The following is a 115,343-nucleotide window of genomic DNA, read 5'->3' as shown; positions in this document are numbered from 1 at the left end:
GTTTTTTTGGTAACGAGCGAAGAGATTCCAATATTGGCCACTCTGCTTAATTCAGTGGTGCCGTTTCCTAATTCTCCAATACCGTGAATGAAAATGATTAATGGATATGCTTTATCGGTTTTGGAATAAAGAACAGGGATACTGGCCCTGAAGCCCCCGATATTCGAGTTAACTGTTTCGATAATATCTACGGCTGTTGGTTTCGCGGTTTCTACCTGACTGTTAAACGGATTGGTAGGGGTAGGAGTGGGTGTAGGAGTTTTTTCCTCCTCCTGAGGTTCTTCTGGTACTACTTCTTTATTACAAGAGGCCAGACCCCATACTAATGCTGAGATTAGTAGTATTTTCAATAGGTTATTCATACATTGAACGTAAAAAGTGAACGGATTTGTGTACTGACCAAAGATGGTGCCATTAATAATACGAATCAAGCGTAGTTTTTAGTATTTTTTTCGGTCCGTATTTTCCGTAATCTTTTAATAAATGTACAAAAAAAGCTTCGGAATTTTCCGAAGCTTTTTTATAAGTGTTTTTGTTTAGTTATCTCTCAGGTTATTCAGTATTTCTTCTGGTACAGTTACCAATACTTTATCAATCCTTTGTGCATCCATGTCTAAAATTTCAAACTTAAATCCTTGCCATACAAAGGTATCGGCGGTACTCGGAATTCTTTCTAACTTATGTAAAATTAATCCCGCCAGCGTATCAAACTCCTGTTCACCTTCATTCATCCATTCTGTTTTTTCAAAATGACTCAAAAAGTCATAAAAAGGAATCTGCGCATCTACGATAAAGGTTCCGTCTTCTCTTTCAACAATTTCGTAATCCTCGATATCCTGTTGCGGCATATCACCCACAATAGCCTCAAGAATGTCATTTAAGGTGATCATTCCCTGAATACTTCCATATTCGTCTACGATAAAACAAGCATGGATTTTTGATTCTTTGAATTTTTCAAGGACCGTATAGGCTGTAATATGTTCAGGAACAAACAACGTCGGTTTCATGATCTGTTTGAAAAGAGTCAGGTCGTTGCTGACATATAAATCTTTCAAACTGATGACGCCTTTAATAGCGTCGATATTCCCATCGCAAATCGGATACACCGAATGCGGTTCTTTTAATATTTTATCACGTATAGAATGTTCATTATCATTCAGATCAAACCATTTGATATCACTTCTGTGGGTCATCAGCGAAGTGATATTACGGTCACCGAGGTGAAAGATTCTTTCGATAATTTCCTGTTCTGCTTCTTCGATGGTACCCTGTTCGGTACCTTCTGAGATAATCGCTTTAATCTCTTCTTCCGTTACCTGATTATCCTTCGCTTTAATTCCCAATATATTAATCAGGATATTGCTGGATTTTGTTAAAATCCAGATAAAAGGATAGGTAATAATACTGATCACGCGCATGGGGCCGGCGATGATCTTGGCTATTTTTTCCGGATTTGAAAGTCCGATTCTTTTGGGAACCAGCTCGCCCAGCACCAATGTAAAATAAGTAATAACGATAACGATCAGTCCGGTAGCCAGACCGTTGGCGTAAGGAGCCAGGCTAGGATAATCTTTTAGAAACTCTACCAGATTTTGTTTTACACTGTCGCCGGAAAATAAACCCGTTAAAATGCCAATTAAGGTAATACCGATTTGAACGGTTGATAAAAATTTTTCGGGGCTTTGTGCCAGACTGAGGGCTTCTTTGGCTCTTTTGTCGCCTTTATTGGCTTGTCCCTCTAACCTTGCTTTTCTAGCTGAAACCAAGGCGATTTCAGACATAGAAAATATGCCATTCAAGATAATTAATCCTAATATTATAAGTAACTCGTCCATACTTAGCGAATTGAATCAATAGATAGTTTACCACATTTACGTGTGTAGAGTTGATAGATTGTCCAACCTAAAAATGTTCCTAAAATAGCACCGCAAACTACGTCGAACGGATAGTGTACGGCCACATAAACCTGCGTAAATGCGATACTGGCTGCCCATACAAAAAAAACATAACCCCATTTTTTCATGATGGGATAAAGTGTATAAAAAAAGAAACTGGCCTGGGCAAAATGGCTGGTTGCATGCGATGAGGTAAAACTCGAGCTCATCGGACAATACCTTACGAAAAAACGTAAAAACGGTGCCACCTCGGGGTCCTGGCAGGGACGTAAACGCATCACCGTTTGTTTGATGAGCTGACTGCTGACCAAATCGGCAACTGCGGCTGTCAGGATTACACCAAAAACCCACCACCAACCTTTTTTACCAAAGTTTAAAACAGCAAAGAAAATGAGAAATAGATAAAGAGGAATCCAGGTGCGGGTTTCTCTTAAGTAAGGCAGCACAGTATCAAAAAAACTGTTGCTCCAATCTTGATTGATTTTTTGTATCAACCAGAAATCATATGGCTGAATGTAATGCCAAAGGTTTAATAAGTAAAATGTACTATAAGGATCTTCCATACCAAAAATTATAGACCATAGTTCGGCTAATGCACAAAAGTATAGCCAAAAGCTTACATTCTCTAAGATAATTAATTAAATTATAAATAATTTCATATTTAGACAAGTTTTGAATGTAAAATTTAATTTTGGTGTTTATTTGCTGTTATGAAACAAAAGAAAGTTTTCCCTCCATATTTGAAGTTCTTGGCCAGTGTTGCAGGTATTCTTTTAATCGTTCTTTCACTAGCACGGTTGGTGTTTTTTCAATTGTTTAAAGCTGAACAACTTGCTTTTACTGATGTACTCCCTGCTTTTTTGTTGGGATTAAGATTTGATATACGCCTGGTTTTAATATGTATTTTACCACTATTCCTCTTTATGAGTTTTATGCAGTCGAAATTGCATTTACCTCTTTTTAAAAAGATTATTCTGGTTTACATGTGGGTAGTGAGTGTGGTTCTGGTATTTGTATATGTTGTAGATTTCTCTCATTATGCTTATCTGAATCAACGTTTAAACGCAGGGGCGCTGAGTTTACTGGAAGATACTGCCATCGCTTTAGAAATGGTATGGCAATCTTATCCGGTTATCCGCATGTTATTGGGAATGCTGGTTTTCCTCTTTTTGCTGAATTATATTTTTAGAAAATTATATGTGTTTTTTTTGAATAAACCGATTTCTTACCGGCAGAAATGGGATCTTATTTATGCCATCAGCTGTTTCCTGCTGATGGGTGTTTCTATTTTCGGAAGAATCAATCAATATCCGCTGAGATGGAGCGATGCATTTGCTTTAGGAGATGATTTTAAAGCCAGTATAGCTTTAAATCCGTTCGAATCGTTTTTTAATACATTGAACTTCCGTCAAAAAACTTTTGATCCTGAAAAAGTCAAAACAGCCTATCCGGTAGTAGCTAAATGGTTGAATCTGGATCCGGCTACTCCTTTGAAATATTTAAGAGTTGTACCGGAAGCGAATCCTGCACCAAAAAATGTGGTGGTGATTATCATGGAGTCGTTCAGCTATTATAAAAGTTCTGTTTCTGGTAACCCTTTAAATACCACACCTTTTTTTGATAGTTTAAGTAAAGCAGGTTATTTCTTTGACCGTGCTTTCACTCCGACCATCGGTACTGCCAGAGGCGTATGGGGAACCATTACCGGTGCACCGGATGTTGAACAACAAAAAACAGCTTCCAGAAATCCATTGGCAGTAGATCAAAATACCATTATCAATGATTTTAAAGGGTATGAAAAAAAATACTTTCTGGGAGGTAGCACTTCGTGGGCTAATATTCGTGGCGTATTGAATAACAATATTGAAGGAATAAAAATTTACGAGGATACCTATTTTCAATCGCCCGTTGTGGATGTTTGGGGTATTTCAGATAAAAGCTTGTTCGAAGAATCAAACGCATTGCTAAAAACTACCAATCAACCTTTTTTTGCAGTGATACAAACCGCCGGTAATCATCGCCCGTATACGATTCCTTCTGTTGATATTCCTGACTTTCAACCGCTTACTTTACCATTAGATTCATTAAAGAAATATGGCTTTGAATCAAATGAAGAGTTTAATGCTTTTCGTTACAGCGATTATTGCCTGAAGAAATTTTTCGAACTGGCCTCTCAGCAACCTTATTTTGAAAATACGGTCTTTGCCATTGTCGGCGACCACGGCATTCCGGGAAATGCAAAAGAGTTACTACCCAACGCATTTACAGATTTAAGGTTAAATGCAATGCATGTGCCTATGTTGATTTATCAAAAAGGCATGGAACCTAAACGTTTTCATTTTCCGGCTTCACAGCTAGACCTGTTGCCTACCGTTGCTTCTTATATTGGTATTTCTTATCATAATACCACTTTTGGTAAGAACCTGCTCGATACAACATTGACACCTTTTGCCTATATTTATGATCACGATGCCAAAGCAACCGGTATAGTAACCGGCGACTATTATTTCAGAATGCGTGTGAGTATGAAAGGTTCAGGCCACGAAGAACTCGGCTCTATCATCCATAACGATCCGATTGATCAACATACTAAAGACTCAATTCTTCCCATCCTAAAGAATTACACTGAAGCATTCTATGAAACCGCTAAATATCTTTTAACAAATAATAAAAAAGCAGCTGCACAGTAATGCTTTAAAATGATTGTTATGAAATTTATTCGCCTTATTCTGATTCCGGTATTTTTTATGTATAGTTGTGGTAACGCACAGATTGAAACCATAGCTGTTAAGAATGCCGGTAATATTCAATGTGCTGAACCTAAAAAAATTGAAGAAATTTATCCTGAATGGGTGTATGACCTGTCAGGATATAAAGGAGTAAACGGTGGTGACCCATACTTTTTATTCGATGAATCAAAAGAACTGGACCCCTTAAACGGAATTAATGGTTCTCCTAACACAAACCCTCACCCGAAATCAGGCGGAATGATGTATTTCAAACCTGGAATAGGCAGCCGGATTGTAGTAGACCTCGGAACTGATTATGATATTTCGAGCGTGTTTTTATATGATAAATCCAGCTCGGGCGACAGTATCAGTATTTATTCCGGTTCTCCGTTAGAATGGACTTTACACGCTTCTTTCTTGTCTAATAAAAGCAGTTTCGGTGGCGGTTGGAAAAGATTAGACATTCAATCCAATACCCGGTTTGTAATGATCCAGTTTGCCGGTCCTGCGAATATTACCGAGATGGTATTATACGGATGCAGAACAGGGGCAGCTGCCACAGCTCCCGCGAAAAAATATGAAGGTGCCCGATTACCACAAAAGTCGTTAAAAGAGTTTTTAGGAGTGAACTGCTATCAGGGCACGCCCATGCAATATATGACACCCTTCACGTATTCAAGATTATACATGAACAATGATAAAATTGATATCGGTAAACAGGAAGATTATCCGGATAATATCAGGTACAATATTGTTCCGAACGGTTGGTGGAATAATGGAACCGGCGATTATGTATTGTATGACGACTCTGTAAAAATGGTGAAACAAAAAATATGGTATAGCTTTTTAGGAGTACCGAAATGGTTGATGGAAAGAGGTGGGCATAACCATGATTTTCCTTTAACACAACCCGGTATGCCGACGCATGATCCGAAAAGTTACGGCCGGCATGCCAATATGCTATGGAACATGGCTGCAGCTTACGGCGCTACCAAAGTAGATACCAATCTTATTCAGGCAGTTAATTCTAATCGATTCAGCGGTAGAAATACCATGACGGTATTTGAAAACGGAAATGAATCGGATGCTTATTGGGAAGGTATGCGTTACTGGACGCCATTGGAGTATTTTGCAATGAGTTCTGCTGATTACGATGGCCATGAAGGCGCACTCGGGGCCAGACATGGTATTAAAAACGCAGATCAGAAAAGTGAACTCATGATGGCCGGTCTGGTAGGAATCGACTTTAACAGAGTAAGAGTACTGGATTTTCTGAGCAGGTACGGAAGAAAAGACCAGCAGTTTTTGTGGAATGGCGGTATCCAGTTTCACTATTATTCCAATAACGGAAAAGGCGAGTTGGCCGGAGATAAGTTTTCATCTGCAAAAGCAGGCATTACGCCGGAAGAAGATTCTTTGCGTACAAAATTATCTCGTGTAAGAGAACAAACTTATCTATTACAACCGGAAGTAGAATGTATTCTCGGAGAATATGGCTTTGATAAAAATCAGCAAAGTAAAGTATCAGCGCCGATTATCGACCAGCAATCTCCCGAAGTCTCTCAAGGGGTGGTATTGCTTAGAGCGATCAATGCAATTTTCTTTTCAGGATTCGATCAGTATATTATTTACTGGATTAAAGACACGGAGCCCCTATCCACTCCTAATACATACCTTACCTCAGGTTTGTTGAAGCAGGATCCGGGTCAGGTATATTCAACTTATCCATCGTGGCATCACATCGACAGAATGGTGCAGCATTTGGGAGAATATATTCCGGAATCTGTTGTTTCAGAACAAGGGGATGTTTGGGTGTACAAATACAAACACAAATCTCAACCGCAACAAAAAGCATATTTTGTATACCAGCCTGTAAGAGATTCGAAAAAAAATATTAGTTACAATCTGAAATCATCGGCGAAAACCGGCCATCAGATTGATTTAGTGAGTGATCAGGTAAGTTCTGTAGCTGCCAGCGGCGGGCAATTTAAGCTGCCGGTGAGCGCAAATCCTACCATTTTTATGGTAGAAGAGCGGTAAGACTGAAATTACCCATAACTAGTTATACCCGAAGTAAAGGGAAAAAGCTATTTTTGTGATCCTAAAAAATGTGAGCAGTGGCACTTATAAAAAGTATTTCCGGCATCAGAGGCACAATAGGAGGAAAAGTAGCAGAAAACTTGAGTCCTGTTGATATCGTAAAATTTGCGGCAGCCTATGGTACCTGGTTGTTAGAAGAAAATAAAACCCCTAAAGTAGTAATCGGCAGAGATGGCAGAGTAAGTGGTAACATGGTTCAATCTCTCGTAGTAAATACTTTAGTAGGTTTAGGAATTGATGTAATTGATATTGGTTTGTCTACTACACCTACTGTGGAAATGGCAGTGGTTTGGGAGCAGGCGGGGGGTGGTATTATTATTACAGCCAGTCATAATCCTAAAGAATGGAATGCATTAAAATTACTGAATGATAAAGGCGAGTTCATCAGCGGTGATGACGGAAAAAAAGTATTGGAGATTGCAGCCGATGACGCTTATCAGTTTGCAAATGTTGATCACCTCGGAACCGTTAGTACCAACGATCAGTATTTTCAGAAACATATCGACTCTATTCTTGCATACCCGTTGGTAAATGTTGAAGCGATCAGAGAAAAGAATTTTAAAGTAGTGGTGGATGTGGTAAACTCTACCGGTGCTTTGGTGATTCCTCAGTTGTTAAAAGCACTGGGCGTAGAAGACGTTATTTTACTAAACGGAGAAGTTACCGGAAAATTTGCTCACAATCCTGAGCCTTTACCGGAAAACCTTACAGAATTAAGTAACGCTGTAAAGTCAAATAAAGCAGATCTGGGGATTGCTGTTGATCCGGATGTAGACAGACTTTGTTTTGTAAATGAAGACGGATCAATGTTCGGAGAAGAGTATACGCTGGTAGCGGTAGCAGATTATATACTGCAACACCGTGCCGGTAATACAGTGAGCAATATGAGCAGTACCAAAGCATTGAAAGAAATCACTATACAAAGAGGAGGGGTGTATACACCTGCCGCAGTAGGTGAAGTGAATGTTGTTAATAAAATGAAGTCTACCCAGGCGGTAATCGGTGGTGAAGGAAACGGTGGTATTATTGTTCCTGATTTCCATTACGGGAGAGATGCATTGATTGGTATCGGTTTATTTTTATCTGCACTGGCACAGCATAAAAATGGTATAAAGTCTTTTAGAAATAAATATCCCGACTACTTTATTTCGAAGAATAAGATAGAGCTGGATCCGTCTATTGATGTAAATGTAGTGTTTGAGCAGATTCAGGAAAAGTATAAACACCATCCTATGAATACCGAAGACGGATTAAAGATTGAGTTCGACGAAGACTGGGTACATTTGAGAACTTCTAATACTGAACCGATTATCAGGATTTATGCGGAAAGTAATTTTGAAACAACCGCCAATAACATAGCGTTGAAAATAATGCGGGATATTAAAGAAGCCCAATAAAAGAAAAAAGCTGCCTCAAGGCAGCTTTTTTCTTTTATACTATACCCCTGATTTTCTAAAAACCGGATAAAATAACAGGCTTCAATTGTATGTAAATCAATACGTTTGGTAAAGTCTGGAAAATTTTGTATCTTAATAGTTAGGCCCGTTGGAAGTCTAGCGAAATAATAGATTAGAAAAAGCGATAAAAAATACCTTTTTCAGTTCATTCCTTTTAAAAAAGCAGGGCATCTCTTAACGGAATCTAAATATTACAAATAACAGCATTGAAATAGAAATTATTTTAGGAAATTTGTGATCCATTGGAAACTGATTAGTAAAAACAAGACTATGAGCGTGAAGAATAGAATTTATTTCGATAATGCCGCAACTACCCCATTAGACCCTGAAGTTTTAGAAGCGATGCTTCCTTACATGAGAGAGCAGTTTGGTAATCCTTCATCCATTTATTCTTATGGCAGAGAAAGTAGATTAGGAATTGAGAACGCGCGAAAGAGCGTTGCAAAGATTCTGAATGCGCATCCTTCTGAAATATTCTTTACATCCGGCGGTACGGAGAGTTCTAACACGGCTATTACGGCGTCAGTAAGAGATTTGGGATGCAAGCATATTATTTCCTCTCCGATTGAACACCATGCTACCCTGCATACGGTAGAACATTTACACCATACCGGCGAGGCCAGGTTGAGTTATGTGAAAATTTTACCCAGCGGACATGTAGATATGGAGCACCTGGAATCTTTACTGGCAGATGCCAGCGAAAAAACTTTGGTGACCTTAATGCATGCGAACAATGAAATCGGTAATCTCTTAGATATACACGCGGTGGGTGAGCTTTGTAAAAAATACGATGCTATTTTCCATTCCGATACTGTGCAAACAGTAGGTCATTTTCCTTTTGATTTAAAAAATACACCTGTGCATTTTATTACCGGTGCCGGTCATAAATTTCACGGTCCGAAAGGAGTCGGTATATTATATATCAACCAGGATGTAAAAATCAAACCTTATATTCATGGAGGTTCGCAGGAGAGAAACATGAGAGCCGGTACTGAAAACCTTTATGGTATCATCGGTTTTGCCAAAGCACTTGAATTAGCTACAGCGCATTTCGAAAAAGATGCTCAATATATCAATGACCTTCGATTTTATATGCGTGATCAGTTAAAGGCTAACATTCCCGGTGTTAGTTTTAACGGAGATCATGAAAGGAGCTTATATACCGTATTGAGTGCTTCATTTCCCATCAATGAAAAATCTGAAATGTTGCTGTTTAACTTAGATATCAACAATATCTGTGCGTCTGGAGGAAGTGCCTGTACGAGCGGTGCTAATCAGGGGTCGCACGTCATTAAAGCACTGAATGGTGATCCGAACCGCGTAGCTGTTCGTTTTTCTTTCAGTAAAAACAATACAAAAGAAGAAATTGATCAGGTGATTAATAAATTAAAAGAACTGGTATAAAAAATGGCGGGTGTTTTACCCGCCATTTTTATTTCTTCAACTTCGGTTCTATCGCTTTTTTCCAGATATCATAACCCGCCCGGTTCATATGTAAACTATCGCTTAAAAAAATATGCGGCATAATGTCGGTATCATTGACCATCATTAAGCTGTACATATCCAGGTATTCAATTCGTTTTCCTGTTTTTTTAATAAATGCTGCAATTCGATGATTGGCTTTTTGCAGCTCCTCCATATGTGGACGTTTAAAGGGGGAAGGTTTTAATGAAATATATAAAATCGGAGTTTTGGGTAACTGTTTTCTGATTAAATAATAAAGCTCTTTAAAACGTTCGAATACAATATCTCCGTTCGTTTCTTTGTTCAAATCATTTTCTCCGCAATAAATCACTATCTGTTTAGGCTGATAAGGAAACAGAATTTCATTTGCATAGAAAATCTGGTCGGTTAATTTAGAACCTCCGAATCCACGATTGATAATGTTGAAACCGGGAAAGTCTTGTTGAACATCTTTCCAGTTGGTAAACGTAGAACTGCCTATAAAAAGAATTTGATTGGCAGCCGGAAATGACAATGAATCTGCCCGTTTAAAACGCTGTATTTCCTGGTAATAAGCTTGCCCGAAAAGGGATAACGTTGAAATACTGATAAAAAGAGTTGCTACAATTTTTTTTAAATCGATCCTCATGTGATTGCTATGGTTTGTTAAATGAAAATTCTGTTTCCCTTCCGGTGATTGGCTCTGAACTCGGCAGGAGTAATGTTTTTGAGTTGCTTGAACTTACGGTTGAAATTTGAAATATTATTAAAACCGCAATTGTAAGCAATTTCCGAAACGGTCTGGTGAGTATCAATTAATGAACGTGATGCCTTGCCGATTCTGATCTGAATCAGCGTATCAATGAAACTCATACCGGTTTTGTTTTTGAAAAAGCGGCTGAAAGAAACATCCGCCATGTTAACGAGTTTGGCACAATCGCTGAGCTGAACATTTTTGTCATAATTACTTTGCAGGTACTGCATTACTTTTTCAATTCTTCTGCTGTTGTATATAATAGCCGGACTACTCATCGAATCGTCACATAATAGCCTTGTATTTCTGGAAATCGATAAGTCGTGTAAAATGGATAATAATTCAATAACCGAGTCAAAGTTCTGTTTCGTATGCAAAGACAATAACCTTTCCTTTAAATGAAGGGCGGTGTTTCTGGAGAAGGCAATACCGTATTTAGACTTCTGTAACATCTCCCGCATGAACTTCAGTTGCCCCCTTCTTAAAAATTTGTCATCAAGAAGGTCTTTATGAAACTGTATGGTTACTTCCTGAATATCGAGGCTGTTACATTTATGTGTTTCCCATACGTGAGGGATGTTGGAGCCGACCAGTACGAGTTCAATATCGTCGATTTCTTCCTCAACACCGGCTATGATCCGTTTAGCTCCTTTGGCATTGAGGATGAAGTTGATTTCCATTTCATCGTGGTAATGATAAGGGAAATCAAAAGCAGATTTACTTCTGCTGAAGATCGTAAAGCAATCGTCGTTGGCAAGTGGGGTAATTTCTTTTAGTATACTCATATGGCTAAAAAAGTATAATAAATAAGTTAAAGATAAACTTAGAGCAAAATTTCTGAAATATTGATTTTATGCTGTCTTAAAGTAGGTTATGAACATAAATTGCTGTATTAGTATAATATAATGTTAAAATAGTATTATATAAAGGATAAATATGATGCCTATTTTTGAGCTCTAAAGCTGCTGCTATATGAATACATTTCGGAAACTCTGCTTATGGTTGCTGTGTCTCTCCCTGTCAGCAACTCTCCATGCACAAAACATTATTATCACGGGAAAAATTACAGATGAGCAAGGGCAGCCATTGGAAGGTGCTTCCGTTGGCTCTAAAGATGGTAAACACTCTGCCCTTTCTTTAAAAGATGGTAGTTTTCAACTTTCGGTTGCCAGCTCCATTAGAGAATTGGTATTTTCTTTTGTGGGGATGGAATCTCAAACCCATACCATCGGTTCTAAAAGGGTCATCAATGTTCGTTTAACTGCAAAGTCTGACCTGATGAATGAGGCGATCGTCATCGGATATGGAACGGTTAAAAAATCAGATCTTACAGGAGCTGTTCAAAGAATCAGTGCTGAAGATTTGGTGCGCGAAAATCCTATCAATATCGTGCAGGCAATGCAAGGTAAATTAGCCGGTGTGAATATTACGCAAAATGACGGCGCTCCGGGAGCCGGTTTAAGTATGCGCATCAGAGGTTCAAATTCTTTTACCGGAGGTACAGAGCCTTTGTATGTGATAGACGGTGTACCTTTTAATAATTCAAATTCAGGATCTACACCTGCTGCAATCGGCGACGATGAAAAGCAAACTTTAAACGTTTTGTCTTTTCTGAATGTCAATGATATCGAATCGATCGACGTTCTGAAAGATGCTTCTGCTACTGCCATTTATGGTGCCAGAGGTGCAAACGGAGTGGTTATTATTACTACAAAAAAAGGAAAGGCCGGTAAAGACAGAATCGATTTTAATTCTACCGTTGGAGTAGCTCAGGTATCTAAAAAAATTGATGTTCTGAATCCGTATGATTACGTTCGGTTTCAAAACCTTGCCTATGAAAATGCTAATAAATACGATGGCACAAGCTATACCTTACCCTTTCCTGACGTGGAAACTTATCGTAACCAGCACATCAACTGGCAGGATCAGGTTTTCAGAAGCGGTATAAGCCAGAACCATTCAATTGCTATCTCCGGCGGTAATGAAAACGGAACACATAATATTTCTTTCAATTATATTGACCAGGAAGGGATTATTCAAAACTCCGATTATAATAAAATAGGTTTGAATATCGGTCTGCACAGAAATATCGGTTCACGTATTAAAATAGGAACCAGTAGTACTATTTCACGCACAATTACCAACGGTGTTAAAACAGGTACCGACAAGTCGGATGCCGCCAGCGCGGGTATTATCCGCTCTTTAATGACCTATCCCACACATATGAGCTCAGTCGAGGCATTCGACGGCGAAGGAGCTGATTTTTTCATTACGAATCCTGTTATTTATACCAGAGATGTTTTAAACAGGGTTACGAATATTAATATTTTTACTTCCAATTACCTCGAAGTAAAACTCAGTAATGCACTTAAATTTCGTCAGAATGTAGGTTTTAACTATACCAGCGGTTTGAGAGATCAGTATTATCCCAGCACCGTGTACGAAGGATTCAGTATGAAAGGATGGGGAATGAAAGCAGATAATATCTGGAATAGTTTATTGTCTGAGTCTATTCTTACTTACACTGAAACTTTTGGTAAAAGTTCAATTACCGCAATGGGGGGTATGACTTACGAAAATATAAATAGTCAGTGGAAAAGAGCGGAGGCAAAAACTTTTACCAATGATTTTTTGGCTAACGAAAACCTGCAAATGGGTGAAGTGGTAATGCCGGTCATCGGTAATCGTTCAGAGGTTACCAATATTTCTTACCTGGGAAGAATCAATTATAATTATGATGACCGTTATCTGATTACTGCTTCTTTCAGAAATGACGGTTCGAGTAAATTCGGTGCGAATAATAAATTCGGATTTTTCCCTTCTGCAGGTTTTGCATGGAAAATACTGAATGAAGATTTCATGAAAAATGTAACGTATTTCTCTGACCTTAAATTAAGGCTGAGCTATGGTGTTACCGGAGGGGCAGGTATTCCCAGTTATGGCTCTTTACCAAAGTTGGTCGTGAATAATTATCCTTTCAATGGCAACCTTCAAAGTGGGTTAGGGTATGATGTTACTTCCGGTCCGCCCAATCCCGATCTCAGATGGGAAAGAACTGAAGCTTATAATCTTGGACTGGATATGGGTTTTATGAATAACCGCATCAGTGTAACTGTAGATGCTTATTCTAAAATTACCAATGATCTGCTACAGTATGTTGCCATTCCTAATTCTACCGGCTATACCAGAAAGCTGATCAATTCCGGATCTGTCAGGAACAGAGGTATTGAAGTGGTCGTGAATGCAGATATTGTTAAGAAAAAAGATTTCGAATGGACTTCCAATTTTAATATTTCCTTTAACAGAAATAAAATTCTGAGTTTGGGAAGTGATCACCTGATGCAATTTGCCGGTAATATTTCTACCAGTGATGCTCCTTTTGTGCAAATGGTGGGTCAGCCGATTGGTGCACTATGGGGTTATATCGAAGATGGTTACTACGATAATGAAGCTGAAGTTCGTCATGACCTGCAATACACCAACCAGGCCCCTGAAATTATCCGCCGTATGGTAGGTGAAATTAAATATAGAAACCTCGATGGTGATCCTTCTGCTATTACTATTGAAGATCGTACACTGATCGGAGATGTGAATCCGAATTATACTTTAGGATTAAATAACCGTTTCAGATATAAAAACTTTGACCTGAGCTTTTTTATTCATGCAGTTCAGGGAAATGATGTAATTAATATGAATACCCGATTCAATGCTAATCTGGGTGGTAATAAAAATATTACCTATGATATGTGGAATAGTGCCTGGGCTGAAGGACAAGATAACAGTCAGATTCAAAACCCAAAAATCATGCGTCAGTTCTGGAGATCTTTCCTGTTCAGCAGACGATTTGTTGAAGACGGTTCTTTTGTTCGGTTGAGGAATATTACAGTAGGATATAATGTACCTCTGAGAAATACAGAAGTTATTAAATCATTGAGGGTAGGACTAAGTATCAATAATTTGTTTACCATAACAAATTATAGCGGATATGATCCGGAAGTAAACAGTTACGGTGATAATCCGGCATTGTTCGGTGTTGACCTGGGCGGTTATCCGAATGCAAGATCCTATAACCTCAGCTTACGTTGTAATTTCTAACTATTAAAACAACTGCAATGACTTTCAAAAAATATATATACGCTGCTTTATTAGCGGGTGTTGGATTAAGTTCCTGCGAAAAAGCATTGGAAGAAAAGGCTTATTCGTTTTTATCACCTAACCAGTTCTTTAAAAACGAAGCGGATGCATTGGCTGCTATCAATGGTGTATACAGTCAATTGTTATCGTGGGATTTATTTGCACAGCCTTATTGGAATTTCGCTGTGCTCGATGATGATCATATTAGTGGGGCCGATTGGTATTTATCCTTTGTGGGCGCAGGTAACCCATTGGCTTATTGGGGCTGGGAACGTCCATGGAGTGGTTATTATATCCTGATCGACAGGGCCAATACTGTATTGGAAAATGTATCGGGTATTGAAGATATGGATACTGAAATACGCGAACGTATGCTGGGTGAAGCCTACTTTTTAAGAGGCTGGTCATATTTTATGTTGGTACAAACCTATGGCGCTGTACCCATCAGAACAGCATCTCTGGCAATTGACCCTGATGCGAATAAACCACGTGAAAGTGTCGTGAATGTGTATAATCAGGCGATTGAAGATTTTAAAAATGCTGAATCAAAGCTACTGCCACGTGCACATGCCAAGTCGGGTGGATTAGGAAGAGTACATCGTGGTGTTGCCAAAGCCTTTCTTGCAAAAACTTACCTAACCATGGCGTCAGGTTCTTTGTCTGGCGCACAAATACAGGTTAGAGGAGGTAATGATAACGCTTATTACACCCATCAGAAAAGTGTGGTGAAAGGTTTGGAAGGTGTTGACTCGAAAGAATATTTCAAACTAGCCAGAGATAAAGCGATTGAAGTGGTTACTGACAATGACTATACATTGGCTACGAACTGGACGGATCTTTGGAAAATGTCTAACAGAAATCAGGGAGAACATCTCTGGGAAATTCAGGCATTGGAAGGCACTTTTATGAATCAGATTCACAATTACTTTAATGCTACTTCCACCTTCGGAAGAGGCGCCGTTTGGATGACCAATAATCATTATCTTGATTACGAAGAAAACGACCACCGTGCATTATATGGCATTGAACATAATTTTTTGAGTAATACCGGCGGAAGATATTACTATCCGTCGTGGGAAAATACAAAATATGCAAACCTCAACGGACTGGTATGGAACAATAACGGAGGAACGGATAACCGCGCTTATACGATTAAGTATAAAGATGTTTCAAGTCCTGCTGTTTCTCAAAGCGATGCGTTCTTTCCGATGATGCGACTGGCTGAAGTAATGTTGATGATAGCCGAAGCAGATAATGAATACAATGAAGGTCCTACTACAGTTGCTTATGATTATCTCGACAGAGTAAGAAGAAGAAGTAATGCTGATTATTCACCTGAAAATATGACCAGGGAAGCGTTCAGAAGTTTTGTGATTGCCGAGCGCGCCAGAGAACTGGCACTCGAAGGCGTACGCCGTTTTGATTTGTTGCGCTGGGGAATTTACTTGCAGGTGATGAATAAAATTACCTCCGGTCAGAATAATATTTCTAAACTGCGTTTGGAAAGAAACCTGCTGATGCCGATTCCTTTAAGTGAAATCACTACCAATACGGCTATTACTGAAAACAATTATGGTTGGTAATCTTCAAAAACAATTTTATGAAATCTTCTTTTTATCATTTTTATATAGCAATCTTACTGGTAGCAGTAGTTGCCTGTGAGAAAAAAACTGACGAACCTTCCTCTTTACCGCCACATATTGAAGGCGTTACTTTTCTCAATGACCGTAACCAGTTTCAGGATTCGGTATTGTTTGGCGAGTGGATTCTGATCAAAGGAAAATATCTTTCTACGGCACATTCCGTTTCGTTTAGTGATGTGGCTATTGAAGCGAAAGATTTTTTTGCAGACGATACTTCTATCGCGGTGAAAATACCTGCTTCTCTTCCTGATCCTACTACTAATCCGATTAAAGTAATTACTTCTTTCGGGGATGTTACTTATCAGTATAAAATAGTACTGCCTCCACCCGTTATTCATTCGGTAGATAAACTGGCGGCAAATGCTGATGAATTAATCACGATTACAGGCGACTTTTTTCTGTTTCTTTCTGAAGTTAAAATCGGAAATTTTACTGCAGAAATAGTAGAATTCGACCGCTATTCTGTTAAAGTGAAGAACCCGGATACTTATGCAAGCGGTGCTATTTCGGTTACAACACCAAGAGGTACTTCTGTTTCTAACAAAATATTCGGATTTAAATATATTGTATTCGATGAAGAGGTAAATGCTGATTTTATTGCCAGCCCTTACGGACATAATAGTTACGAAGTGGCTTATACAGATGAAATAAGGAGAGGTTCTACTGCCTTTTTTATCGACTACAAAGCAGGCTCGTGGGGATCGTCAAGATTTAGCAGAACCGCTGCAGCAGGTAGTATGGATCTGACCGGTTACTCGGGCGTTAAATTCTCCTACTATTGTATGGGGCCTTCAACAAATAGCCGGTTGAGAGTCGTAATTGGTGCTTCCGGGCTGACGATTGATTGTGAAACCGGCAAGTGGGTAGATGTAGCTATTCCGTTTACATCACTGGGAAATCCCACCTCTTTAACAGCATTGGAAATTAAAGAATTCAGAGGACAAGGTGTATTGTATGTACTGGATGATATCGGATTCTATTAGTAGCACAGAAGAATGAATGGTAACTTGATTTCTAAATTCCTTCTATGTTTGAAATGTCAATGGGAAATAGGAAGAAAATGAAGGTATGAAGGTAAAGCAGCGCGAACGACAACACTTCATTCGCTTTTCAACTTCATTACCTTCGTGTTTAAATGGAGATCATCAGATAGAATAAACCAAAGCGAAGTGGTAGGGGCTTCTTAATTTNGCTTTTCAACTTCATTACCTTCGTGTTTAAATGGAGATCATCAGATAGAATAAACCAAAGCGAAGTGGTAGGGGCTTCTTAATTTCTCCTATGTTTGAAATGGTAATGGGAAATAGGAAGAGAATGAAGGTATGAAGGTAAAGCAGCGCAGAAAACAGCACTTCATTCGCTTTTCAACTTTATTACCTTCCTATTTAAATGGTGATCATAAGATAGAATAAGCCAAAGCGAAGTGGTAGGGGCTTCTAAATTCCTTAATGGTAAAAATGAACGATTAAGCAATTCAAAAATCAGGCTTTTTGCACTTAAGATAAAAATCTATTTAATTATGCTGAATAAGTATCTATAATAGCGAAAGACATTAAATATTTTTAGTAGTATGAAAAATATTGTATTACCGCTGATTTGTATAGCTTTTGCTGGCTGCAAAAATGCATCGGTAAAGCCTTTGGAAACGGACCTAATCCGTTCTCTGAGTAACCCGGCTGCTACCGCCTCTGCCCGGCAATTGTATCACAACTTACAGGTATGGCAAAAAGATTATACAATGGTAGGGCACCAGGATGATCTTGCGTATGGAGTAGAGTGGAAGTATGAATACAATCGCTCCGATATTAAAGATCTAATCGGAGATTATCCGGCTGTGTTAGGGTGGGATATAGGAGGGCTGGAATTAAACAGTGATAAAAATCTTGATCAGGTTCCGTTTGACAGTATGCGTGTATATATGCAGAGAGGCCACGAGTGGGGGAGCATTAATACCGTATCCTGGCATTTGAGAAATCCCGTTACCGGTGGTAACAGTTGGGATACTTCCCGTGCGGTTAAAAATATTTTACCGGGCGGAGATAAACATGCACTTTATATAGAATGGCTGTCGGTTGTTGCAGATTTCTTAGGTTCGGTAAAAGATGAAAAAGGAGAAATGATTCCGATTCTTTTCAGGCCGTACCATGAATTAACCGGCCATTGGTTCTGGTGGTGTAAACCGTTTGCTGATCAAAATGATTTTGTTCAGCTCTGGAAAATGACTTACGATTATCTCATAAAAGAAAGAAAATTAAACCACCTGATTTTCGTGTATAATACTGCAGAGTTTGATTCAAAAGAAGCTTTTCTGCTTTACTATCCCGGAGATGAATATGTAGATATGATCAGTTTTGATGCTTATCAGCATGGAGTTGAAAAACAAGTACAATTCTTATCTTATATGAAAGAGAAAATTTCTCTCATGAATGAAATTGGTGCAGAGAAAAATATGCCTACTGCTGTTGCTGAAACAGGTTTGGAGGCGATTCCTGATACCACCTGGTGGACCGGTACCGTTCAGGCATTTCTGAAGGATAATCCAACCTCTTATATATTGTTCTGGAGGAATCATGGCTGGAAAGAATCTTTGCAAAGTATGCATTATTACATGCCTTATAAAGGACAGGTTTCTGCGGATAACTTTGTGAAGTTTATGCAGGATGAAAAAATGTTAAGTGCTAAAGACGTAAAAAGACTGGCTAATAAAAGTAATATACCTTAAACCTATGCGACTTTCAACGATTGACTTTGTTATTATCATTGCTTATCTGGCTACTATGATTTTTGTGGGTTTCTGGATGAGGAATAAAGCGAAAAGAGATAAAAAGAGTTACCTCATGGGAGGTAAACGCCTTCCCTGGTATAAACTGGGGTTAAGTGATGCCAGTGAAATGTTTGATATCAGCGGTACGATGTGGATGGTAGCGCTTTGTTTTGTTTATGGTTTTAAAAGCATCTGGATACCCTGGTTATGGCCAGTGTTTAATCAGGTATTTATGATGATGTTTTTGTCAAAGTGGTTGCGGCGATCAAATGCTGATACCGGAGCTGCATGGTTATCTACCCGGTTTGGTACTGTAGGTAAAGGTATTGGTGGCGCACATACGATTGTTGTATTATTCGCATTAATTGGTTGTTTCGGATTTCTGGCTTATGGTTTTGTAGGATTAGGAAAATTTGTTGAAATATTTATCCCCTGGAACAATATTGAACACCTGATTCCTTTTACTGTTGCCGAAGAATACCGATCACATTTCTGGGGAGTATTATTTACGCTGGTAGCTATGTGTTATGCTGTAATGGGAGGAATGCATAGTATTGTTTTAGGTGATATTATCAAGTATGCCATCATGATCGTTGCGTGTTTTTCTATTGCCGTCATTGCAATGATTCACCTGCATACCGGCGACGGGCAGGTCATTAATGTTCCCGATACATGGTATAGTCCGTTTTTTTCGTGGACACTCGATATGAACTGGACGGGTATTATTGAAGATGCGAACAAAAAAATACAAAGTGATGGCTATGAGTTATTCACCGTATTCTTTATGATGATGTTGTTTAAAGGAATTTTTGCCAGTCTGGCCGGCCCTGCTCCGAACTACGATATGCAAAAAGTATTATCTACCAGATCTCCGAAAGAAGCCAGTAAAATGACCGGATTTGTTTCGATTATTTTATTGCCGGTTCGTTATTCAATGATTATGGGGTTAACGGTATTGGGTTTATTATACTATCATCAACTAGGTGTTGCAGATCCTGCAGGCACTGATTTCGAAAAAGTATTACCGGCAACTATCAATCAGTTTTTACCGGTAGGTATTTTAGGATTGACATTAACCGGTTTATTAGGTGCATTCATGGGAACATTTGCCGGAACTTTAAATGCGGCACAAGCATATATTACCAATGATATCTACCTGAAATTTATTAATCCGGGAGCTCCTAATAAAAGAATTATCGGAATGAATTATCTGGTCGGAATCATCGTAGTAATCATCGGCATCATATTCGGCGTATATGCCAAAGATGTGAATAGTGTTTTGCAATGGATTGTGGGCGGATTATACGGCGGTTATATCGCTGCCAACTTCTTTAAATGGTACTGGTGGAGATTTAATGCCAACGGGTTTTTCTGGGGAATGACCTGCGGTATTGTTTCTGCACTGGTATTTCTGAAAATATATGACGGATTATTCCTCTATATCTGGCCGGTGATTTTCCTGATATCTATTCTGGGATGCCTGGTGGGTACTTACACTGCTCCACCTACAGATTCTGAAACCTTAAAGCAATTTTATAAAACAGTTAAACCATGGGGCTTCTGGAAGCCTGTTCAACAATTAGTAATGCAGGAAAATCCGCAGTTTGTTCCTAATAAGAACTTTAAACTGGATATGTTCAATGTGGTATTAGGTATTATTGCACAGTTGTGCTTAACCCTGCTTCCGATGTATGTAATATTATGGATGGAACTACCATTGTTGATCACCGTTGTTATTCTGACTATTATCATTCTTATTCTTAAAAAAACATGGTGGGAAAAACTGGAAGATTAAAAACAAATAGCAAGCAATAAAAATTAAAGTATGAATCAATCTTTTCATGAAAAGTTAGAGCGGTTACAACATTCTTACGAGTCTTTTATCCGACAAAAGAATGTTGAGATGAATGAAGATCATGGAATATATTCAAGATACAAACACCCTGTGTTAACAGCTGCGCATGTTCCTTTGTCGTGGAAGTTCGACTTGAATGAAAATTCTAATCCGAACCTTTTGCAAAGAATTGGCTTTAACGCCGTATTCAATGCAGGTGCCGTCTATTTTAACGGTAAGTATGTGCTTGTGGCAAGAGTAGAGGCGGCTAACAGAAAATCTTTTTTCGCTGCCGCTGAAAGTGAAAACGGAATTGATGGATTTGAGTTTCATTCGGAACCCATTAATATACCGCTGACCGATGATCCGGATGTGAACCTGTATGATATGCGCGTAACGGCACATGAAGATGGCTATCTTTACGGTGTTTTTTGTACCGAACGTAAAGACCCTGAAGCACCGGAAGGAGATCATTCTTCTGCTATTGCACAAGCAGGAATTGTAAGAACTAAAGATTTAAAAAATTGGGAACGTTTACCAGATCTGATTACACCTTCGGCGCAGCAACGCAATGTTGTACTGCATCCTGAGTTCGTGAACAGCCAGTACATGTTTTACACCCGTCCTCAAGACGGCTTTATTAATGCCGGCAAAGGAGGGGGAATCGGTTATGGATTTTGTGATAATATTGAAAAAGCGGTTATTAAAGAAGAATTTATTCTTGATCCCCGTCAGTATCATACGGTTAGTGAGTTGAAAAACGGGTTGGGTCCCGCCCCGATCAAAACTGAAGAAGGATGGTTGCACCTGGCACATGGTGTTAGAAATACCGCTGCCGGTTTAAGATATGTATTGTACTTGTTTTTAACTTCTTTAGAAGATGTTACCAGAGTTACGCATAAACCAGGCGGATACTTTATGGCACCGGAGGGTATAGAAAGAATAGGAGATGTATCGAACGTTCTTTTTGCAAATGGTTGGATCGTAAATGGCGATGACGTTTATATCTATTATGCATCTTCCGATACCAGAATGCATGTGGCTACCAGCACGGTTGAACAATTATTAGATTACGTAAAGAATAGCCCTGCAGAAGTATATACTTCACAACAAACAGTAAAAGATATACAAACTCTAATCAGAAAAAATAATCAGCAGGTAAAGGTTTAATATTCGATTTTAAGATAAGTCAAGAAATTAAGAAATGAAATTGCTGATACATTTCTTAATTTCTCTTTTTTTTAATGGAGAATAGTGAATTGAAAGTTGAAAATATAAAGTAAAAAAAACTCGTTATCTTGAAAAAGCAGGTATTATTCAGTTCAAAAACTGCGAAGCCGTTATTAATTTTCAATTGCCTTCATTCTCTTCATATTTAATTCAAACAATATTGTATGCCTGATTTGCTGAAGACAGAATTTGAAAATGAATTAAAGAGTATTCTGAACTGGTGGAGTCAGTTTATGCCCGACAATGCTGCCGGTTTCTATGGAAAAGCAGATATCTGTAATGTTGTGGAGGAGTCTGCTGAGCGGGGATTGGTTTTGTATTCCCGGCTTTTATATACTTTCAGTAAAGCGGCTTATTACCTGAAAGAAGAAAAATATTCTTCTCTGGCTGACAAAGCTTATAATTATTTGCGCAATCATTTCTATGATCAGGAAAATCAGGGTTACTATTGGTCGGTAGATGCAGACGGAACTCCAAAAGATACCATAAAGAAAACATATGGGCAATCTTTTGTGATTTATTCGTTCTGTGCCTATTATGATCTGAATCAGCAACAAGAAGTATTAGAGCACGCCATTGATCTTTTTCATACCATTGAGTCAAAAACAAAAGATCCTCAATTCGGAGGCTATATAGAAGCTTTTGCAAAAGACTGGCAACCTGTTGACGATATTCGTTTAAGTGATAAAGATGCCAATCTTCCAAAATCAATGAATACTCATCTGCACGTGCTGGAAGCTTATACTGCGTTATATAAGTCTTCTAAAGAAACATCTGTAGGCACTGCTTTAGCAGTATTGATAAATCTTTTTATTCAGCATATTGTTTGTCACCGCAGCTATCACTTACACCTTTTCTTCACACTCAACTGGACGGTAGCTTCTTCTATCTGGTCATATGGTCACGATATAGAAGCCAGTTGGTTATTAATAAAAGCGGCGGATGCTTATGACGATGCCGGAATGCAAAAAGAAGTATACGCTGTTTCATTGAAAATTCTCGAAGCTTCTCTGGAAGGAATAGACAGTGACGGAGGTATGTTATACGAAATAGATTATTCCAACAACCATCTGAACACCGAAAAGCATTGGTGGCCACAAGCAGAGGCGATGGTAGGTTGTTTATATGGGTATCAGCAAACAGCTGATCATAAATATTACGAATTATTGAAAGGATTGTGGTCTTATATCCAACAAAATCTCATAGACCGCTCTTTGGGAGAATGGTATTGGGGGAAGGATGAAAATGGTAATATTTTACACCCTGACGAAAAAGCCGGCTTCTGGAAGTGTCCTTATCATAATAGCAGGGCCTTGATGGAGTTGATTTACAATAAATACTAACTGTTTTCGAGGTGCCGGCCAAACCTTAGAATTGTATTAAAAAGACAATCGATTCCTGTTTTTATTGTATTTTGGAGCCTTTATTTAATCTATTTAAGAATAATTATCTCCTCTATATGAAACAAAAATGGATATACGCCGGTTTGGTAGCGTCTTTAATGAGCCTGTACGGTTGTGGTCAACCGGAAGAAAGTGTAACAAATGAATCTGACACTCCCGGAAATATTTATGAGGTAAATGTACGCCAGTACACGCCTGAAGGAAGTTTTAAAGCATTTCAGCAGCATTTACCACGCCTGAAACAAATGGGAGTGGAAATGTTATGGTTTATGCCGGTTACACCAATTTCTGTAGAAGACCGTAAAGGCAGTTTAGGCAGCTACTACGCTGTGGCTGATTATAAAGGCGTCAATCCTGAGTTTGGTAATTTGAGCGACTGGAAAGCACTGGTAAAAGCGGCACAGGCGCAGGGTATGAAGGTGATCGTTGACTGGGTGGCAAACCATACAGGGGCAGATAACCATTGGCTGAAATCTCACCCTGATTTCTTCATTAAAGACAGCACCGGTAATGCCGTATATGCATTTGACTGGTCTGATACCAGAGACCTGGATTATGACAATATGGAGTTACAAGACAGTATGATTGCAGCCATGCAGTTCTGGATAGATGAAACCGGTATTGACGGTTTCCGCTGTGATGTGGCAGGTGAAGTGCCTACCGCATTCTGGCAAAAAGCAATTCCGGCCATTCGTGCAAAGTCAAAGAAAAATTTATTCTTTCTGGCAGAAGGTGAAAAACCGGAGTTAATTGAAGCCGGGTTTAATGCTTCTTACGCATGGAAACCTTTTCATGCAATGGTGTCGATCGCCAAAGGTGAAAAATCAGCATTGTTATTAGATACAGTGCTGGCGCAGCAGGTTATTGAGTTTCCTGCCGACGGAAAATTTTTATACTTTACTTCTAACCACGATGAAAATAGCTGGAATGGTTCCGATTACGAAACCTTCCCTGGTAAAAAACATGCTCCTTTTGCAGTGTTGACACAAACACTGCCAAATGGAATTCCGCTGGTGTACAGTGGTCAGGAAGAGCCAGTTCTGAGAGCGATTCCTTTCTTTGAAAAAGATACCATTCCTTTTAAAGCTTATCAACGTGCTCCGATGTATAAAAAATTACAGGAGTTGAGAAAGCAACAGAGAGCGTTGTTTGAAAAAGGCAGCTTTGATAAAATTGCTATAGGAGATGCGAATCTGGTATATGCGTTTTCAAGAAAACATGAAGGTAAGGAAGTGATTGTATTTACTAACCTTTCAGATGCAGCACAGAATATTCATCTTGAAAATGAAATTCCGCAGGCTAAATATCATGAAGTATTTACCAATGAAAAGATCGATTTTAAGGGACATTTTGATTTACATCTTGAACCGTGGTCGTATAAGATTTATGTAAAACAATAATAGGTAAAAGCGGGAGTGTGCTACGCAATGATAAGAATTGAACCATTAAGAAATTAAGATACCCCTGCCGCTTCGCTTTGGCTCATTCTATCTTATAATCACCATCATAAACATGAAGAAAATGAAGCTGAAAAGCCAATGAAGTGCTGTCTTCCGCGCTGCTTTACCTTCATACCTTCATTTTCTTCCTGTTTCCCATTAACATTTCAAACATAGGAGAAATTAAGAGAATTAAGTACTGTATTCTTATTTCCCTTAATTCCTTAATGGTAAAAAAACTACTTCACTTTCTCTTTAATCTCCTGCAATTTCAATAAGGCTTCTACCGGCGTTAAGCGGTTGATATCAATATCATTTAATGTTTTTCTGATAGACTCGAATGTTTCACTATGCGCATCGAAAATAGAGAGTTGTAATTTTTCTGTTTTTCCGATGTTTTTTACATCAATCGCGGTTTCTCCGTCAACATGTTTGGCTTCGAGTTGTTCTAAAATTTCATTTGCACGATTAATCAGGCTTGGCGGCATTCCTGCCATTTTAGCTACGTGAATACCAAAACTATGGGTACTTCCGCCGGGGGCTAATTTCCGGAGAAAAATAATCTTGTTTCCTACCTCTTTGTTAGTAACATGAAAGTTTTTAACTCTGGATAATTTATTTTCCAGTTCGTTCAGTTCGTGGTAGTGGGTTGCAAAAAGTGTTTTCGGTTGATGATTGCTGTTGTGTAGGTATTCTACTATACTCCAGGCAATGGAAATTCCGTCGTAGGTAGAAGTTCCTCTTCCAATTTCATCTAACAGAATCAAACTGTTTGATGATAAATTATTAATGATGCTGGCTGTTTCATTCATCTCTACCATGAACGTAGATTCTCCGCCGCTCAGGTTGTCGCTGGCCCCGACACGGGTGAAAATTTTGTCAGTTACAGGAACCTGTGCTGCAGAAGCAGGCACAAAGCTTCCCATATGTGCCATGATAGTGATGAGTGCCGTCTGACGTAATATAGCACTCTTACCACTCATGTTCGGACCGGTCAATATAATGATTTGCTGTGCATCAGGATCCAGCAAAATGTCATTGGCGATGTAACTTTCTCCTACCGGTAAATTTCGTTCAATTACCGGGTGTCGCGCATCTTTTACTGAAAGCTTTCTGCCTTCGTGTAACTCGGGAGCAACATAGTTGTACTGTTGTGCGATACCGGCAAAATTGGTGAGACAGTCTAATACACCGATTACGTATGCATTGGTTTGCATCGGTTGAATAAATTCCATCAACGATTGTACAAGCTGATCGTATAACTCTAATTCAATTGCCTGAATTTTATCTTCTGCACCGGTAATTTGTTCTTCATATTCCTTCAGTTCCGGTGTAATATATCTTTCTGCGTTTGCAAGGGTTTGTTTTCTGATCCATCCGGAAGGAACCTTTGACTTTTGAGAATTGGTTACCTCAAGGTAATAACCGAAAACATTATTGAAGCCAATTTTCAGGCTACTGATACCGGTGGTATCAGCCTCTTTCTGTTGCATCGTTGCCAGGTATTCTTTACCATTGGTGGCTATACCCCGCAATTTGTCTAATTCAACATGAATACCGTTTCGTATGAAGCCACCTTTGGCGGCCACTGCCGGTGGGTTTTCCATCACAGTATCTTCTATTTTTGTGGCTACTTCTTTTAATGCATTTAATTGTACTGCCAGCTTTTGAAGATAAGGTTCTTCGTGGCCGGATACAAGTTCTTTGATCTGTTGTATTTCCTTTAATCCTTTTGCAATTTGCAGAACCTCTCTGGGATTTATTTTTTTAGGAGGTATTTTACTGACGAGTCTTTCAATATCTCCACACTGCTTCATCAATGGGGATAGTTTCTCCCGCAGCTCTTGTTGCTGGTGGAAAAATTGAACCAGATGAAGTCTTTCTTCTATAGCTTCTTTTTTACATAATGGCATCAACACCCAACGTTTGAGCATCCGGGCACCCATGGGAGTAATAGTTTGATCAATTACCCTCAGTAGATGCCATGCGTTCGGATCCTGACTGATCAGTTCCAGGTTTCGGATAGTAAACCGGTCCATCCAGAGATGTTCAAACTGATCGATTCTTTGAATCTGGGTGATATGTTGCAGATTGGGGTGCTCCGTATCTTTCAGATAATGCAAAACTGCACCTGCCGCAATAGTTGCTTCGGGCATGTTTTCGATTCCGAACCCTTTCAGTGAATGGGTCTGAAAGTGTTTTAGAATACTTTCTGTAGCATAAGCTTCGTCAAAAATCCACTGATCGAGGGTGTAGGTATAAAAAGTATTTGCGTATTGATCTTTAAACTGTTTCTGAAAACTTCTCTGGAAAATTACTTCAGCAGGTTTCAATGTTTGTAAAAGCCGGTCGATATACTCTTGCTGGCCTTCAGCGAGCATGAATTCGCCGGTAGAAATATCCAGAAATGCAATACCGTATTGTTTTTCGCCGATATGAATACCTGCCAGAAAATTATTGCTGTTATGTTCCAGTAATTTATCATTGGTGGCCACGCCCGGTGTTACTAACTCAGTTACACCACGTTTTACAATGCCTTTTGCTTGTTTAGGATCTTCTAATTGATCGCACACCGCCACACGATAACCCGCCTTTACCAGTTTGTGCAGGTAGGTGTCTAAAGAATGATGCGGAAATCCGGCCAATTCAGAAGCTGAAGCTGAACCGTTATTTCTTTTGGTAAGAGTAATTCCCAACACTTTGGCGGCGATGATCGCATCTTCACCGAAAGTTTCATAAAAATCGCCTACTCTGAATAGTAAAATCGCATCCGGGTATCTCTGTTTTATCGCACTATGCTGTTGCATAAGTGGTGTTTCTGAACCTGATTTTGCCATAGAGGCAAATATAAATCGTTTGTTTGGCCGATAAAAATTATCCGGTTAAGATGTGGAGAACTCTGATAGAATCGTGAGTAATTTGAAATCCGCTCTTTATCATATCTTTGCAGCATGCGTAAACTAAGTATGGATGAACTGAATAGGAAATCAGTGGCTGATTTTAAGACCTCTGAAAAAATTCCTATCGTGGTAGTACTGGATAATATCCGCAGTATGCATAATGTGGGCAGCGTATTCAGAACGGCTGATGCTTTTTTGCTGGAGGGGATTTTTTTGTGTGGATATACGCCCAGGCCCCCGCATAGGGATATTCACAAAACTGCGCTTGGTGCTACAGAAACAGTAGAGTGGAAATATTTCGGTACAACGATGGAGGCTGTAAATGAGTTGAAAGAAAAAGGATATACTGTTGTAGCGGCAGAGCAGGTAGATACCAGCATTTCGCTCAATAGCTTTGATACTCAGGCATATGAAAAACTGGCTGTGGTATTCGGAAATGAAGTAACAGGGGTTGATGAAGAGGTGCTGGCCGCCTGTGAAGGGTCCGTAGAAATTCCGCAGGCTGGAATGAAACATTCTTTAAATATATCAGTGGCTACGGGAATTGTCCTTTGGGAACTGGTAAGAGAGCGAATTCGTAAATAATGAAACTCTTTGTATGACAACGGTAAAAAATTACTTATCACTGATCAAGTTTTCTCATACCATTTTTGCAATGCCCTTTGCAATGATCGGTTTTTTTCTGGCAGCAACGCCGCTGATCAAGTCCTTTTTCGATACAGAGCTGATTACTGTTGAGCAGTTTTCTGCCGGTGATTTGTGGGTAAAATTCGGTCTGGTTGTTCTTTGTATGGTTTTTGCCCGTAGTGCGGCAATGGCTTTCAACCGGTACCTCGATCGTAAGTTTGATGGATTAAATCCGAGAACTGCTATACGTGAAATTCCGGCAGGAATTTTAAAAGCCGACAGTGTGCTTTGGTTTACAATTATTTGTAGCATTCTGTTTATGGTTTGTGCGGGGCTGATTAACCGTTTATGCCTGTATCTGTCGCCGGTAGCATTACTGGTAGTTTTAGGGTACAGTTATACCAAACGGTTTACACCTCTTTGTCATCTGGTGTTGGGACTTGGTTTGTCTCTGGCACCGATCGGTGCTTATCTTGCGGTTACCGGCCGCTTTGACTGGTTACCTATTCTCTTTTCTATTGCCGTAATTACATGGGTGAGCGGATTTGATATCATCTATGCTTTGCAAGACGAAGAATTTGACCGGTCGCATCGGTTAAATTCTATTCCCGTATGGTTGGGTAAAGTAAAAGCCCTTCGTTTTTCTGAATTTTTGCACCTGATCAGTGCTGCCAGCGTTATCACCGCAGGTTTTATCGGTAGCTTCGGGTGGTTATACTGGGTAGGAGTAGTGATTTTTGCAGGCTGCCTGATTTACCAGCATAGTATTGTAAAACCTAATGACCTGCGAAGAGTGAACATCGCTTTTATGACTGCCAATGGAATTGCCAGCGTTGTATTTGCAGCTTTTGTAATTGCAGATTTATTTATACTAAAGTTCTGATATGGCACGAATAATGGCTATTGATTACGGTGGAAAACGAACCGGGTTGGCAGTGACCGACCCCTTTCAGATTATAGCCAATGGGCTAACGACCGTAGAAACAAAAAAACTGATGGAGTATCTGAAGAAATATTTTCAAACAGAAAACGTAGAAAAAGTAATTATCGGTGAGCCGAAAAATTGGGACGATACAGATACACATGCTACACCGTTAGTAAGACGCTTCCTTGAACAATTTAAAAAGGAATTTCCATTGATTCCCATTGAAACTGTAGACGAACGCTACACTTCTAAAATGGCTACGCGCGCAATGATCGATATGGGATTGAAGAAAAAACAACGCCAGAATAAAGCGCTGGTAGATGAAATTGCCGCAACTATTATCTTGCAGGAATATCTTGAAAGACTCTGATTCTTGCTAAAAAAGTGGCATATTTGTAATAATAATAAATTAATGTTTGTACGATGATACTTCCTGTAGTTGCTTATGGTGATCCGATTTTACGAGTAGTGTGTAAGGATATTGATAAGGATTACCCTCAAATTGATAAATTGATCGCTGATATGTGGGAAACCATGTATGCATCGAACGGAGTGGGTTTGGCCGGTCCGCAAATCAATAAAGATATTCGCATTTTTGTGGTAGATAGTGCACAGCTTTTTGAAAATGCCGATGAAGATGATGAAGTAAACGATTTTGATGATGCACCAGGTGTTAAACAAGTGTTTATTAACGCACACATAGAAAAACTGGAAGGAGAGGAATGGACTTATAATGAAGGTTGTTTAAGTATTCCTAAAATCAGAGAAGATGTAATGCGTCCTGAAAAAGTAACTTTACGTTATATGGACGAAAATTTTGTAGAACATACAAAAGTTTTCAGCGGAATTACAGCGCGTATTATTCAGCACGAATACGATCATATCGAAGGTAAACTGTTTATCGATTACATGAAACCTTTAAAACGTAAACTGCTGGCAGGAAAATTGAAAGATATTACTAAAGGAAAAGTACGTGTAGATTACCGCATGCAATTTCCTAAATAATTGATCACCCTATCTTCTATTATAATGAATTGTTACAAACATCTTAGTCCGCTCTTTTTAACAGTACTGGGATGTTTGTTTTTTTTAGGCACTTCCGCACAAAAAGATTCTACCTTTCAACTCGATAACAAATCCATTACGCTCACCCCCGCTGTTATTTACAGTAACCTGAATGTTGATGCATTTATTCAACATATTAAAAAAGATACCAGTTTTTATAAAGCATTTAAAAATTTGCGTATAGCTGAATATACATCGAGCAATTCTGTTTTCATTTTTGATAAAGGTGACGAAGTACAGGCTTCACTCAATAGTAAAACACAGCAGTTTACAAAAAACGGTTGCCGGTGGATGAAAGTACTGGAAGAAAAAACGACCGGTGATTTTTATGACCGGAAACGTGAATATAATTATTATACAGCGTCTCTTTATGCCGGACTGTTTTTTACCAAAGATACCGTGTGTGGTGAAACAAATATTATCGGAAAAGAACCTTTTAGTGTGAAGGATAAATCTGGCATTGAAAAACACAAAGAACAATTAAAATTATTGTTTTTTAATCCCGGTATGCCCATCAGTGGAATTCCTTTTATAGGAAACAAAGTTTCAATTTTTGAATCACCGATGGATGATCTTTATGATTTTATTATTGACCTCGAAACAAAAAACGGATTATTCTGCTATGTCTTTAAAATCATTCCCCGGCAGGATCTTACCCGTAGCGAAAGATCTAAACTGGTCATTGATCAGATGATTACCTGGTTTGATCCGAATGATTGGCAAATTGTAGCCCGTAATTACGATTTATCTTACAAAGCAGGTATTTATGAATTTGATGTGAAAATGGAGGCTGTACTATCTAAAATCAACGGAGTGGTTTATCCTACTATTCTGCGTTATAATGGTAACTGGAAAGTGATCGGCAAAAAGAGAGAGAATGCCAGCTTTACGGCTACTTTGTATGATTTTAAATAAATACCGGTCAATGATAACATCAACCGGTACCAATATTTTAATCATTATTAATACTCTTAAACTTTACATATTTCCGCCACTTTTCAATCACACTCGACATATCTTCAGGAATTTCACTGTTAAATTCTACTTTTTTCCCCGTGGTGGGATGTATGAAACCTAAAGTTTTTGCGTGTAGCGCGTGGCGTGGACAAAGTGCAAAACAATTTTCTACAAATTGTTTATACTTGGTAAAAACAGTACCTTTTACAATGCGGTCGCCACCGTATAATTCATCATTGAATAAAGGGTGTCCGATTGATTTCATGTGAACACGAATCTGATGCGTTCTTCCGGTTTCCAGTTCGCATTGAATCAGGGTTACATAACCGAATCTTTCCAGCACTTTATAGTGAGTGATAGCTTCTTTACCAATTTCTCCATCAGGATAGGCATCGAATATTTTTCTGAATCGTTGGTGGCGGCCCACATGTGCTTCAATAGTTCCTTCATCTTCCGCAACATCTCCCCAAACCAATGCTACATACTGACGGTGGATGCTGTGATCGAAAAATTGTTTTGCCAGACTGCTCGCAGCTTTAGGCGTTTTGGCCAGTACCATCAAACCACTGGTGTTTTTGTCAATCCGGTGTACCAAACCGAAACGGGGAAGGGTTTCAGCGGTCAGATCTTTATTTTGTTGTAATAGGTAATGTGCCACACCATTGATCAGGGTTCCGTTCGGGTTACCGCTCGCCGGATGCACTACCAGTCCTACACGTTTATGGATAATTAATATGTCATCGTCCTCAAATACAATATTCAAAGGCATTGGCTCAGGAACGATTTCTTCGCCATGCACTTCTTTATCAGAATACACAATAATTTCTTCACCCGGCTTTATTTTATGGTTTGCGCTCACTTGTTTGCCATTTACCAAAACACGGGCGTTATCAATCGCTATCTGAACTTTGTTCCGGGAGGCATTTTCAATACGGCCCACCAGCCATTTATCGATTCGCATCGGCTCCTGGCCTTTATCAACCACCCAACTCATTCGTTCGTAGAGCACTTCTGCCGAATCGTCCTGTTCAAATTCCAGGTCTTGTTCATTTAAACTCATAAATTCTTAATTCGTTCTTTCCGCAAAGGTACAATTTCATTCCGAAGCAAGATATAATGTAACTTTGCAGTATGCAAGAAAAACAAACAATTCTGTTTCAAGACCTTGGAGTGAAGGATTATCAAAGCACCTGGGATTACCAGGAAAATCTGCTGCAGGAGAATTTGTCTATAAAAGGACTTCGCCGTCAGAAAAACGATGCCGGGGAGCCTATTACCGATCTGCCTGATACTCAGCATCATCTGTTGTTTGTGGAACATCCGCATGTGTATACTTTAGGCAAAAGCGGTGAAATAGAACATGTTTTGATCAGTGAAACCGAGCGTACAAAGCGGGGAATTGAATTTTTTAAGATTAACAGGGGAGGAGATATTACTTATCACGGTCCGCAACAAATAGTGGGTTATCCGATTTTAGACCTTGAAAAATACACGACGGATATCGGAAAATACCTGCGAAATATTGAAGAAGTAATTATTAAAACAATGGCAGACTATGGCCTTGAAGGTGACCGCTCACCCGGCGAAACCGGCGTTTGGCTTGATCCGCACCGGAAAGGTTACGAAAGAAAAATTTGCGCAATAGGTATCCGTTGCAGCAGGTGGGTTACCATGCACGGATTTGCATTTAATGTAAATACAGACCTTGATTACTTTAATTTTATTGTTCCTTGCGGCATCCAGAATAAACAGGTAACCTCACTGGAAAAAGAGCTGGGAAGAAAATTAGATTATGAAGAAGTAAAGGCAAAAGTGAAATATCACTTTGAAAATATTTTTCAGGCAGACCTGGTTCCTAAAAATCTTTAGGTATAAAAAACCTGTTTTCTTCTTTTAACTTTCCATCTTCATAAAGCTCAAAGCGATACCATCCTGATTGCAGGAATATCGCTTTATCTATTTCCAGATAATTTTCCGTTACCCTGTCTAATGTAAAGAAGTGCCTTCTGTCATCGTGAAGAAAACGGACCCTGTAATTGCGCTGAGCTGCACCGGGAATATTTAATATAACATTTCCATCCCTGTCAGGATAGATATAACTTGATTTTACATAGGCAGGAGCCGTCGCAAATGGTTTGATTTGTATAGAGTCGATGCTGATATAATCTAATGTATCTTTCGTTTTATAAAGAATCGAGTCTCTGAATTTTTTAAAATCAGCGTCTTTTACCTGAAAACTTTTATTGCCTTTTACGACTACAAAAAATCTACCGTTTGGCCTTTTTTCGGTGGATTGTAATTTTTCACTCAGCTGATTTTTCTCAGTATTAGATAAAGTTTCGGTGTGAATCCGTTGATTTTGCCCTTCCTGAATACCATAATCAAGCGCTAAACCTGACTCATCTTTTACCGGCCTTTGAGAAGGGGTGATTACATATCGCCCATTATCTAAAAGGATGAACAAACGATAATAAACTTTACCTGCAGGAATTTTTTGATCGGAAATACCATTCTGTGCCACCGCCGGGTCTGGTACTGTTAAAATAGTAATGAAATTACGCAAACTGTCGTTGGAGCGCTGAATATTAATCTGGTTCACCACCGGATAATGATTGATCCAACTGAGGATAACCTTGTCATTACCTACCTGGGATACCTTAAATGAAGGCAGGGTATCTTGAGCATGTAAATGTCCAAAACCCAGAAAAAAAACCAAAAATACCAGCTTTAACTTCATATAGATTCCTCGTTTTTTAGCTTGCGAGCAAAAATAACACCTAAAAGGTAGATTGCTTGCTAAATTATTCTCAAAATATTAAGACGTTTTTCTTTAACGAAAGGTTTCCCTGTAAGCCTCCGGTATGAATAATTAATATTTTTTTAGATGTATCCAATATTGATTGATTCAATAATTGCTCTACACCATAAAATAATTTTGCTGTGTAAACATGGTCTGTGGGAACTTTAGTTCTTTCATAAAGGTCATTCATGTAAGTCCATAATACTTCATTCGATTTTCCAAATCCGCCCAGATGATAATCTCCGAAAAGTTTAAACTGCTGATTTCGGGGATTGTTGTTTTGTAGCAGCTTTGTGATGGAATTACTCTTTATATCGGGAAGTTTTAATGCGAGAATACCATTTACCTGCTGATGTGGTTGCATTTTCTGAAGAATACCAGCCATGGTGGTACCTGTTCCTACTGCTAAAAAAATCTCATCATAAGCGTTAAAAGGTATTTCTTCAGCGATTAAGGCAGCTCCCTTTACTCCCGCTTCACCTTCTCCACCGGCCTGAATAATATAATGTCCGGGAAAAATATTGTGCCAGTAGCCATTGTCGAAATGTTCAGATGGGAATAAACTACGTTTTACATAATGTAAATCTGCCCCCAGTTGTTCAAGTTGTATGAGTGTATGACCGGGCCTTAGAGGAGCTTCTCCTCTGATGACTGCTGTAAAAGGAATTTTTAATGCCTGGCAAACAGCAGCAGTAGCAATCAGGTGATTCGAAAAAGCACCACCAAACGAAACAATACCATTATAGGCCTGTTTTTTGAAGTCGAGAAGATAATAACAAAGTTTATAGAACTTATTTCCGGAGATCACAGGATGAAGCAGATCGGTACGCAATACATCTACTGTACATTGCGTTAATCCACTGCCCAACCGGATTTGCTGCAAAACCGGAGAAGCTAATTGCAAGACTAATTTTATATCACTTAGATCGTTCAAAATAAATTAATTAATTTCGTTGAAGAAATAAAAATACGATAATGAAACCAACCTTATTGATTTTAGCTGCCGGAATGGCTTCGCGCTATGGAAGTATGAAACAGATTCAAGCTTTCGGACCAAGTGGTGAAACAATCATGGACTATTCAATTTATGATGCTATCAGAGCCGGCTTTAACAAAGTGGTGTTCATTATCCGCAAGGACTTCGCGGAGGCATTTAAGGCTATAGTAGAGCCAAAATTGAAAGGGAAAATAGAAGTAGACTATGTTTATCAGGATATGACCGCCCATACAGACGGATATACTTATCCGGCTGAAAGAACAAAACCCTGGGGTACAGCTCATGCTGTGCTTTGTGCACAAGGTGTTGTAAATGAGCCTTTTGCTGTAATTAATGCAGATGACTTTTATGGTCGTGACGCATTCGTAAAAGCGTATGAATTTTTAACAAAAGAAGTAAATGCCGATACTTATTCCATTATTGGTTATGATTTGTTAAAGACTTTGTCTGACAACGGAACAGTAAACCGTGGAGTATGTGTAGGAGATAACAATAATAACCTGGTATCCATTGCTGAACGCTTAAATATCTCAATGGTAAATGGAGAAGTGGTATGCGACGATGATCAATCTCCAAAAGTATTACCGAAAGATTCGAGTGTTTCAATGAATTTCTGGTGCTTTGATACTTCTATTTTTGATTATTCAAAACAGCTGTTCACTGAGTTTTTAGCAGAGAATGGACAAGCTCTGAAAAGTGAGTTTTTTATTCCGATCGTTGCCGATAAATTTATTGGTAATCGTGAAGGAGTGATTAAAATTATTCCGACTTCTGCTCAATGGTTCGGTGTTACTTACAAAGAAGATGCGCCGGCCGTTAAAGAAAGTTTAGATCAGTTAATCCAAAGCGGAGAATATCCGGATAACTTATGGAAATAATAATTCTATCATATCATTAAGCTGTTTCCTCAGCTATCAAATCCCCGGCACTTAAGTGCGGGGATTTTTATTTCAGGTATGCAGATGGAAAACCCTAAATGTTAGTTCAGATGAATTTTGTTTAGGATCAAATCGTAATCGTTTGTTGATTAATGTCATATGTTTTTGTTGTTACTAACTATAAAAAAAGTTTGACTAAATAACACGTAAGTGGTAAGCTAAAATTCTTTTAAGATTCAGAAATCTATTTATATTTGGTGCAGCATCTTTATCGAATCCAACCTGAGCTGTAAATATTTCTTCTTAGCATTTTTTAATTGTACGATTAGTGAGTCGGATAAAGCATTTCATAAGTATTGAACTTTTATGAAGTGTTGATTTAGCAGTCCAAACAGTTATTTTTTTCGTTTGTGTATAGTTGTTTTTCTAAAGGTATTAGTATTAAGTTCTGTTTAATTGAACAAAGGGATGTATGTATGCTTTGAAGCAATCTATGTTCATGGAATTTTGTTATGAACTTGAGTGAATAATTTCCTGTATATAAAAGTCCGATGTATGCCTTCTGTTCCTCGTCATATCCTTATTAATTACGAACCAATCGTAGATTGGAATGCTTCTTTAGCAAAAGATAAGCTCATTGAGCTCTATAATGATGTGCAACACATTGTTGATTACAATATTCTTTGGTATCAAAATTCTCTTGAGAAAAAAAGCTGGTGGGCCAGGTGGTTGAGAGGTATGGCTATAGCTTTTTTTGTGCTTACAACTATTGCTCCTTACCTGGCAACTATTGATGATGAAAATATTTATATACTCTATGGCGGGTACATTTTAGCAGCAGTTGCAGCCGGCTTATTACTATTTGACAGATTCTTAGGACTGTCAAATAGTTGGATCAGGTATATGATCACTGGTATGGAATTGCAGAAAAACCGGAATGAATTCGTTAAGAAATGGCAGGTATTGTTATTTGAGAATACGCCGCTGACTAAGCGCAGATTTGCTGTTTTAATTGATGCGCTGATATTGTATCAGGGTAATTGTAATGAAATTGTACAGTCTGAAACAAAGGCATGGGGCAGGGAATATCAGGAGAGTATGAAAGAGCTGATGTCTGCACTTCAGAAACAAAGTGAACAATATAAAAATAAAATTGATGAAGCTGCTGATAAAGAGAAAGCATTTAATGTAGATCAACAGGAAGATACCTCCGATGATGAAAACATTCCGATAGAAGTGATTCAGGAAGCTATTGATCAAACATTTGAAGAGTGGGTAAAAGTTTTCGGAATGAATTCGGTAAGTGCCGGTAAAAAAGTAATTAAGGAAGAAGTTACTGATATTAACTGTCTGATTTTCGGTGTTGCAGCTAAAGAAAAAGAAGGAGATACCTATTTTGTAAAAATCCCCGACTATATTTATTTTAAATCAGTAAACGGCCTCACTTACAAGATACCTACCGATGTCAGAAACGAGGAAGGAAAAATATTTATGAACTCTGCAAAACTACATTGTGGAGATGTATTTCCAAAACAGCCTGGCTGCTCTATATCAAGACATACCGACTATAATGATTCCGGTACGATCGGGTTGAAAGTATTCAAAGGCGGCAAGTCTTACATTCTAAGTTGTTACCATGTATTATGCTCGAAAGAATTAAGTGCTGATAGAACCTTGTTTAAAATATCAGAAGCTATAACAGATCCGATTATTGTATCTCCTTCTCTCGAAGATCAGGCTAAAACAAATGCTAAAGAGGTAAGGATAGGTCGGGTTATGGAAGGATGTTTTGATCATCTTTTTGACAGTGCTATAGCACTTATTGAAGATGAAAATACAGTTTCAAATATCATTTCTGCTATAGAGAAACCTCCTGCTAAGCCATTTAGAATAACTGATGAACATGCTGCGAGGCGTTATACTATTTTGGCGGTCGGCCGAACTTCAGGCAAAGTATATGGCAGGGTGTTGGAAAGTAATGGTAGTTGTGTTGTATATGTTGAGATCAAAGGAAAACTGGAACAACGTTTTTTTAAAGGCATTATTAAAACCGACTTGAAATTAACTGGTGGTGACTCCGGAGCTGCTGTGCTGGATGAAAATAGTAACGTGATCGGAATAGTTTTTTCAACTACCGGTACAATTACCAATATTATTCCTATACAACGTATCCTTTCAAAATTTGAAATATCAATAAAAGAATAATTATGAGAAGTATTCCAATAATACTGATTTTTTTCATCCCTTTGTCACTATCTGCACAGTTGTATACTTTCGATTACAATAAGATAGCTAATTATACTGATGAAGACGGACTTTCTATTAACCTCTCGGAGGAGGGCTGGACAGCCGACGCAAAAATTATTTTTACAAATGTAAAAGCAGCAGACAAAGACAAGTTGAAAATAATGTATCAAACTGCAACGGATGCTCAATTGTTAAAAAAGGGTGTACACGATCCTCAGGATGATAAGCTTACTTTCTTTTTAGAAGAAATTATTAAAAATAATTTAAAACCTGATCAAAAGACGATCGTTTTCGATGTATATGAATCCGATCAAAAGAAATTTTCTGTGACTTTTGATTTAATGGGAAATTTAAGCAAGCAAACGGCCACTAATTCTGGTGACAGCGCCGACGATGATTCTGATGAAACAATGGAAACTTACATGAATGCCTTTGCCGGAGCAAATGTAATCGGTGATAATGGTTTTTTGTCAAACCTGACACCTGTTGTTAATCTTGGAGGTATTACTACTCTTATAGGAGAGTACCGGAACATTAAAACAGCCGAAGGAGTAGTGATTAAAAAGAAAAGTAGTTTCACCTGGGAGCTGGATATCAATCCTTATATAGGTTCGGTAATAAAAACGGCAGACTCTAACGCTTACCTGCCTGCTTTAATGTTATACGGAAGGGTCGGTATTTCTATCAATAATTATTTCACTGCAAAATTAGGTGAGCAGGTAAAAATAAGTATTATGCCTTTCGGATTTGGGTTAAAAGCAATTCCTGAATTTCAGGATTCTGTTACTACTCTTATACAGCACAATATTCGCTTCGGATTAGGATTTTCCATTTCCAATGCGCTTTTAATTACAGGACAAATCACACAGGGATGGCATAATTTTTCTTCCCGTTCGGAGCAGAACTATGAAAAAACATTCGGTAAAACTGCCACGGATATCACTTATATTACGGTTAATGGTCAGTTTGGCCTCAGAGGGAAATCTGATGAAGTAACGAATTACGTTTTTATTGAATGGCGTAATCTGATGAATAAAAACCATTATGAGGGTTTCACAAATACCAGGTTTTATACTGTCGGAATCAGAAAAACGTTCAGTTTGTCGAGTAGTAATGCGTATCTGGTCAGTTCGAAGAGCGGTGAAAAAAAAACACGTGCTAAAAAACTCAGGCCGATGTTATAAAGTCTGGTATACATATAAAACAGCCCCCAACATAGTTGGGGGCTGTTTTTATTATTCAGTCACCAGAGTAAAAAACTTAATAACTTTTTACCATGAACATATATGGTTCAAATTTTTTGATTTGCTGCACACGTTCTACCCCTTTTACCTGTGAATGCAGGTGAATTTTGATAGACTCATGTAAGCTGGTATCTTTTTTTATTTCCTGTAATGCCTGATGGATATTGCTGGCACGGCTGGAGAAAACAACGCCTTCTGCTGTAACTTGTTTTCCACTCATAATTCCAATCACATCTCCGTCTTTATTAAAAATTGGTCCGCCTGAGTTACCAGGATTGGCAGAAATAGCCAGCTGATAAGCTAAGGAATCGCCCTGATAACCAGTTTTAGCACTTAAGTAACCACGGTTATAAACGATATCTGCAGTAGGGCGCGGATAACCTAAAGTAAAAATTTCTTCCCCTAATTCTACCGTATTTTTATGCAACCCGTAAGGAAGTGTTTTTAACGGCACATATTTATTGTCTACAATCTTCAAAACTGCAATATCAGCCGGTGAGTTTACATAGATTGTATTCACCTTATAATATTCACCTTTAGAGTTTTGAATATATACTGAGTCTGCATTCACAACGGTATGTGCAGAGGTAACCACATATCCTTTCGGATCAATTAAAAAGCCGGTACCACCCAGTTTAGCATGTGCTACAGGTTGAGAGTTGGCTTGTTTTAAACCTTGTATTTCACGATCAGTAATTTGCTGTGTTCTTTTAACTTCTCTCAGCGCCTGCGACAATTGTCTGATTTCAGAAGTAGGTTTCTGCGTAAAAGAGTTTACGGCAGCTGAAATCAAAAGAGCAGTAATGCCTGCAATTGACGCAGCAATGCTGATCACTTTTTTATGTTTTTTCCAGAGTTGTAACAGTTTACCGGTCGGCTCAGCAGTTGTATGAAACTGATCAGCTACCGAATGTACGGTTTGCTCGAAAGCATTGCGGGCCTCCTGAGCTTCTAACTGCTTGATCAAGAACTTCTGCTCAACTACCATATGGTCGAATGAACTATCTTCCTGCCGCATTTTATCTACGGCAGCTTTTTCTTCAGCGGTTAACTCATTTCGAAGATATCCGTCAATTAATTGTAATAAATGTGGGTCGCGCATCACAATTCAGAATTTTGATTGACTTTGAAGAATAATTTCTTCAAACGTGTTAGACATTTATACTTTTGGTTCTTCGCATTGTCGGCATTGGTGTATCCAAAAAGATCAGCAATGTCTTGCATCGATTTTTTTTGAATATAAAAAGCTTCTATCAAGCTTTTACAAGGTTCGCCTAATTCAAGCATAGCCTTGCGCATGTTTAGGTGATGCTGTTGTTGTTGTTGTTCAAATTGAATGTCAAAACCTATATCCGGTAATTCCTCTTCTAAAACCCCTGCATCTACTTTAATTACATTGCGCTGTAACTTTTTTAGCCAGATTCTTTTGGCAACTGCATATAAATAAGTCTTTAACAGGCAGTTGAGCTCAAAATCTCTTTTTAAAAGGCGTTCATACAGAACCATTAACGTTTCCTGGAAAACATCTTTAGCGTCATCCTCAGAACCATTATTCGACAATACAAGCTGTTGCACCATTCTATAATTATCTTTATAGATGGTTTCAATCGCTGTTCGTTCATTTTTTAAAAGCCCTTCTAATAATAATATTTCACCCGACGTATTAGCCACGTATCATCATTTATTAATACTCAAAAATAGAAGAAGTAACCCAATTCAACATAAAAAAGCCGATTTTATATTTTCGCAGCCAGGAAAACTAAAAAACTAAGCTAAAATAGTTTCTGGTTCAGCTGCTTGGGAATAAATGAAAGAAACCGGTAAATCTTACGAAGGTATATACTTATAATACGTATCAAGATAGAAATGTTCATTCAAAGTCTGGATGAAACTTATTGTGATAAACTGCAGCCTTTGTGTTTACAGACAAAAAGTGGTCACCCTCGAAAAAGAAAAAAAAGTATTTAATGTAATAGTTTGATTATTAGTGTGTTTTGAACGAGGGGAAAAGATTTTTCAAAAAAAATAAAAAAGTGAGGTTACCTTTTTTCAATACCGGGATTAATAATAAACTATAGTTTACTTTCAAAAAAGCAAAAAAATGAAAAAATTATTATCTGTTTTCGCTATCGCTGCTATCTTAGTTGCATGTAATGACGCTGCTGAAACTCCAGCTACTGAAGCTCCAGCTCCAACTGAACAAGCTCCAGCTCCAGTTGAAACTCCAGCTCAAGATTCTCCAGTTGCTCCTGTAGATTCTCCAGCTGCTCCAGTTGAAACTCCAGCTGCTCAATAATAAATTGGACAAGCAATTATAGTAAAGCCCCTCTTAACTCCGTGTTGAGAGGGGTTTTTTGTCAACGTATTCAATACAGATCGCCGGCCGGCAAACTGTATTGAATTAAAATGGTTATTTCATAAAAAAGCCTCGCTCTGATTTCGAGCGAGGCTTTTTTCAACCTGAATTGAATATGTTACAGAGGATATTATCCTCCCAGAGAAATCTATTAAACCATTAAGCTACATTTTTTCTGGAATAATGAAATCTGAGAAATTTCCATTCCTTCAAACCCCATTTGGCCCATTGAAATGCTAACAACGGAAATGCAATGAAACTTAAAATATTAAAAGAGTAAGCTTCAAAAAAGTTACCGTGAATTAAGTGCATACAGGCACGCGTAAGTCCGCATCCGTAACATTCTGCATCAAACAAAAGTACAGATAAACACAAACTGGCCTTTTCATCAAAATAATTGCCGGGTAGTATTAATAATACTACCGGAATAATAATTAATGCTGCAAGCTTAATAAATGAAAATGTAATTCTCCCTTTCATTCTCTACTAGGTAAAAGTTTCTTCGAAAGGACCATTCGCCGGTTGTAAATCACCGATTAATAAACGAATAAAGTCAATTAAAGCCCATACACCACAACCACCTAAAGTAAGTAATTGGATGATACCGATGGTAGTATACCCCATGTAAAAACGGTGAATACCTAATGCACCAACGAAAAAGCAAAGTAAAACAGCCACTAACTGCGATTTACCACCGCCGGCCATGTTTTTTTCAGCTTTAACCATTTGCTTTTTAAAAAGTTTCAAACCTACTTTTTCTTTCAGTGTAAGTTTGTCGCCTTTTAAAGTTTCAGCATATTTTACTAACTCACTGTTCGACATTTTAGAAAAGTCTACAATGGTGTTAGCTGCAGCAGGAACCGGAGCCGGCACTGCTTTTTTACCAACCGGCACAGCAGAAGTAAGTAACACTACCGCCAGGCACAAGCAAAGAACGCGTGCTAATTTTGTAAATTTAAGCATGTGATAGGTTTGAGTTTAAGAGATATTCGTGCAATTTAACATATGATTAAGCAAAAACGAAGTTTTTCATCGATTTATTATATTTTTTTTCCATCATGATATATTGAGCATAAATACTTTAAGTAGCTGAAGTTTGAGCTGAAAGGTGGAAAACACAATGAAAATAAACTGCTATAAAATAATAAAGCCTCCTGAAAGGAAGCTTTATTACATTCAATTGAGATGAATTCCTGTAAACACTTTAATTATCTGTAACCAACCATTCCTCTGCTAGCTTTGCATCCGCTTTTAGAAGCAGAGCATGAAGTAACGGTTGTAGCAACTAATAATACTAAAGCGGTAACAAGTAAAAAACGTTTCATTGTTTTGTAGTTTGAGGTTGAAAAATTTAATGATTAGGAATTGGAATCATTAATTTTTCAAAGGACCTCAGGATTTTAACAAGACTTTAGCGCAGTGTTTTACAAGGAATGTGGATTTACCACAAATAAAATAATCATTTTTTAAAAATGCAAGCTCTAACACCTTATTTTTTATATACTTTATAAGGCCTCTGGTACATCAATAGCCCACATGCCTGATTGTTTCATGTAATTACTGCTTAATAATTAATTGGTTATAATATCTGTTAAGTGTTTGTATTTAGTTCTGAAACAAACGTAACGTGATTTTTGAGAATAACGTATTTAAGTTTATTTTAACCTGCTTTCGTAAAACTACGTCGTAATTATTCTCCTCTAAACAACAGTGTTGATTGTATAGTGTTTTTCCATCATCAATCATATGAAAAAGAACAGGCCACTCATTAGTGACATATTTTATCTTTGCAAAAGAATTGGATGTTTTTAAGCATTAATCGTTAATCGGGTTGTAAAATATTTATCCAAATGAATCATTGAGTGTATGCGAACTGAAATATTAATTTTCCTTTTATTATTATCCGGCCTTACAATAACAGCACAAAATATTGATCAAACACAACTCGATCGTTTTATTAGTCATATTGAATCAAACAATCAGGGCGTGGGGGCAGTGTCTGTCTTTAAAGAAGGAAAAGAAGTTTATCACCGTAGTTTCGGGCAAGATTCTATTACCGGTTTAAAATGGAATCAGCACTCGAAATATCAGATCGGTTCAATTACTAAAGTATTTACAGCTGTTTTGATATGGAAGTTGATAGAAGAGGGAAAGTTATCACCAGATGATAAGCTGGTACAGTTTTATCCTCAAATACCGAATGCCGGTAAAATAACCATTAAGAATTTGTTGGAGCATTCCAGCGGAATTAAAAGAGATTATAGTAATAAGCCTGATAACAAAAACTGGTTATTGGAAAGTGAAGTAAGTGACAAAGAAATTATCCATGAAATTACTCGTCAGGGAATTGATTTTGAACCGGGGGATAGTGTAGCTTATTCCAATTCAGCTTACTATTTACTAAAAAATATTGTAGAACAAAAGTATGGTAAAGGTTATGGAAAAGTGCTGCAAAAAGAGATTATTAAACCCAACGGTTTAAAAGATTTTGTGGCTGCAGACATGAATCTTCAACATCTCTTTTCTTCGTACCAATACAATTACCTGGATGCTGCCTGGCAAACAAAACCTGATTATGTATACCGGAATATTATCGGGGTAGGGGACATCGCTACACTACCTTCCCAATTGAATAAGTTTTTTTATAATTTGTTTCAGGGAAAAGTGGTGAAACCTGAAACTCTTCAACAGATGTTGCCTTCTGAAAAAGAAGATTTCGGACGTAATCTGGCCGGAATAAATTTTTATACAACAAAAACTTATGGACATGCCGGCGATACAAAAGGAACTCATTCGCTGGTAGTATTTGATCCGGAAACTAATATTGGATTTTCAGTTTCGCTTATCGGACAGCGATACCCTAAAAATGATTTCTATATTGCTATTTACAATGCTATTTATACCGATAAAAAGGAATTACCTTACTTTGCGGCTGTGCAGGACTTGAAAAAACATGAAGGTGTTTATTATAATCAGGCTTACGATCTGACATTGAAAGTATATATGGATGCAGAAAGCGGCTTAATGTGCGAAGATGTTGGAGCTGAAGCCAGTTTTCTATTGACACCTTATGCTGCGCAAAAATTTAAGTTTGACCAATTCGGAATAAAAATTGAGTTCAAAGAAAATCAAATCTTATTTACACAGGAAGGAGAACGTATAACACTGACCAGGCAACCCTAAAATTACTATACATAACTGACTTTATTGTGAACGATCTTGTATAGTTGGTTATCTATGCACTATAAGTACCTCTACTTGTTTTTATTTTAAAAAGAGTGAACATTTAGTGATTATCTATTGTTACTAAGCAGCAAAGACGTAATTAATTGTATTTATTTCAGAATCCCTACAGCAATTTGTACTTTTGCAATTCCTTTGTGCGCTAAACTAAATTAGATGATGAAATTAGACCGTTCTATTGCTGTTATAGATTTAGAAACAACAGGTATCAATCCCTCTGTTGATAAAATCATTGAAATTGCAATCGTAAAAGTATTACCTGATGGTAATCAGCAAATTAAGAGAAAGTTGATCAATCCTGAAATGCCGATTGATCCAAGTTCTACAGCTATTCACGGAATTACCAATGAAATGGTAGCCAATGCGCCCACCTTCAAACAGGTGGCCAATGAGTTAAGACAATTTCTTGAAAATTGCGATTTAGCCGGATATAACTCTAATCGTTTCGATATTCCGATGTTGGTGGAGGAGTTTTTAAGAGCTGGTTTAGATTTTGATGCAGATAAACACCGGTTAATTGATGTTCAGCGGGTTTTTCACAAGATGGAACCCAGAACTTTAGGAGCTGCTTATAAGTTCTACTGTAATAAAACGCTGGAAAATGCGCATAGTGCCGAAGCGGATGCAAGAGCTACCTGGGAAATTTTAGAAGCACAGTTGCAACGTTATCCTGAACTGGAAAACTCAATCGACACTGTTTTGAAGTTTATCGGTGAAGATGAAGTGGTGGATTTTGCCCGTAGAATGATTAATAAAGACGGAGTAGTGATTTTCAACTTCGGCAAACATAAAGGCAAACCGGTAGAGCAGATATTCAAGCAGGAACCTCAGTATTATGATTGGATGATGAAAGGTGATTTTGCATTGAATACGAAACAAAAACTGACAGAATTGTTCAATAAGTTCATGCTAAAAAAATAATTGATATAAAAGGATAGATGCCCTATTGTGAAAAAGATTGTTATCATACCTACTTATAACGAAAAAGAAAACATTCAAGCAATCATTGAAGCAGTATTCCAGTTGCAGCAAGGATTTGAAGTACTTATTATTGACGACGGCTCTCCCGATGGCACAGCGTTGATCGTAAAAGAACTGCAACAGGTTTACCCTCAATTACTGCATCTTGAAGAACGTAGAGGAAAACTTGGATTAGGCACCGCCTATATCCATGGTTTCAAATGGGCTTTACGTAATGGATATGATTATATTTTTGAAATGGATGCTGATTTTTCACACAATCCTAAAGATTTACAAAGACTTTTTGAGGCCTGCGCCATCGATGGCGCTGATGTTGCTATCGGATCGCGATATGTAAAAGGAGGTGGTACCGTGAACTGGCCTTTTAACCGTATTGCCCTTTCCATAGGCGGTTCTTTTTATACCCGTCTGATTACCTGGATGCCGATCAAAGATACCACTGCCGGCTTCCTTTGTTACTCAAGAAAAGTACTCGAAACGATCGATCTTGATAAGATTCAGTTCCTTGGTTATGCATTTCAGATTGAAATGAAGTTTGCTGCATGGAAACTGGGTTTTAAAATTAAAGAGGTCCCGATTATTTTCGAAGACAGAAAATATGGTGATTCTAAAATGCACAAAGGAATTGTAAAAGAAGGAATTCTCGGTGTGTTGAAATTAAGATGGAACAGTCTGTTCAAAGATTATCGATACAGTGTTGAAAAGAAGTCAAAAACCTCTTTACACTCCGATATCTATTCCAAATAACTCCCTTAACATGCAAAAAGCATTATTGCAATTACACCTCGCAGTTTTATTTGCGGGGTTAACCGGTGTACTGGGCCGTATTATTACTTTAAATGAAGGGTTGTTGGTTTGGTACAGACTGGCGCTTTCTGTTCCTATTCTCGCGCTTTTGATGTTCTATAAAAAAGCCTGGGTTTCTATTCCGGGAAAAGATGTCTGGCGTATTTTCGGTATCGGTGTTATCGCTGCATTACACTGGGTTACCTTTTATGCCAGTATTAAATATGCAAATGTATCGGTAGCACTGGTTTGTTTTTCTGCTATCGGCTTCTTTACTGCTATTTTTGAACCCCTGATTAACAAAACTTCCTTTTCAATTCGTGAACTCTTATTAGGACTGTTACCAATCGTTGGTATTTCACTGATTTTTCAATTTGATCCCTCTTATCAAACCGGCATTATCATCGGTTTGATTGCTGCCGTACTCGGAAGTCTTTTTCCCATTCTTAACGGCAGACAGGTGAAGAAACATAGTACCTGGATGGTGACTTTCTACTATTTGTTCGGGGGCTTATTGTTTCTCACGATTTTACTTCCTTTTTATTTAAAAGTTTTTCCTCCTACACACGTCATTCCAACTACCATTGACTGGATGGGACTACTGGTTTTAAGCGTGATTTGTACAGTCTGGGCAATGCTTTTGTCGATGAATGCGCTTAAATATATTTCCGCTTTCACGGTTAACCTCTCTTATAACCTGGAGCCACTCTATGGTATTTTACTGGCATTTATGCTTTATAGAGAAGATAAAGGCATGGGAACCTATTTTTATTTAGGTCTTGCATTTATAGTAGTGAGTGTGGCCTTACAAACCTATTTTGTTTTTATCAGCAAAAAGAAAACATAGCTTTTTTCACATTTTTTGAACAAATAGCTCTCTTGATAGAAAAATAACCTGTTACAGGGGCGGGTGCTTCGCAAAGTTTAAAGTAACTTCAGGCTCTAAACTCGTCAGCATGAGATCTATAAGTTTATTATTTGTTTTTACATTGAGCATTGTGTACCTGAATGCTCAGAAAAAACCACTGACACATGATGTGTATGATCAGTGGGAAGCACTGGAAGGCTCGGTTATTTCTCAAAACGGTTTATATGTAGGCTACGAAGTGAACCCGCAGGAAGGCGATGGTAAAGCTTTTGTACAGTCTGTAGACCGTAAACTGAATATCGAAATTCCTCGTGGTACTGCCATCCAGTTTACCGGAAGCGGAAATTATGCAGTGGTAAGAATTAAAGCCCCTTTTAAGGAGACCCGTGAAGGAAAGATCAAGAAGTTAACACCGGCACAAATGCCCAAAGACAGTTTGGCTATTATTCAGTTGAGTACTGGTAAAGTGGAGAAAATCGCCAACTTCAAGGCTGTTTCTGTTACAAAAGATGGTCCGTATATCGCTTATACTACCGAAATTGAAACTCCTAAGGAAACCTTAGATTCTGCCGCCAGAGTTAAGAAAGCGGTGGATAGTCTGGCACATCTTGCCGACAGCTTAAAAAAACTCTCTCAGGAATTAGCTACTTCTCAAAATATCGGTTTGTTACGTAAACCTGCAGCTCCGGCTACAGGAGGTGCTGCTGGTGCCGCTGCCGGAAGAGGTGGTGCCGGTAATAATGAAGCTGTTCTTTTAACTGTATTCAATACAGTAACCGGTAAAACATTTACTGTAGAAAAGATCAATTCATTTGGTATCGATGATGCCGGTAAAGCAATTGTTTACAGAATTAATAAAAACGGCAATCAACCGAATGCATTGTTGTGGTATGACCTGAAAACACAAAAAGCAGATACTATTCTGAAAGAATTCAATGATGTAAAAAATTTGAACGGATTCAATAAAGAAGCTACAGCTTTTGCTTTTCTTGTTGAACAAAAAGCAGCAGCAAAAGGCAAACACAAAACATTTGAAATATTCGAATATAAAGCCGGGCAGCCAAAAGCCAACATCCGTGTAGCAGCTAATCACAAAGGCATTGCCGATGGATTGATTATTAATGAAAACAGAACACCTGTTTATTCAAAAAGCGGTAAAAGATTGTCTTTCGAATTAGTACCTGTTCCTCGTGTAAAAGATACTACAAAACCTGATTTTGAAGTAGCACAACTGGATATCTGGCATTGGCAGGATCAGGTATTGCAAACACAACAATTGTTGCGCACTACTGTAAGAGGATATCAGACGTTCCATTACGAAAATGCAGCTGAAGTGTTACAAATTGCGGATAGCGTATTTGAAATGATTATTGAGCCTGCAAACAATGAAGATGCTCCATACGGATTAGCAACCGATTCGAGAAAAGATGCAGTGGCAAGCCAATGGCAAGGATTTTCATTGGGTGATGTTTATCTGGTAGACTTGAAAACAGGAAAAAAGGAATTACTGTTTGAACAAAGACGTGGTCCTTACCAATTATCTCCTTATGGAAAGTTTGTATACTGGTATGACAGAGATAATAAAAAATATTTTGCTTACGAAATCGCTACTAAACAAACGGTAGAACTTACCAAAAATATCAACGATCAGTTTGTTAATGAGGAATATGATAATCCGGATTTAAAACCAGCTTTCGGAATCGGTACCTGGTATGAAAACGATGCCTTCATCGTTTTGAATGCCGAGTTTGATTTGTGGAAAATCGATCCTAAAGGTGTAGTTGCCCCCGTTAACTTAACTGATGGTTACGGTAAACAAAATAATACGGAATTAAGATGGATCCGTTTTGAAAGAGACGAATATCCTACTGATGCTACGAAAGAGTTTTATTTCAGGTCTTTCAACAAAAAGAATAAACTCGCTGGAGTTGGGGTAAAAACTTTCGGTAAAAAAGGAAAATTAACTTTGTTATACGAAGATGCTATTTCAGCTACCAATGTAATGAAAGCTAAAAACGCACAACAATTCCTGGTTACTTTTGGTTCTGTTAAAGAATCTCCTAATGCGTACTTGTCGAAAGATTTAAAAAATTACACTAAAATCAGTTCTTTAAACGCTCAGCAAAACGATTATATCTGGCATACGACTGAGCTGGTTAAATGGACTATGTTTGATGGAAAAGAGTCTGAAGGTATTTTATACAGACCTGAGAACTTCGATTCAACCAAACAGTATCCGGTGATTTTCTATTTTTATGAAAAGAATTCGGATAAACTGTATAATTACAATCGTCCGGCACCATCTGCCTCTACCATTAACATCGCATATTTTACGTCAAACGGTTATATCGTGTTTGATCCGAATATTTATTATCAAACAGGCCAGCCGGGCGAAGATGCTTACAATTCTGTAGTATCTGCTGCTGAAATGTTAGCAAAAAAACCTTGGGTTAATGCGAAAAAAATGGCTATTCAAGGACAATCCTGGGGAGGTTATCAGGTTACTTACTTAGTAACCAGAACCAATATGTTTGCTGCTGCCGGAGCCGGAGCACCAGTTGCCAATATGACTTCTGCTTATGGTGGAATCCGTTGGGGTAGTGGTTTGGTTCGTCAGTTCCAATACGAAAAAGGACAAAGTAGAATCGGTAAAGATTTATGGTCAGCTTTTGATGATTATTACAAAAACTCACCATTGTTCTTTGCCCCTAAAGTGGAAACACCGTTGCTGATTATGCATAATGACAAAGACGGAGCAGTTCCATGGTATCAGGGCATTGAAATGTTTACTGCTTTAAGACGTTTAGGAAAACCAACCTGGTTGTTACAATACAATAATGAAGATCATAATCTGGTTCAGAGAAAAAACAGAAAAGATTTAAGTATCCGTTTATCTCAATTCTTTGATCACTTCCTGAAAGATGCACCGGCTCCGGTTTGGTTAAAAGATGGAGTTCCTGCAAAAGATAAGGGTTATGATTTTGGATTTGAAGTGAAGTAGTCTGATAAAAAATAGTGGATAAACACTATTATACTAAAAAGATGAATAAATAATAGAATAGCTATTCTCTCACTGATTTGTGAGGGAATAGCTATTTTTGTTTATGATGAATTTTGCCGATATCAATTACCTGAAAAAAGGAAATGAGCTGCAAAAACAATTATATGATGTTCTTGTTTCCTACCATATCATGGATCGGTTGAGTGATTATCAACCTGTCATTACAGGCACTATACCCATTGAGATTAATATTGCTACGAGTGATGTTGATATTATCCTTTATGCAACGGAATTAAAGTGTCTTCAGGATAAATTGATTACTCATTTTTCGCACTTTAAAAATTTTGAAATCTATACAGACATTATCAATACTGCTACGGTAGTAATTACAACATTTACGCTGAATGGTTTCTGCTTTGAATTGTTTGCACAAGCTGTACCTACCACTGACCAATATGCCTATTTGCATATGATCAAAGAATATGAAATTCTGCAACAGCAACCCGAAACTTTTAAAAAAGAAATTATAAAATTGAAAGAGTCTGGAATAAAAACTGAACCTGCATTTGCTCAACTACTTGGTTTAGAGGGAAATCCTTATGAAGCCTTATTAAATTACCAAATTAAATACTGATAAAACATCTCATCAATTGATGAATGGGAATGAGAATGCCCGTAGAAAGATTAAATTTGTTTACATAAAAACCTTGCATATGAAAATCATATTGTCTCTTCTTTTAGCAATTGGCAGTTTTCAACTGTTAAATGCGCAAACTATTTTTTTAGTACGGCACGGAGAAAAAGCAAATTATGAAGGAGTTGATCTGAAAAACCCACCGCTCAGTGAAAAAGGATTGAAAAGAGCACATGATTTGAAAGAAACATTAGCGCCGGAAAAAATCGATGTGGTATACGTTACCAATACTATCCGTTCTTATCAAACTGCTGAGCAGGTATATACTTCCAGAAATTTGCAACCGGTAGAATATGATCCGATGCCTTCGGTTGAGTGGGTGAAGTCGATCATTGACGCTAAAAAAAATGTATTGATTGTTGCTCATAGTAATACGATCGCACATATATATAATACGATTGAGGAAGCAGTGGGTCGTGAAAAAACAGCCATCGAACATAGCGAAGATGTATATAATTTATTATATACTTTTTATCTGAAGAACCTGAAAAAAGTACGCATTACAGTAGTGAATTATGGAAGTGCTGAATAAAGAACAACGAATGGAAAGTGTGCAGGAATTTGTCTAACATCATATCTACGCCATTTGCGTAACAGAAAACATATTCATAATGATATTTTATTTGTGGGCATTTTTCTCTATACAACACAAATTTTCTAATACCGAAAAGTAAAAGAATAACATGAATCTTATTGTAAAATTGTTAGTAATCGCTATTGTATCTATTACCGTATTGGGTTGTAATGATCAACAGCAGTCAGCATTCGAGCCGAAAGTTGTTTATCAGTCAGATGATTTAGTAGTGACCCAGATTACTGAAAATGCTTATCAACATGTTTCGTATTTACAAACCAATGATTTCGGGAAAGTTCCATGTAACGGATTGATCGTAAGGGATAATAATGAGGTGATTATATTTGATACACCCACTAACGATAAAAGTTCAGAGACCTTAATTAAATGGATCAAAGAAACATTGCATTGTAAAATCAACGCCATTGTGCCTACGCATTTCCATAATGATTGTTTGGGTGGATTAAAGGCATTTGAAGACAACGGGGTTCCTTCGTATTCATATTTTAAAACAGTAGAACTGGCAAAAGAGAATGATCTGGTTGTTCCTCAGAATAGTTTTACTGATTCACTTACTTTAAAGGTGGGTAACCAAAAAGTTATGGCTAAATATTTCGGAGAAGGCCATACCATCGATAATGTTATCGGATATTTTCCCGCTGAAAATATTATGTTCGGCGGATGTTTAATCAAAGAATCAGATGCTACTAAAGGTTATTTAGGAGATGCCAATATTGAAGAGTGGTCGAATACGGTTGAAAAAGTAAAAGAAGCATATCCGCAGGTTAAAATTATTATTCCGGGGCATGGAGCGTATGGAAATCAGCAACTACTTGATTATACCATTCAACTATTCAGAAATAAATAATAAAAGACGCTCCTGAAAGCGTCTTTTAATTGATATAAATGAGGGTGGTTTTCTGAATTTAGAGAAGTCGTAAAATCTGTAATATTTTATTGTTTCGCGCTATATACTTTTTGCCATTCGATCTGACGGTTATCTATGTATTTTATTAAGTTGATAAGTTCTATTGTATAACTGCTGTCTTTTTCCTTTATAAAATGTACACCCCAATCTCCCCATTGAAAATAGTTTTTGGTTACATTAGAAAATTCTTGGGTTTGAGGAATCAACTTATATTGTTTAACATTTTTATCTTTGTTGTATATTCTTAGTCCATTTTGTAATGAAATCTCCAATATATCATTTTCTCTCAACCCAAAAAGATTGAGGCTGCTGTCAGCATGTTGTACAATTAATTTAAGGGGGTGCACGAACTGTCTGAAATAGGCCGCCGCACCATCTGTTCTATTTATAGCAATATGTTTTTTATTTGTGTTGTAGCCATCATTTAAAAACCACTCCAGGTCATAACCATCTTTAACAAATTGTTTCGGAACCCGGCCAATGGTAAAGCTGGCTATTGTATTACATAAACTGTTTACATACAAAATGCCCTCTATACAATCCATACATTTTTCCTGTCTGATAATTCTTACTCTAAATAGTTTTTCACCCGTGGGTAGTTCCAATATGCCTTCGTATGAACGATATTTTTCTGTGGTCATTTTTTCTACACATTCCGGTGTTTGCCCAGATTGCCCGGAAGAGAATTTTGAGCTGATCATAAACAACAAAAAAAATATTATTTTCATTTTTGATAGATCTCATGCTGAATGTTAGTGATTGCTGATGAATTCAACGTCATCTGTGTGCCGGGGTTTTATTAAATCGCTGATCTTTCTATTATATACTCAAGTGTAATCGTTGCTCCGTCAATATTTACCTCATACTTTATATAGTTTCTGACGGAGAAATCCATATCAATTAACCGGAACGAACGCAGGTTAGCCTTTTTCAACACTTTTGAAGTGCCATTCGGAAGCGTAATTTCCGCTCCATAGATGCCGACTACCAGTTTTGTTTCAGCAGTGAGCCGGTCTGCCGGAATCGGCATTGAAAATCTTTTTCCCAAAACAATATCATTCGTAAAACTCAGGCTGCCCTGTTCTGTTACACTACACTTACCCTCTGTAGAAAACGAATTTTTTTTGTAGCCGAATAAAATTATCGGACAAACTTTGAACATAGGCCCGTGATCGGCTCTGATTTCAGGATACAGCATTGCATTGCCATCCAGTATAGCGGCGTTTTGCATCATCTTTAACTGAACTTTTGCCCCAGGATAGGAAGTGCTGCTGATTTTATAGAGGTTTACTTTATATACATATTGTTTTCCCGAGCTGAGTTTCAGTGCTGAAGTTTCTATATCTGGCCTTTTTACAACCTGGCCCGATACAATCTGAGGAATAATTATCAATAACAGGATAAGTTTTTTCATGATGGTGATTTCAAAGTAATTATTAATTGATGTCAGGAGTATATATACCAACATCTCCCACAGCTTTAAAAGAAACCGCATCATAAGTATTAATCAGCAGAAGGTCTTTATCTTGATGATTTCCCTTCCAGCCGTTACCCTGAGGAATAACAATAAATAAATTTTTAAGTTTCGCACTTCCATTATCCACACCATACCACAAAGTATTTGTATGTCTGGTATAATCCCAGGTAAGTTGAGCTGTAGTTGGTTTTGAAGATGGATTATACATCCATCTGCTGTCACTGAACCGGTAGTAAGAAGAACCGTCTATTGCTTTATAAGAAGTATTGTGAAATACTGCATTCGGTATTTTCACTACCTGAATGTAATTCGAGGTAGCTTTTGTAAAAAAATCCTGATCGGGGTAATCAGGAATTAGCTCCCCGGCTACGATAATCTGATCGTTTTCATCTCTCGTAAGTTCATAGAAACCTAATGAGGTTTCAAATTTGGTAATGCCTGTTTCAGGGTTATAAGAAAGGGGAGTGCTAATTAGTTTTGAAAATAATTGATATGACAGTGCCCAGTAAGACCTGTATTTGTTATCTGAGACACTTTTTTGTAAATAACTCACCAATAGCATTGGCTTATTGCCATAGATATTGAATCCATCTGCGGTGGGTATATATTCTTCAATAATCTGGTAAGAACTGAGCTCTTCAACTGTTATCTCTCTTGCAACAGCAGGCGGGTCATTTTCTTTTTTACTACATGAGTTGAATAGAATGGCAGATACTAAAAGGCAGTATAATATTCCTGAAAACCCTGTTTTCATAGTTGATTTTTTTTAGTTTCTTGTAAAACTTCAGAATCAACAAAACAAGAAAAATTTGAAGGCAAAAAATAGCATAAAATCACAAAAAGCGATTTTATCGGGGCAAATCAAAGTTGCGGTATCAGGTATTTTGCGGGGTGTAGTGTAAAATCTGATAGAGCGAGGCATCCCGATAGCGTTTCATCTGTTCAGGATCAGCAGCAAAACCATCTTCTACGGCTTTTTTTAGCGGGTCAAACAGTGCTTCCCATTGTCTTCTGTTTTTCGGAATGGCTCCGGTAAATTGTTTAAATTCTCTGATAAAATGGTTTTGATCGAAATAGTCAAATTGATGTACAATATCACTCCAGCCAACATTAGGATTTTCTCCCAAAAATTTCTGTACAGCAGTAAAACGGGTAATTCGTCCGAATAATTTTGGAGTAACGCCTATCATTTCTGAGAAATAATTTCTTAATCCTGACTGCGATATTCCTGCTTTTCTGCAGAGTTCTGTTATTGGTATTTTTCCATTATTCCTGATTATTTCGTTACAGCTATAAATAATCCTTTCATCTGTATGTTTTGTGCGTTTTTGAAGTTCGGAAAGTAAAAAGGTTTCTAAAACCCGAACACAATATTCAGCATCGTTTAAATGAGCTTCAAGATCAGGAAGTAACTTTTTTAAACCAGGAAAAAGCTCCGTGGCATCTGAAGTAACATTGTGTAAAGCTGATTGTTCTTTGCCGAAAACAGAATAGGCACCCCAGGGTAAAAAATCTACATTGATAATTCTGATGTTTTCACGGGGAGTATAAAGAACAGAAACGGAGTGTTGCCCCGAAAAAGTAATACGGTAATTGATTGTATTACCAGTAAAGTAATCTGTGACGGTTGGGTCGGTATTTAAGAATAAGGTTAATGATGTGGCATTATCAGGAAGGAACTTTGTTTTAGATAATTCCTCTGCTGATAATTCAGCATATGCAAACATTAATACATGATCATTCAGGAGTGGATCGGAGTCGTAAAATTTTACCTTCATAGGTTAGTGTACAGAAGTTACAAATTTTGAATTCTTCATAAATAAAGCCAACATAAATATAGCAAGATAATTGCTGACATACTTCAGGGAGGAATTAACGGAAGTGGGTATTTTACATAAAATATAAACATTTGAATAATCTTACTGCCAGTATCTAATAAAAGAGCAGTTGTAACGATCGTTACAACTGCTCTTTTGGTATTCGTCAATATGTTTTTGCCGGATAAAAACTAAAACTCTCTGTTCGGATCGAAGTTTTCGAGCTCTTTCGCTACTGCGGTGAGGAAAGTTGCTCCTAATGCACCGTCTACAATTCTATGGTCATATGACATAGAGAGATACATCATATGTCTGATTGCAATCGAATCACCCTGTTCGGTTTCAATCACTACCGGGCGTTTTTTAATAGCTCCTACTGCCAGGATTGCTACCTGTGGCTGGTTAATGATGGGTGTGCCCATTAAACTTCCGAAAGTTCCTACATTGGTTAGTGTAAAGGTTCCTCCCTGCGTGTCATCCGGACGAAGTTTACCGTTTCGGGCATCATTCGCTAATCCGTTTACTTTTTTCGTTAAACCTACCAGGTTCAACTGATCGGCATTTTTAATGACCGGAACAATTAAGTTACCTGAAGGAAGGGCCGTAGCCATACCAATATTAATATCTTTTTTTACGATGATATTATTGCCATCAATACTACTGTTGATGAACGGATATTTTTTAATACATCTGACAATGGCTTCTACAAAGAGCGGTGTGAAAGTGATTTTTTCATTTTCTCTCTTTGCAAATTCGTTTTTTACTTTCTCTCTCCACAATACCAGATTGGTAACATCCGCTTCGGTGAAGCTGGTAACGTGCGGGCTGGTATGCTTACTTTTCACCATGTGATCGGCAATCAGACGACGCATACGGTCCATTTCGATGATTTCTACATTTCCACCTGAATATTGTGCAGGAGAAGACGTTGTAGTAGCTACAGGCTGACTCAAAGGTGTTGCCTGTACTGCCTGAGTAGCGGGTTGAGCTGCAGGTTTCGCGGTTGTTTGCCCGTTTCTCTTTGCTTCAACGTATTGTAAAATATCTTTTTTAGTTACTCTGCCTTCATTTCCTGAACCAGGAATATTTTCCAGTTCACTCATACTGATACCTTCTTCAGAAGCAATTTTCAGTACTAATGGAGAGTAGAAATTATTTTTTGTGCCGGAATTTTCAACTTTTGCAGGAGCTGCTGTAGCTGTTTCAACAACTTGTACGTTGGTTGTCGGAGCGGCAGCCGGAGTAGCGGGGGCAGGTTGATCCACTGCTGATGCGGTAGCATCAGTTTTTATACGTGCTATTACAGCACCTACAGGAACTACTGCATCTGCTTCAAATAAAATTTCATCGATAATCCCTTCAGCCGTTGACGGAACTTCACTGTCTACTTTATCTGTTGCTATTTCTAACACCGTCTCATCCATCTTCACAGGATCGCCAGGGTTTTTATGCCATTTTAAGATGGTTGCTTCCATAATACTTTCGCCCATCTTTGGCATAACCAGGTCAACTACAGCCATAAATGAATTTTAATTTTAAATGACAAAATTACTAAATAACTCACATACTGTGAACTAAAAAACCAGGCATTGGTAGTCGTATTGATGCAGAATGCATTATATATGAGACTATTAGATACTCTGGCAAGCTAATCGATGTTGCAAATGTACAAATTTTACTAACAATCGTTCGCTTTTGGGTTTGCCTTGATAAATTTTATTAAGAAAAGCAAAGCCTGCTGAGCTGTGAATTCAATGTTTTTTAAACGATCCCACCGCGCTTTTATTAGCTTGGTCTCTATTTTTTCTTTCGTACCTACACCCAACCAAACGGTACCAACCGGCTTGGCTTCCGATCCACCCAACGGGCCCATTATACCTGAAGTTGCTATTACATAATTCACGCCCAATTGTTCAAGTCCGCCTTTTACCATTTCTTTAATTGTTTCTTCACTTACTGCGCCGAACTGCTCTATTGTTTCATGCTTTACGTGCACCAGGTTCTCTTTCACATCATTTGCATAACTTACTATCGAACCGAGATAAGATTTGCTCGAACCGGATAGGGAAGTAATGAGATGAGCCAGATACCCGCCGGTACAACTTTCTACAGAACCTACCGTGCACGAAGTATCATTCAGTAACTCCCCCAATACGAGGTTAAGCGTTTTGTCTTCGTCGGTAATTAGCCATTCCGATACAAGAACCTTCAGCTTTTCAAACTGCTCCTGTAATTGTACTGATAATGTATGACTTTGTTTGTCTATACCGGTTATCCGTAAACGAACCATTCCGTTATTGGGTAAATAAGCAAGCTTTATGTTAGCCGGAAGTTGATTTTCCCAGTCCTGAATATGCTCTGCAAGGGTTGATTCACCGATACCTGCCGTTAATAGTGTTTTATGCTGGATAGAAGGCAGGGAATAATGTTCCTGAATAATACCGATTCCGGAGTTTTCCATCACGTATTTCATTTCATGAGGAACTCCGGGAAGAGAAAAGACCAGCTTTCCATTTTTTTCGAACAACATGCCCGGAGCTGTACCCACTGCATTCCATAATACTTTTGCAGTAGAAGGAAGCATTGCCTGCTGACGGTTTCTTTCTAACAAAGGACTCACTTTTACTTTCGACAATAAAGCCGTCACATGTTCCAGTACTGCTTCGTTGAACTGCAGCTGGCCATCAAAGTAGCCGGTTAATACTTTTTTAGTAATATCATCATTGGTGGGGCCGAGTCCGCCGGTAATAATGACCATCGAACTAGATGCCAGCGCAGCGTCTAAAGCACTTACAATGGCAGAAGCATCATCACCGATTGACCATCTTTGCTTTACCCAAAAACCGATATGGTTTAGTTTTTGAGCTAACCATGCACTATTGGTATCGATCACTTGTCCGATCAACAGCTCATCTCCGATAGTAATTATAGTTGCGAAATGTTCTTTCATTGTGAAATATTTAGGCAATATGCAAGAAACAACTAAATTTAATAAATCAAATGAAAAAGATGATAAAAAAGATATGCCTGTTATTATTGGTATTCGGGGTGCATCAGCTGAGTGCTCAGACTGTAGCGGCAAAATTGAAAGAATCTGTTGCTGCGTTGGAAAAGAAGGCTGTTTTGCAAGGCGGCATTTTGTCAGTTGCTGTTCAGGATGCTCAAACCGGTGAATGGGTTTATAGAAATCATTCTACAATTGGTTTACCGGCTGCTTCCACCCAAAAAATTATTACTGCTGCAACGGCTTATGATTTGCTGGGAAAGGATTTCAGGTATAAAACGACATTTTATTATACAGGTTCAGTAGCCAATAAAGTACTGAAGGGGGATATGCATATTGTTGCCGGAGGTGACCCCACTTTTGGTAGCTGGAGATGGACACAAACGCACAAAGACACTGTGATTAAAAACATTATTCAGGTATTTCTCCAGGAAGGCATTCATGTAGTAGAAGGTAAAGTACATATTCATGAAACTATTTTTGATTATCAGTCTTTACCCGGTGGTTATACTTACAATGATATGGGAAATTACTATGGTGCCGGATCGTGGAGTTTGAACTGGAATGAAAATCAGTACGACCTTCAGCTGACACCCGGTAAAAAGACAGGTGATTCTACTGCTGTATTAAATACAACGCCGTCTTTGTTGCTCAATAACTTTAAAAATAATATCACTACCGGTGCAGCCGGTTCGGGCGACCAGGCATATATATATGTAACTCCCTACGCAACGCAGGGTTTTGCTGTAGGAACAGTACCGGCAGGAAGTTCTTTTACCATTAGCGGTTCGATGCCCTATCCGGCGCAGGTATTCGCACAAACATTAGAACTGTCGATGGCTGCCAATGGAATTGAATTAATGCACCCAGTTCAAACATATCCTTTACAAACCTATTCACTCAATAAAACAGGATGGAAAGAGTTTTATACTGTTGAATCGCCCGAACTGGAGAAAATCAGTTATTGGTTTTTAAGAAAAAGTATCAATTTATACGGTGAAGTAATGATAAAATCAATAGATGCGCAGGCTGGAGAGCAGGCATCGTTGAAAAGCGGGTTGAATAAACTGAAGGCATTCTGGGAAGGAAAAGGTATTGCCCGACACCAGTTAAAGATGGTGGACGGTAGCGGATTATCTCCTGAAAACAGAATTACAGCCGAAGCGTTAGTGAAAGTTTTGCAATATGCCCGCAAACAAAGTTGGTATACATCTTATCTTGAAGGGTTCCCTTTATACAATAACATGAAGTTGAAGAGCGGAACGATTGCAGGGGTGAAAGCTTTTGCTGGTGTACACCGGTCAAAAGCCGGCAAAGAATACAATATCGCCATTATTGCTTATAACTATAATGGTACTGCGAATAGTATGGTGCAGGAAATGTATAAAATACTGGACTTACTTAAGTAAAAAAAGAAAAACATCCTGAAGGATGTTTTTCGTAGGACTCGGAAGTTTCCAAGGCCTGGATAAATCGGTTTTAAATAGTGGATTTAAAAATGGGTAAAACAAATTTACATCCTAATTGATAAAAATCAAATAATTAGGTATAGAATTTTTTAAACTGATGTAATATCGGCGAAATATTCCTTTAATTTGTTATATAACTGTTCCGGCATTTTTGAGCGTTGCATGGTTTTTGCCTCCATGAAATATAGCTTAACAGTACCGGTTACCAACAGTTTGTTTTCTTCATTAAAGATTTCCTGAATGAAAGTAATTTTATGATCTTTCGGTAGTTCGGTCAGAGTGGTTTTAACAGTAACCAGGTCGTCGTATTTTGCAGGACGTAAGTATTTACAGTTAACTTCCACTACTGGCATTATAATTCCCATGGCTTCCATATCACGATAAGTAAAGCCTAAATCGCGAATAGCTTCCGTTCTGCCGGCTTCGAAATAATCTATATAATTTGAGTGATAAACGACTCCCATCTGATCGGTGTCGGCATATCTGACTCTGATTGGTGTACTTGCTACAAACATTCTTTTATCTTTTTACAAGCGCATCTACACTGGCCTGGCCAGGTCCGATTAATAATATTGTGATATAACCCGCTAAGAATAAAGCTGCTTTTTCGCCTTCACCGAAAAAGTCGCCACGATGAGAAATGAACAGTGCCACACACATGGCAATAATTAAAGGAATAACAGCAAAGCGGGTTACCAGTCCTAAAATCAATAACGCTGAACAAATTAGTTCTGCGAAAATGACCAAACAGAGGGTAAGCGTTGATCCAAGTCCTAAAAAATTCATAAACTTATGCTGTAAAGACTCGAACCTGATCAGTTTGCTGTAACCATGCGGAATCATTAATAAGCCCATAGTAACTCTTAATAAAAAACTGGCTGTATTAAATGCTGCGTTAGAGTAAGAGGTCGACATGATTTTTGACATAGATACAAATTTGTACAAATTTAAGATTTCGGAAATGAATATAATCATTGTTTGGGTTATCTTTATTCGGAGATCTTTGGAATGATGTTTGGTCATTTCAATAAGCATTCTTGAAAAATTCCTTTGGATGAAAAAAATAACCTTTGTTTTAGCGCTACTCGGAACGAGTTATGCAGGGTTTTCACAAGAAACCTACTATTTTACTGACCCTAACAGGGCAATGCGCGAGGCAGTAACTTATTTTCAAAAAGAACAATATAGTTTGGCTTATCCCATTCTGAAGCAGTTGTCGGCTGACCTCAGAGATAAAGACCGGGTAAACCAACCTTTTAATTATCAGGAGCTGAAATATTACACGATCGTTTGTGCTTTAAAGCAAAACGAAAGTGCAGCTATTTCAAGAGCCTCAGAATTTATAGATGTAGAGGATAATGCTGCCAGAGTACAAATGATGCATTTTCACCTGGCTGAGTTTTATTTCCGCCAGGAAAATTATGCATTAGCTCTTCAACATTATGAACTGGCTAATATTAGTAACCTTTCCAATACTGAAATAGCCAAAATGAAATTCAATAAAGGGTATTCTTATTTTGTAAATAAGAACTTTAATGCAGCTGCACCTTTATTCGATGACATTCGCCAGATTTCAAGTGACCCGCATTACTTCGATGCCAATTACTATTATGGGTTTATTAATTATTCGCAAAAGAAATGGGCAAACGCTTTGTCTGCCTTCAACGTAGTGGAAACCCATGAAGAATATGGTAAAGTAGTACCTTATTATCTGGCATCAATTCATTATCTGCAGGGACGAAAAGACCGTGCTGTACAGGTGGCAGAAGCAGGACTGAAAAAAGCACAGGTAGAACACAAAAACGAATTACACCAGATTCTGGGACATGCTTATTTTGAACAAAGAGATTTCGATAAAGCATTACCTCATCTGGAAAAATATGTAAACTCCGTTGATAAGGTAACCAGAGCTGATATTTATGAGCTCAGTTATTGTTACTATCAACAAAAGCAATGGAATAATGCTATCAGCGGGTTTAAACAAATCAGTGGCAAAGAAGATTCATTGGCACAACACGCAATGTATCTTTTAGGAGATGCTTATCTGAAATTAAATGACAAACCGAACGCCAGAAATGCGTTTCTGTTTTGTTCGGTAAACAGCAGTAATCAGGAACAGCGCGAAATCTCAATGTTTAATTATGCTAAACTCTCTTATGAGTTAGGCTATCAGGACATAGCTTTAAATGAGCTTCAGAAATTTACAGCGGAGTTTCCGAATTCTACTTACTCAAACGAAGCTAAAGAATTATTAATTTCAGTACTGGCCAATACCAATAACTACAGGGATGCATTGGCTGTTTTGGAATCATTAAGTAACCCTTCAGTAAATGCACAAAGGTTAACACCACGTATCCAATATGGCAGAGCCACGGAGTTAATCAATGATGGAATGCTGGTGGGTGCCTACGATTTATTAACCAAAGCGGAACAACATCCTCAAAATGCCAGCATTATTTCACTGGTGTATTACTGGAAAGGAGAATTAGCTTACCGGTTAAACAGGCCGGATGAAGCGATCCGCTATTTTAATTTATATCAACAAAGAGGTGCCGTTGCACAAGGAGAAGCCAGCTCTAAAAATGCTTTTTACACAGCTGGATATGCATATCTGAAAAAAGAAGAGTATAATTCAGCATTACAACAGTTTCAGCAGGTAGTAAGAAATGCTTCGCGTACGGCAACGCCGGTAGAACAGGATGCTTACGTTCGCGCAGCCGATTGTTACTATATGAGTAAGCAATACGCTACTGCAAAAACAATGTATGAAAATGTGATCAATTATGGTTGGGGTGCCAGCGACTATGCAAGTTTTCAACGTGCTATGATCGCCGGAGTAAACAGCCCTTCTGAAAAAATAAAATTATTAAACAGCTTTAATCAGCAATACCCCAATTCAAGTCTTGCTTTAGATGCCAACATGGAAGCGGCTGACTCTTATCTTGCTAACCAGCAATATCAGTTAGCTGTTCCTTATCTGAAAAAAATAGTAGAAAGCGATAACCCTTCTCTGAAATCAAAAGCTCAGTTAAAATTAGGTATTGCTTATTATAACCTTGATCAGACTGACCTGGCGGTACAACAGTTCAATACATTGTTAAAAACCAGTCCGAATTCGGTAGAAGCTAACTCTGCCTTGGAAGGATTAAAAGCTATTTACATAGAACAGGGTAAATCAAATGAATATGTTGCTTTAGCCCGCTCATTAGGTAAAGATGTTTCCGCTTCGCAGGAAGAATCTTTAATATATGATGAAATTGAATCGTTACTGAACAGGAATAATCAGAGTGGTGCATTAGCTAAGCTCAATGAGTATTTAACGAAGTTCCCGAACGGACAATATCAGCTGGATGCATTGTACTTTACAGCACAGATATATGATAACCAGAAAAATTGGGAAAAAGCTGCCGTTTATTATGATCAGTTATCTGAAATAGTGCCACACAAATATGCAGAAACCGCATTATTACGTTCTGCACGCCTGCACTATTTTGACTTAAAGAACATCGAAAAAGCAGAAGGATATTTTCATAAACTTACTCAGTATGCTACTACACAAGAACATCAGTTAGAAGCCTACAGAGGATTAGTAAGAACACAGTATCAGTTAGAGAAATTTGATCAGGCTTTAGAAACCGCTAACCATCTTTTAAAACAAAAAGGAATCGGTTCTGATGATAAAATCATCGCCAATATGGCTATTGCAAAATCATATCACTTAAGTAATGATTACGCAAAAGCAATTCAGCAATATAAACAAGTAGCCGGTCTGAGTAAGGCGGCTTATGGTGCAGAAGCACGCTATGCAATTGCTGAGATTTTGTTTAAGCAAAACAAGTTGACCGAAGCTGAAGAAGCAGCGCTCGAAGTAATTGATAAATCCGGTTCTTATGAAGACTGGGTAGTAAAATCATACCTCCTTTTAGGAGATATCTATTTTGCTGAAAAGGATTATTTCAATGCAAAAGCAACTTTCGAAAGTGTTGTTGAAAATACTTCTATTGAAAGCTTGAAAGCAATCGCTCAACAAAAATTGGAAGAGGTTAAAAATGCAGAACGTTCTGCTTCTAAAGTTTCGCAATAATTAAGCTGTATACAATGAAAAAAATGCAATATATATTTTGGAGTGCTGTATTTATGGTAGGTGTTCTGAATACAGCTTCGGCACAAACAGGAAAAGAACTGGAGATTACTTCTTCTTTTAAGCCTGTTATGCGTGAAGCGTCTAAAATTTCATTCAACGCTCAACCTCCTACAAAAGATACAAGTAAACCAAGGTTAACTTATAATATCCCTGCTCAACAATTGGCGTTCAATTATCAAACAGCCATTTTAAATCCATTGGCTTTCAGTAATGCCGGAGGCAGTTCCTGGGAAAATACTTCTTTTGTAAAAGTAGGCGTCGGTAATGTACACCTGCCTTATGCAAAGGCCGGACTCAGTTTTGGAAATGGTGAAAATGCCCACCTGAATATATTAGCTGAACATATCAGTTCAAAAGGTGATATTAAATACCAGCAACATCACCAGACAGATGTACAGGCAATCGGAACTTACCGCAACCAGAATAATATGGAATGGATGGGATCGGTAGGATACAAACGTCATCAGTTTAACTACTATGGATATGATCAGAACCTGTATAACATGTATACCAAGGAGGATGTGAAGCAGTTGTTTCAGACGATTGAAGGACAATTGTCTTTAAGAAACCTGCAGCAGACAGCTACCGGGTTTAATTACCAGCCTTCAATCAAAGTTTCTACCTTCTCTGATTATCCGGCTACTTCAGCTAAAGAAACCAATCTGGTATTCTATGCGCCGGTAGAAAAATATTTTAACGATGAATTTGGAATACAGGCCAGCTTGTTAGCTGATTATACCACCTATAAAAATCCTACCGGATTAATCAATAAAGATCAGAACCTGTCTTTGTATCAAATCGGATTAAATGCGTTGTATAAATCGGAATCGGTTTTTATTAAAGCCGGGGTTTTACCATCATGGGATAATAAAGAGCTGAAATTCATGCCGAATATTACAGCTGATATTACTACCGCTTCACAAAGATTTACGGTTCAACTGGGATGGATTGGTTATTATAATAAAGGATCTTACCAACGTTTCTCTACGATGAACCAATGGATTAACCGTCCTGATTCATTATTGAACCAAAGCATTATCGAAAGATTCATTGGTGTAAAAGGATCTGTAGGCGACCACCTGACGTTTTCTGCCAAAGGAGGAGTACATACTTATAGAAATACGCCATTATTCGTGAATGACGGACTGGATGGTAAAACATTCTTAACCCGTTACGAACCCAAAATGAATGTTATTCAGATTAAATCTGAATTAGGTTACACAGTAGGAGAAAGAGCAAATATCAAAGCCGGCGTAGAATGGAATAACTTCAGGGGACTTGAAGATAACAAAAGAGCCTGGGGAATGATTCCGTTACAATTCAATCTGGGATTAGGCTGGCAGCCGGTAAAAGACCTGATGTTGAATCTTGACCTGAATGCCTGGGATGGCCCTCGTTACCTCAAAGCAAACGACGACTTTAAAGGCGATGCAGTGATGGATTTAGGATTTGGAGCGAGTTACAAACTGACTAAAAATATCGAAGCATGGTTCAGAGCCAACAACCTGTTTAATCAGGAATATCAACGTTGGAATCAATATAATACCTATGGTTTTAATATTTTAGGCGGTGTGGTGATCTATTTCAACCAAAAGAAATAGAAATTTCTGAACAAATCCTTTTTTAAACCATCAAAAAACTGTTTTTTCGCACTGAAAACAGAGTAAGCATGAAGGAAACGCTGATTAGTTATTTATTGCAACATAAAAGTTTATGTATCCCGGGTTTGGGAACCATTTATGTTGAGCGTACTCCGGCGCAGAATGATTTTGTTAACAAAAGAATCTTACCTCCGGGTTATCACTTTCGGTTTGATCAGTATTTTGATCAGCCTGATAAAGAATTCTTTACCTATATCGCTAAACATTTGGGAATGGCTGATTTTGAAGCGATCAAATGGTACAACGAATGGGCATACGAAGTAAGAAGCCAGTTAAGAACTGCTTCCGTAACCTGGAAGGGAATTGGTACCCTGCATAAAGACGATAGCGGTGAAGTTGTTTTTGAAGCCGAAAGAGTTCAACACACTGCATTCAAAACAGTGGAAGCAAAACGCCATCACGAATGGGAACCGGTACCCATACCCGAAGTTCAACCGCAACCTGTGGTAATTACCGGTGTAGCTGAGGTTGAAGATGCAATGCAGGATGAAACCACCAGCGATACCACAAACGAATTTGAGTATCCTGAAGAATTGTTCGGTAGCCCCAAAACGGATAACTGGTGGGTTTATGCAATCATTCTTGGTGCAATAGCCCTCTCTATCATATTCTTTTACTTTTATGGCAATGGGGCCAGCGGATTTGGTCTGGGTTCAGCAATGCCGGTAAAACTTAAATAATAAAACCCTCGTAAGAGGGTTTCCCTTTTAAAGTATGGAACTATCTACAAAGATTTTTAGAACAGCATGTCCTGTATGTAATAGTAAAGATCTTAAACAGGTTTTTAAAGTAAAAGACGAAAGTATCTCAAAAGAATATTTTGAAATAATACATTGTAATCAATGTACCGTCCGTTTTACACAAGACGCCCCGGTTGCTACTGAAATCGGTAGATATTACCAGTCGAATGATTACATCTCACACTCTAATACCAGGTCGGGGCTCGTCAATCGTATCTATCATTCTGTACGGAAAATTACCCTGAATGCGAAAGAAAGAATCATTGTTAATCACACCGGAAGAACAGTCGGAAGTTTATTGGATTATGGTGCCGGTGCCGGAAGTTTTGCCCATCATATGCAGGAAAAAGGCTGGCAGTTAACCGCTCTCGAACCGAGTGAAGCCGCCCGCGAAAATGCTTATGAAGCTTACAAAATTCAACTGCATCCGAGCGAAAATCTGTTCCGCATCCCACCACAAACCTTTGATGCCATTACGCTTTGGCATGTGCTGGAACATGTACATGAATTACAAACAACTATAGCGCAGTTAAAATCATTATTAACACCACAGGGAGTTTTATTTATCGCTGTACCGAACTATACATCATATGATGCTGCACATTACCAGCAGCACTGGGCTGCGTATGATGTACCCCGTCACTTATATCATTTTTCTCCGAGAAGTATGAATACACTCATGAGTGCACACGGTATGAAAATAAAAAAAGTACTACCAATGTGGTTTGATAGTACTTATGTAAGTTTATTAAGTGAGCAATATCTGACAGGTAAAAAGTCTTTGTTTAAAGCCGGATTAATAGGAATGCAATCAAACTTCAAAGCTTTCTTTAATATCAAAAAATGCAGCTCGTTGATTTATGTGATTCAGAAAGACTAATCTATCTTGATTTCATAAGTAAAAGGCCATAATTTACCGGTTACATAGAATGTTTGTTTGGTAGGATGGTAAGCAATACCATTCATTTCAGACGCGTCCGGTTTAACTGATAATACTTCTTTTGCCAATACACTTAAATCTAATCGACCCACTACTTTGCCTTCTTGTGCGTCTATTTTTAGAATATAGTTAGTCGTCCATTGATTAGCGTAAATATATCCGTTTACATATTCCAGCTCATTCAGGTTGGCCACCGGTCCGTTATGGTCATATACACTTAATGTATATTTGGTTTGATACGTAACCGGATCGATAAAATATAAAGCACTGCTGCCGTCGCTCATGATAACAGAAGCTGTATCGTGGGTAAGCCCCCAACCTTCATTACTTGGCAGGTTGAACTCGTCTGTTAATTTGAACGTTTTGGCGTCGTAGATAAATCCTTTTTTAGACCTCCAGGTAACGAAGAATAAACGGTCATTGAATACGGTAATACCTTCCCCGAAATGTTTGGTGCGGTCCAGGGTAATTTTCTCCTGTACTTTTCCGGTTGCCGGATCAACAATACCCATTCCTGAAGGATAAGGTGAATGGGACGCATCGCCACCTGAACTTTCCAGTAACTGACCATTATAAAATTCAAATCCTTCGGTGAAATAAGTAGCATCATGTGGTAATTTATTAATTACCTGATAGTTGATCCATTGAGCATTATTCGCTTTGGTATCCACCACGCTTTGGGTGTTGTTGCCATTGTTACAGGCAATCAATACCGTAGAGCATACAATAAGTGAGTAAAAAACCTTTTTCATATCTCTTCAAAAATACAATTTACCAGTTGTAAAAGATAGCCTGTATTATAAAATATATCATATTTTAACGTTTAATAGTTAAATAGCAGAATCCTGCATAATTTTGTATAAAATACTTCAGAACTAAATTCATACACAATACTATGAAAAGACAGTTTATCGCTTTATCGCTCACCGCCTGTTTATTCGTCAGCTGTGAAAATGCGCATCAGATTCTTCAACAGGTATCGACACCGCCGGGATCTGTTTCAGGGGGGCTTAGCACCAATGAAATTGTAAATGGCTTGAAAGAAGCTTTAAAGGTAGGTACAGATCAATCTACCGCTCGTTTGAGTAATGTAGACGGATTTCTCAAAAATGCTGCTGTGAAAATCTTATTACCGGAAGAAGTAGTAAAAGTGGAAAATACTTTGCGCAATCTCGGACTGGGGTCTGTGGTAGATGACGCAGTAACTTCTTTAAACAGAGCTGCAGAAGATGCTGCTAAGCAAGCTGCCCCGATCTTTAAAAATGCTATTACTTCTATGAGTATTACAGATGCACTGGGCATTTTGAAAGGGGGTAAAACCGCAGCAACCGATTATTTAAAAGCAAAAACATCCGCGCAACTTACATCGAGCTTTAAGCCGGTTATTGCCAATTCGTTAGATAAAGTAAATGCTACTAAATACTGGACACAACTTACTTCTACTTATAATCAGTTTTCCGCAAATAAAATCAATACTGATTTATCTGCCTATGTAACAGAAAGAGCACTGCAGGGTATTTTTTTACAGGTAGCAGAGGAAGAAGCAAAAATTCGTGAAAATCCGGTGGCAAGAACAACTGAGATTCTGAAGAAAGTATTCGGAAGTAAAGAAGCGCAAGCTTCAATTTAGTGGAGAGGGGAGAGCGGCTACGCATTTTTTATGAACCATTAAGAAATTAAGGAAGTTAAGTATTCTTAACTTCCTTAATTTCTTAATGGTTAAAATAATATATTACAAGTGAATCGCTTCACCATAAGCAACTTCGATCGCATCTTTCACGCTTTCGCTGATGGTCGGGTGCGGGTGAATTGAATTCAATACTTCGTGGTGGGTGGTTTCTAATTTACGGGCAACGACTGTTTCGATAATGATTTCAGTAACATTGTAACCGATCATATGAGTACCTAACCATTCGCCGTATTTAGCATCAAAAATTACTTTTACGAAACCTTCGGTATGGCCCGCAGCTGATGCTTTACCTGATGCACTCAATGGGAATTTACCTACTTTGATTTCATAACCGGCTTCTTTAGCTTGTTTCTCTGTGAAACCTACTGATGCAATTTCAGGAGACGCATAAGTACAACCCGGTACATTACCGTAGTCTAAAGCTTCAGGTTGGTGATTGTATTTCTTCTCGTTATATGCGATATTTTCAATACAGATAATACCTTCTTTAGAAGCTACGTGTGCCAATGCCTGACCAGGAGCACAGTCACCGATCGCATAAACACCCGGAACATTTGTTTGATAGTATTTATCTACAGCGATTTTACCTTTTTCAGTTTTGATATTGTTTTCTTCTAAACCAATACCTTCGATATTCGCCTGGATACCTGCAGCACTTAATACAACGTCTGCTTCTAAAATTTGCTCACCTGCTGCGGTTTTTACAGTTGCTTTCACACCGTTTCCGCTAGTATCAACTTTCGTAACTTCTGCACTGGTTAAAACATTGATACCTTTCTTTTTCAAGCTTTTTTCAAACTCTTTAGAAATATCTTCGTCTTCAACAGGAACTATTCTTGGAGCATATTCAACAACAGTAACCTGGGTTCCTAAAGCATTGTAGAAATAACCGAACTCAACACCAATTGCACCAGAACCAACTACGATCATGGTTTTAGGTTGCTGAGGTAACGTTAAAGCTTCACGGTATCCGATTACTTTTTTCCCATCCTGAGGAAGGTTTGGTAATACACGGCTTCTGGCACCGGTAGCAATTATAATATGTTTTCCTTCTACGTTCTGAACTTTACCGTCTGCACCTGTTACTTCAACTACACCTTTTGATTTGATTTTACCAAAACCTAAAACAACGTCGATTTTGTTTTTCTTCATCAAAAACTGAACACCTTTACTCATTTTGTCAGCAACACCTCTTGAACGTTTGATGATCGCAGCAAAATCAGCTGTTCCTGATGCTTCGATACCAAAGTCTTTAGCGTGTTGAATATATTCAAACACAGAAGCACTTTTCAATAAAGCTTTAGTAGGAATACATCCCCAGTTTAAGCAGATACCACCTAAACTTTCTTTTTCAATAACTGCGGTTTTTAAACCTAATTGTGATGCACGGATCGCTGCCACATATCCACCGGGGCCGCTACCGATCACTACTACGTCGTATGCCATATCTGATTACGATTTTATTTGTATTGATTTGCGAAGCTAATTGAATTTGACTAAAGAGCCAAATTAACAAAACAGCCATAAAATTAACTTATATAACGTTCTAAAACCAATATTAGTTTGCACTATAAGATTTCTTTCTTCACATAACTACCAATTAGTTAATTTTTTATATCTTTCTCCCTTTATTATTGACCTACTCTTAATGTATGCGTAAATTCTTTAAAAGGTTTTTAATCGTTGTATTAATTTTTTTGGCTGCAATAGCAGGAGGAATATACTTTTCCGGAAGAACTTATCTCTTTACTGCCCTCACTTACTGGTTTGCCAATGTGGATGATTATACCATTTTCAAGAACAATACCGTTACCACCGGCAATCCTCAGGAATGGCCTGTGAGCGAAGCATACAATAAAGCACAGCTGCCGGATAGCCTTCGCCAGGAACTCGAAAAATGGCAATCGCTGGGTTTGGTCGTGATTCATAAAGACAGCCTGCTGTACGAGCAGTACTGGAAAGGTTATAGCGACTCTTCCTGGTCGGGATCTTTTTCTGTAGCCAAAAGTATTGTCAGCATATTAATCGGAACTGCTATACAAGACGGCTTGATTGAAAGTGTGTTAGATCCTGTCGGTAAATATCTGCCCGAGTGGAATGAAGGTGAAAAAGCAAATGTCCGCATCAAAGATCTGTTAACCATGAGCTCCGGTACCAACTGGAACGAATCATATAAAAATCCACTGTCTGTAACAACTGAGGCCTACTATGGTACGGATCTCGAAAAGACAATCGGCAGGTTGAAAATGGTAGATAAACCCGGTACTAAGTTTATTTATAAATCGGGTGATACCCAGATACTCGGTTTCATTCTCACTAAGGTAACCGGTAAATCACTGGCAGCCCTGGCTGCTGAAAAACTATGGCATCCATTGGGCGCCCAACATCCGGCGCTCTGGAGTATTGATAAAGTAGGCGGACATGAAAAAGCTTATTGCTGCTTTAATACCAATGCCCGTGATTTTGCCCGGATCGGACAACTGATGCTCGACAGCGGGGTCTGGAACGGACAGCGAATCATTCCGGAACAATACTACCTCGAATCTATCCGCCCCAGCTATATTCCTGATGAAGAACAACTTGACTGTGATTACTACGGCTATCAGTGGTGGATTTACCCGAAAGTTGCGGGTGTATTTTATGCCAGAGGTATTCTGGGTCAATTCATTATCGTAATTCCGCAGAAAGATATGGTGATCGTGCGTTTGGGCGAAAAGATGGGGGATATTTACAGATATCATACCCCCGAACTCGTACAGGAACTGGTGCAATGGGGAATGAATTTGTAAGTTTTACAACCTTTTCAACCGAATTTTGTTAGTTTGAAAGTACTGAAGAAGACAGAAAAAATATGAAATTAGATATTCTAGCCATCGGTGTTCACCCCGACGATATTGAGTTAGGCTGTGCCGGAACCATTATCAACGAGGTAAGAAACGGCAAAAAAGTAGGAATTGTTGACATGACCCAGGGCGAACTGGGTACAAGAGGCACTAAAGAAACCAGAAAGGTGGAAGCCGCAAACGCCGGAAATGTACTAGGCGTTGTTGTACGTGAAAACCTGAAAATGAGAGACGGTTTCTTTGTAAACGACGAAGCTCATCAGTTACAGATGATTCAGGTAATTCGTAAGTATCAACCCGAAATCGTTTTGGCGAATATTTTAGACGACCGCCATCCCGATCACGGAAGAGCCGGCCGCCTGATTGCCGATGCCTGCTTTTTAAGCGGATTGGTAAAAATTGAAACAAATGACGAAAACGGGAAACCGCAGAACCGTTGGAGGCCGAAAATGGTTTTACACTATTTGCAAGACTGGCATCATGAACCGGATATATTGGTGGATATTACCGACAGCATTGATAAAAAAATGGAATCTATCCTTGCATATACCACTCAGTTTAACAATGAAAAGAACTACGAAGGGCTGCAAACTTACATTTCTTCGCCTGAATTTTTGGACAGCGTAGTAGCACGTGCCCGGGTTTTCGGAAAAAAAATCGGTGTTAAATATGCGGAAGGATTTGTGTCGCAAAAGAAAATAGGGATCAGAAATCTGGATGATTTAATCCTCATTGAAACATAAAATTGTAAAATACGACGAAAGTCATGTTTTTATTAAAATTCTCATTTTATTTTTAACCTTAGAAAGTTTTATTACCTAATTTACTGATTTCGCTAATTGTTCCGGATTAAAAACAAAAGTGGGGGAAAGTTTTTTTGGTAGACCGACTTATCTTTACCAAAATTGTTAATTACATAAGCAGATGAAGTCTACTCCGAAGTTCACGAATCCAAATCCATCATTTCATGGTGAGATTAAAAAAAGAATCAATAAGTATTTTGACGAGAAGGGCATAGCTCCGACGGGAAACTCAAAACTTTATTCAAAAGCAATTATTTTAGTGATTGCGTTTGTTGCATTATACGTTCACCTGGTATTTTTCACTCCTTCACACTGGGCATGGGTTGTACTTGAAAGTGTCGTAATGGGATGTACCATTGCAGCTATCGGTTTTAATATCATGCACGACGGTGCGCACGGTAGTTTCAGTAATTCAAAACCAGTGAACATACTGGCAGCATTTACGTTGAATGTACTGGGTGGAAGCAGCTTTATGTGGAATATGAAACATAATGTAATTCACCATGCGTATACCAATGTGGATGGGGTAGATGATGACATCGATATCAAGCCTTTTATGAGAATGTCTACTTCTCAACCTAAATATAAAGCGCACAAATACCAGCATATATACTTCTGGTTCCTTTACTCATTACTTTATATTTTCTGGATTTTTTATTCAGATTATCAAAAATATTTCAAGAACAGCATTGGTGAAATGCCGTTGAAAAAAATGCATTTCTCTGATCATGCCATTTTCTGGGGCTTTAAAGTATTCAATCTGTTTTTGTATATCGTACTTCCGATCATGATGATGGGTTGGCAGATGTGGTTGGTAAGTTTCTTAACTTTCTCACTGGTAGCAGGTTTAGTGCTGAGTATTGTATTCCAGCTGGCACATACGGTTGAACATACAGCATTCCCTGTTCCGAATGAAGTAACCAACAGATTGGATGATGAGTGGGCGATTCACCAGATTAAAACAACTGCAAACTTTGCAACTGATAATAAAATAGTTTGTTGGTTTGTAGGAGGATTAAACTTTCAGATTGAACACCATCTCTTTCCGAAAGTATCGCATATCCACTATCCCCAGATCAGCAAAATTATCCGTCAGGCCTGCCAGGAATACGGAATCACTTATATAGAATATCCGAAAGTTAGATTAGCGGTGGCATCACACGTTAATTTCCTGCGCGAAATGGGATCAAAATAATTGAGAATGAATAATTGAAAATTGAGCGTGTTGGGTTAAATATGCTTTTCTATAGAATATTTATACCCGTACGGATCGGTTTTACCATTAAGGAATTAAGAAATTGAGTCAGCTCGGTTTTCTTAATTCCTTAATTGCTTAATGGCTGAATTGCTCTTTTCCATTTTCAATTAAAGAGCTATTTTCGCACTTCATAATATATACCATGTCAAAAGTTAAAGTAGGTATGGTGCAGATGACTTGCACCGACAACAAAGAGCAGAATTTGCAAAAAGCAATTGAACAGGTTCGGGCGGCTGCGGCTCAGGGCGCACAAATCGTGTGTTTACAGGAATTGTTTACTTCTTTGTATTTCTGCGATGTTGAGGCATATGAAAATTTTGAATTAGCAGAACCTATTCCCGGGCCTTCTACCCAAACGCTGGAAAAAATTGCAGCAGAACTCGGAGTGGTGATTATTGCTTCTTTATTTGAGAAAAGAGCGGAAGGTCTTTACCATAACACTACAGCTGTTATTGACGCTGATGGCAAGTACCTGGGAAAATATAGAAAAATGCATATTCCTGATGATCCGGCATATTATGAGAAATTCTATTTTACGCCGGGCGATTTAGGGTATAAAGTATTTAAAACAAAGTTTGCCACTATAGGTGTACTGATCTGCTGGGATCAATGGTATCCTGAAGCTGCCAGAATCACTGCCTTGATGGGAGCTGAAATACTTTTCTATCCAACGGCTATTGGTTGGTCAACTGCACAAGATGAGCCTACCAACACCGAACAATACAATGCATGGCAAACCATTCAGCGTAGCCATTCCGTAGCAAACGGAATACACGTTGTAAGTGTAAACAGATGTGGATTAGAGCAGGATGGTTTGATGAAGTTCTGGGGCGGATCATTTGTATCCAATCCGTTCGGAACCGTACTGTATCAGGCATCACACGAAAACGAAGAAACACATGTAATGGAGCTCGACCTGAAAAAATCAGATCGTTACCGTACGCACTGGCCTTTTTTACGCGACAGAAGAATCGACTCTTACGGACAGATTACTAAAAGATATATCGACGAGGACTAAACCCACTTTTTATGCCTACCCCCAAAGAATCAGGTTATTATTTTCCTGCTGAATTTGCCCCTCACGAAGCCTGCTGGTTAAGCTGGCCGCACAAAGAAGCTTCGTGGCCCGGAAAAATTCAGGCTATTTATCCATATTACGCTCAGTTTATCAGAGAACTGACCGTTTCTGAAATCGTGCGTATCAATGTTGCCAATCAACAGATGCAGCATTTCGCAACTGATGTTTTACAGCAACAAAATGTTGACCTGTCAAAAGTAGAGTTCTTTCATCACGCTACGAATGATGCCTGGTGTCGTGATCATGGTCCGGCCTTTTTAATCAACCCCAGTGCTGCTCAAAAGAAAATGGTAGTGGATTGGGGCTATAACGCATGGGGAGGAAAATATCCTCCATTTGACCTTGATGATGTTATTCCTACCAAAATTGCGCAGCATTACGGTTATAATGTAGTGCATCCCGGTATCGTCATGGAAGGTGGTTCGGTTGAATTTAACGGAAAAGGAACTTTACTGACTTCAACAGCCTGTTTGTTAAACCCGAATCGGAATCCCCATTTAAAGCAGGAGCAGATTGAAAAATACCTCTCTGATTATTATGGTATTGATCAGGTATTATGGGTAGATGAAGGTATTATCGGCGATGATACTGACGGACATATAGATGATACAGTACGATTTGTAAATGAAGATACTGTGGTAACGGTAGTGGAAACGGATCGGGCAGACGAGAATTATGATATTTTACAGCATAACCTGAAACAATTGCAGCAAATGCGCCTGTTAAATGGTAAACAATTAAATATCGTTGAACTACCAATGCCGGATGCTGTCATTTATGATGAACAACGTTTACCGGCCTCCTACGCGAATTTCTATATCGCTAATCATGCGGTAATCGTACCAACTTTCAGATGTGAAAAAGATGAAAAGGCTTTGGATATACTGGCACAATGTTTCCCTACCAGAAAAATAGTTGGTATTGACTCTACCGATATTATCTGGGGATTAGGATCATTTCATTGTCTGAGTCAGCAGGAACCTGCTGTTTAGATCTTTGGTGTATTCCAGATAACTTTTTGAAGAATAATAAAAACTTCTGCGTTTTTTCTGGGAGAGATGGAATTGTAACAAGGTTCCATCACTCTCAGCGCAAAAGTTAAACCGAATAACTGACGATATTCTTTTATACTTCCGCCATAGGGAGGATTTTCATCAAAATGACGATTAAACAAAACGCCTGCTAATTTTCCGCCGGGTTTCAATAGCTGAAAAATTTTGTCTACATAAGCCGGTCTCAAAGAAGGATGCAACGCACAAAAGAAAGTTTGCTCCAGAATCAGATCAAATCTGCCATAGGTTTCAAAGAAATCCTGCGTCATTATTTGTAACGACTTATCAATATGTTCTGCGTATTTTTCCTTTAAGCTTCTGGTAGCTTCTGCAGCAATATCTACTACTGTTATATTGGTGAAACCTTTCTCCAGTAAATAACCTACTTCATAGCCGTTTCCGCAACCGGGTATCAGAATCGAAAGGTTTTTATTTTCCAGCTGATCGATATAAGTTTTCAGGGGAGTAGAGATTTCTCCGATATCCCAACCCGTTTCCTGGTTGAGGTATTTGTTGTTCCAGTATGTGGCGTCTAGTTTTTCCATGATCGGTGGTTTCTTCTAACAATTTACATCAGCAAATGCTAAAATGAAAGGGTGCTTTTGTGTTTTAACAATTCATAACTACAATTCAGATACCAACTTGCACAATCGCGTATCTACACCACAATATCTAATAAAAAAGAACCAATTTCAGGCCTGATTAGCTTAATAGCTGATATTTAATCTATAATTAATAAAATTACCGCTAGCGCCGGACTCTGTCCGGTGCTTATCAGAAATAACAAAACCCCCAACTATGTTGGGGGTTGATATGTTTACTTAAACTTAACAAACAATTGAGTGAAAGCCTTACTCCTGGATGGCTACAATAGGAATACGGCTGTGATAAGCCAGTTTTTTAGTATGGCTGGTTGCAAACAATCCTGAAACGAACCCTTGTTTCTTAGGAACAGTAAAAATTAAATCGATTTTCTTATCAACTGCAAACTGGCTGATCGCTTCTAAGAAATCATACTGACGAATAAAATAAAACTCCGGATTATATTCTTTGAACATATCCTCTAATTTATTTCTTTCTACTCTGTATTCTTCTGTGATTTCTACATAATGCTCCGGGTCAACGTTTACAATATGTAATGCAGGTTTAAACAATTCCAATACTTTTTTAATAGGAGCTACCGGTGTAGATGCGGCTACATCTTTAAAGTCGCTGGCTAAAACCACATCTTTTATAGCGGAGAATTTAGCATCCGGAGGAATGATCATTACCGGGCAAATGCTTTTCTCTACCATATCCAGCGTATTACTACCCATGAATATCTGTTCAATTTTAGTAGCTCCGGTAATACCCATAATGATTAAATCAATTCCGTTGTGACGAACATAACGTTCAATTGATTCTACTAAAGAGCTTCCTGATTCTGTAGCGAATGAAATATTTACATTCGCCACTTTTAGTAAATCAGTCTTTAATTGTTCTAAAGCTTGACTAATGATGGCAGCGCGATCGGTTTTGGTTGAACTGGATGAATCTGAACTCCCGGGCTTATGGATATTGTATAAAATTAGACTTACATCTTGTACATTTTCCAATGCCTGCACCGCAAAGATTGCAGCATTCTTGGAAGTGTCGGAAAAATCAGTAGGAATGAGAACTTTTTTCATCTGAAGCTTTTTAGGAATTTAAAGTTTAATCAAAATGAGATATAATTGCATTATACAGAATAATTAGGGTATTTCCATATTTTACACTTAATAAATTCTGCTTTCTGTACGTTAAGAAAAAGAATTATTCGCATATTTTCAATTAAACGCTCCGGATATGAAAAGATTTTGTTTGGCAGTTTTGTTTTTTACCAGCGTACTCTCTGTTGCCGCTCAGGCTGTGGAAGGCGTACACATTATTCCACAACCCGTATCGCTCAGTCTTCAGTCGGAAGGGATGATTTTCAACAACTTCACTAAAGTTGAGCTTGAAAATGGCAATGAAGAAGCTGAGAAAGTAATTCGTACCTGGATTACACAATTCAACGATTTGTCAGGTTATAACTGGTTTTTAAGTACCGTGAAGCCTAAAGACAACCTGCCAAACGTAATCCGGTTTATCTTAAATGCCAAACCGAATCCGGTTTTAGGAAAAGAAGGATATACGCTGGAGGTGGCGGGCAACCGTACTATAATTACTGCCAATCAGCCGGTTGGATTTTATTACGCGATTCAAACTATTAAACAGTTGCTGCCAAAAGAAGTACTGTCTGTTAAAATTGTAAGAAACAAAGCCTGGAAAATTGCAGGAGTAAAAATTACAGATTACCCACGATTCGAATGGAGAGGTTTGATGTTTGATGTGGTTCGTCACTTCTTTACAAAGGAAGAAGTAAAACGCTTCATTGATGAAATGGCAGAATATAAATATAATATTCTGCACCTGCATCTCAGTGATGATCAGGGATGGAGAATTGAAATAAAATCTCTCCCGAAACTTACCGAAGTAGGCGCCTGGAGAGCGGATAAAACCGGTCGTTTAGGAACCTTTTCTCCTCCCGCCGCTAATGAACCACGAACTTACGGCGGTTTTTATACCCAGGAAGATATTAAAGAATTAATTGCTTATGCGAAAGACAGGTATATTGAAATTATGCCTGAAATTGACGTTCCCGGTCACTCAATGGCTGCTGTTGCTGCTTATCCGGAATTGTCATGTACACCAGGTACTTATCAGGTGAATAGCGGCGAAAAATTTATGAACTGGTTAGGTGGAGGAAAGTTCACGGCCATTGTTGACAATACTTTATGTCCTGCCAATGAAAAAGTATATGAATTTTTAGATAAAGTATATACTGAAATTGCTGAATTATTTCCGTTTGGATATATTCATATGGGGGGAGATGAGTGCGCAAAAAACTTCTGGCAAAAAAGTGCTGCAGTAACAGAGCTGATGAAACGTGAAAAATTAAAAGATTATGATGAAGTTCAAAGTTACTTTGTAAAAAGAGTCAGTAATATTATTACTTCTAAAGGAAAGAAAATGATGGGTTGGGATGAAATTTTAGAGGGCGGTATTGCACAGGGAGCAACTATTATGAGCTGGCGTGGAGATAAAGGTGGTATTGAAGCTGCTAAACTTGGTCACGAAGTAGTAATGACACCTAATACATTCGTATATCTTGATTTAGTACAGGGGGATGCTGCCATCGAACCTCCGAATTATGATAAGGTATACCTGAAGAAAACATTCGAATTTAATCCGGTACCTGCTGGCGTGGATGCAAAGTTTATTAAGGGCGGACAAGGAAATTTATGGACAGAACAAATCTACAATTTCCGCCAGGTACAATACATGTTATGGCCAAGAGCGTTTGCCGTAGCCAACGCTTTATGGAGTCAACATAAAGCTATTGAGTGGAATCAATTTGTGAAAAATATCGAACAGCATTTTGAACGCTTTGATTATGCCGAAAGAAAATACGCTCCCTCTATGTATGAACCATTAATAGAGGCCCGGACACAAGCTGGCGGATTATTAGAAGTGAAACTGGTACCTGAGGCAAATCATACAACTTTTCATTATAGTTTCGATAATTCTTATCCAGACAGATTTTACCCTAAAGCTACAGACTGGATAACTGTTCCAAAAGACGCACAAATGCTCAGAACTATTAGTTATGCAGGGGATAAACAGGTCGGAAGATTTATAACTATTTCTATTGACGAATTGAAGAAAAGAGCCGGTAGTAAGTAAAAATATAAAGCAATAAAATTAAAAAACCTGTCAATCTTTATGATTGGCAGGTTTTTTAGCTATATTCTTTCAGTAAAATGAATATAAGAGAGATATGCTGAAAGAGCATAAAAAAAATCAACTCTTTAAAAATACGCTTGGATAATTTCAGGAAATGGATACTTTTACGATCAACGATACATATAGTGAACCTTGTCATGCGAAACTGCTTTATTTGTTTGATCTGCCTGTTATTTGCCGGAGCAACTACTGTTGCTGCGCAGGATATTATTGGAACCCCCTCAATCGTTAACTATACCAAGGAAATATATAATGCCGGTAATCAGAACTGGGACATCACTCAGGATAAAAGAGGGATTATGTATTTCGCCAATAATGACGGAATGCTCACTTTTGATGGTGTGCGATGGGAAGTGTATAAATTACCGAACGGTACCGGATTACATTCTGTAATGGTAGACGAAGACGGGAAGATTTTTGTAGGCGGACAAGGTGAAATCGGTTATTTCGAATCTGATGAAAACGGACGCCTGCAATACCATACGTTAAATCAGCTGGTACCCGCCAGTCATAATACTTTTGCAGATGTATGGAATATTTGTAAAAGTGGTGAAGACGTGTTTTTTAGAGTCAACGCAAAGATTCTTCACTTAAAGAAAGATAAAATCATTGTTTATCCTGGTACCTATTGGTCTTTTTTAGGAGAAGCAGGGGATAAAATATATGCACATGATGCCGATAAGGGAATCGTTGAATATGAGAAAGACAACTGGGTTCCGGTACGCTGGGGCAACGATTTACCGAAAGGTGCTGTTGTTCGTTCTGTTTTATCATTGAACAAAGATTCTTTATTAATAGCTACTTCTCAATTCGGAGCGTTCATACTTGATCAGAAAGGGTTGAGGCCCTTTAGTTCCCCGGTATTGAACGAAATCTCTTCTAAAATTATTTATCAGGTTTTATTATTGCCTAATAAAAATATTGCATTGGCTACGCGCTTAGGCGGTTGTTATATTGTAGATACCAAAGGAAATCTGGTAGAAAGAATTACTAAAAATGAAGGGTTACAAAGTCAGAATACACTCTCTATCATGAGTGACGATAAAGGTAACCTTTGGCTGGGGCTGGACAATGGTATTGATCTCGTAGCTTATAACGATGCTGTGAAGCATATTTTTCCTGAAAAGGAAAACCATAATACAGGCTATGCTTCGGTATATCACAAAGGAAATCTTTACCTGGGAACGTCTGCGGGAGTTTATTTTACCCCTTTGAAAAAGGAAGGTGATTTTAGTAGAGAGAGAGGGCAATTTAAGCTGGTGAAAAACTCAAAAGGTGAAATCTGGGGCTTATCTGTAGTAGATGATAAACTACTGATCGCACACGCTGCCGCTGCCTATTATGTTAATCAGGAAACAGCCGAATTACTTGATATGCGCATCGGCTACTGGGGCTTTCAATCTTATGAAAACAACGTTAACAATACAGCAATAGCCGGAACTTACAATAGCGTTAGCTTTTTCGACATGTCAGTGGGCTTGCCTAAGGTAAAACAAATCGTATATACCGAATCAGCGCGCTTTATTGTTCAATACAATGGAGTAATCTGGGTGGGGCATCCCTACCGCGGACTGTTTCGTGTTATCGAAGACGACAATAAACAACTGGTAAGCCGGCAGTACCTGGATAAACAGGGCATTATCAGTAATAATCACAATAGAATTTTTAAAATAAGAGATAAACTGGTGCTGACAAATGAAAACGGCATTTTTGAATTCAATGAAGAAAATGACCATTTCGTGAAATCAGAATTTTATCAGAATATATTTAAGGGAGAACTCGTCAGTTATCTGATGGAAGACCGCTATGGAAATATCTGGTTTACACAGGATAAAAGAATCGGGGTAGTAGCAAAAAGTCAGAATTTCTCCAAACTAACTTACTTCCGTGAACTGGAGAATAAGTTTACTTTCAACTTTGAACATATCAATGTGCTAGACAGCAGTAATGTAATTATTGCTGCAGAAAAAGGTTTCTTCCATCTGAACCTGGCCTCATATATAGGAGATGAAAACAAACCCAAAGTCTTGATCAGAAGCTTAAAAACATTAGTTGACGGAAACGATAGTTTGTTTTACGGAGGATACGGTGAAAATATCAGTAAACCAGCCATCCAGTTTAATAAAGCTGGCATTTACCTGAGTTTTGCAGCAGTCGAATACAGCCATCCCGGCGATATTGAGTATAGCTATTATTTAGAGGGCTTTGATAAACAATGGTCGGCGTGGGGTATCAAAACAGATAAAGAGTTTGCTAACTTACCTGCGGGAAGTTATACGTTTCATGTTAAATGCCGTTATGGAAATGAAGAGTCCTTAACCGCTTCTTATAGTTTTGAGATTCTGCCACCCTGGTATAAATCATGGTGGGCAATTCTTGTGTATGTATTATCTGGTGTGGGATTACTCTTCCTGATATTAAATTACCAGCAGCAACAGCATTTTAAACAGCAACACAAAAGGTTATTGCAACAGCAACATGAACATGAAGAAAAACAACGGAACCTCACTTTGCAGCATCAGCTGGAAGTACAGGAAAATGAGAAAAAAATCGTTGAATTAACCAACGAGAAATTGCAGGTAGAGCTTGACCATAAAAATAAAGAAATGGCCTCTTCAGCCATGAATCTTGTTCGAAAGGTTGAGGTAATGTCGATGCTGAAAGAAAGTTTACAATCTTATAAACAAATGACTGATACCGAGAAATCGGGAAAAGAGTTTCAAAAAATCATCAAAACAATTGATAAAGAACTGGATAATCAACACGAATGGGAGCAGTTTGCGGTCCATTTTGATAAGGTTCATAATAATTATCTCCAGAATTTAAAAGCAGCCTTCCCTTCTTTATCGGGCAATGACCTGAAACTATGCGCATACCTTAAACTGAATATTTCTACCAAAGAAATAGCACAGCTCATGAATATTTCAGTAAGGGGAGTCGAAACTGCCAGATTCCGCTTGCGTAAAAAATTATCGTTGCCTGGAGATACTAACCTGGCAGATTTCCTGATTGGTTTACAGGGAAAGGAATAAATCTCCACTTTTATTGCACAATCTACTTTTTACCGGTTACTGTTGAATAACCTTGTCGTGTTTTATGCTGCAAAGGATGAATCATATATTATTTATATATACTGGCTTTAGACATATATGTAATTATTCATTGATCTGTTACAGTTCAGATCTTACCATGCAATTATTCAGATAAGACTCCTTATTATTTATTCGATACTTTTTAGCGAAATCTCATTTGCGTAGGTGTGGCGTATAATGGTTAACTCATTGTAGTAATTTAAATAATTGATTATCAATATTTATTTTTTAAAATGAAGCATTTTTGACGTAGTTGTTTTTTTGGAATGCGGGTAGGATAAGTGCAAATTTGCTATCATAAAGAAATGTTAAAGGCTCTTGGTGCATTTTTGAATAAGCTACAACCTGAGAAAATTATCGATAGCCGGTATTTAAAAATCAATTCTTGAAGTAGTAAAAAACCATCGGGTAACCTGCTTCAACATTTACTAAAAACTGACGGCGGTTGTCCGGAAGTAAGGTTCAATGAAAAATTGCTGATATGAAAAATATTATTAGAAAAGGTCTTTTGTTGGTAGGAATTAGTTTACTCGGAATGCTGGAAACATCGGCTCAGGGATTTCTGAGAGCTGATGGAAAAAAGATTGTAACGGGTACCGGTGAAGAAATTATTCTGAGAGGAATGGGGTTAGGGGGCTGGATGTTGCAGGAAGGTTATATGTATCATTTGAGCTTTCTTGGTCAGCAATACCGCATCCGAGAAAAAATAGCAGCTTCCGTGGGAGAAGAGAAAGCCGCACAGTTTTATAAAGAATGGTTACTGAAACATACTACAAAAAAAGATATTGATGCATTAGCTGCTTTGGGGTTCAATTCTATCCGTTTACCAATGCATTACGCTTTATACACTTTACCGGTAGAAAAAGAACCGGTAGACGGCCAGCAAACCTGGTTGGAAGAAGGATTCGCACTTACAGACAGTTTATTGAATTGGTGTAAACAAAACAAAATCTATTTGATTTTAGATTTACACGCGGCTCCGGGTGGCCAGGGTAATGATCTCGCTATCTCAGATCGCGATCCGAATAAACCATCTTTATGGGATAGTGAAGCCAATCTTCAAAAAACAATAGCACTATGGAAACAGTTGGCTAAGCGTTACGCCAATGAACCATGGATCGGCGCTTACGATATTATTAATGAACCTAACTGGGGCTTTGATGATCCGAAGGATATCAGAGGCACTGAAGAAAAACGCAATATCCCTCTCCGAAAATTAATGGTAGATATCACGGCTGCTATCAGAGAAGTGGATCAAAACCACCTGATTTTCATAGAGGGTAATGGATTTGGTAATAACTACCGCGGCATTTTCCCTTTATGGGATAATAATACTGCCGTAAGTTTTCATAAATACGGAAATTTTAATGATCAGCAAACGATTAAATACTTCCTTGACCTCAGAGATCAATACAATGTACCACTCTGGTTAGGTGAGTCAGGAGAAAACTTTAATACCTGGTTTACGGAAGCAATCGAACTGATGGAAAAAAACAATATTGGCTGGGCCTGGTGGCAACATAAGAAAATGGGACTGAATAATTCCTATGAAATTAAACAACCTGAAGGGTATAGTCGTTTACTGGCTGATTGGTCTGGAAGAGGAGAGAAGCTAAATGAAAAAGAAGCATGGGCCATTCTACAGGAGTTTTTACATAATGTGGAACTGGCGCAAAATGTATTTCATAAAGATGTTGCAGATGCAATGTTCAGACAAGTTCATTCGCTGGAAGCTATTCCTTTTAAAGAACATACCATAAAAACTGGCATATTATCAATAAACGCAGTTGATTATGACCTCGGTCGTCAGAGAGTCGCCTACTACGATAAAGATTCTTCCCGCTATCAATATACTCCGGGAGTAAATACTGATGGCAACAAAGGCCGCAGGTATAGAAACGACGGAGTTGATATTTATGCAGACGGAAATAATTTCTATGTCGGGTCTGTTGAAGATGAAGAATGGTTACTCTACACTCTGACTGTTAAAAAAACTGGTAATTATTCTTTTTCGTTCACTACCAGATCTGATACAGCAGGAAGAATAACACTGATGGGAAATGAAAAAATATTGGTAGATGAAATTGTAATACCGGAAACTGCTACATGGACGGATGTAAAAACAAATAAAGTAAAACTCAGAAAAGGAATAGTACGATTGAAAGTGTTAGTGAAAAAAGGTGGATTTGATCTATCTGCAATAAAAGTTTCAAAAGATTAGGAACGTATTGATTGTTGTTACTGCTGATACTTAGCCAAAACCGATTGCCATATGAAGTTAAAAAGGCTTCAATATTTTAGTGAGCATATTGCTTTACATGATTATAAAGAGAAAAATATACCATCGGATAATTTATCCGATGGTACCTCACCTCTTGCAGGTTATTTCAATGATTTTACCTGTATTCATTTATTTATAACTTCTTCCGGTGTGAAAAAATCGCCTGGTTATTTGAAGAAAACCTGGCTTTATTCGGGCTATACCTCTATATATCTTACACAGATTTACCTTCTTTTTAAATATACGTTCGGTTAGATGATTTACCCTTGGTAACAGATAAATACAATAAACATTAAGAATAGACGGATGAAAAAATTTCTTAAACTCTAAAAAACCAAAACAATTTTATGACTGCTTGAATGCCATTAGAAAATTAAACATGGAATGAATAATTCCTCGTTACATGGATTGTAATAATTGTCGAAAAGGCAACTTTATTCACTTAATACTTGAAAAAATATGAAAAAGCTTCGGCTTGCCAAGCTATTTCCCGGTTCCTCAATTGCCAAACTAACACTGTTAATGAATTTAACTATTTGCTTTGTTTTGCTTTTTTCATTAGAAGGTGTAGCTATGGGCAGCATCGAAAAGGGTGGGATGAGCTTCAATATGAATACTGCTTCTGAAGAAGCAATGATCATTTATGATGAATCTAACGGTTTATTTCAGGGAAACCGTATTTCCAGAATTATTAAAGGTTCTGTTCGTAATCAGAAAAATGAACCGATTTCCGGAGCTTCTGTTTTTAATTATGCTTTGTCTAAAGGCGTTGCTACCAATGAAGCGGGAGAGTTTTCTATCGAAGTAGTTTCTGCAAAAGATTCTATTGTGGTAACAGCAATAGGATTTAAAGAAAAATATTTCCTTGCAGAAAACAGACAGCAGCTGGCTCTTATATTAGAAATAGATGAGCTGAAACAAGATCTGGAACAAGTCGTAATTGTGGGTTATGGCCAACAGAAAAAAGAATCTGTTACTGCTGCTATTTCTACTTTGTCTGCAGAAGAACTCGTACAATCACCGGTGGCCAATATCAGTAATGCGTTAGCCGGTAGATTATCCGGATTAACCGCTATCCAAAGCTCTGGTAAACCGGGTGCAGATGCTTCAACGCTTTATATCCGCGGTGTCGGTACTTATACTGATCAGACAGCCCCGTTAATTATGATTGATGGTGTTGCCCGTGACAGCTATAATGATATTGATCCTTATGAAATAGAAACAATCAGTTTACTGAAAGATGCATCTGCTACCGCTGTGTACGGTGTGCGTGGAGCAAACGGAGTAATTCTGATTACTACTAAGCGTGGTAAAGAAGGTGCACCTCGAATTAGCTTATCAGCGCAGACTGCACAATCTGAATTTACACGAAAACCAAACTTTGTAAACTCTTATGAATATGCCATGCTGCAAAATGAAAAGAGCTTTCAATCGTATTGGATTAACCACGCTAAAGATCCTGACATCCAGACCTGGAACGACTTCCTTGTAAAAAGAGAAGCTAACTGGGTAAGAGAAGCAAGCATTTATTATACTCCGGAACAGTTAATGTATTATAAAAATGCACATACCCCGACTTTAGAAAATGGAGATAGAAATCCTTACTATAATCCATATTTTTATCCTGATGTTGATTGGACTAAACTTATCTTCAAAAACTTCGCTCCTCAAAGTCAGGCAAATGCTAACATTACCGGAGGAACAGGTTCTCTCAAATACTTCCTTTCTTTAGGATATTTAACCCAGGGTGGATTGTTCAAAACTGATTATATGCCTTTCTCTGATGAGATGGATTTCAGAAAAGACAGATATAACCTTCGCGGTAACTTTGACTTTGATGTAAATAAAAATTTTCGTATTTCCGTTGACGTTGGAACTCAGTTTGTAAATATCAGCGGTATGGATAATGATGGATATATCTGGGAAAAAAGAATTATGTGGTCAACACCACTTTCTTCACCCGGATTGATTGACGGAAAGTTTGTTGTTCCTTATAGCAATCCTCAAACATCTTTAAACCCACTTTACGAAATAGCCAGTAGTAATAATTATAATCTTACCAGTAACAGTACGTTGAATTCTACTATCAGACTTTCGCATAAACTTGATTTTATTACACAAGGTTTATCTGTGAATGTAAGAGGTGCTTATGATAGTTATTTCTCAAGCCGCTCTGGTGGTAGATATACACCGGTGTTTTATGGAATCAGTCAGAATCCGAACGGAGATGTATTGGATCCGATATTTTCTCTGATGCGGGCTGAAACTCCTCCTGAAAGATGGTCTGACTGGTATAATGGTAAATGGCGTAAGATTTATGGAGAGTTTACATTGAATTATTCAAGAACATTTGATAATAAACATGCGGTAAGTGGATTGTTATTATACAATATGGAAAAATTATTCAATCCGTATTTAATGTATAATCTTCCAAAAGCATATGTAGGTTCGGCTGCGAGATTTACTTATGGATACAGAGGTAAATACCTGGCTGAATTTAATATGGGTTACAATGGTTCTGAAAACTTTCCTGAAGGAAAACGCTTTGGTTTCTTACCGGCTTATTCAATGGGATGGGTTGTTTCAAACGAATCATTCTTCCCGCAAATTGATCTGATCAGCTTCTTAAAAATAAGAGGTTCGTTAGGTAAAGTTGGTAATGATAATATCGGCGGTGCAAGATATTTATATCTGCCTGATGTTTGGACTTACGGCGGTAGCGGATATCCATATATGGGTTATTCTTTTGGTACATTAAATGACAGAGTAACGCTTCAGGGTGTACAGGAAGGTACTTTGGGTAACCCGAATGTAACCTGGGAAGTAGCTACTAAAGCAAATATCGGCTTTGAAGTTAAAATGCTGAATAACCGATTGTCTCTTACTTATGACTTCTTTAATGAAAAAAGAGGACAGATTCTTTCTTACAGAGGAACTGTTGCCGGCATTGTGCAAGCTTCTTTACCACCATACAATCTAGGAAGTGTAAAAAACTGGGGTAATGAATTTGAGTTAACCTATCGGGATATGCTGAGTTCTAAGTTTGATTACTGGGTAAAAGGAAACCTTTCTACAAACAACAATAAAATTCTTTTTAGCGACGAAGCAATCGCAAAAGGGTTGGAATACCAGGCTACTACCGGCAGACCAATCGGACAAGGCTTATATCTTCAGGCGAATGGATTATATACTTCATGGTCTGACCTGTACGCCATTGACGGAAACGGAGATCCGATTCTTTCACAACCGGTGGCTGCATTAAACAAAGACGGACACACTTATACAAATCAGGCTGGTGATATTGTTTATCAGAAAGACCTCGGATACGGTGGTGTTGCAGTGCAACCGGGTGAAGTTCGTTTGGTAGACATAAATGAAGACGGTGTGGTAAATGAAAAAGATTTTATCAGAACAGGAAACACGATGATTCCAAAAGTCTCTTATGGTCTTTCATTTGGTTTTAACTGGAATGGATTTGATCTTTCTGTTTTGTTTCAGGGTGTGAGTGGCGCTGCCAGATACTCAATGAGTCAATTACACTTTAATAAACAGGAATCGCTTTTTGATGTTGACCTGAATCGCTTTACGCAGGAAAGATACAATAATGGCGAAAGAATTGATTTCCCGATCGCTGCTTATAATCATGCCGGCGCAGAAAATACTTTTTTCCTTAAAAATACCTCTTATACCCGTTTAAAAAACATGGAAATAGGATACACCTTTAAGCCTGCTTTCTTGAAGAAAATGGGTGTAGGTTCTGCACGTGTTTATGCAAACGGAAATAACCTTTATACATGGTCGCCCAATGAGATCTGGGGTGATCCGGAAAATCTGGCCTACATAGGTTATCCGCTTACCAGAACTTATAACCTGGGAGTAAATGTCAATTTCTAACCGAATATTATTAGGGAAATGAAAAATTTAATGATAAATAGTTTACTGTGTGCTATACTACTGTTGCTCATCTCCACCACCAGTTGTACTAAAAACTTTTTGGAAAAACCAAAAGGCGGAGCCGTAACAGTAGATACCATCTTTCACACTAAAAATCAGGCGCAATATGCAATTGCACGTATGTATGGATGGTGTGTCAGAGGTTATCTGCCTCAGGGGTCTACTGATCTTCCAAGGCCTGAAATCTTAACAGACGCTTTATATATTATATCTCCGGGTTATGATTGGGCAAATGCCGGTATTAACGGACCAATTTACAAAAGAGGTAATATGGGGCCAAACAGTAATGTGGATTACGGTTGGGGAGCTACTACCGATGAAAGTGTAACCGGCGGAGCAATGGGATGGCATTACAAAGGTATCCGTCAGGCTAATATCGTATTCAGAAATATCGATATGGTCGTAGATGCCGATCAGGATTGGAAGAATGATGTAAAAGGACAGGCATTGTTTTGCCGTGCTTTACAACATTATGAACTGTTCAGGTACTATGGTGGTATACCTATTGTTTCTGTGCCTTTATCAGGTGAAGGTGAAATAAATGTTGGCCGTTCTTCTGTACAGTCAGTTGTAGATTCAATTGTTGACTGGTGTGATAAAGCAGTAGACCTGCTACCGGAAACAAGACCCAGCAGTGATTACGGAAGAATTACCAGGTTAGCTGCACTGGCATTGAAGTCTAGAGTGTTATTGTATGCTGCCAGCCCTTTATACAACACTCCTGATCATATGAAGGCAGCCCTGAGCAGTGCGCGTTTCGGTGATGCACGGGATACTGTTCTTTGTTACCCGGTTTATAGTAAAGACAGATGGAAACTGGCGGCAGATGCTGCAAAAGCTGTAATAGATAATGCTGCTGCTGCTGGTGTTGCAATTTATAATACCGGTAAAGCCGAAACAGAACCAGGAACAGATACTTATGCCGGCTTAGGTGATTATGAAGCGGTATGGAACGTATATGCTAACAAAGAACTGATTCTGGTAAGTACTAAAAACCAGAACGGATCTGATTGGGGAGCCAACCTGACTGCATGGGGTAAGTTCCTTAGTTCAAAAGTAGGAGAATGGGAATGGGGTGTGAAAAATAATATGCCAATAGAGTTCATGCAGTTGTATGAGAAAAAAGACGGTACAAGGTTTACACTTCCTGCTTCAGGAGCCGACCTGCCGGTAGATATCAGAAACTTTAATCTGGATCCACGCTTTTATCAAACCGTCGCGTATGATGGAATGTTCTTCAGAGCAGCATCAGGAGCAAAATATGGTACCATTCCGTTTTATAAAGGTGGTGACGGATTTGCCGATGGTGCACTATCCAGCAGCGACGCCGGTTCTGACGGATATGCACTGGATGTTTACAAGTTTGTAGCACGTGTTGATAATGGTTCATGGAATCACTTTGCATGGCCGGTATTCAGATTAGCAGAATTCTATCTCAGTTACGCAGAAGCCCTTAATGAATTTCATGATGGCCCTTCAGGAGAAACTTATTTCTACATTAACGAAATCAGAAAAAGAGCCGGAATGCCGAATAAATCAGGACTTGATTATGCCGGTTTTCAGGCAGCTATTCAAAATGAACGAACAATTGAATTGGCGTATGAAGGACATCGTTATAACGACTTGCTAAGATGGGTAAAAGCACACCAGGTTTTAAATACCAATTTAAGAGGAATTGCAACTACTGCAAGAAGAGGCGGAGATGGTAGCCTGAAACGCTCCTGGGAAATAGTACCTTTTATGACACAGGTATTTCCGGTGAGATATTACTACTTACCGTTTATTACATCTGAAGTTAGTAAAAACTATCTGGGAGATGGTGCTGCGTGGGATGGACAAAATCCCGGTTGGTAATCTACGATCAATTTAACTGACGAAAAAAATGAAAAAAATATATACAAAAATAATAACCTGTGCCTTAACCGGTTTGATGAGCCTCTCTACGCAGGCGCAAAAAACAGAACCGGTGGCCATTCAGCCTCAGGAGCGGTTGATGAAGGTGTCTACTTATGAAGACTCTACATCGGTATCTGTTATTAAACACAGAACCGGTGCCATCTTTACTTTATCAGGAAAAGAACTGCAACGAATGATGGTTGGTAACCTGCTGAATACATTGCAGGGAAGAATACCTGGTTTAACAGTGGTAACTGGCTCAGGTGAACCGGGTTATGATAACCCTACGCTTTATTTGCGTGGCCAAAGTAGCTGGAACATTGCAGGCAATCGTGTTGTAATTTATTTAGATGGTTTTGAAGTTGATTTGAATGCGATCAGTTCTCTGTCTCCTTACGAAATTGAATCAATTACCCTGTTTAAAGATGCAGTTGCTTTATCTCAATTCGGTTTGCAAGGCGGTGCCGGTGTACTTTGGTTTAAGACCGTTTCCGGAAATGTAAATGATAAAATTAAAATAACCGCCAATGCCAGATATGGTATTCAAAGTGTAATAGATCTGCCGCAGGTAATGAATGCATATGATTATACCACTCATTACAATATGGCTTTACAAAATGACGGATTACCTGTTAAGTATCCCAATACTGAAGCTTATAAAGCAAACAATGATCCGTTTCACCCGAATGTAGATTGGTACAAAGAAATGTTGAAAAATACTTCTACTATTCAGGATTACAATTTATCATTCAGAGGTGGCGGTGAGCGGGCCAGATATTTTGTATTAATGAATTATACAGATTTTACCGGATTGTATAATAATGCTACTGCTATTGATAAGGATTTTGGAACCAATGCCCGGTATAATAAAATCAACCTGAGAGGTAATGTTGATTTACAGTTAAGTAAAAATCTTTCTGTAACTGCTAATATTACTGCTATTACGGAAGATAAAAATACTCCGGCCGGATTTACTGCTACTCAGTTGTTCGATAACTTATTGAGAACACCGGCATCTGCTTTTCCGGTTGTTAACCCTAATGGCTCATGGGGTATCTCTTCTGCTTATAATTTTAACCCAGTACAACGTTTGCAACGTTTCGGTATATGGAATTCACATACAAGAAACCTGCAAACGAATATGGCTTTTACTGAAAAACTGGATGTTATTACTTCCGGATTAGCATTGAAAGGTGGAATTTCTTTCAGTAACCAATATGTTGGATTTTATCAGAAGCAGTTCAGCGTGCCGGCATATGAAATTAATAAAGATGCCAACGATCAGCCTGTATTGGATGGAGACGGAAATGTCGTATATATCCAAAGAGGTAATATCAGTGAAACTATTAATGAAGGGGAAACCAGCCACTGGAACAGGAACACTTTCCAGATCGGATTAGAGTATAACAGAACCTTCGGCAAAAGCACTTATAATGCAGGTTTACTGGCGAAACGTCAGAACTATAGCAAAAATGGATTGGTATATCAACTCAGACACCAGGCTCTTTCAGGTAGCTTTTCATACGATTATGATAATACCTATCTTTTTGATGTAGCTGCTTCGTACAATGGTTCTACTGACTTTGCACCAGGAAACAGATACGGATTTTTTCCTTCAGTAGGATTAGGATGGGTTTTGTCGAACGAATCATTCCTTAGTTCAAGCAATACTGTTGACCATTTAAAACTGAGAGCCACCTGGGGAAAAGTAGGAAACGATAATGAAGCCTATAGATTTTTATATCAGCAATGGGCTGCCGGCGGTGGGGGTTGGACTGTTGGTTCCGATAATATTTTCAGAGGTGGTAGAAGAGAAGGGGCTGTTTCTAATGCAGCATTCGGATGGGAAACCAAAACCATTCTGAACCTGGGAATTGATATAACCGTGTTAAAAAAACTGAAAGGTACTGTTGATTTATTCTCTGAAAAAAGAACAGGTATTCTCGAACGACCGGATGCACTGGTTCCGGGATACACAGGCTTTTTATTACAATTCCTGAATACCGGGGAAGTACAAAATAAAGGCTTCGAAATATCATTAGCTTATGAAGAAAATGAAAAAGCCTTCCGGCATTATCTGCGCGTTTCAGCAGCTTTTGCAAGAAATAAAATCACCAAACGATCTGAAGCAATTCAACCTTACGATTATCTCTACTCTAGAAATTTTCGTCTCGACCAATTTAAAGGATTAGCTTTTGACGGCTTCTACCAGGAGTCTGATTTTGATGCCACAGGTATCTTATTGCCAGGCACCGTGTCTTCTTCTTATGCTACGGTAAAACCCGGCGATATGAAGTTTAAAGACCAGGATGGAAATGGTGTTATCAATGATATGGATAAAATTCCGATGGGATTTGCAAAATTACCTGAGATTACCTTAGGTTTTAATTTAGGGTTCAGATACAAAGGATTTGATTTTGACGCATTCTTACAAGGTGTAATGAACCGTACGGTTAGCCTGTTGGATGATGCATACATTTATACGCATCCGTTTGTGAACAATAATAACATGACTGTTTTTTCTCAAAACAGCTGGACGCCACAGACTGCCAATACCGCCACTTACCCACGCTTATCTACCCTGAGTAATGCAAACAATGATCAACAGTCTGATTTCTGGTTACGTAACGGTAATTTCTTTAAACTAAGAAGTATAGAACTGGGATACACTTTTTCTTTGATAAAAGAACTTGATGACGTACGGGTATTTGTAAACGGAACCAATCTTTTTACATGGGATAAAATCGAAGATCTCGAAGCTGAACGATTATCTATGGGATATCCTTTAATGAGGGCTGTTACCTTAGGCTTGAAAGTAAAGCTTTAATGTATTCATCTTAAATAATCAGTTTACATGAAACGCTATATTTATATTCTTACTATATCATTCTTTGTCGTCGTTCTCAACGGTTGCAATAAAGATTTTCTGGATGTCAGAAAAATTAATGCAGATATTACCATTGAACAGATGTACACAAACTATTCTTATGCACAAAGCGCACTCTGGAATGTTTACAGTTATTTGCCAGACGGTTTTGCTAACCTGCATATGGAAGCTGCTACAGACAACGCAGAAAGTACCAGTCCCGGGGCCGGTTCTCAGGCTTTTAATATGGGAATCTGGAATCAGTATACCAATCCGGATAATATCTGGACCCGTAACTTTGAAGCTATTCAGAATGCAAATCTCTTTCTGAAGAACATGCATAAAATAGATATTGATTATATTAAAAACGGTATCGTCGGGGTAGATTCTTCTGCTTACTACAATGCTCGTGATAATGTGAAATACATGAAAGGCGAAGTATTGTTTCTGAAAGCCTTTTTCTATTTTGAATTAGTGAAACGTTACGGTGCTGTTCCTATTTTTGAAGAAGCAATGGTGTATGAAGATGAAAGTACCTGGAAAAATGCTCAACGTAATTCTTTAGATGAATGTATCCGCTATATTGCTGCTTTATGTGATGAGGCTTCAGGTATCATACCGGCTGTTTTGAATGCATCATGGTATGAAGATGGTCGCATCACGCACGGGGCTATCAGAGCTTTAAAGTCACAGGTTTTATTGTATGGGGCAAGTCCTTTATACAGAGCCGCCGGTTCTACTATTACCTGGGCTGATGCTGCCAGCGCTGCCTATGCAGTGATTAACATGAACCGCTATGCTTTAGATGCGTCCTATTCAAAACTTTTCGGACCTGATAATGCCAATACGCAGGAGCTCATATTTTATAAAAGATATGGCGCCCTGAACTGGATGGAGCAAAATAATTTTCCTATTGTTTTTGAAAACAGTAATGGAAACAGTATAACACCATCTCAGAATTTTGTTGACCAATTTGAAGTATTGATAAAAGATGGTTCAGGAAATGTTACAGAATCTGTACCATTCAACTGGTCTGATGCTGTTCATGCAGTAAATCCTTATCAAAACAGAGATCCGCGCCTGCAATACACAGTTATTACCAATAATGCAACTTTTAAGGCTACTACCATTGAAACATTTACCGGAGGTAATAGTGGTTTGCCAAAATTGAATGCTACTAAAACCGGGTACTATCTCTCTAAATGGGTAAATCCTTCTATTGATCTGGTGAACGGAACTACTTCTAATCACAACTGGGTTTATTTCAGGTATGCAGAAATTTTGTTGAACTATGCTGAAGCCATGTTCAATGCTTATGGTGCTACCGCTGACCCCGGTAATTTTGGAATGACAGCCCTGAGCGCTGTTAATACCGTACGTCAAAGAGTTGGTATGCCGGCGCTTAACTCTTCACAGTTAAATCAGGAAGCTATTGAAAGAGAAAGAAATGTTGAGTTAGGTTTTGAAAATAAACGTTTCTGGGATGCCCGTCGATGGGATAAAGCTACCACTTACTTCAAAACTCCTCTGAATAGAATTGTAATTCAGAAAACCGGAACAGGCACTTTTACCTATAATGTTATTAAACTGGAAGACAGGATTTTTCATGAAAAAATGAACTGGTATCCTATTCCGCAAACTGAAATTAACATTACTCAATGGACGCAAAATCCTGGTTGGGAATAAACTTTAAAAGCATTTCAGTGATCACCATTCAATTTATGAGCGATGATAAAATTTCAAAAATATAACATCTTTTTTCTGTCAGCTATCTGCCTTTTATTCGGCTATAGCTGTAAACAGGAATTACTGGAAGGTCCGAAAGCTTCGGGCAACGAACCTTTCAAGGTTTACTTTTTAAACGGTACGGATAATGGTATTATTAATGGCTTATCCGGTACTGATCTGTCGATTAACAGAAATGAAAGAACTGCTGATTTCCCTATCAGAATTTTCAGGGGCGGGCAAGCAGGTTCTGAACCATTTACTGTAAAAGTTACTGCCGATGTGAGTACTATTGAAGCATTAATTCAGTCTGGAGCATTACCGGTTAATACTGTAGTGTTAGATGCGGCTAGCTTTACTTTTCAGGAGGATGTTACACTTACTGTAGAGCACGATATGATGAAAGGAAATTTGTTACCACGTATTAAAATTGATCAGTTAGAACAATATATTGGTCAGCATGTGGCAATCGGATTTAAAATTTCAGGTACTTCCAGATATACAATCAATGAAGAAATGGATAATGTCGTGCTGTTCTTTAATGTAAACTCATTGGCAGGGCCGGTGCAATTTACCGAAGCAAATGCAGGAAATAATCCGGTTATAAATGTTGCTAATACCAGCTTTACAGTAAATACTACCGACAATGAGGTTAACATACCAGTGAATATTCAACGTGCCGGTAGTGCTGATTTAGGAAATTTTACGGTGAATGTAGAAGTTGACAATAGTAAAATTGCCGATATGATTCAATCAGGTGCATTACCTGCCAATACTGTAACATTATCTCCACTTGATTATTCTTTAGATACAGAAGTAACTTTATCCAGAACCAGTGACGGAATTAATGGTAATGTAATTCCAAAAATAAAAATCAATAACCTTGACCAATATAGTGGTCAGAAAGCGGTGCTGGGCCTTAAATTGAAAAACAGTTCGGAGTTTTCAATTAACCCCGATGCTGATCAGGTATTGATTTATTTTGACGTCGACTCTTTACTCGATGAAGCGCAACCTCCGGTAAATCTTTTAGATCCACAGGGATGGACCAATCTGACGATTAATAATGACAATAACGTTGTTTTCACGATTAATGATGATGGTAGTATCAAAGCTACAGGAGGTAGTTGGGGACATGCCGGCGCCTACCAGGCTATAGAAGTAAGAGCCGGAAAAAAATATAAAATTGACATGCGCGTAAAAGGGTCCGGCGCTACTGATGTATGGTATGAAGTGTATGTAGGTACTGCTGCACCGGTTCAGGGTAGTGATTATAGCAGTGGCGGTAGCTTATTGGCATTAAATACCTGGACAGGTTGTGGTAAATCGGCATTTGACGCACAACTGTCTTCTATTGCTTGTGCCGGAAATGGTGGTGTGTTTACTGCCACGGCTACACAAACAATGTATGTTGTTATTAAATCAGGGGGAGCAGATTTAGGAGCACAAGGTATTACTGCTTCTAATATTGATTTGAGAAGAGTTCCATAAAATAAAGCTTATAGATTATGATAAAGAGAATGAATATTATTGGTGTTGTTTTAGTTTCTACAACATTATTAGGAGCTCAGTGCAAAAAACCGGCAGGTGGAGGGGAAGAACCCCCTCCCTTACCTGCCAATCAGGGTAACGTAACGGTATGGCTTACTAAAGCCGATTCTACGGTATTGTTGTCGAAAGCCAATCAGATAAGTTTTGTGACCGGTACCGCAGAAATTGATGCCATTCATATAGACAGTACCACGGTTTATCAGGAAGTAGATGGCTTCGGCTATACTTTAACCGGTGGCAGCGCTACTTTGATCAATCAGCTCGAAGAGTCTAAAAAAATGGCATTGCTGAATGAACTATTCGGAAGAAATGAATCTTCTATCGGTGTAAACTACCTCCGTATCAGTGTGGGTGCTTCTGATCTGGACCCTGCCGTTTTCAGCTACAATGATTTACCAGCCGGTGAAACAGACATTGAACAGGAGAAATTTAGTATAGCTCCTGATAAAGTTGATCTGATTCCTGTTTTAAAGAAAATCCTTTCTATTAATCCGAAGATTAAAATTATGGGCTCCCCATGGAGTCCGCCGGCATGGATGAAAGATAACGGTTCAACCAAAGGAGGAAGCTTAAAACCCGAACTGTATGCTTCCTATGCAAAATATCTGGTGAAGTATATTCAGGCAATGAAAAATGAAGGTATAGTGATCGACGCCCTCACTCCGCAGAACGAACCTTTACATCCTGGTAATAATCCTAGCCTGCTGATGCTGGCCGAACAACAACGCGACTTTATTAAAGATGCATTAGGTCCTGCATTTCAGGCCGCGGGTATCCAAACTAAAATAGTCATCTACGATCATAACCTCGATAATCCACAGTATCCGATTTCTATATTAAATGATCCGGAAGCAAAAAAATATATTGACGGTTCTGCGTTTCACTTGTATAACGGACAGGTAAGTGCGATGAGCACTGTTCATAATGCACATCCTGATAAAAATCTGTATTTCACAGAGCAATGGACCGGTTCTAACGGTGCATTCAGCGGAGACTTTCAATGGCATATTAAGAATGTAATTATCGGTACGATGAAGAACTGGAGCAAAATCGCATTAGAGTGGAATCTTGCAAATGATCCTTCATTCGGACCGCATACTCCGGGAGGTTGTACCATGTGCAAAGGTGCATTAACGATCAATGGCCAGACGATTAACCGTAATGTTGCTTATTACATCATAGCGCATGCTTCTAAATTTGTGCCTGCAGGCTCTAAAAGAATAAATAGTTCAGAAATAACCGGTTTGTCTAATGTGGCATTCGTTACACCCGAAGGTAAAAAAGTTTTAATTGTACTGAATGAGCAGAGCAGCGATAAATCTTTCAGCGTAAATTTTAAAAATAAACGGGCTAACTATATCATTCCTGCAAATGCTGCAGTTACCATGGAGTGGTAGAATGGCCCGTTACTATCAATAGAAATTTAATAGAATTATGAAGAAGACAATCATCTATGTGCTGACAGTTGCCGTTACTCTGGGTTTGATGGCCTTTGTAAAACAACTACCTCGTGCCCCCAAAAAAAACATTAAAGTTTTTACAACAGCACAGCATACCAATCAGCGACTGGCTGAAAAGAATCTCGATAAGGAGTTTATTAAACTGGAGCAGCCTTTGGAAACGCAGGTTTGTATCTTTGTTGATCCTTCTAAAACCTTTCAGCAATTTACCGGTATCGGTGGAGCTATTACTGACGCTTCGGCTGAAACTTTTGCTAAACTTTCGAAAGATAAACAACAGGAATTGCTGCATGCCTATTACGACTTAAATAAAGGAATCGGCTATTCACTGGCCAGAACTAACATGAATAGTTGCGATTTTTCAAGCGACATGTATACTTACGTGGCTGATAATGACGAAGCATTGAAAACATTCGATATTCAACATGATAAACAATACAAATTACCGATGATCAAAAAAGCAATGGCTGCTACCGGAGGTAATTTGAATCTGTATATCAGCCCGTGGAGCCCACCGGCCTGGATGAAAGACAATAATAATATGCTGAAAGGTGGCAAGCTATTGAAAAAATATTACCAGTCATGGGCCAATTATTATGTGAAATATATCAATGAACTTCAAAAAGAAGGAATTCCTGTATGGGGATTATCTGTTCAGAATGAACCCATGGCAACACAACGATGGGAAAGCTGTATCTACACAGCTGAAGAAGAAGCTGATTTTATAAAAACAGCATTAGGTCCTGTTTTGAAAGCGAATAAAATGTCTGATAAAAAACTCATTATCTGGGATCATAACCGCGATTTGATTTATCAGCGTGCCAGCACTACCTTACGAGATCCGGAAGTAGCTAAGTATGTATGGGGTATCGGTTTTCACTGGTATGAAACATGGACGGGCAGTGATATGATGTTCGACAATTTAAAGAGAACCGCCGAAGCTTTTCCTACCAAAAATTTGATATTCACCGAAGGATGTAAAGAAAAATTCTCGATGGATAGTATTTATAACTGGAGTCTTGGAGAAAGATATGGCCTGTCAATGATCAACGACTTTAATGCAGGTACTGTGGCATGGACCGATTGGAATATCTTATTGGATGAACACGGCGGACCAAACCACGTAGGCAATTTTTGTTTCGCACCAATACATGCTAATACTCAAACAAACGAACTGATTTATACCAATGCTTACTACTATATCGGACATTTTTCTAAGTTTATCCGACCTGGTGCAAAACGTATTATTTCGTCTTCAAATCGTACTGATTTACTTACTACTGCTTTCAAAAATACAGATGGTAGTGTAGTAGTTGTTGTGATGAATAAAGGTGAAGAGGAAATGAATTATAATTTGTCTATTGATGGAAAAGCTGTAGAAGTTCAGTCTCCGGCACACTCCATTCAAACAATATTAATGTAGTAGTTTTCTCATTTAGTGTTAAAGTTTGATAGAGGTGGCAGCAGTTGTAAAACATTGTAGCCGCCTCTTATTGTTTATCCGATTTAAAGCTATGAAAATTTTTAAAAAAATACTACCGGTAATAATGCTGTTCTGTTTTATCATTCAATTATCCGTTGCCGGTTCTTTGAATGATAAACCGGTTCAAAAGAAAGTATTGGTTTTAACCGAGCGGGGTGGTTTGCATGAAGGATTTGTTGTAGCGGCATTAAACTGGCTGCAGGAATTTGCCCAAAAAAATAAACTCGAACTCAGAGTCATTAATCACCCCCGGGAAATCGAAAATGAAAACCTGAATGTATACAGGTTATTCATTCAGTTAAACTATCCGCCTTATAACTGGACAGACAAAACTATGAGCGCATTTGAAAAATACATCGATGAGGGCAGCGGTGGTTGGATCGGATTTCATCACGCTACATTACTGGGTGAGTTTGATGGATATCCTTTATGGAAGTGGTTTTCTGATTTTATGGGAGAAATTCTTTTCAAAAACTATATCGCCCGAAAAGCTACTGCAAACGTGTATATTGAAAATAGAAAACATCCGGTAATGAAAAATTTGCCGGAAGTTTTTTCAGTACCCAATGATGAATGGTATACGTTTGATAAAAGCCCTCGGGGAAAAGTAAATGTATTAGCCAATGTAGATGAGAATTCTTATCAGCCAGCTTCTGATATTAAAATGGGTGATCATCCGGTAATCTGGTCAAATGAAAACAAAAAAGCCCGAAATGTATATTTTTTAATGGGCCATGGAGAAGAACTTCTGCGGAATGAAGCATTTACAACAATGTTTGCAAATGCAATAGTATGGGCACTGAAGAATTAAAAATAAATGAAATGAATAAACGATTTTTGCTATTTGCTGCTTTGTTAATATGGGGAATAACAGCACAATCTCAACGGTTCCCACGATTTAAAGTGCTGGCATTTTATAATAAACAGGTAGAACCGGCACACGTAGACTTTGCCAATGATGCTATTAAGTTTTTCAGTAATCTGACCATCGGTGACGGTTTTGTTTTCGATACCACCAGCAGAATGTCTGATCTGAATGATGAAAAGCTAAAAGAATATCAGCTGGTAATGATGATTAATGATTTTCCACATAGTAAGGAGCAAAGAGCCTCATTTGAAAAGTATATGGAAAATGGTGGCGGATGGATGGGGTTTCACGTAGCGGCTTATAATGACAGAACTACTCATTGGCCATGGTTTGTAAATTTTTTAGGTGGAGCTGTATTTAATAGAAACAGCTGGCCGCCCTTACCTGCTAAAATTGTAATTGAAGAACATACACACCCTGTAACCAAAGCATTGCCAGCCAGCTTTATTGCACCTCTTAATGAATGGTATCAATGGAAACCGAGCCCCCGGTTGAATAAAAAAGTGAAAGTATTCGCCAGCTTGTCAAAAGATAATTATCCATTGGGCCTGAAAGATATTCTACCGGATGGTGATACTCCTGTTGTGTGGACGAATACTGATTACCGAATGATTTATCTGAATATGGGGCATGGCGACAATATATTCTCTGATGCTACCCAAAATATGCTTATTATTGATGCCTTCAGATGGGTAGTGGCCAGTGACAAAAAGGGAGATGTATTTTTAAAATAATTGAATAATGACAAATACTTCTTTAAACAGATTGGTGTCTATCGATATCATGCGTGGTATCACACTCTTTTTAATGCTTTTTGTAAATGACCTGTATACACCGGGCGTACCGAAATGGATGGTGCATACCGAAGCTTCTTATGATGGTATGGGACTGGCCGACTGGGTGTTTCCCGGCTTCCTGTTTATGGTAGGCCTATCAGTACCGTTTGCAATGGCTGCCCGGAGAAAAGTAAATAGTTCTTCCGGTAGTTTACTGTTACACATACTCGTTCGATCGGTCAGCCTGATTATTATTGGTGTGGTGATTTTAAACGGTGATAGAATCAATCCGCAGCTGACGGGTATTTCAGGCTTATGGTGGAAGGCGCTGGTTTATGTATGTATTTTCCTGATCTGGAATTTTTATCCTCAAAAATCGAAATATAAGGCCCTTTTCAATGCTTTGCAAATGATCGGTGCAGCAGGATTGATTTGTCTTGTAGCTGTTTTCAAAGCCGGAACTCCCGAAAATACTCAATGGCTCGAAATAGGATGGTGGGGTATTCTTGGTTTAATCGGTTGGGGATATCTGGTAGCTGCTCTGGCATACCTGGTTACTTCCGATAACTTTAAGCTTAGTCTACTCTTCTTTTTATCATTTTTATTGCTTAATATTCTTACGCAAGCCGGTCTGGTGCACTTCAGCGGATGGGCAGGAAAAATATTCGGGGTCGTTTTAAGTGGTAATGTGCCTTCTGTTACTTTAGCGGGATTAACAGCAGGTATTCTCATTAAAACAGGCAAACAAAACAGGTCAAAGCTTCTGAAACAATTGCTCGTGATGGGAGTTGTTTGTGTAGCTGCAGGATTTATACTCCGCCATTGGTTTATTATCTCTAAAATTTATGGTACACCCAGTTGGGCAATGATCTGTAACGGAATCAGTATTCTGTTGTTTGTTGGAGTATATTATTTAACAGACATTAAAAAAGTGGTAAGCTGGAGCGGCCTTTTTGAAATAGCCGGTAAAAATTCCCTCACAACCTATCTGGCACCCGATATGGTATATTTTATGTGCTGGGGATTCAGTATCCCTCTCTTCTTTTACAAGCAAGAACACAATATGTTACTGGCAGTTGGCGGCTCTGTGGTATGGTCGGTATTGATGATACTGTTTGCTTATGTATTGTCAAAACTTTATATCAAACTTAAATTATAACCATTCGCTCATTTATAAACAGATACTCATGAAAAAGATATTTTATTTTATTCTTATGGCGTTGTCGATACCATGTATCGTTCTGATCGCTAATAATAAAAAAAGTAATTCCGGTAAAGTGGTAGTGGCTTATGTTACTTCCTGGACAAAAGAAATTCCTGACCCGGGCATTGTTACCCATATCAACTACGCTTTTGGTCACGTGAATAATACATTTGACGGTGTTCGTATTGATAATCCACAACGATTAAAACAGGTAGTCGGGCTAAAGAATGCCGGGAATGATCTGAAAGTGTTATTGTCGATCGGTGGTTGGGGAAGCGGGCGGTTCAGCGAAATGGCTAAAGATGCAAAATTGCGTAAATCGTTTGCCAACGATTGTGCAAAGGTGGTGAAAGATTTCAACCTTGATGGAATAGATATCGATTGGGAATATCCTACCAGTAATGCTGCCGGTATTTCTGCTGCACCTGAAGATACTCAAAACTTTACCTTATTGATGCAGGATATAAGAAAAGCAATTGGGAAAAAGAAATTACTGACACTGGCAACTGTGCTGACTGCACAATACATCGATTTTGTAGAAGTGAATAAAGTAGTTGATTTTGTAAATATCATGACTTACGACGGAGCACGTCCGCCAAAACACCATGCTGCATTGTACCGTTCAGAAATGACTGGCGGAACTTCTTGTGTAGAGGCTGTAGAAGCGCATATCCGTGCAGGAATGCCGGCAGAAAAATTAGTGTTGGGTATTCCTTTTTACGGTCGCGGTAATAAGAAAGAAGTGAAAGATTTTGTAGATTTTAAAAACATTCCTCAATTGACCGGTGTTGAAAGCAGATGGGATGATGTAGCCAAAGCTGCTTATCTGGTAAATAAAGAAGGAGAGATGGTTTGTACTTATGAAACACCGGAATCAATCAAGCTGAAATGTGATATGATTAAAGAAAAAGGTTTGTTAGGTGCCATGTATTGGGAATTTGCAGGAGATGACGAGCAGGGTACATTATCAAAACTCGTGTATAATGAAGTAGTTAATAAAAAATAGTAATTTATTGATATTGTGTATATTATAAAAAAAGAGATGCAGAAGCATCTCTTTTTAAGCTGGATTCAGCTCTAAAACAACCCTATTAATTTAAAACTAATCTTTCTGATTGACCACTACTATTACCCAACCGTTGCATACTTATGTGAAAAAAATGACATCTATGGAACGACCTCAGCTATTGATAGAAAAGTGAATCAGAAACAGGTTGTTATTCAATTATATACGTATCACCAGCAACCTTAGATTCAAAAAAAATTATCTCTGTTTGATCGTGTTGCTACTTTTTTTGGTTAGAATAGGCGTATCTACCAGATCAGACGTCAAACAATCGTTTTCTCAATGGTGGTTTATTGCATAAAAAAAACCTCCCTAAGGAGGTTTTTTTATTATTTAGCATTTTTTACATATTTCTCTAACCATTGGTGTTGTTCGTATAAAGCATGTAAAATGTTTTCTTTGGCTTTATAACCGTGTCCCTCATAAGGGAAGAAAACTAATCTTACTACACCACCCGTACCTTTGATAGCGTTGAATAAACGCTCACTCTGAATAGGGAAAGTACCTGAGTTTTCGTCAGTATCGCCGTGTAACATCAATAAAGGTGTCTTGATTTTATCTGCAAAACTAAATGGACTCATATTGTAATATAATTCAGGAGCCTGCCAATAAGTTCTGTCTTCATTCTGGAAGCCGAACGGTGTTAATGTTCTGTTGTAAGCACCTGAGCGTGCAAGACCAGCTTTGAACAAATTGGTATGTGCTAAAAGATTGGCTGTCATGAAAGCGCCATAGCTATGGCCACCTACTGCTACTCTTTTCGGATCACCTACTCCTAACTTTGAAAGATGTTGAATAGCAGCTTCAGCGTTTAACTTTAACTGATCAACAAAGTTGTCGTTAGGTTTGCTGTTTGCATCTTTTGCAACGATAGGCATTTCTGCATTATCCAAAACTGCATAACCCTGCGTTACCCAATAAATAGGAGAACCCCAGCTTAAAGTAGTGAATTTGTATTGAGAACCTCTAACCTGCGCAGCATCAGCAGCAGAATTGAATTCTCTCGGATATGCCCACATTAATACCGGTAAAGGACCATCTTTAGCAGCATTATATCCTTTTGGTAAATATAAATCGCCGGTTAAGCTTACACCATCAGCTCTTTTGTAAGAAATTTTCTCTTTGCTTACACCTACTAATGCAGGGTATGGATTGGCAAAGTCGGTTAACTTAACATCAGCAATTCTTTTCTTTAAATTTTTGATATAGTAGTTAGGTACATCTGTTTGAGTTTCTTTGCGGGTAATGAATACCAGGTTATCGATATCGATAAAACCGGTAATTACTTCAAAAGTGCCCTCTGAAGCTCTCCAGATAATATCACTCTTCTTGGTTTTTAAATCAAAAGTAGCTAAGAATGGTAAGTCACCTTTAGGTGAAGAACCTGTAGCATTGTTTAATAAGATCTTTTTACCTTTTTCAATGAGCTTTAAAACAGGTTCGCCATATTCATTTTGAGTAGTAACAGGCATACCCGGATTACCATATAAGTCGTTTGATGAACGCTCAATTAATACTTCAGTAGAACCGTTTTTGATGTTCAATAAACTTAATCTGCTCATTTGTTTTGAGCGGAAGCTTTCATTGAGTAAAGCGATCTCGTCATTGTGCCAGGTGATACCACCATATCTCCATGCTGTTTTTATTAAAGAAACAGGCTGGCCGTTAAACGGAGCATCTAATTGGAATACCTCGTCATGGAAGTCTTCTTTATTTTTATAAATACCACCATCAAGAGGTTTTACATACACTAAAGAAGCAGCTTTATCATTTCTCCAGGTATGACCTCTGTCGTAATTACCAACATTGTCAAAACCTGCAGGATTATTTTCTGTAGAAGGTAATTCTACTACTTTCTTAACAACATTTCCTTTAGTATCCCAAATGAAAATGGTACGTGAAAAACCATTGGCAGGAACTAAATAAGAAAACTCTTCTTTTAAAATCGTTAATAATAAATACTGATTGTTAGGAGAAGCATTTACTGAAGAATAAAGTGCAGGCGTTCCTAATTTGGTTTCAGTACCGTTTTCATTAATGATTAATTGAGTAGTTGCATAGAATTTGAATAACTGCTCATCATATGGTGACTTAATCAGATCCTGATAAGTACGAACAGGCGCTGCTTTACCAACTGATTCCTGAATCGTAGGTCCTGAAGGTTTCAGGTTAGATTTAGGTGCATTCGTAGCAGGAGCAATTGTACCTGTATAAAGAATTGTATTTTCTCCTAACCATCTGAAGCTGCCGCCTAAGATAGTGTTCAGAGGAGTTTTATTTACTTTCGTTGCTTTTTTAGTAGCAATGTCTACTACATATAAATCTACTGCATTGTTTGTGTTATTTGTGAACGCAAACTTAGTTTGAGAACCGTTCCAGCTAACACCACCAGCTAACAGATCTTTTGGCAAACCTTCAATTTCATATACCTTTTTTTCTTTGATATTTTCAATCGTGATATGGTGATTAAAGTTTTGGCGGCTTAAGCTAAAGTTATTAGGATTAATTCTTAAACCTGCAATTCTAAGCTCGGGTTGAGCTAATTCTTCAACAGATATGTAATTGTCACGAGTTGTTTGAATCATCCATTCTGCATTCTTCGAGATATTGATCGAAGGGGTAGAAGGGGCTAATAACAAGTCGGCAATTACTTGTGGTGGCTTTTGGTAGCCTTCCTGGGCTTGGGCAAACAAACCAACCAGCAGTAAAACCACAATGGCATTTAAAAATCTCATGATCGAACTTTTTAGTTGTTAATCCTTGCAAATTAAACTTTTATTCATTTCATATTTCCCCCATTTTTCAACATTTTTATTTTTTTTGGCGGTTATTATCAGCTTCCCTACCTTTGAGTTCATGATTCAAAACATCCATAGCATTCATCATCATCATACTTACCTCAGGAGGTAGGCCGGTGGTGCTATGTCTAGTGCCAATATATTTGAGGGCTTACCACAGGTAAGCCCTTTTTTTATTTACTGAATTAAGAAAATTGAAGATAATGTCACAAATAAGACTAAAAATCGCCATCCAGAAGTCAGGACGGTTATATGAAGACTCTGTTCAATTACTCAAAGAATGTGGTATTCAATTGAGAAATGTAAAAGATCGTCTGCGCACTGAAGCGGATAACTTTCCGCTGGAAGTGTTCTTTTTAAGAGACGATGATATTCCTCAATACGTTGAAGACGGGGTGGCTGATATCGGTATTGTAGGTGAAAATGTGCTTCAAGAAAAGAATAAAAAGGCTTTTGTAGTAGAAGCCCTCGGATTCGGAAAATGCCGGCTGTCGCTGGCAATTCCCAGAGCTGAGGAGTACGAAGGTGTTCAGTCATTACAGGGTAAAAAAATTGCCACCAGTTATCCTTTTATTTTACAGGAGTTTTTAAAAGAACACAATGTCACTGCTGACATACATGAAATTTCAGGCTCTGTAGAAATTGCACCCGGTATCGGGCTGGCCGATATGGTAGCTGACCTGGTGAGTTCCGGCTCTACTTTGTTCATGAATGGTTTGAAAGAGGTAGAAACCATTCTTGAATCACAGGCGGTAATGATCAGTAATATTGCATTATCTTCTGAACAGGAACTTATTCTTCAGAAACTGCTCTTCCGCATCCGTGCTGTTAAAAAAGCTCAGAAAAATAAATATATTCTTCTGAACGCTCCCAATGATCAACTTACCCAGATCATCGGTTTATTACCGGGAATGAAAAGCCCTACTGTATTACCTCTGGCAATAGAAGGTTGGAGTTCTGTACATAGCGTACTGAGTGAAGATACATTCTGGGATATTATTGAGCAATTGAAAGAAGCAGGGGCAGAAGGTATTCTCGTGGTTCCGATTGAAAAAATGATTGTTTAAGTTTACCGATCTGCTATGAAATTATATATAGAACCGGCGAAAGAGCAATGGAATACTATTCTCAAACGCCCCACCAACGATTCATTAAATTTTACGGATACGGTTCGTAACGTATTACAGGCTGTTCGTGAAAAGGGTGATCAGGCTGTTGCTGAATATACTTTACAATTCGATAAAGTTGCGCTGACTAAATTTGAAGTAACTGCTGATGAATTTATTGAAGCAGAACAACTCCTCAATGATCAACTGAAAACAGCCATTCTCACAGCTTATGAAAATATCCGCACTTTCCATGAAACCCAAACGACCGCTATCACAGTTGTTGAAACAATGCACGGGGTTAGCTGCTGGCGTAAACAGGTGGGTATTGAAAAAGTAGGACTTTATATTCCGGGCGGTACGGCTCCTTTATTCTCTACTATTCTTATGTTGGGAATACCTGCCGCCATTGCCGGTTGTAAAAAAGTTATCTTGTGTACGCCTCCTGCAAAAACAGGTAAAGTGCATCCCGCTATATTATTTGCTGCAAAATTAGTAGGCATTACCAATGTTTTTAAAATAGGTGGAGTGCAGGCAATCGGTGCAATGGCATATGGTACAGCAACTGTTCCTAAAGTATATAAGATATTCGGACCCGGCAATCAATATGTTACCTGTGCTAAACAATTGGTACAGTTAGACGGGGTAGCAATCGATATGCCTGCAGGTCCTTCCGAAGTAGCAATTTATGCAGATGATACAGCTGTTCCTGCTTTTGTTGCAGCTGACTTACTGAGTCAGGCAGAGCACGGCTCCGATTCGCAGGTGTTATTGGTAGCTACTTCAAAAAATATAATAGAGGCTGTGGAGAAAGAACTGGATAAGCAACTCGAACAATTACCAAGAAAAGAAATAGCTGCAATAGCCATGAATAATAGTACGGCTGTTGTTATAGCTGATCACCCGGTAGCAATGGATCTGCTGAATGAATATGCACCGGAACACCTTATACTGGCTACTGATTGTGCTGAACAATTGGCGGAGCAGGTCATTAATGCAGGTTCTGTGTTTATGGGACATTATTCACCCGAATCTGTAGGTGATTACGCCAGCGGAACAAACCACACTTTGCCAACCAATGGCTTTGCTAAAATGTATAGCGGGGTGAGTGTGGATAGCTTCGTTAAAAAAATTACTTACCAAAGGTTATCTACAGAAGGATTGATAAATATTGGTAATACAGTAGCTTTAATGGCAGCAGCTGAAGGATTAGATGCACACGCACGTGCTGTTACGATCAGGTTAGACGAATTAAAGTCTTGATTCATTATTTACACTTAATGGTTTTAAAAAAAAGAACATGCAATTCGATTTAAACGCCCTTATCAGGGAAAATATAAAACAACTGGTTCCTTATTCTTCGGCAAGAGATGAATTTAAGGGAGAAGCAAAAGTGTTTTTAGATGCCAATGAAAACGGTTTAGGTTCACCGCTTACCAAATGGTACAATCGATATCCGGATCCGCAGCAGATCGCTATAAAAGAAAAGTTAAGTTTCATCAAACAAACTCCCGCCGATACAATCTTTATCGGTAATGGCAGCGATGAGTGTATCGATGTATTAATCCGTAGCTTTTGTGAGCCCAGAATGGATAATATTATTATCTGTCCGCCTACTTATGGAATGTATGAGGTCAGTGCCCATATTAATGATGTGGAAGTACGTGAAATTCCGTTAACACCTGGTTTTCAACTTGACCTTCAGGCAATAGAAGAAGCTATCGACGACAATACAAAAATGATTTTTATTTGTTCGCCTAATAATCCTACAGGCAATAGTATTGACAGGCAAGACATTGAAATGATACTCAATAATTATTTCGGTATTGTTGTGATCGATGAAGCATATATCAACTTCTCCCGCCAGAGAAGTTTTGTGCCGGATATTAAGGAATACCCGCAACTGGTAGTATTACAAACATTTTCGAAAGCCTGGGGATTGGCTGCTTTAAGAGTAGGACTGGCTTTTGCACAAAAGAATATCATCAGTGTAATGAATAAAGTAAAACCTCCGTATAATATCAACCAGGCATCACAGGAGTGGATCATCAAAGCATTGGAAGAAGTAGGACAGGTAAATGATATGATCAGGAATATAGTAGCGGAAAGATCTTTATTAGAAAAATCACTCAGTGAACTACGTGTTGTTGAACAAGTATATCCGAGTGATGCAAACTTCCTGTTGGTGAAAGTTACGGATGCAAATGGTATTTATCAGTATCTGCTTGAAAAAGGAATTGTTGTAAGAAACAGATCTTCTGTAATACTTTGCAATGACTGTTTAAGAATCACTATCGGAACGACTATTGAAAATAATCAATTACTCAATGCTTTAAAAGTTTATCAATCTGTATAAAATGAAAAGAGTTTTATTCATCGATCGTGACGGTACTTTAATTAACGAAGCGCCGCCCTCTTATCAGTTAGATGATTTCGCTAAATTGACTTTCTATCCGCAGGTGTTTGAATACATGGGTAGAATAGCCAGGGAATTGGATTATGAACTGGTGATGGTAACGAATCAGGATGGTTTAGGAACCAGTTCTTTTCCCGAAGATACCTTCTGGCCGGTACATAATTTTGTAATGAAAAGTTTAGAAGGCGAGGGCATTTATTTCAACGACGTTTGTATCGATCGCTCTTTTCCTGAAGACAAAGCGCCTACCAGAAAACCAGGTACAGGAATGCTGACTCAATATCTTGATCAGGAAAAGTATGATCTTGAAAACTCTTTTGTAATCGGAGATCGTATCACGGATGTACAGTTAGCCAAAAATCTGGGCGCAAAAGCTATCTGGATGAACAACGATACGACATTGGGAGCAGGTGAAGTAAGTGACGATCTGAAAGAGCTGGAAAATACTATCGCACTCATAAGTACAGAATGGAGTGATATCTATAAATTCTTAAAACTTGGACTGCGTAAAGTAATTCATGAACGGAATACGAACGAAACTCAAATAAAAATTGAACTCAATGTTGATGGTAGTGGCAGGTCTGCCATTGTAACGGGGTTAGGCTTCTTTGACCATATGTTAGATCAGATTGCACGCCACGGAAAAATGGATTTAACCATACGCTCGAATGGTGATTTGCATATAGATGAACATCATACCATCGAAGATACAGGTATTGCATTGGGCGAAGCTTTTGCGAAAGCTTTGGCTGATAAGCGGGGAATGGAACGTTATGGCTTTGCCCTGCCTATGGATGAAGCAGATGCAATGGTAACCATCGACTTCGGAGGAAGAAACTGGATTGTATGGAATGCGCACTTTAGCCGTGAATATGTAGGAGATATGCCAACCGAAATGTTCTTCCACTTCTTTAAATCATTTAGTGACGCTGCAAAATGTAATCTTAATATTACCTGTAAAGGCGACAATGAACACCATAAAATTGAAGCTGTTTTTAAAGCTTTTGCAAAAGCAATTAAGATGGCGGTAAAACGAGACCCTTTAAGCAATTATTTACCTTCAACTAAAGGCGTTTTATAAAAGGCTCAAAAAATATTTTGTTATCTCAAAATTCTTTGTAACATTTGTAGTAACAATTATGAAACAAATCGCATTAAATAACAATTGGTGGTGGCATACAAACTTCAATCGAGGCTTGTAGGTAACTACTATTGTATTATGCGTTGATATATAATTCAAAGCCTCGATTTTTAAAATCGAGGCTTTTTTTATTGAATTTCCCCAAAGCAGGAATATGAAACAAATTAAAGTTAAAACACAGTGTAAGAAGCTGTTAGCTGATGTGTTTACGCCGGTAGCCATCTACTTACGCGTGCGCGACCGGTTCAGAGATACCGTTTTGTTAGAAAGTAGTGATAATAAAGGAAATGAGAATAGCTTCTCGTTCATTGCTATCAACGCTATCGGTGGAATTGAAATTACTTCTCAAAAACAGATTGAATTTAAATATCCGGGAGAAGCCCCTCAGTTACAGTCTATTGCAACATTGCAGTCTGTTCCTGAACTCATACACGAATACATGCAACGCTATGAGATCACGGATACGCCAGTGAAAGAAGCTGCTTTTGCCCAGGGGTTATACGGTTATACCGGCTACGACGCAATTGAGTTTTTCGACTCAGTTAAACTGGAAAAAAAACCTGACCAGCAAGCTGATAACTATATTCCATTGATGCGTTACCGCCTGTATCAATATGTAATTGCCATCAATCATCATAAAGATGAAATGTTTATCTGCGAAAACATATTAAGAGGTGTTGAGTCGGAATTACCTTTAATTGAATCTTTAATCTACTCTAAAGATGTTCCTGTATTTCCTTTTGCAGTACAGGCAGAAGAAACTTCTAATTTAACCGATGAAGCATTTATTGCAAACGTAAAAAAAGGAATTGAACATTGTTATAAAGGCGATGTATTTCAAATTGTACTCAGCAGAAGATTTCAGCAATCTTTTATAGGTGATGAGTTTAATGTATACCGTGCGCTCCGGTCAGTAAATCCTTCACCTTATCTCTTCTTTTTTGATTACGGCGATTACAAATTACTTGGGTCTTCTCCCGAAGCACAGATTATTATCAATAAAAGAAAAGCAATCGTTCATCCGATTGCCGGCACTTTTAAAAGAACCGGTGATGAAGAAACAGATGCAAAAGAAGCACAACGCTTGTTAGAAGATGCAAAGGAAAATGCAGAACATGTAATGCTGGTAGACCTTGCCCGGAATGACCTGAGCCGTTTATGCGAAGATGTTACTGTGGCAAAATATAAACAAGTTCATTATTATAGTCATGTGATTCATCTGGTAAGCGAAGTAACCGCCACTGTTAAGGAACATACCAACCCTTTTGATGTATTGGCAAAAACATTTCCTGCCGGAACACTCAGCGGTGCCCCGAAAATTAAAGCAATGGAAATTATTAATCATTTAGAATCTACAAACAGAAGTTATTATGGAGGCGCAATTGGGTTTGTTGGTTTTAATGGTGATATCAATCATGCAATCATGATCCGCACTTTTTTAAGTAAGAAGAATAAACTTTATTATCAGGCCGGAGCTGGTGTGGTAGCCGCCTCTAATCCTGAAAGTGAGTTACAGGAAGTCAATAACAAGTTAGGCGCATTGAAAAAAGCTATTCAATTTGCTGCTGAAATTTCAAAATATTAATACCGTGCAAAAAGTTCTTGTTTTCGATAATTACGATTCTTTCACCTATAATCTGGTTCACCTGGTAGAGAAAATTATCAACACAAAAGTAACCGTGGTGAGAAATGATCAGATTCCTTTAGAAAAAGTGAATGAGTACGATAAAATAATTTTGTCTCCCGGCCCGGGAGTGCCTTCTGAAGCGGGGCTCTTGCTTCCACTGATTAAAGAATACGCTGCATCTAAAAGTATACTGGGTGTTTGTTTAGGACATCAGGCAATCGGTGAGGCATTTGGTGGAACATTGAGTAACCTTTCAAAAGTTTATCATGGTGTAGCTACCAATTGTAAGCTGGAAAAAGTTTCTCCGATTTTTAAAGGTATGCCCAATGAATTTCAAATCGGCAGGTACCATAGCTGGATAGTGGATGAAGCAACGTTACCCAAAGAACTGGAAGTAACCGCCCGCGACGATCAGCAAATGATTATGGCAATGCAACATACTACTTATAATGTTCAGGGCGTACAATTTCATCCTGAAAGTGTATTAACACCTATGGGAGAAATTATCATTCAAAACTGGTTAAAATTATAACCGTCATGAAAAAGATTTTACAACAATTATTCGAACATAAAACCCTCTCACGCGAACAGGCGAAGGACGTGTTGACCAATATCGGAAAAGGTATTTACAACGAGCATGAAATTACTGCCTTCATGACTGTTTTTTTGATGCGTAGCGTAACCCTGCAGGAACTGATGGGCTTCAGAGATTCTCTGCTGGAAAATTGTGTGCCGGTTAATCTGGATACATTGGATACACTCGATATTGTAGGTACAGGTGGAGATGGAAAAAATACTTTTAATATTTCAACACTGGCCTGTTTTATTGTTGCCGGTGCCGGTCAGAAAGTTACCAAACACGGTAATTACGGAGCCAGTACTATTTCCGGAGCATCTAATCTGATGGAACAGTTAGGTTATAAATTTAAAAACGATGCTGCTCAGTTGAAGCTGGAACTACAGGAAGCGGGCATCTGTTTTTTACATGCACCCTTGTTTCACCCCGCTATGAAAGCTGTGGCTAATATCCGGAAAAATCTTGGTATAAGAACCTTCTATAATATGCTGGGGCCACTGGTAAACCCGGCATTTCCAAGATATCAGATTTTAGGAGTGTATAACCTTGAAATGGCAAGGGTGTATAACTATATGCTACAAACTACCGGACAATCTTTTGCAATTGTTCATAGTCTTGACGGATATGATGAAGTGTCTTTAACAAACGATACGAAGGTGATAACGAACGAAGGTGAGTTTTTGTATGACGCAGCTTACCTGGGTAAAAGAATGGTAGATCCTGTTTCGATACACGGTGGTAACTCGGTTGAAGAAGCCGCTAAAATATTTGTTCAGGTAT

General features: G+C 38.3%; 89 protein-coding genes (2 of these 89 cut by a window edge). 63 read left to right on the top strand and 26 right to left on the bottom strand.

Annotated features, from left to right (window positions below; translation table 11 throughout):
* The 3 genes from D9O48_RS06420 to D9O48_RS06410 form a co-directional block, all read right to left on the bottom strand.
* A protein-coding gene (locus D9O48_RS06420) for a carboxylesterase family protein (RefSeq protein ID WP_126971788.1) crosses the window boundary here: on the bottom strand, positions 1-362 show its 5' end (the start). It extends 508 nt beyond the left edge of the window; only the first 362 of its 870 coding nucleotides appear in the window; its start codon is at positions 360-362; its stop codon lies off the left edge, out of view.
* A 174-nt stretch (positions 363-536) separates the two neighbouring features.
* Positions 537-1,835 (bottom strand): hemolysin family protein, encoded by a 1,299-nt coding sequence (locus tag D9O48_RS06415; protein WP_126971786.1) that lies wholly within the window; start codon positions 1,833-1,835, stop codon positions 537-539.
* Positions 1,836-1,837: 2 nt separating this feature from the next.
* Entirely contained in the window at positions 1,838-2,458 is a 621-nt protein-coding gene (locus D9O48_RS06410; protein WP_126971784.1) for a phosphatase PAP2 family protein, read from the bottom strand.
* A gap of 147 nt (positions 2,459-2,605) precedes the next feature.
* Here D9O48_RS06410 and D9O48_RS06405 point away from each other — a divergent pair, with 147 nt between their 5' ends.
* The 4 genes from D9O48_RS06405 to D9O48_RS06390 all read left to right on the top strand — a co-directional run bounded on the left by D9O48_RS06405 (position 2,606) and on the right by D9O48_RS06390 (position 9,585).
* Positions 2,606-4,585 carry an LTA synthase family protein gene (locus D9O48_RS06405; RefSeq protein WP_126971782.1) on the top strand — a complete coding sequence of 660 codons (1,980 nt, stop codon included), beginning with the start codon at positions 2,606-2,608 and terminating at the stop codon, positions 4,583-4,585.
* A gap of 18 nt (positions 4,586-4,603) precedes the next feature.
* Positions 4,604-6,664 (top strand): hypothetical protein, encoded by a 2,061-nt coding sequence (locus tag D9O48_RS06400; protein WP_126971780.1) that lies wholly within the window; start codon positions 4,604-4,606, stop codon positions 6,662-6,664.
* A 77-nt stretch (positions 6,665-6,741) separates the two neighbouring features.
* Positions 6,742-8,121, top strand: coding sequence for a phosphoglucosamine mutase (glmM, locus tag D9O48_RS06395; protein WP_126971778.1), 1,380 nt, complete (start codon positions 6,742-6,744; stop codon positions 8,119-8,121).
* Positions 8,122-8,451: 330 nt separating this feature from the next.
* Positions 8,452-9,585 (top strand): cysteine desulfurase family protein, encoded by a 1,134-nt coding sequence (locus D9O48_RS06390; RefSeq protein WP_126971776.1) that lies wholly within the window; start codon positions 8,452-8,454, stop codon positions 9,583-9,585.
* Positions 9,586-9,613: 28 nt separating this feature from the next.
* Here D9O48_RS06390 and D9O48_RS06385 read toward each other — a convergent pair whose 3' ends face one another.
* Positions 9,614-10,273: a GDSL-type esterase/lipase family protein gene (locus tag D9O48_RS06385; protein ID WP_126971774.1), complete on the bottom strand. Its 660-nt coding sequence runs from the start codon at positions 10,271-10,273 to the stop codon at positions 9,614-9,616.
* A gap of 17 nt (positions 10,274-10,290) precedes the next feature.
* The gene (locus D9O48_RS06380; protein WP_126971772.1) at positions 10,291-11,163 is read right to left on the bottom strand and encodes an AraC family transcriptional regulator; all 873 of its coding nucleotides are present in this window, start codon (positions 11,161-11,163) and stop codon (positions 10,291-10,293) included.
* 187 nt (positions 11,164-11,350) lie between these two features.
* Between D9O48_RS06380 and D9O48_RS06375 the strand changes: the two genes are divergently transcribed.
* The 8 genes from D9O48_RS06375 to D9O48_RS06340 all read left to right on the top strand — a co-directional run bounded on the left by D9O48_RS06375 (position 11,351) and on the right by D9O48_RS06340 (position 24,786).
* Entirely contained in the window at positions 11,351-14,473 is a 3,123-nt protein-coding gene (locus D9O48_RS06375) for a SusC/RagA family TonB-linked outer membrane protein (RefSeq protein ID WP_126971770.1), read from the top strand.
* A 17-nt stretch (positions 14,474-14,490) separates the two neighbouring features.
* Complete coding sequence (locus tag D9O48_RS06370; RefSeq protein WP_126971768.1) at positions 14,491-16,095, top strand: RagB/SusD family nutrient uptake outer membrane protein; 1,605 nt, start codon at positions 14,491-14,493, stop codon at positions 16,093-16,095.
* 17 nt (positions 16,096-16,112) lie between these two features.
* Positions 16,113-17,138 carry a hypothetical protein gene (locus D9O48_RS06365; RefSeq protein ID WP_126971766.1) on the top strand — a complete coding sequence of 342 codons (1,026 nt, stop codon included), beginning with the start codon at positions 16,113-16,115 and terminating at the stop codon, positions 17,136-17,138.
* A gap of 587 nt (positions 17,139-17,725) precedes the next feature.
* The gene (locus D9O48_RS06360) at positions 17,726-18,877 is read left to right on the top strand and encodes a glycoside hydrolase family 26 protein (RefSeq protein WP_126971764.1); all 1,152 of its coding nucleotides are present in this window, start codon (positions 17,726-17,728) and stop codon (positions 18,875-18,877) included.
* 4 nt (positions 18,878-18,881) lie between these two features.
* Positions 18,882-20,714, top strand: a complete 1,833-nt coding sequence (locus D9O48_RS06355) for a sodium:solute symporter family protein (RefSeq protein WP_126971762.1) — start codon at positions 18,882-18,884, stop codon at positions 20,712-20,714.
* Between the two features lie 30 nt (positions 20,715-20,744).
* Positions 20,745-21,923 carry a glycoside hydrolase family 130 protein gene (locus D9O48_RS06350; protein ID WP_126971760.1) on the top strand — a complete coding sequence of 393 codons (1,179 nt, stop codon included), beginning with the start codon at positions 20,745-20,747 and terminating at the stop codon, positions 21,921-21,923.
* Positions 21,924-22,147: 224 nt separating this feature from the next.
* Entirely contained in the window at positions 22,148-23,326 is a 1,179-nt protein-coding gene (locus D9O48_RS06345; RefSeq protein WP_126971758.1) for an AGE family epimerase/isomerase, read from the top strand.
* Between the two features lie 116 nt (positions 23,327-23,442).
* Positions 23,443-24,786 carry an alpha-amylase family glycosyl hydrolase gene (locus D9O48_RS06340; RefSeq protein ID WP_126971756.1) on the top strand — a complete coding sequence of 448 codons (1,344 nt, stop codon included), beginning with the start codon at positions 23,443-23,445 and terminating at the stop codon, positions 24,784-24,786.
* A gap of 278 nt (positions 24,787-25,064) precedes the next feature.
* Here the strand turns inward: D9O48_RS06340 and mutS are convergent, their stop codons facing one another.
* Positions 25,065-27,662: a DNA mismatch repair protein MutS gene (gene mutS, locus D9O48_RS06335; protein WP_126971754.1), complete on the bottom strand. Its 2,598-nt coding sequence runs from the start codon at positions 27,660-27,662 to the stop codon at positions 25,065-25,067.
* 114 nt (positions 27,663-27,776) lie between these two features.
* Here mutS and D9O48_RS06330 point away from each other — a divergent pair, with 114 nt between their 5' ends.
* From D9O48_RS06330 to D9O48_RS06310, 5 genes are read left to right on the top strand one after another with little or no spacing between them, the layout of a single operon-like run.
* Positions 27,777-28,310, top strand: coding sequence for an RNA methyltransferase (locus tag D9O48_RS06330; RefSeq protein WP_233589194.1), 534 nt, complete (start codon positions 27,777-27,779; stop codon positions 28,308-28,310).
* A 13-nt stretch (positions 28,311-28,323) separates the two neighbouring features.
* On the top strand, positions 28,324-29,235 hold the full coding sequence (locus D9O48_RS06325) for a UbiA-like polyprenyltransferase (protein WP_126971752.1): 912 nt from the start codon (positions 28,324-28,326) through the stop codon (positions 29,233-29,235).
* A 1-nt stretch (position 29,236) separates the two neighbouring features.
* Complete coding sequence (gene ruvX, locus D9O48_RS06320; RefSeq protein ID WP_126971750.1) at positions 29,237-29,647, top strand: Holliday junction resolvase RuvX; 411 nt, start codon at positions 29,237-29,239, stop codon at positions 29,645-29,647.
* 53 nt (positions 29,648-29,700) lie between these two features.
* Positions 29,701-30,282, top strand: coding sequence for a peptide deformylase (gene def, locus D9O48_RS06315; protein WP_126971748.1), 582 nt, complete (start codon positions 29,701-29,703; stop codon positions 30,280-30,282).
* Between the two features lie 24 nt (positions 30,283-30,306).
* Positions 30,307-31,257 carry a hypothetical protein gene (locus tag D9O48_RS06310; protein ID WP_126971746.1) on the top strand — a complete coding sequence of 317 codons (951 nt, stop codon included), beginning with the start codon at positions 30,307-30,309 and terminating at the stop codon, positions 31,255-31,257.
* A 37-nt stretch (positions 31,258-31,294) separates the two neighbouring features.
* Here D9O48_RS06310 and D9O48_RS06305 read toward each other — a convergent pair whose 3' ends face one another.
* Positions 31,295-32,359, bottom strand: coding sequence for an RluA family pseudouridine synthase (locus D9O48_RS06305; protein ID WP_126971744.1), 1,065 nt, complete (start codon positions 32,357-32,359; stop codon positions 31,295-31,297).
* Positions 32,360-32,430: 71 nt separating this feature from the next.
* On the opposite strand from D9O48_RS06305, the gene lipB reads away from it, so the two are divergent.
* Entirely contained in the window at positions 32,431-33,168 is a 738-nt protein-coding gene (gene lipB / locus D9O48_RS06300; protein WP_126971741.1) for a lipoyl(octanoyl) transferase LipB, read from the top strand.
* On the opposite strand, the gene D9O48_RS06295 is transcribed toward lipB, so the two are convergent.
* Complete coding sequence (locus D9O48_RS06295) at positions 33,155-34,036, bottom strand: hypothetical protein (RefSeq protein ID WP_126971738.1); 882 nt, start codon at positions 34,034-34,036, stop codon at positions 33,155-33,157. The genes lipB and D9O48_RS06295 overlap by 14 nt on opposite strands.
* A 70-nt stretch (positions 34,037-34,106) precedes the next feature.
* On the bottom strand, positions 34,107-35,033 hold the full coding sequence (locus tag D9O48_RS06290) for a 1-aminocyclopropane-1-carboxylate deaminase/D-cysteine desulfhydrase (protein ID WP_158624833.1): 927 nt from the start codon (positions 35,031-35,033) through the stop codon (positions 34,107-34,109).
* Between the two features lie 41 nt (positions 35,034-35,074).
* Here D9O48_RS06290 and D9O48_RS06285 point away from each other — a divergent pair, with 41 nt between their 5' ends.
* From D9O48_RS06285 to D9O48_RS06275, 3 genes are all read left to right on the top strand, one after another.
* Complete coding sequence (locus D9O48_RS06285) at positions 35,075-35,974, top strand: sugar phosphate nucleotidyltransferase (protein WP_126971733.1); 900 nt, start codon at positions 35,075-35,077, stop codon at positions 35,972-35,974.
* Positions 35,975-36,529: 555 nt separating this feature from the next.
* On the top strand, positions 36,530-38,179 hold the full coding sequence (locus D9O48_RS06280) for an SLATT domain-containing protein (RefSeq protein ID WP_126971730.1): 1,650 nt from the start codon (positions 36,530-36,532) through the stop codon (positions 38,177-38,179).
* A gap of 2 nt (positions 38,180-38,181) precedes the next feature.
* On the top strand, positions 38,182-39,405 hold the full coding sequence (locus tag D9O48_RS06275) for a hypothetical protein (protein ID WP_126971728.1): 1,224 nt from the start codon (positions 38,182-38,184) through the stop codon (positions 39,403-39,405).
* Between the two features lie 76 nt (positions 39,406-39,481).
* Here D9O48_RS06275 and D9O48_RS06270 read toward each other — a convergent pair whose 3' ends face one another.
* Both D9O48_RS06270 and D9O48_RS06265 read right to left on the bottom strand, forming a co-directional pair.
* Entirely contained in the window at positions 39,482-40,567 is a 1,086-nt protein-coding gene (locus tag D9O48_RS06270) for a S1 family peptidase (RefSeq protein ID WP_126971725.1), read from the bottom strand.
* Complete coding sequence (locus D9O48_RS06265; protein WP_233589193.1) at positions 40,567-41,136, bottom strand: RNA polymerase sigma factor; 570 nt, start codon at positions 41,134-41,136, stop codon at positions 40,567-40,569. The genes D9O48_RS06270 and D9O48_RS06265 overlap by 1 nt, the downstream gene beginning before the upstream one ends.
* 430 nt (positions 41,137-41,566) lie before the next feature.
* On the opposite strand from D9O48_RS06265, the gene D9O48_RS06260 reads away from it, so the two are divergent.
* Positions 41,567-41,761, top strand: a complete 195-nt coding sequence (locus D9O48_RS06260) for a hypothetical protein (RefSeq protein ID WP_126971722.1) — start codon at positions 41,567-41,569, stop codon at positions 41,759-41,761.
* Between the two features lie 219 nt (positions 41,762-41,980).
* Here D9O48_RS06260 and D9O48_RS06255 read toward each other — a convergent pair whose 3' ends face one another.
* Positions 41,981-42,301, bottom strand: a complete 321-nt coding sequence (locus tag D9O48_RS06255; protein WP_126971720.1) for a DUF2752 domain-containing protein — start codon at positions 42,299-42,301, stop codon at positions 41,981-41,983.
* 6 nt (positions 42,302-42,307) lie between these two features.
* Positions 42,308-42,784 (bottom strand): TM2 domain-containing protein, encoded by a 477-nt coding sequence (locus tag D9O48_RS06250; protein WP_233589192.1) that lies wholly within the window; start codon positions 42,782-42,784, stop codon positions 42,308-42,310.
* A 903-nt stretch (positions 42,785-43,687) separates the two neighbouring features.
* Between D9O48_RS06250 and D9O48_RS06245 the strand changes: the two genes are divergently transcribed.
* From D9O48_RS06245 to bla, 8 genes are all read left to right on the top strand, one after another.
* Positions 43,688-45,004 (top strand): serine hydrolase domain-containing protein, encoded by a 1,317-nt coding sequence (locus D9O48_RS06245; RefSeq protein WP_126971717.1) that lies wholly within the window; start codon positions 43,688-43,690, stop codon positions 45,002-45,004.
* 216 nt (positions 45,005-45,220) lie between these two features.
* Entirely contained in the window at positions 45,221-45,985 is a 765-nt protein-coding gene (locus tag D9O48_RS06240; RefSeq protein ID WP_126971715.1) for a 3'-5' exonuclease, read from the top strand.
* Positions 45,986-46,012: 27 nt separating this feature from the next.
* Positions 46,013-46,792 (top strand): polyprenol monophosphomannose synthase, encoded by a 780-nt coding sequence (locus D9O48_RS06235; protein WP_199750512.1) that lies wholly within the window; start codon positions 46,013-46,015, stop codon positions 46,790-46,792.
* Positions 46,793-46,802: 10 nt separating this feature from the next.
* Entirely contained in the window at positions 46,803-47,678 is an 876-nt protein-coding gene (locus D9O48_RS06230; protein WP_126971711.1) for a DMT family transporter, read from the top strand.
* 109 nt (positions 47,679-47,787) lie between these two features.
* The gene (locus D9O48_RS06225) at positions 47,788-50,700 is read left to right on the top strand and encodes an alpha/beta hydrolase family protein (RefSeq protein WP_126971710.1); all 2,913 of its coding nucleotides are present in this window, start codon (positions 47,788-47,790) and stop codon (positions 50,698-50,700) included.
* A gap of 103 nt (positions 50,701-50,803) precedes the next feature.
* Positions 50,804-51,334, top strand: a complete 531-nt coding sequence (locus tag D9O48_RS06220; RefSeq protein WP_126971708.1) for a DUF4269 domain-containing protein — start codon at positions 50,804-50,806, stop codon at positions 51,332-51,334.
* Between the two features lie 79 nt (positions 51,335-51,413).
* Positions 51,414-51,926, top strand: a complete 513-nt coding sequence (locus tag D9O48_RS06215) for a phosphoglycerate mutase family protein (RefSeq protein ID WP_158624832.1) — start codon at positions 51,414-51,416, stop codon at positions 51,924-51,926.
* Positions 51,927-52,077: 151 nt separating this feature from the next.
* A complete protein-coding gene (bla, locus tag D9O48_RS06210; RefSeq protein WP_126971704.1) occupies positions 52,078-52,836 on the top strand; it encodes a subclass B1 metallo-beta-lactamase in 759 nt (252 codons plus the stop codon).
* A gap of 86 nt (positions 52,837-52,922) precedes the next feature.
* Here bla and D9O48_RS06205 read toward each other — a convergent pair whose 3' ends face one another.
* The 6 genes from D9O48_RS06205 to D9O48_RS06180 all read right to left on the bottom strand — a co-directional run bounded on the left by D9O48_RS06205 (position 52,923) and on the right by D9O48_RS06180 (position 59,140).
* Positions 52,923-53,624 carry a hypothetical protein gene (locus D9O48_RS06205; protein ID WP_126971702.1) on the bottom strand — a complete coding sequence of 234 codons (702 nt, stop codon included), beginning with the start codon at positions 53,622-53,624 and terminating at the stop codon, positions 52,923-52,925.
* Positions 53,625-53,695: 71 nt separating this feature from the next.
* Positions 53,696-54,310 (bottom strand): hypothetical protein, encoded by a 615-nt coding sequence (locus tag D9O48_RS06200; protein ID WP_126971700.1) that lies wholly within the window; start codon positions 54,308-54,310, stop codon positions 53,696-53,698.
* A gap of 22 nt (positions 54,311-54,332) precedes the next feature.
* The gene (locus D9O48_RS06195) at positions 54,333-55,127 is read right to left on the bottom strand and encodes a hypothetical protein (protein WP_126971698.1); all 795 of its coding nucleotides are present in this window, start codon (positions 55,125-55,127) and stop codon (positions 54,333-54,335) included.
* A gap of 121 nt (positions 55,128-55,248) precedes the next feature.
* A complete protein-coding gene (locus tag D9O48_RS06190) occupies positions 55,249-56,151 on the bottom strand; it encodes a helix-turn-helix domain-containing protein (RefSeq protein ID WP_126971696.1) in 903 nt (300 codons plus the stop codon).
* A 230-nt stretch (positions 56,152-56,381) separates the two neighbouring features.
* On the bottom strand, positions 56,382-57,710 hold the full coding sequence (locus D9O48_RS06185) for a dihydrolipoamide acetyltransferase family protein (RefSeq protein WP_126971694.1): 1,329 nt from the start codon (positions 57,708-57,710) through the stop codon (positions 56,382-56,384).
* A 158-nt stretch (positions 57,711-57,868) separates the two neighbouring features.
* Complete coding sequence (locus tag D9O48_RS06180) at positions 57,869-59,140, bottom strand: CinA family nicotinamide mononucleotide deamidase-related protein (RefSeq protein ID WP_126971692.1); 1,272 nt, start codon at positions 59,138-59,140, stop codon at positions 57,869-57,871.
* Between the two features lie 59 nt (positions 59,141-59,199).
* Here D9O48_RS06180 and dacB point away from each other — a divergent pair, with 59 nt between their 5' ends.
* Complete coding sequence (gene dacB, locus D9O48_RS06175; RefSeq protein ID WP_158624831.1) at positions 59,200-60,603, top strand: D-alanyl-D-alanine carboxypeptidase/D-alanyl-D-alanine endopeptidase; 1,404 nt, start codon at positions 59,200-59,202, stop codon at positions 60,601-60,603.
* Between the two features lie 149 nt (positions 60,604-60,752).
* Here dacB and D9O48_RS06170 read toward each other — a convergent pair whose 3' ends face one another.
* Positions 60,753-61,178, bottom strand: coding sequence for an acyl-CoA thioesterase (locus tag D9O48_RS06170; RefSeq protein ID WP_126971688.1), 426 nt, complete (start codon positions 61,176-61,178; stop codon positions 60,753-60,755).
* A gap of 4 nt (positions 61,179-61,182) precedes the next feature.
* Positions 61,183-61,590: a DoxX family protein gene (locus D9O48_RS06165; protein ID WP_233589191.1), complete on the bottom strand. Its 408-nt coding sequence runs from the start codon at positions 61,588-61,590 to the stop codon at positions 61,183-61,185.
* Between the two features lie 127 nt (positions 61,591-61,717).
* Between D9O48_RS06165 and D9O48_RS06160 the strand changes: the two genes are divergently transcribed.
* The 4 genes from D9O48_RS06160 to D9O48_RS06145 all read left to right on the top strand — a co-directional run bounded on the left by D9O48_RS06160 (position 61,718) and on the right by D9O48_RS06145 (position 68,088).
* Entirely contained in the window at positions 61,718-64,747 is a 3,030-nt protein-coding gene (locus tag D9O48_RS06160) for a tetratricopeptide repeat protein (protein WP_126971686.1), read from the top strand.
* A 23-nt stretch (positions 64,748-64,770) separates the two neighbouring features.
* Positions 64,771-66,408: a TonB-dependent receptor gene (locus D9O48_RS06155; protein WP_126971684.1), complete on the top strand. Its 1,638-nt coding sequence runs from the start codon at positions 64,771-64,773 to the stop codon at positions 66,406-66,408.
* A 68-nt stretch (positions 66,409-66,476) separates the two neighbouring features.
* Positions 66,477-67,148: a hypothetical protein gene (locus tag D9O48_RS06150; protein WP_126971682.1), complete on the top strand. Its 672-nt coding sequence runs from the start codon at positions 66,477-66,479 to the stop codon at positions 67,146-67,148.
* Between the two features lie 34 nt (positions 67,149-67,182).
* Complete coding sequence (locus D9O48_RS06145) at positions 67,183-68,088, top strand: class I SAM-dependent methyltransferase (protein WP_126971680.1); 906 nt, start codon at positions 67,183-67,185, stop codon at positions 68,086-68,088.
* Here the strand turns inward: D9O48_RS06145 and D9O48_RS06140 are convergent.
* Complete coding sequence (locus D9O48_RS06140; protein ID WP_126971678.1) at positions 68,085-68,900, bottom strand: glutaminyl-peptide cyclotransferase; 816 nt, start codon at positions 68,898-68,900, stop codon at positions 68,085-68,087. The genes D9O48_RS06145 and D9O48_RS06140 overlap by 4 nt on opposite strands.
* Before the next feature lie 143 nt (positions 68,901-69,043).
* Between D9O48_RS06140 and D9O48_RS06135 the strand changes: the two genes are divergently transcribed.
* On the top strand, positions 69,044-69,778 hold the full coding sequence (locus tag D9O48_RS06135) for a DUF4197 domain-containing protein (RefSeq protein ID WP_126971676.1): 735 nt from the start codon (positions 69,044-69,046) through the stop codon (positions 69,776-69,778).
* 102 nt (positions 69,779-69,880) lie between these two features.
* Here the strand turns inward: D9O48_RS06135 and lpdA are convergent, their stop codons facing one another.
* The gene (gene lpdA, locus D9O48_RS06130) at positions 69,881-71,284 is read right to left on the bottom strand and encodes a dihydrolipoyl dehydrogenase (protein ID WP_126971674.1); all 1,404 of its coding nucleotides are present in this window, start codon (positions 71,282-71,284) and stop codon (positions 69,881-69,883) included.
* Between the two features lie 206 nt (positions 71,285-71,490).
* Between lpdA and D9O48_RS06125 the strand changes: the two genes are divergently transcribed.
* The 5 genes from D9O48_RS06125 (at position 71,491) to D9O48_RS06105 (ending at position 76,812) form a co-directional block, all read left to right on the top strand.
* Complete coding sequence (locus tag D9O48_RS06125) at positions 71,491-72,627, top strand: serine hydrolase domain-containing protein (protein ID WP_126971672.1); 1,137 nt, start codon at positions 71,491-71,493, stop codon at positions 72,625-72,627.
* Between the two features lie 62 nt (positions 72,628-72,689).
* Positions 72,690-73,424, top strand: a complete 735-nt coding sequence (bshB1, locus tag D9O48_RS06120; RefSeq protein WP_126971669.1) for a bacillithiol biosynthesis deacetylase BshB1 — start codon at positions 72,690-72,692, stop codon at positions 73,422-73,424.
* Positions 73,425-73,605: 181 nt separating this feature from the next.
* Entirely contained in the window at positions 73,606-74,679 is a 1,074-nt protein-coding gene (locus D9O48_RS06115; protein ID WP_126971667.1) for a fatty acid desaturase family protein, read from the top strand.
* Between the two features lie 205 nt (positions 74,680-74,884).
* Entirely contained in the window at positions 74,885-75,760 is an 876-nt protein-coding gene (locus D9O48_RS06110; RefSeq protein WP_126971664.1) for a carbon-nitrogen hydrolase, read from the top strand.
* A gap of 11 nt (positions 75,761-75,771) precedes the next feature.
* The gene (locus D9O48_RS06105) at positions 75,772-76,812 is read left to right on the top strand and encodes an agmatine deiminase family protein (RefSeq protein ID WP_126971662.1); all 1,041 of its coding nucleotides are present in this window, start codon (positions 75,772-75,774) and stop codon (positions 76,810-76,812) included.
* Here the strand turns inward: D9O48_RS06105 and D9O48_RS06100 are convergent.
* Together D9O48_RS06100 and D9O48_RS06095 are read right to left on the bottom strand one after the other, a co-directional pair.
* The gene (locus D9O48_RS06100; RefSeq protein WP_126971660.1) at positions 76,809-77,417 is read right to left on the bottom strand and encodes a methyltransferase domain-containing protein; all 609 of its coding nucleotides are present in this window, start codon (positions 77,415-77,417) and stop codon (positions 76,809-76,811) included. The two genes, D9O48_RS06105 and D9O48_RS06100, sit on opposite strands and share 4 nt — an antisense overlap.
* A gap of 306 nt (positions 77,418-77,723) precedes the next feature.
* Entirely contained in the window at positions 77,724-78,539 is an 816-nt protein-coding gene (locus tag D9O48_RS06095; RefSeq protein WP_126971658.1) for a universal stress protein, read from the bottom strand.
* 157 nt (positions 78,540-78,696) lie between these two features.
* Here D9O48_RS06095 and D9O48_RS06090 point away from each other — a divergent pair, with 157 nt between their 5' ends.
* The 15 genes from D9O48_RS06090 to D9O48_RS06020 all read left to right on the top strand — a co-directional run bounded on the left by D9O48_RS06090 (position 78,697) and on the right by D9O48_RS06020 (position 104,838).
* Complete coding sequence (locus tag D9O48_RS06090) at positions 78,697-80,616, top strand: beta-N-acetylhexosaminidase (protein WP_126971656.1); 1,920 nt, start codon at positions 78,697-78,699, stop codon at positions 80,614-80,616.
* 218 nt (positions 80,617-80,834) lie between these two features.
* Positions 80,835-83,708: a triple tyrosine motif-containing protein gene (locus D9O48_RS06085; protein ID WP_158624830.1), complete on the top strand. Its 2,874-nt coding sequence runs from the start codon at positions 80,835-80,837 to the stop codon at positions 83,706-83,708.
* Positions 83,709-84,249: 541 nt separating this feature from the next.
* Positions 84,250-85,989: a cellulase family glycosylhydrolase gene (locus D9O48_RS06080; protein WP_126971651.1), complete on the top strand. Its 1,740-nt coding sequence runs from the start codon at positions 84,250-84,252 to the stop codon at positions 85,987-85,989.
* Positions 85,990-86,040: 51 nt separating this feature from the next.
* A complete protein-coding gene (locus D9O48_RS06075) occupies positions 86,041-86,304 on the top strand; it encodes a hypothetical protein (protein ID WP_126971649.1) in 264 nt (87 codons plus the stop codon).
* Positions 86,305-86,571: 267 nt separating this feature from the next.
* A complete protein-coding gene (locus D9O48_RS06070; protein ID WP_199750511.1) occupies positions 86,572-89,943 on the top strand; it encodes a SusC/RagA family TonB-linked outer membrane protein in 3,372 nt (1,123 codons plus the stop codon).
* A gap of 30 nt (positions 89,944-89,973) precedes the next feature.
* On the top strand, positions 89,974-91,857 hold the full coding sequence (locus D9O48_RS06065) for a RagB/SusD family nutrient uptake outer membrane protein (protein WP_233589190.1): 1,884 nt from the start codon (positions 89,974-89,976) through the stop codon (positions 91,855-91,857).
* A gap of 28 nt (positions 91,858-91,885) precedes the next feature.
* The gene (locus D9O48_RS06060) at positions 91,886-94,726 is read left to right on the top strand and encodes a SusC/RagA family TonB-linked outer membrane protein (protein WP_199750510.1); all 2,841 of its coding nucleotides are present in this window, start codon (positions 91,886-91,888) and stop codon (positions 94,724-94,726) included.
* A 27-nt stretch (positions 94,727-94,753) separates the two neighbouring features.
* Complete coding sequence (locus D9O48_RS06055) at positions 94,754-96,451, top strand: RagB/SusD family nutrient uptake outer membrane protein (protein WP_126971643.1); 1,698 nt, start codon at positions 94,754-94,756, stop codon at positions 96,449-96,451.
* A 42-nt stretch (positions 96,452-96,493) separates the two neighbouring features.
* On the top strand, positions 96,494-97,981 hold the full coding sequence (locus tag D9O48_RS06050) for a DUF1735 domain-containing protein (protein ID WP_126971641.1): 1,488 nt from the start codon (positions 96,494-96,496) through the stop codon (positions 97,979-97,981).
* Positions 97,982-97,998: 17 nt separating this feature from the next.
* A complete protein-coding gene (locus D9O48_RS06045; protein WP_126971639.1) occupies positions 97,999-99,438 on the top strand; it encodes a glycoside hydrolase family 30 protein in 1,440 nt (479 codons plus the stop codon).
* 37 nt (positions 99,439-99,475) lie between these two features.
* Positions 99,476-100,924, top strand: coding sequence for a glycoside hydrolase family 30 protein (locus D9O48_RS06040; protein WP_126971637.1), 1,449 nt, complete (start codon positions 99,476-99,478; stop codon positions 100,922-100,924).
* A gap of 91 nt (positions 100,925-101,015) precedes the next feature.
* The gene (locus tag D9O48_RS06035; protein ID WP_126971635.1) at positions 101,016-101,795 is read left to right on the top strand and encodes a ThuA domain-containing protein; all 780 of its coding nucleotides are present in this window, start codon (positions 101,016-101,018) and stop codon (positions 101,793-101,795) included.
* Between the two features lie 11 nt (positions 101,796-101,806).
* Positions 101,807-102,586, top strand: a complete 780-nt coding sequence (locus D9O48_RS06030; protein ID WP_126971633.1) for a ThuA domain-containing protein — start codon at positions 101,807-101,809, stop codon at positions 102,584-102,586.
* A 7-nt stretch (positions 102,587-102,593) separates the two neighbouring features.
* Entirely contained in the window at positions 102,594-103,787 is a 1,194-nt protein-coding gene (locus D9O48_RS06025; RefSeq protein ID WP_126971631.1) for a heparan-alpha-glucosaminide N-acetyltransferase domain-containing protein, read from the top strand.
* Between the two features lie 28 nt (positions 103,788-103,815).
* Positions 103,816-104,838 (top strand): glycoside hydrolase family 18 protein, encoded by a 1,023-nt coding sequence (locus tag D9O48_RS06020; protein ID WP_126971629.1) that lies wholly within the window; start codon positions 103,816-103,818, stop codon positions 104,836-104,838.
* Positions 104,839-105,227: 389 nt separating this feature from the next.
* On the opposite strand, the gene D9O48_RS06015 is transcribed toward D9O48_RS06020, so the two are convergent.
* A complete protein-coding gene (locus tag D9O48_RS06015) occupies positions 105,228-107,633 on the bottom strand; it encodes an alpha/beta hydrolase family protein (protein WP_126971627.1) in 2,406 nt (801 codons plus the stop codon).
* Positions 107,634-107,899: 266 nt separating this feature from the next.
* On the opposite strand from D9O48_RS06015, the gene hisG reads away from it, so the two are divergent.
* From hisG to trpD, 7 genes are all read left to right on the top strand, one after another.
* Positions 107,900-108,763 (top strand): ATP phosphoribosyltransferase, encoded by an 864-nt coding sequence (gene hisG, locus D9O48_RS06010; protein WP_126971625.1) that lies wholly within the window; start codon positions 107,900-107,902, stop codon positions 108,761-108,763.
* Positions 108,764-108,778: 15 nt separating this feature from the next.
* Positions 108,779-110,065 (top strand): histidinol dehydrogenase, encoded by a 1,287-nt coding sequence (gene hisD / locus D9O48_RS06005; RefSeq protein ID WP_126971623.1) that lies wholly within the window; start codon positions 108,779-108,781, stop codon positions 110,063-110,065.
* A gap of 37 nt (positions 110,066-110,102) precedes the next feature.
* The gene (hisC, locus tag D9O48_RS06000) at positions 110,103-111,158 is read left to right on the top strand and encodes a histidinol-phosphate transaminase (protein WP_126971621.1); all 1,056 of its coding nucleotides are present in this window, start codon (positions 110,103-110,105) and stop codon (positions 111,156-111,158) included.
* Between the two features lies 1 nt (position 111,159).
* Complete coding sequence (hisB, locus tag D9O48_RS05995) at positions 111,160-112,299, top strand: bifunctional histidinol-phosphatase/imidazoleglycerol-phosphate dehydratase HisB (protein ID WP_126971619.1); 1,140 nt, start codon at positions 111,160-111,162, stop codon at positions 112,297-112,299.
* Positions 112,300-112,513: 214 nt separating this feature from the next.
* Positions 112,514-113,944: an anthranilate synthase component I family protein gene (locus tag D9O48_RS05990; protein WP_126971617.1), complete on the top strand. Its 1,431-nt coding sequence runs from the start codon at positions 112,514-112,516 to the stop codon at positions 113,942-113,944.
* Between the two features lie 4 nt (positions 113,945-113,948).
* Positions 113,949-114,518: an anthranilate synthase component II gene (locus tag D9O48_RS05985; RefSeq protein WP_126971615.1), complete on the top strand. Its 570-nt coding sequence runs from the start codon at positions 113,949-113,951 to the stop codon at positions 114,516-114,518.
* Positions 114,519-114,523: 5 nt separating this feature from the next.
* Positions 114,524-115,343 carry the 5' portion of an anthranilate phosphoribosyltransferase gene (trpD, locus tag D9O48_RS05980; RefSeq protein ID WP_126971613.1) on the top strand. The gene runs 179 nt beyond the window's last position, so only the first 820 of its 999 coding nucleotides appear in the window; its start codon is at positions 114,524-114,526; the stop codon falls past the right edge of the window.

Source organism: Gynurincola endophyticus (genome assembly GCF_003991195.1).
GTDB classification, from domain to species: Bacteria; Bacteroidota; Bacteroidia; order Chitinophagales; family Chitinophagaceae; genus Gynurincola; species Gynurincola endophyticus.
This window is presented reverse-complemented; position numbering and strand designations above follow the sequence as displayed.

What these genes read in the sequence shown, in the direction of transcription:
- D9O48_RS06415 (WP_126971786.1), bottom strand. Translation starts at nt 1,835, where the DNA reads ATGGACGAGTTACTTATAATATTAGGATTAATTATCTTGAATGGCATA.
- D9O48_RS06410 (WP_126971784.1), bottom strand. Translation starts at nt 2,458, where the DNA reads ATGGAAGATCCTTATAGTACATTTTACTTATTAAACCTTTGGCATTAC.
- D9O48_RS06405 (WP_126971782.1), top strand. Translation starts at nt 2,606, where the DNA reads ATGAAACAAAAGAAAGTTTTCCCTCCATATTTGAAGTTCTTGGCCAGT.
- D9O48_RS06400 (WP_126971780.1), top strand. Translation starts at nt 4,604, where the DNA reads ATGAAATTTATTCGCCTTATTCTGATTCCGGTATTTTTTATGTATAGT.
- D9O48_RS06390 (WP_126971776.1), top strand. Translation starts at nt 8,452, where the DNA reads ATGAGCGTGAAGAATAGAATTTATTTCGATAATGCCGCAACTACCCCA.
- D9O48_RS06385 (WP_126971774.1), bottom strand. Translation starts at nt 10,273, where the DNA reads ATGAGGATCGATTTAAAAAAAATTGTAGCAACTCTTTTTATCAGTATT.
- D9O48_RS06380 (WP_126971772.1), bottom strand. Translation starts at nt 11,163, where the DNA reads ATGAGTATACTAAAAGAAATTACCCCACTTGCCAACGACGATTGCTTT.
- D9O48_RS06375 (WP_126971770.1), top strand. Translation starts at nt 11,351, where the DNA reads ATGAATACATTTCGGAAACTCTGCTTATGGTTGCTGTGTCTCTCCCTG.
- D9O48_RS06370 (WP_126971768.1), top strand. Translation starts at nt 14,491, where the DNA reads ATGACTTTCAAAAAATATATATACGCTGCTTTATTAGCGGGTGTTGGA.
- D9O48_RS06365 (WP_126971766.1), top strand. Translation starts at nt 16,113, where the DNA reads ATGAAATCTTCTTTTTATCATTTTTATATAGCAATCTTACTGGTAGCA.
- D9O48_RS06360 (WP_126971764.1), top strand. Translation starts at nt 17,726, where the DNA reads ATGAAAAATATTGTATTACCGCTGATTTGTATAGCTTTTGCTGGCTGC.
- D9O48_RS06355 (WP_126971762.1), top strand. Translation starts at nt 18,882, where the DNA reads ATGCGACTTTCAACGATTGACTTTGTTATTATCATTGCTTATCTGGCT.
- D9O48_RS06350 (WP_126971760.1), top strand. Translation starts at nt 20,745, where the DNA reads ATGAATCAATCTTTTCATGAAAAGTTAGAGCGGTTACAACATTCTTAC.
- D9O48_RS06345 (WP_126971758.1), top strand. Translation starts at nt 22,148, where the DNA reads ATGCCTGATTTGCTGAAGACAGAATTTGAAAATGAATTAAAGAGTATT.
- D9O48_RS06340 (WP_126971756.1), top strand. Translation starts at nt 23,443, where the DNA reads ATGAAACAAAAATGGATATACGCCGGTTTGGTAGCGTCTTTAATGAGC.
- mutS (WP_126971754.1), bottom strand. Translation starts at nt 27,662, where the DNA reads ATGGCAAAATCAGGTTCAGAAACACCACTTATGCAACAGCATAGTGCG.
- D9O48_RS06330 (WP_233589194.1), top strand. Translation starts at nt 27,777, where the DNA reads ATGCGTAAACTAAGTATGGATGAACTGAATAGGAAATCAGTGGCTGAT.
- D9O48_RS06325 (WP_126971752.1), top strand. Translation starts at nt 28,324, where the DNA reads ATGACAACGGTAAAAAATTACTTATCACTGATCAAGTTTTCTCATACC.
- ruvX (WP_126971750.1), top strand. Translation starts at nt 29,237, where the DNA reads ATGGCACGAATAATGGCTATTGATTACGGTGGAAAACGAACCGGGTTG.
- def (WP_126971748.1), top strand. Translation starts at nt 29,701, where the DNA reads ATGATACTTCCTGTAGTTGCTTATGGTGATCCGATTTTACGAGTAGTG.
- D9O48_RS06310 (WP_126971746.1), top strand. Translation starts at nt 30,307, where the DNA reads ATGAATTGTTACAAACATCTTAGTCCGCTCTTTTTAACAGTACTGGGA.
- D9O48_RS06305 (WP_126971744.1), bottom strand. Translation starts at nt 32,359, where the DNA reads ATGAGTTTAAATGAACAAGACCTGGAATTTGAACAGGACGATTCGGCA.
- lipB (WP_126971741.1), top strand. Translation starts at nt 32,431, where the DNA reads ATGCAAGAAAAACAAACAATTCTGTTTCAAGACCTTGGAGTGAAGGAT.
- D9O48_RS06295 (WP_126971738.1), bottom strand. Translation starts at nt 34,036, where the DNA reads ATGAAGTTAAAGCTGGTATTTTTGGTTTTTTTTCTGGGTTTTGGACAT.
- D9O48_RS06285 (WP_126971733.1), top strand. Translation starts at nt 35,075, where the DNA reads ATGAAACCAACCTTATTGATTTTAGCTGCCGGAATGGCTTCGCGCTAT.
- D9O48_RS06280 (WP_126971730.1), top strand. Translation starts at nt 36,530, where the DNA reads ATGCCTTCTGTTCCTCGTCATATCCTTATTAATTACGAACCAATCGTA.
- D9O48_RS06275 (WP_126971728.1), top strand. Translation starts at nt 38,182, where the DNA reads ATGAGAAGTATTCCAATAATACTGATTTTTTTCATCCCTTTGTCACTA.
- D9O48_RS06270 (WP_126971725.1), bottom strand. Translation starts at nt 40,567, where the DNA reads ATGCGCGACCCACATTTATTACAATTAATTGACGGATATCTTCGAAAT.
- D9O48_RS06260 (WP_126971722.1), top strand. Translation starts at nt 41,567, where the DNA reads ATGAAAAAATTATTATCTGTTTTCGCTATCGCTGCTATCTTAGTTGCA.
- D9O48_RS06255 (WP_126971720.1), bottom strand. Translation starts at nt 42,301, where the DNA reads ATGAAAGGGAGAATTACATTTTCATTTATTAAGCTTGCAGCATTAATT.
- D9O48_RS06250 (WP_233589192.1), bottom strand. Translation starts at nt 42,784, where the DNA reads ATGCTTAAATTTACAAAATTAGCACGCGTTCTTTGCTTGTGCCTGGCG.
- D9O48_RS06245 (WP_126971717.1), top strand. Translation starts at nt 43,688, where the DNA reads ATGCGAACTGAAATATTAATTTTCCTTTTATTATTATCCGGCCTTACA.
- D9O48_RS06240 (WP_126971715.1), top strand. Translation starts at nt 45,221, where the DNA reads ATGATGAAATTAGACCGTTCTATTGCTGTTATAGATTTAGAAACAACA.
- D9O48_RS06230 (WP_126971711.1), top strand. Translation starts at nt 46,803, where the DNA reads ATGCAAAAAGCATTATTGCAATTACACCTCGCAGTTTTATTTGCGGGG.
- D9O48_RS06225 (WP_126971710.1), top strand. Translation starts at nt 47,788, where the DNA reads ATGAGATCTATAAGTTTATTATTTGTTTTTACATTGAGCATTGTGTAC.
- D9O48_RS06220 (WP_126971708.1), top strand. Translation starts at nt 50,804, where the DNA reads ATGATGAATTTTGCCGATATCAATTACCTGAAAAAAGGAAATGAGCTG.
- D9O48_RS06215 (WP_158624832.1), top strand. Translation starts at nt 51,414, where the DNA reads ATGAAAATCATATTGTCTCTTCTTTTAGCAATTGGCAGTTTTCAACTG.
- bla (WP_126971704.1), top strand. Translation starts at nt 52,078, where the DNA reads ATGAATCTTATTGTAAAATTGTTAGTAATCGCTATTGTATCTATTACC.
- D9O48_RS06205 (WP_126971702.1), bottom strand. Translation starts at nt 53,624, where the DNA reads ATGAAAATAATATTTTTTTTGTTGTTTATGATCAGCTCAAAATTCTCT.
- D9O48_RS06200 (WP_126971700.1), bottom strand. Translation starts at nt 54,310, where the DNA reads ATGAAAAAACTTATCCTGTTATTGATAATTATTCCTCAGATTGTATCG.
- D9O48_RS06195 (WP_126971698.1), bottom strand. Translation starts at nt 55,127, where the DNA reads ATGAAAACAGGGTTTTCAGGAATATTATACTGCCTTTTAGTATCTGCC.
- D9O48_RS06190 (WP_126971696.1), bottom strand. Translation starts at nt 56,151, where the DNA reads ATGAAGGTAAAATTTTACGACTCCGATCCACTCCTGAATGATCATGTA.
- D9O48_RS06185 (WP_126971694.1), bottom strand. Translation starts at nt 57,710, where the DNA reads ATGGCTGTAGTTGACCTGGTTATGCCAAAGATGGGCGAAAGTATTATG.
- D9O48_RS06180 (WP_126971692.1), bottom strand. Translation starts at nt 59,140, where the DNA reads ATGAAAGAACATTTCGCAACTATAATTACTATCGGAGATGAGCTGTTG.
- dacB (WP_158624831.1), top strand. Translation starts at nt 59,200, where the DNA reads ATGATAAAAAAGATATGCCTGTTATTATTGGTATTCGGGGTGCATCAG.
- D9O48_RS06170 (WP_126971688.1), bottom strand. Translation starts at nt 61,178, where the DNA reads ATGTTTGTAGCAAGTACACCAATCAGAGTCAGATATGCCGACACCGAT.
- D9O48_RS06165 (WP_233589191.1), bottom strand. Translation starts at nt 61,590, where the DNA reads ATGTCAAAAATCATGTCGACCTCTTACTCTAACGCAGCATTTAATACA.
- D9O48_RS06160 (WP_126971686.1), top strand. Translation starts at nt 61,718, where the DNA reads ATGAAAAAAATAACCTTTGTTTTAGCGCTACTCGGAACGAGTTATGCA.
- D9O48_RS06155 (WP_126971684.1), top strand. Translation starts at nt 64,771, where the DNA reads ATGCAATATATATTTTGGAGTGCTGTATTTATGGTAGGTGTTCTGAAT.
- D9O48_RS06150 (WP_126971682.1), top strand. Translation starts at nt 66,477, where the DNA reads ATGAAGGAAACGCTGATTAGTTATTTATTGCAACATAAAAGTTTATGT.
- D9O48_RS06145 (WP_126971680.1), top strand. Translation starts at nt 67,183, where the DNA reads ATGGAACTATCTACAAAGATTTTTAGAACAGCATGTCCTGTATGTAAT.
- D9O48_RS06140 (WP_126971678.1), bottom strand. Translation starts at nt 68,900, where the DNA reads ATGAAAAAGGTTTTTTACTCACTTATTGTATGCTCTACGGTATTGATT.
- D9O48_RS06135 (WP_126971676.1), top strand. Translation starts at nt 69,044, where the DNA reads ATGAAAAGACAGTTTATCGCTTTATCGCTCACCGCCTGTTTATTCGTC.
- lpdA (WP_126971674.1), bottom strand. Translation starts at nt 71,284, where the DNA reads ATGGCATACGACGTAGTAGTGATCGGTAGCGGCCCCGGTGGATATGTG.
- D9O48_RS06125 (WP_126971672.1), top strand. Translation starts at nt 71,491, where the DNA reads ATGCGTAAATTCTTTAAAAGGTTTTTAATCGTTGTATTAATTTTTTTG.
- bshB1 (WP_126971669.1), top strand. Translation starts at nt 72,690, where the DNA reads ATGAAATTAGATATTCTAGCCATCGGTGTTCACCCCGACGATATTGAG.
- D9O48_RS06115 (WP_126971667.1), top strand. Translation starts at nt 73,606, where the DNA reads ATGAAGTCTACTCCGAAGTTCACGAATCCAAATCCATCATTTCATGGT.
- D9O48_RS06110 (WP_126971664.1), top strand. Translation starts at nt 74,885, where the DNA reads ATGTCAAAAGTTAAAGTAGGTATGGTGCAGATGACTTGCACCGACAAC.
- D9O48_RS06105 (WP_126971662.1), top strand. Translation starts at nt 75,772, where the DNA reads ATGCCTACCCCCAAAGAATCAGGTTATTATTTTCCTGCTGAATTTGCC.
- D9O48_RS06100 (WP_126971660.1), bottom strand. Translation starts at nt 77,417, where the DNA reads ATGGAAAAACTAGACGCCACATACTGGAACAACAAATACCTCAACCAG.
- D9O48_RS06095 (WP_126971658.1), bottom strand. Translation starts at nt 78,539, where the DNA reads ATGAAAAAAGTTCTCATTCCTACTGATTTTTCCGACACTTCCAAGAAT.
- D9O48_RS06090 (WP_126971656.1), top strand. Translation starts at nt 78,697, where the DNA reads ATGAAAAGATTTTGTTTGGCAGTTTTGTTTTTTACCAGCGTACTCTCT.
- D9O48_RS06080 (WP_126971651.1), top strand. Translation starts at nt 84,250, where the DNA reads ATGAAAAATATTATTAGAAAAGGTCTTTTGTTGGTAGGAATTAGTTTA.
- D9O48_RS06075 (WP_126971649.1), top strand. Translation starts at nt 86,041, where the DNA reads ATGAAGTTAAAAAGGCTTCAATATTTTAGTGAGCATATTGCTTTACAT.
- D9O48_RS06070 (WP_199750511.1), top strand. Translation starts at nt 86,572, where the DNA reads ATGAATTTAACTATTTGCTTTGTTTTGCTTTTTTCATTAGAAGGTGTA.
- D9O48_RS06065 (WP_233589190.1), top strand. Translation starts at nt 89,974, where the DNA reads ATGATAAATAGTTTACTGTGTGCTATACTACTGTTGCTCATCTCCACC.
- D9O48_RS06060 (WP_199750510.1), top strand. Translation starts at nt 91,886, where the DNA reads ATGAAAAAAATATATACAAAAATAATAACCTGTGCCTTAACCGGTTTG.
- D9O48_RS06055 (WP_126971643.1), top strand. Translation starts at nt 94,754, where the DNA reads ATGAAACGCTATATTTATATTCTTACTATATCATTCTTTGTCGTCGTT.
- D9O48_RS06050 (WP_126971641.1), top strand. Translation starts at nt 96,494, where the DNA reads ATGATAAAATTTCAAAAATATAACATCTTTTTTCTGTCAGCTATCTGC.
- D9O48_RS06045 (WP_126971639.1), top strand. Translation starts at nt 97,999, where the DNA reads ATGATAAAGAGAATGAATATTATTGGTGTTGTTTTAGTTTCTACAACA.
- D9O48_RS06040 (WP_126971637.1), top strand. Translation starts at nt 99,476, where the DNA reads ATGAAGAAGACAATCATCTATGTGCTGACAGTTGCCGTTACTCTGGGT.
- D9O48_RS06035 (WP_126971635.1), top strand. Translation starts at nt 101,016, where the DNA reads ATGAAAATTTTTAAAAAAATACTACCGGTAATAATGCTGTTCTGTTTT.
- D9O48_RS06030 (WP_126971633.1), top strand. Translation starts at nt 101,807, where the DNA reads ATGAATAAACGATTTTTGCTATTTGCTGCTTTGTTAATATGGGGAATA.
- D9O48_RS06025 (WP_126971631.1), top strand. Translation starts at nt 102,594, where the DNA reads ATGACAAATACTTCTTTAAACAGATTGGTGTCTATCGATATCATGCGT.
- D9O48_RS06020 (WP_126971629.1), top strand. Translation starts at nt 103,816, where the DNA reads ATGAAAAAGATATTTTATTTTATTCTTATGGCGTTGTCGATACCATGT.
- D9O48_RS06015 (WP_126971627.1), bottom strand. Translation starts at nt 107,633, where the DNA reads ATGAGATTTTTAAATGCCATTGTGGTTTTACTGCTGGTTGGTTTGTTT.
- hisG (WP_126971625.1), top strand. Translation starts at nt 107,900, where the DNA reads ATGTCACAAATAAGACTAAAAATCGCCATCCAGAAGTCAGGACGGTTA.
- hisD (WP_126971623.1), top strand. Translation starts at nt 108,779, where the DNA reads ATGAAATTATATATAGAACCGGCGAAAGAGCAATGGAATACTATTCTC.
- hisC (WP_126971621.1), top strand. Translation starts at nt 110,103, where the DNA reads ATGCAATTCGATTTAAACGCCCTTATCAGGGAAAATATAAAACAACTG.
- hisB (WP_126971619.1), top strand. Translation starts at nt 111,160, where the DNA reads ATGAAAAGAGTTTTATTCATCGATCGTGACGGTACTTTAATTAACGAA.
- D9O48_RS05990 (WP_126971617.1), top strand. Translation starts at nt 112,514, where the DNA reads ATGAAACAAATTAAAGTTAAAACACAGTGTAAGAAGCTGTTAGCTGAT.